This window comes from Rhizobium ruizarguesonis (assembly GCF_012349115.1).
GTDB lineage: Bacteria > Pseudomonadota > Alphaproteobacteria > Rhizobiales > Rhizobiaceae > Rhizobium > Rhizobium ruizarguesonis.
The window spans coordinates 1-113945 of sequence record NZ_PQIG01000068.1; the positions used below are offsets into that span (position 1 = coordinate 1).

111 protein-coding genes, 2 pseudogenes and 1 riboswitch (1 of these 114 running past the window's edge) are annotated in these 113945 nt (G+C 60.7%); of the genes and pseudogenes, 41 read left to right on the forward strand and 72 right to left on the reverse strand.

Features of this window, described 5'->3' with window-relative positions:
- The 4 genes from C3Y91_RS10690 to C3Y91_RS10705 form a co-directional block, all read right to left on the reverse strand.
- Positions 1-145: porin (locus tag C3Y91_RS10690; RefSeq protein ID WP_174826313.1), on the reverse strand; the 145-nt coding region annotated here is incomplete at its 3' end.
- Positions 146-861: 716 nt separating this feature from the next.
- Entirely contained in the window at positions 862-1350 is a 489-nt protein-coding gene (locus C3Y91_RS10695; protein ID WP_003540387.1) for an Lrp/AsnC family transcriptional regulator, read from the reverse strand.
- A gap of 69 nt (positions 1351-1419) precedes the next feature.
- Entirely contained in the window at positions 1420-2052 is a 633-nt protein-coding gene (locus C3Y91_RS10700; protein ID WP_024322057.1) for a uracil-DNA glycosylase family protein, read from the reverse strand.
- A gap of 4 nt (positions 2053-2056) precedes the next feature.
- Positions 2057-2614: a thermonuclease family protein gene (locus tag C3Y91_RS10705; protein ID WP_024322058.1), complete on the reverse strand. Its 558-nt coding sequence runs from the start codon at positions 2612-2614 to the stop codon at positions 2057-2059.
- 106 nt (positions 2615-2720) lie between these two features.
- On the opposite strand from C3Y91_RS10705, the gene C3Y91_RS10710 reads away from it, so the two are divergent.
- Positions 2721-4256: a sensor histidine kinase gene (locus tag C3Y91_RS10710; RefSeq protein WP_024322059.1), complete on the forward strand. Its 1536-nt coding sequence runs from the start codon at positions 2721-2723 to the stop codon at positions 4254-4256.
- Positions 4257-4361: 105 nt separating this feature from the next.
- Here C3Y91_RS10710 and C3Y91_RS10715 read toward each other — a convergent pair whose 3' ends face one another.
- On the reverse strand, positions 4362-4751 hold the full coding sequence (locus tag C3Y91_RS10715; protein WP_024322060.1) for a diacylglycerol kinase: 390 nt from the start codon (positions 4749-4751) through the stop codon (positions 4362-4364).
- 139 nt (positions 4752-4890) lie between these two features.
- The gene (cobT, locus tag C3Y91_RS10720; RefSeq protein ID WP_024322061.1) at positions 4891-5907 is read right to left on the reverse strand and encodes a nicotinate-nucleotide--dimethylbenzimidazole phosphoribosyltransferase; all 1017 of its coding nucleotides are present in this window, start codon (positions 5905-5907) and stop codon (positions 4891-4893) included.
- Between the two features lie 157 nt (positions 5908-6064).
- Between cobT and C3Y91_RS10725 the strand changes: the two genes are divergently transcribed.
- The 5 genes from C3Y91_RS10725 to C3Y91_RS10745 all read left to right on the forward strand — a co-directional run bounded on the left by C3Y91_RS10725 (position 6065) and on the right by C3Y91_RS10745 (position 9439).
- A complete protein-coding gene (locus C3Y91_RS10725; protein ID WP_024322062.1) occupies positions 6065-6847 on the forward strand; it encodes an adenosylcobinamide-GDP ribazoletransferase in 783 nt (260 codons plus the stop codon).
- Between the two features lie 18 nt (positions 6848-6865).
- On the forward strand, positions 6866-7084 hold the full coding sequence (locus C3Y91_RS10730) for a DUF1289 domain-containing protein (protein WP_024322063.1): 219 nt from the start codon (positions 6866-6868) through the stop codon (positions 7082-7084).
- Positions 7081-7782, forward strand: a complete 702-nt coding sequence (locus C3Y91_RS10735) for a TIGR02281 family clan AA aspartic protease (RefSeq protein ID WP_024322064.1) — start codon at positions 7081-7083, stop codon at positions 7780-7782. Before C3Y91_RS10730 ends, C3Y91_RS10735 begins: the two co-directional genes overlap by 4 nt.
- A 166-nt stretch (positions 7783-7948) precedes the next feature.
- Positions 7949-8386: an EamA family transporter gene (locus C3Y91_RS10740; RefSeq protein ID WP_024322065.1), complete on the forward strand. Its 438-nt coding sequence runs from the start codon at positions 7949-7951 to the stop codon at positions 8384-8386.
- Between the two features lie 129 nt (positions 8387-8515).
- On the forward strand, positions 8516-9439 hold the full coding sequence (locus C3Y91_RS10745; RefSeq protein WP_168575286.1) for a LysR family transcriptional regulator: 924 nt from the start codon (positions 8516-8518) through the stop codon (positions 9437-9439).
- Here C3Y91_RS10745 and C3Y91_RS10750 read toward each other — a convergent pair.
- The 12 genes from C3Y91_RS10750 to C3Y91_RS10805 all read right to left on the reverse strand — a co-directional run bounded on the left by C3Y91_RS10750 (position 9402) and on the right by C3Y91_RS10805 (position 24344).
- Complete coding sequence (locus C3Y91_RS10750; RefSeq protein ID WP_168575287.1) at positions 9402-10139, reverse strand: SDR family oxidoreductase; 738 nt, start codon at positions 10137-10139, stop codon at positions 9402-9404. The genes C3Y91_RS10745 and C3Y91_RS10750 overlap by 38 nt on opposite strands.
- Before the next feature lie 113 nt (positions 10140-10252).
- Positions 10253-11014: an ABC transporter permease gene (locus tag C3Y91_RS10755; protein WP_018074633.1), complete on the reverse strand. Its 762-nt coding sequence runs from the start codon at positions 11012-11014 to the stop codon at positions 10253-10255.
- Positions 11011-11937: an ABC transporter ATP-binding protein gene (locus C3Y91_RS10760; RefSeq protein WP_130655701.1), complete on the reverse strand. Its 927-nt coding sequence runs from the start codon at positions 11935-11937 to the stop codon at positions 11011-11013. The genes C3Y91_RS10755 and C3Y91_RS10760 overlap by 4 nt, the downstream gene beginning before the upstream one ends.
- 454 nt (positions 11938-12391) lie before the next feature.
- Positions 12392-14005: a glycoside hydrolase family 43 protein gene (locus C3Y91_RS10765; RefSeq protein WP_130655702.1), complete on the reverse strand. Its 1614-nt coding sequence runs from the start codon at positions 14003-14005 to the stop codon at positions 12392-12394.
- A gap of 97 nt (positions 14006-14102) precedes the next feature.
- Complete coding sequence (gene mgrA / locus C3Y91_RS10770; protein WP_130655703.1) at positions 14103-15134, reverse strand: L-glyceraldehyde 3-phosphate reductase; 1032 nt, start codon at positions 15132-15134, stop codon at positions 14103-14105.
- Positions 15135-15457: 323 nt separating this feature from the next.
- Positions 15458-16591, reverse strand: coding sequence for a Gfo/Idh/MocA family protein (locus C3Y91_RS10775; RefSeq protein ID WP_130655704.1), 1134 nt, complete (start codon positions 16589-16591; stop codon positions 15458-15460).
- Between the two features lie 9 nt (positions 16592-16600).
- A complete protein-coding gene (locus C3Y91_RS10780) occupies positions 16601-17362 on the reverse strand; it encodes a sugar phosphate isomerase/epimerase family protein (RefSeq protein WP_130655705.1) in 762 nt (253 codons plus the stop codon).
- Between the two features lie 37 nt (positions 17363-17399).
- Positions 17400-19862, reverse strand: coding sequence for a beta-mannosidase (locus tag C3Y91_RS10785; RefSeq protein ID WP_164593530.1), 2463 nt, complete (start codon positions 19860-19862; stop codon positions 17400-17402).
- Positions 19863-19986: 124 nt separating this feature from the next.
- Positions 19987-21078, reverse strand: coding sequence for an ABC transporter ATP-binding protein (locus tag C3Y91_RS10790; protein WP_018074626.1), 1092 nt, complete (start codon positions 21076-21078; stop codon positions 19987-19989).
- Positions 21079-21082: 4 nt separating this feature from the next.
- The gene (locus C3Y91_RS10795) at positions 21083-22027 is read right to left on the reverse strand and encodes a carbohydrate ABC transporter permease (RefSeq protein ID WP_024322072.1); all 945 of its coding nucleotides are present in this window, start codon (positions 22025-22027) and stop codon (positions 21083-21085) included.
- The gene (locus C3Y91_RS10800) at positions 22020-22925 is read right to left on the reverse strand and encodes a carbohydrate ABC transporter permease (RefSeq protein WP_017964644.1); all 906 of its coding nucleotides are present in this window, start codon (positions 22923-22925) and stop codon (positions 22020-22022) included. Before C3Y91_RS10800 ends, C3Y91_RS10795 begins: the two co-directional genes overlap by 8 nt.
- A gap of 183 nt (positions 22926-23108) precedes the next feature.
- Positions 23109-24344 carry an ABC transporter substrate-binding protein gene (locus tag C3Y91_RS10805; protein ID WP_024322073.1) on the reverse strand — a complete coding sequence of 412 codons (1236 nt, stop codon included), beginning with the start codon at positions 24342-24344 and terminating at the stop codon, positions 23109-23111.
- A gap of 453 nt (positions 24345-24797) precedes the next feature.
- Here C3Y91_RS10805 and C3Y91_RS10810 point away from each other — a divergent pair, with 453 nt between their 5' ends.
- Complete coding sequence (locus C3Y91_RS10810; protein WP_024322074.1) at positions 24798-25841, forward strand: LacI family transcriptional regulator; 1044 nt, start codon at positions 24798-24800, stop codon at positions 25839-25841.
- Between the two features lie 57 nt (positions 25842-25898).
- Here the strand turns inward: C3Y91_RS10810 and leuS are convergent, their stop codons facing one another.
- Together leuS and C3Y91_RS10820 are read right to left on the reverse strand one after the other, a co-directional pair.
- Positions 25899-28415 carry a leucine--tRNA ligase gene (gene leuS / locus C3Y91_RS10815; RefSeq protein WP_024322075.1) on the reverse strand — a complete coding sequence of 839 codons (2517 nt, stop codon included), beginning with the start codon at positions 28413-28415 and terminating at the stop codon, positions 25899-25901.
- A gap of 390 nt (positions 28416-28805) precedes the next feature.
- Complete coding sequence (locus C3Y91_RS10820) at positions 28806-29714, reverse strand: LysR family transcriptional regulator (protein ID WP_024322076.1); 909 nt, start codon at positions 29712-29714, stop codon at positions 28806-28808.
- 173 nt (positions 29715-29887) lie between these two features.
- Here C3Y91_RS10820 and C3Y91_RS10825 point away from each other — a divergent pair, with 173 nt between their 5' ends.
- Genes C3Y91_RS10825 through C3Y91_RS10835 form a run of 3 tightly spaced genes read left to right on the forward strand, consistent with a single transcriptional unit; the run spans position 29888 to position 32174 of the window.
- The gene (locus C3Y91_RS10825; RefSeq protein ID WP_075224913.1) at positions 29888-30502 is read left to right on the forward strand and encodes a cysteine peptidase family C39 domain-containing protein; all 615 of its coding nucleotides are present in this window, start codon (positions 29888-29890) and stop codon (positions 30500-30502) included.
- A gap of 34 nt (positions 30503-30536) precedes the next feature.
- Complete coding sequence (locus C3Y91_RS10830) at positions 30537-31613, forward strand: D-alanine--D-alanine ligase family protein (protein WP_024322078.1); 1077 nt, start codon at positions 30537-30539, stop codon at positions 31611-31613.
- Positions 31614-31628: 15 nt separating this feature from the next.
- The gene (locus tag C3Y91_RS10835) at positions 31629-32174 is read left to right on the forward strand and encodes an AAA family ATPase (RefSeq protein ID WP_024322079.1); all 546 of its coding nucleotides are present in this window, start codon (positions 31629-31631) and stop codon (positions 32172-32174) included.
- 44 nt (positions 32175-32218) lie between these two features.
- Here C3Y91_RS10835 and C3Y91_RS10840 read toward each other — a convergent pair whose 3' ends face one another.
- From C3Y91_RS10840 to gnd, 5 genes are all read right to left on the reverse strand, one after another.
- Positions 32219-32836: a class I SAM-dependent methyltransferase gene (locus C3Y91_RS10840; RefSeq protein ID WP_018074618.1), complete on the reverse strand. Its 618-nt coding sequence runs from the start codon at positions 32834-32836 to the stop codon at positions 32219-32221.
- A 165-nt stretch (positions 32837-33001) separates the two neighbouring features.
- Positions 33002-33511 (reverse strand): GNAT family N-acetyltransferase, encoded by a 510-nt coding sequence (locus C3Y91_RS10845; protein WP_024322080.1) that lies wholly within the window; start codon positions 33509-33511, stop codon positions 33002-33004.
- Positions 33512-33567: 56 nt separating this feature from the next.
- The gene (locus C3Y91_RS10850) at positions 33568-34062 is read right to left on the reverse strand and encodes a GNAT family N-acetyltransferase (RefSeq protein WP_024322081.1); all 495 of its coding nucleotides are present in this window, start codon (positions 34060-34062) and stop codon (positions 33568-33570) included.
- Between the two features lie 12 nt (positions 34063-34074).
- Entirely contained in the window at positions 34075-34833 is a 759-nt protein-coding gene (locus C3Y91_RS10855; RefSeq protein ID WP_024322082.1) for a carbon-nitrogen hydrolase family protein, read from the reverse strand.
- 84 nt (positions 34834-34917) lie between these two features.
- Positions 34918-36369, reverse strand: coding sequence for an NADP-dependent phosphogluconate dehydrogenase (gnd, locus tag C3Y91_RS10860; protein WP_024322083.1), 1452 nt, complete (start codon positions 36367-36369; stop codon positions 34918-34920).
- A gap of 210 nt (positions 36370-36579) precedes the next feature.
- On the opposite strand from gnd, the gene C3Y91_RS10865 reads away from it, so the two are divergent.
- From C3Y91_RS10865 to C3Y91_RS10875, 3 genes are all read left to right on the forward strand, one after another.
- The gene (locus C3Y91_RS10865) at positions 36580-37362 is read left to right on the forward strand and encodes an AraC family transcriptional regulator (protein WP_168575288.1); all 783 of its coding nucleotides are present in this window, start codon (positions 36580-36582) and stop codon (positions 37360-37362) included.
- Between the two features lie 68 nt (positions 37363-37430).
- On the forward strand, positions 37431-37829 hold the full coding sequence (locus tag C3Y91_RS10870; protein WP_024322085.1) for a polyketide cyclase: 399 nt from the start codon (positions 37431-37433) through the stop codon (positions 37827-37829).
- Positions 37830-38192 (forward strand): VOC family protein, encoded by a 363-nt coding sequence (locus C3Y91_RS10875; RefSeq protein WP_018074611.1) that lies wholly within the window; start codon positions 37830-37832, stop codon positions 38190-38192.
- Between the two features lie 55 nt (positions 38193-38247).
- Here C3Y91_RS10875 and C3Y91_RS10880 read toward each other — a convergent pair whose 3' ends face one another.
- The 7 genes from C3Y91_RS10880 to C3Y91_RS10910 all read right to left on the reverse strand — a co-directional run bounded on the left by C3Y91_RS10880 (position 38248) and on the right by C3Y91_RS10910 (position 44715).
- Complete coding sequence (locus C3Y91_RS10880; RefSeq protein WP_024322086.1) at positions 38248-38964, reverse strand: PAS domain-containing protein; 717 nt, start codon at positions 38962-38964, stop codon at positions 38248-38250.
- A gap of 249 nt (positions 38965-39213) precedes the next feature.
- Positions 39214-40149, reverse strand: coding sequence for a lipid A biosynthesis lauroyl acyltransferase (locus C3Y91_RS10885; RefSeq protein WP_018074609.1), 936 nt, complete (start codon positions 40147-40149; stop codon positions 39214-39216).
- Positions 40150-40153: 4 nt separating this feature from the next.
- The gene (locus C3Y91_RS10890; protein WP_018074608.1) at positions 40154-41182 is read right to left on the reverse strand and encodes a zinc-binding dehydrogenase; all 1029 of its coding nucleotides are present in this window, start codon (positions 41180-41182) and stop codon (positions 40154-40156) included.
- A gap of 56 nt (positions 41183-41238) precedes the next feature.
- Positions 41239-42525, reverse strand: a complete 1287-nt coding sequence (locus C3Y91_RS10895) for a beta-ketoacyl-ACP synthase (protein ID WP_018074607.1) — start codon at positions 42523-42525, stop codon at positions 41239-41241.
- A 12-nt stretch (positions 42526-42537) separates the two neighbouring features.
- The gene (locus C3Y91_RS10900; protein WP_018074606.1) at positions 42538-43743 is read right to left on the reverse strand and encodes a beta-ketoacyl-ACP synthase; all 1206 of its coding nucleotides are present in this window, start codon (positions 43741-43743) and stop codon (positions 42538-42540) included.
- Positions 43740-44222 carry a 3-hydroxyacyl-ACP dehydratase FabZ family protein gene (locus C3Y91_RS10905; protein ID WP_003540474.1) on the reverse strand — a complete coding sequence of 161 codons (483 nt, stop codon included), beginning with the start codon at positions 44220-44222 and terminating at the stop codon, positions 43740-43742. Before C3Y91_RS10905 ends, C3Y91_RS10900 begins: the two co-directional genes overlap by 4 nt.
- Positions 44223-44436: 214 nt before the next feature.
- On the reverse strand, positions 44437-44715 hold the full coding sequence (locus C3Y91_RS10910; protein ID WP_003540486.1) for an acyl carrier protein: 279 nt from the start codon (positions 44713-44715) through the stop codon (positions 44437-44439).
- 421 nt (positions 44716-45136) lie between these two features.
- Between C3Y91_RS10910 and C3Y91_RS10915 the strand changes: the two genes are divergently transcribed.
- Positions 45137-45859 carry a Crp/Fnr family transcriptional regulator gene (locus C3Y91_RS10915; RefSeq protein ID WP_024322088.1) on the forward strand — a complete coding sequence of 241 codons (723 nt, stop codon included), beginning with the start codon at positions 45137-45139 and terminating at the stop codon, positions 45857-45859.
- Between the two features lie 44 nt (positions 45860-45903).
- On the opposite strand, the gene C3Y91_RS10920 is transcribed toward C3Y91_RS10915, so the two are convergent.
- The 8 genes from C3Y91_RS10920 to C3Y91_RS10955 form a co-directional block, all read right to left on the reverse strand.
- Entirely contained in the window at positions 45904-46332 is a 429-nt protein-coding gene (locus C3Y91_RS10920; protein WP_032989312.1) for a L,D-transpeptidase, read from the reverse strand.
- Between the two features lie 149 nt (positions 46333-46481).
- On the reverse strand, positions 46482-46682 hold the full coding sequence (locus C3Y91_RS10925) for an ECs_2282 family putative zinc-binding protein (protein ID WP_018074603.1): 201 nt from the start codon (positions 46680-46682) through the stop codon (positions 46482-46484).
- A gap of 89 nt (positions 46683-46771) precedes the next feature.
- A complete protein-coding gene (gene cbiB / locus C3Y91_RS10930; protein WP_024322090.1) occupies positions 46772-47752 on the reverse strand; it encodes an adenosylcobinamide-phosphate synthase CbiB in 981 nt (326 codons plus the stop codon).
- On the reverse strand, positions 47749-48834 hold the full coding sequence (locus C3Y91_RS10935) for a threonine-phosphate decarboxylase (RefSeq protein WP_168575289.1): 1086 nt from the start codon (positions 48832-48834) through the stop codon (positions 47749-47751). The genes cbiB and C3Y91_RS10935 overlap by 4 nt, the downstream gene beginning before the upstream one ends.
- Positions 48831-50138 (reverse strand): cobyrinic acid a,c-diamide synthase CobB, encoded by a 1308-nt coding sequence (locus C3Y91_RS10940; RefSeq protein ID WP_024322092.1) that lies wholly within the window; start codon positions 50136-50138, stop codon positions 48831-48833. Before C3Y91_RS10940 ends, C3Y91_RS10935 begins: the two co-directional genes overlap by 4 nt.
- A complete protein-coding gene (gene cobA / locus C3Y91_RS10945; RefSeq protein ID WP_024322093.1) occupies positions 50135-50974 on the reverse strand; it encodes a uroporphyrinogen-III C-methyltransferase in 840 nt (279 codons plus the stop codon). Before cobA ends, C3Y91_RS10940 begins: the two co-directional genes overlap by 4 nt.
- 185 nt (positions 50975-51159) lie before the next feature.
- Entirely contained in the window at positions 51160-52113 is a 954-nt protein-coding gene (locus tag C3Y91_RS10950) for a nucleoside hydrolase (RefSeq protein WP_024322094.1), read from the reverse strand.
- A 70-nt stretch (positions 52114-52183) separates the two neighbouring features.
- Complete coding sequence (locus tag C3Y91_RS10955) at positions 52184-52603, reverse strand: cobalamin biosynthesis protein (RefSeq protein ID WP_024322095.1); 420 nt, start codon at positions 52601-52603, stop codon at positions 52184-52186.
- 25 nt (positions 52604-52628) lie between these two features.
- Between C3Y91_RS10955 and C3Y91_RS10960 the strand changes: the two are divergent.
- From C3Y91_RS10960 to C3Y91_RS10970, 3 genes and pseudogenes are all read left to right on the forward strand, one after another.
- A pseudogene (locus C3Y91_RS10960) lies at positions 52629-53476 on the forward strand (TSUP family transporter).
- 75 nt (positions 53477-53551) lie between these two features.
- Positions 53552-53965, forward strand: coding sequence for a nuclear transport factor 2 family protein (locus C3Y91_RS10965; RefSeq protein WP_172643712.1), 414 nt, complete (start codon positions 53552-53554; stop codon positions 53963-53965).
- A complete protein-coding gene (locus tag C3Y91_RS10970) occupies positions 53965-54759 on the forward strand; it encodes a helix-turn-helix domain-containing protein (RefSeq protein WP_018074596.1) in 795 nt (264 codons plus the stop codon). The genes C3Y91_RS10965 and C3Y91_RS10970 overlap by 1 nt, the downstream gene beginning before the upstream one ends.
- 5 nt (positions 54760-54764) lie before the next feature.
- Here C3Y91_RS10970 and cobO read toward each other — a convergent pair whose 3' ends face one another.
- From cobO to cobU, 4 genes are read right to left on the reverse strand one after another with little or no spacing between them, the layout of a single operon-like run.
- Positions 54765-55415: a cob(I)yrinic acid a,c-diamide adenosyltransferase gene (gene cobO, locus C3Y91_RS10975; RefSeq protein ID WP_024322097.1), complete on the reverse strand. Its 651-nt coding sequence runs from the start codon at positions 55413-55415 to the stop codon at positions 54765-54767.
- Entirely contained in the window at positions 55412-59212 is a 3801-nt protein-coding gene (gene cobN, locus C3Y91_RS10980; RefSeq protein ID WP_168575290.1) for a cobaltochelatase subunit CobN, read from the reverse strand. Before cobN ends, cobO begins: the two co-directional genes overlap by 4 nt.
- A 4-nt stretch (positions 59213-59216) precedes the next feature.
- Positions 59217-60266 carry a cobalamin biosynthesis protein CobW gene (gene cobW, locus C3Y91_RS10985; RefSeq protein WP_130664721.1) on the reverse strand — a complete coding sequence of 350 codons (1050 nt, stop codon included), beginning with the start codon at positions 60264-60266 and terminating at the stop codon, positions 59217-59219.
- Between the two features lie 4 nt (positions 60267-60270).
- Positions 60271-60795: a bifunctional adenosylcobinamide kinase/adenosylcobinamide-phosphate guanylyltransferase gene (gene cobU / locus C3Y91_RS10990; RefSeq protein ID WP_168575291.1), complete on the reverse strand. Its 525-nt coding sequence runs from the start codon at positions 60793-60795 to the stop codon at positions 60271-60273.
- Positions 60796-61126: 331 nt separating this feature from the next.
- A riboswitch (cobalamin riboswitch) is annotated at positions 61127-61522 on the reverse strand.
- 253 nt (positions 61523-61775) lie between these two features.
- Between cobU and C3Y91_RS10995 the strand changes: the two genes are divergently transcribed.
- Positions 61776-63566: a chloride channel protein gene (locus C3Y91_RS10995; protein ID WP_018074591.1), complete on the forward strand. Its 1791-nt coding sequence runs from the start codon at positions 61776-61778 to the stop codon at positions 63564-63566.
- Positions 63567-63595: 29 nt separating this feature from the next.
- Here C3Y91_RS10995 and C3Y91_RS11000 read toward each other — a convergent pair whose 3' ends face one another.
- The 4 genes from C3Y91_RS11000 to C3Y91_RS11015 form a co-directional block, all read right to left on the reverse strand.
- Positions 63596-64804: an adenylate/guanylate cyclase domain-containing protein gene (locus C3Y91_RS11000; RefSeq protein WP_318030350.1), complete on the reverse strand. Its 1209-nt coding sequence runs from the start codon at positions 64802-64804 to the stop codon at positions 63596-63598.
- Positions 64805-64973: 169 nt separating this feature from the next.
- Positions 64974-65195, reverse strand: coding sequence for a DUF1127 domain-containing protein (locus C3Y91_RS11005; RefSeq protein ID WP_130664722.1), 222 nt, complete (start codon positions 65193-65195; stop codon positions 64974-64976).
- 189 nt (positions 65196-65384) lie between these two features.
- The gene (locus C3Y91_RS11010) at positions 65385-65660 is read right to left on the reverse strand and encodes a DUF4242 domain-containing protein (protein ID WP_018074588.1); all 276 of its coding nucleotides are present in this window, start codon (positions 65658-65660) and stop codon (positions 65385-65387) included.
- Positions 65661-65700: 40 nt separating this feature from the next.
- Positions 65701-66183, reverse strand: coding sequence for a hypothetical protein (locus tag C3Y91_RS11015; RefSeq protein ID WP_024322104.1), 483 nt, complete (start codon positions 66181-66183; stop codon positions 65701-65703).
- 186 nt (positions 66184-66369) lie between these two features.
- On the opposite strand from C3Y91_RS11015, the gene C3Y91_RS11020 reads away from it, so the two are divergent.
- Positions 66370-67503: a helix-turn-helix transcriptional regulator gene (locus tag C3Y91_RS11020; RefSeq protein ID WP_130664723.1), complete on the forward strand. Its 1134-nt coding sequence runs from the start codon at positions 66370-66372 to the stop codon at positions 67501-67503.
- Positions 67504-67584: 81 nt separating this feature from the next.
- Here C3Y91_RS11020 and C3Y91_RS11025 read toward each other — a convergent pair whose 3' ends face one another.
- Positions 67585-68355: an SDR family oxidoreductase gene (locus C3Y91_RS11025; RefSeq protein ID WP_018074585.1), complete on the reverse strand. Its 771-nt coding sequence runs from the start codon at positions 68353-68355 to the stop codon at positions 67585-67587.
- A 551-nt stretch (positions 68356-68906) separates the two neighbouring features.
- Positions 68907-70361 carry a cobyric acid synthase gene (locus C3Y91_RS11030; protein ID WP_018493051.1) on the reverse strand — a complete coding sequence of 485 codons (1455 nt, stop codon included), beginning with the start codon at positions 70359-70361 and terminating at the stop codon, positions 68907-68909.
- 665 nt (positions 70362-71026) lie between these two features.
- Here C3Y91_RS11030 and C3Y91_RS11035 point away from each other — a divergent pair.
- Together C3Y91_RS11035 and C3Y91_RS11040 are read left to right on the forward strand one after the other, a co-directional pair.
- Positions 71027-72028 carry a glycine betaine ABC transporter substrate-binding protein gene (locus C3Y91_RS11035; RefSeq protein ID WP_174827005.1) on the forward strand — a complete coding sequence of 334 codons (1002 nt, stop codon included), beginning with the start codon at positions 71027-71029 and terminating at the stop codon, positions 72026-72028.
- Between the two features lie 19 nt (positions 72029-72047).
- Entirely contained in the window at positions 72048-72410 is a 363-nt protein-coding gene (locus C3Y91_RS11040) for a hypothetical protein (protein ID WP_018074581.1), read from the forward strand.
- A 59-nt stretch (positions 72411-72469) separates the two neighbouring features.
- On the opposite strand, the gene C3Y91_RS11045 is transcribed toward C3Y91_RS11040, so the two are convergent.
- Both C3Y91_RS11045 and C3Y91_RS11050 read right to left on the reverse strand, forming a co-directional pair.
- The gene (locus C3Y91_RS11045) at positions 72470-72625 is read right to left on the reverse strand and encodes an entericidin domain-containing protein (protein ID WP_003540537.1); all 156 of its coding nucleotides are present in this window, start codon (positions 72623-72625) and stop codon (positions 72470-72472) included.
- Between the two features lie 100 nt (positions 72626-72725).
- Positions 72726-73667 carry a LysR family transcriptional regulator gene (locus C3Y91_RS11050; protein WP_018074580.1) on the reverse strand — a complete coding sequence of 314 codons (942 nt, stop codon included), beginning with the start codon at positions 73665-73667 and terminating at the stop codon, positions 72726-72728.
- A 73-nt stretch (positions 73668-73740) separates the two neighbouring features.
- On the opposite strand from C3Y91_RS11050, the gene C3Y91_RS37845 reads away from it, so the two are divergent.
- A complete protein-coding gene (locus C3Y91_RS37845) occupies positions 73741-73929 on the forward strand; it encodes a hypothetical protein (protein ID WP_018074579.1) in 189 nt (62 codons plus the stop codon).
- A gap of 113 nt (positions 73930-74042) precedes the next feature.
- Here the strand turns inward: C3Y91_RS37845 and C3Y91_RS11060 are convergent, their stop codons facing one another.
- The gene (locus C3Y91_RS11060; RefSeq protein ID WP_032996076.1) at positions 74043-74651 is read right to left on the reverse strand and encodes a LysE/ArgO family amino acid transporter; all 609 of its coding nucleotides are present in this window, start codon (positions 74649-74651) and stop codon (positions 74043-74045) included.
- A gap of 98 nt (positions 74652-74749) precedes the next feature.
- On the opposite strand from C3Y91_RS11060, the gene C3Y91_RS11065 reads away from it, so the two are divergent.
- Positions 74750-75643: a LysR family transcriptional regulator ArgP gene (locus C3Y91_RS11065; protein ID WP_130655727.1), complete on the forward strand. Its 894-nt coding sequence runs from the start codon at positions 74750-74752 to the stop codon at positions 75641-75643.
- A 48-nt stretch (positions 75644-75691) separates the two neighbouring features.
- On the opposite strand, the gene C3Y91_RS11070 is transcribed toward C3Y91_RS11065, so the two are convergent.
- The gene (locus tag C3Y91_RS11070) at positions 75692-76051 is read right to left on the reverse strand and encodes a hypothetical protein (protein WP_130664725.1); all 360 of its coding nucleotides are present in this window, start codon (positions 76049-76051) and stop codon (positions 75692-75694) included.
- A gap of 110 nt (positions 76052-76161) precedes the next feature.
- Positions 76162-76644: a transcription elongation factor GreA gene (gene greA / locus C3Y91_RS11075; RefSeq protein WP_130655729.1), complete on the reverse strand. Its 483-nt coding sequence runs from the start codon at positions 76642-76644 to the stop codon at positions 76162-76164.
- 284 nt (positions 76645-76928) lie between these two features.
- Here greA and C3Y91_RS11080 point away from each other — a divergent pair, with 284 nt between their 5' ends.
- A complete protein-coding gene (locus C3Y91_RS11080) occupies positions 76929-77648 on the forward strand; it encodes an MgtC/SapB family protein (RefSeq protein ID WP_024322111.1) in 720 nt (239 codons plus the stop codon).
- Between the two features lie 34 nt (positions 77649-77682).
- On the opposite strand, the gene C3Y91_RS11085 is transcribed toward C3Y91_RS11080, so the two are convergent.
- From C3Y91_RS11085 to C3Y91_RS11105, 5 genes are all read right to left on the reverse strand, one after another.
- Positions 77683-77868, reverse strand: coding sequence for a DUF3008 family protein (locus C3Y91_RS11085; RefSeq protein WP_018074573.1), 186 nt, complete (start codon positions 77866-77868; stop codon positions 77683-77685).
- A gap of 37 nt (positions 77869-77905) precedes the next feature.
- Positions 77906-78115, reverse strand: a complete 210-nt coding sequence (locus C3Y91_RS11090) for a hypervirulence associated TUDOR domain-containing protein (protein ID WP_018074572.1) — start codon at positions 78113-78115, stop codon at positions 77906-77908.
- 112 nt (positions 78116-78227) lie between these two features.
- Positions 78228-78461 (reverse strand): DUF2171 domain-containing protein, encoded by a 234-nt coding sequence (locus C3Y91_RS11095; protein ID WP_018074571.1) that lies wholly within the window; start codon positions 78459-78461, stop codon positions 78228-78230.
- An 81-nt stretch (positions 78462-78542) separates the two neighbouring features.
- Positions 78543-79499 (reverse strand): DUF2950 domain-containing protein, encoded by a 957-nt coding sequence (locus C3Y91_RS11100; RefSeq protein ID WP_024322112.1) that lies wholly within the window; start codon positions 79497-79499, stop codon positions 78543-78545.
- A 20-nt stretch (positions 79500-79519) separates the two neighbouring features.
- On the reverse strand, positions 79520-80932 hold the full coding sequence (locus tag C3Y91_RS11105; protein ID WP_168575292.1) for a DUF3300 domain-containing protein: 1413 nt from the start codon (positions 80930-80932) through the stop codon (positions 79520-79522).
- A 450-nt stretch (positions 80933-81382) separates the two neighbouring features.
- On the opposite strand from C3Y91_RS11105, the gene C3Y91_RS11110 reads away from it, so the two are divergent.
- The 5 genes from C3Y91_RS11110 to C3Y91_RS11130 all read left to right on the forward strand — a co-directional run bounded on the left by C3Y91_RS11110 (position 81383) and on the right by C3Y91_RS11130 (position 85872).
- On the forward strand, positions 81383-81847 hold the full coding sequence (locus C3Y91_RS11110; RefSeq protein WP_168575293.1) for a hypothetical protein: 465 nt from the start codon (positions 81383-81385) through the stop codon (positions 81845-81847).
- Between the two features lie 199 nt (positions 81848-82046).
- Positions 82047-83765 carry a SulP family inorganic anion transporter gene (locus tag C3Y91_RS11115; RefSeq protein ID WP_027689132.1) on the forward strand — a complete coding sequence of 573 codons (1719 nt, stop codon included), beginning with the start codon at positions 82047-82049 and terminating at the stop codon, positions 83763-83765.
- Positions 83766-83771: 6 nt separating this feature from the next.
- Positions 83772-84617: a polyphosphate kinase 2 gene (gene ppk2, locus C3Y91_RS11120; RefSeq protein ID WP_018074567.1), complete on the forward strand. Its 846-nt coding sequence runs from the start codon at positions 83772-83774 to the stop codon at positions 84615-84617.
- Between the two features lie 103 nt (positions 84618-84720).
- Positions 84721-85053, forward strand: a complete 333-nt coding sequence (locus C3Y91_RS11125; protein WP_018074566.1) for a hypothetical protein — start codon at positions 84721-84723, stop codon at positions 85051-85053.
- Positions 85054-85344: 291 nt separating this feature from the next.
- Positions 85345-85872, forward strand: a complete 528-nt coding sequence (locus C3Y91_RS11130) for a CYTH domain-containing protein (protein WP_024322117.1) — start codon at positions 85345-85347, stop codon at positions 85870-85872.
- Between the two features lie 72 nt (positions 85873-85944).
- Here the strand turns inward: C3Y91_RS11130 and C3Y91_RS11135 are convergent, their stop codons facing one another.
- The 4 genes from C3Y91_RS11135 to C3Y91_RS11150 all read right to left on the reverse strand — a co-directional run bounded on the left by C3Y91_RS11135 (position 85945) and on the right by C3Y91_RS11150 (position 88883).
- Positions 85945-86199 (reverse strand): hypothetical protein, encoded by a 255-nt coding sequence (locus tag C3Y91_RS11135; RefSeq protein ID WP_075224901.1) that lies wholly within the window; start codon positions 86197-86199, stop codon positions 85945-85947.
- A 28-nt stretch (positions 86200-86227) separates the two neighbouring features.
- Entirely contained in the window at positions 86228-87256 is a 1029-nt protein-coding gene (locus C3Y91_RS11140; protein ID WP_024322119.1) for a DUF2955 domain-containing protein, read from the reverse strand.
- Positions 87246-88355, reverse strand: coding sequence for an HlyD family secretion protein (locus C3Y91_RS11145; RefSeq protein WP_168575294.1), 1110 nt, complete (start codon positions 88353-88355; stop codon positions 87246-87248). The genes C3Y91_RS11140 and C3Y91_RS11145 overlap by 11 nt, the downstream gene beginning before the upstream one ends.
- Positions 88356-88625: 270 nt before the next feature.
- The gene (locus tag C3Y91_RS11150) at positions 88626-88883 is read right to left on the reverse strand and encodes a hypothetical protein (protein WP_018480848.1); all 258 of its coding nucleotides are present in this window, start codon (positions 88881-88883) and stop codon (positions 88626-88628) included.
- A gap of 143 nt (positions 88884-89026) precedes the next feature.
- On the opposite strand from C3Y91_RS11150, the gene C3Y91_RS11155 reads away from it, so the two are divergent.
- The 5 genes from C3Y91_RS11155 to C3Y91_RS11175 all read left to right on the forward strand — a co-directional run bounded on the left by C3Y91_RS11155 (position 89027) and on the right by C3Y91_RS11175 (position 95714).
- Positions 89027-90847, forward strand: coding sequence for an adenylate cyclase (locus C3Y91_RS11155; protein WP_024322121.1), 1821 nt, complete (start codon positions 89027-89029; stop codon positions 90845-90847).
- Between the two features lie 143 nt (positions 90848-90990).
- Entirely contained in the window at positions 90991-92301 is a 1311-nt protein-coding gene (locus tag C3Y91_RS11160; RefSeq protein ID WP_018074559.1) for an alpha/beta hydrolase, read from the forward strand.
- 47 nt (positions 92302-92348) lie between these two features.
- The gene (locus tag C3Y91_RS11165) at positions 92349-94505 is read left to right on the forward strand and encodes a mechanosensitive ion channel family protein (protein ID WP_018074558.1); all 2157 of its coding nucleotides are present in this window, start codon (positions 92349-92351) and stop codon (positions 94503-94505) included.
- A 53-nt stretch (positions 94506-94558) separates the two neighbouring features.
- Positions 94559-94957: a hypothetical protein gene (locus C3Y91_RS11170; protein WP_018074557.1), complete on the forward strand. Its 399-nt coding sequence runs from the start codon at positions 94559-94561 to the stop codon at positions 94955-94957.
- A 109-nt stretch (positions 94958-95066) separates the two neighbouring features.
- Positions 95067-95714, forward strand: coding sequence for a MarC family protein (locus C3Y91_RS11175; protein ID WP_018074556.1), 648 nt, complete (start codon positions 95067-95069; stop codon positions 95712-95714).
- 226 nt (positions 95715-95940) lie between these two features.
- Here the strand turns inward: C3Y91_RS11175 and C3Y91_RS11180 are convergent, their stop codons facing one another.
- From C3Y91_RS11180 to C3Y91_RS11200, 5 genes are all read right to left on the reverse strand, one after another.
- The gene (locus C3Y91_RS11180; protein ID WP_210267740.1) at positions 95941-97032 is read right to left on the reverse strand and encodes a hypothetical protein; all 1092 of its coding nucleotides are present in this window, start codon (positions 97030-97032) and stop codon (positions 95941-95943) included.
- A 1097-nt stretch (positions 97033-98129) separates the two neighbouring features.
- On the reverse strand, positions 98130-99497 hold the full coding sequence (locus C3Y91_RS11185) for a hypothetical protein (RefSeq protein WP_168575296.1): 1368 nt from the start codon (positions 99495-99497) through the stop codon (positions 98130-98132).
- 509 nt (positions 99498-100006) lie between these two features.
- A complete protein-coding gene (locus C3Y91_RS11190; protein ID WP_168575297.1) occupies positions 100007-101047 on the reverse strand; it encodes a TniB family NTP-binding protein in 1041 nt (346 codons plus the stop codon).
- A gap of 47 nt (positions 101048-101094) precedes the next feature.
- Positions 101095-103446 (reverse strand): TnsB C-terminal domain-containing protein, encoded by a 2352-nt coding sequence (locus C3Y91_RS11195; RefSeq protein ID WP_168575298.1) that lies wholly within the window; start codon positions 103444-103446, stop codon positions 101095-101097.
- Positions 103447-103657: 211 nt separating this feature from the next.
- A complete protein-coding gene (locus C3Y91_RS11200) occupies positions 103658-104563 on the reverse strand; it encodes a hypothetical protein (protein WP_168575299.1) in 906 nt (301 codons plus the stop codon).
- A 1145-nt stretch (positions 104564-105708) separates the two neighbouring features.
- Between C3Y91_RS11200 and C3Y91_RS11205 the strand changes: the two genes are divergently transcribed.
- Positions 105709-106167 carry a hypothetical protein gene (locus C3Y91_RS11205; RefSeq protein WP_168575300.1) on the forward strand — a complete coding sequence of 153 codons (459 nt, stop codon included), beginning with the start codon at positions 105709-105711 and terminating at the stop codon, positions 106165-106167.
- Between the two features lie 28 nt (positions 106168-106195).
- Here the strand turns inward: C3Y91_RS11205 and C3Y91_RS11210 are convergent.
- A pseudogene (locus tag C3Y91_RS11210) lies at positions 106196-106455 on the reverse strand (beta-L-arabinofuranosidase domain-containing protein); the annotation flags it as partial.
- Between the two features lie 113 nt (positions 106456-106568).
- On the opposite strand from C3Y91_RS11210, the gene C3Y91_RS11215 reads away from it, so the two are divergent.
- Together C3Y91_RS11215 and C3Y91_RS11220 are read left to right on the forward strand one after the other, a co-directional pair.
- Positions 106569-107531, forward strand: coding sequence for an SMEK domain-containing protein (locus C3Y91_RS11215; protein ID WP_168575301.1), 963 nt, complete (start codon positions 106569-106571; stop codon positions 107529-107531).
- A gap of 525 nt (positions 107532-108056) precedes the next feature.
- A complete protein-coding gene (locus C3Y91_RS11220; RefSeq protein WP_168575302.1) occupies positions 108057-108410 on the forward strand; it encodes an RT0821/Lpp0805 family surface protein in 354 nt (117 codons plus the stop codon).
- Positions 108411-108591: 181 nt separating this feature from the next.
- Here C3Y91_RS11220 and C3Y91_RS11225 read toward each other — a convergent pair whose 3' ends face one another.
- Together C3Y91_RS11225 and C3Y91_RS11230 are read right to left on the reverse strand one after the other, a co-directional pair.
- Positions 108592-108867, reverse strand: a complete 276-nt coding sequence (locus tag C3Y91_RS11225; RefSeq protein ID WP_246780188.1) for a hypothetical protein — start codon at positions 108865-108867, stop codon at positions 108592-108594.
- Positions 108867-109067, reverse strand: a complete 201-nt coding sequence (locus C3Y91_RS11230; protein WP_246780189.1) for a dehydrogenase — start codon at positions 109065-109067, stop codon at positions 108867-108869. The genes C3Y91_RS11225 and C3Y91_RS11230 overlap by 1 nt, the downstream gene beginning before the upstream one ends.
- A gap of 199 nt (positions 109068-109266) precedes the next feature.
- On the opposite strand from C3Y91_RS11230, the gene C3Y91_RS11235 reads away from it, so the two are divergent.
- The 4 genes from C3Y91_RS11235 to C3Y91_RS11250 form a co-directional block, all read left to right on the forward strand.
- Entirely contained in the window at positions 109267-110481 is a 1215-nt protein-coding gene (locus C3Y91_RS11235; RefSeq protein ID WP_168575303.1) for a phosphotransferase family protein, read from the forward strand.
- A 282-nt stretch (positions 110482-110763) separates the two neighbouring features.
- Complete coding sequence (locus tag C3Y91_RS11240; RefSeq protein ID WP_168575304.1) at positions 110764-111864, forward strand: heparin lyase I family protein; 1101 nt, start codon at positions 110764-110766, stop codon at positions 111862-111864.
- Positions 111865-111909: 45 nt separating this feature from the next.
- On the forward strand, positions 111910-113619 hold the full coding sequence (locus C3Y91_RS11245) for a phospholipase D-like domain-containing protein (RefSeq protein WP_168575305.1): 1710 nt from the start codon (positions 111910-111912) through the stop codon (positions 113617-113619).
- Positions 113620-113720: 101 nt separating this feature from the next.
- Positions 113721-113945: the start of a S1/P1 nuclease gene (locus C3Y91_RS11250; protein ID WP_168575306.1), read on the forward strand. 798 nt of this gene lie beyond the right edge of the window; 225 of the gene's 1023 nt are visible here — the first part of the coding sequence; its start codon is at positions 113721-113723; its stop codon lies off the right edge, out of view.

Sequence of the window (113945 nt, forward strand, 5' to 3'; positions counted from 1 at the left end):
AGAAGTAGCCGGTGCCGTAAGCGTCGCAGACGCGAACATATTCAACCGGTTCCGGCTCAGCAGCAACAATAGCGTCAGCTGCAAGAACCGGCGTCGATGCAGCAAATGCTGCTGCTGATGCAAGCAAAACCATTCTGATGTTCATTTACCAATCCATTCCTTTGTCGATCGGGGCTGGCTTCAGATCGGGTAGTCGATTTGAAGCCGGCCCAGTTTGAACAGCCATCTCGGCGTGCGGATCGATCGAACCGCCAAACCGTCATCACATACAAGGCTCTATCAAGCAATTGTCGATATACGCCAGATGGGTTCTCACGGGCTACTTTCCCCGGCAACGTGATTTTTATACAACAATTTCAAATATTTATACGAAAAACATGCAAAACGGCTCCGCGACGGAGATCCTCCATCGCAAGCCGCACACGCTACACCCATTGTCAAATTCTCCACCGTCCGACCCCGTCGAACATACTGGTGAAGCGCATAAACTCTACCGCCGGCTAACAAGCACAAACAAGGTGGCGGTTTAGAACATAGTGTTCTGAATTCGATACCAATGAGACAAAATTATGACATATCGCCCACTGGTTTAATCGACCATAACCCCAGAATCCTTACCAGGCTATTCATTTTTCCAGGAATTTGGTTCGATTTGAGCGTTTTTTCGCTATTTTTGAGGCTTTTTTTCAGTCGCGGGACCGCACATCCCCAAACTCGGCCTTGCTAACTGGCATTCCCACGTGCGGCCAGGATGTCACAAGTCGCCTCCAACGGGCATATCCGAGGTCGCAGACTCACGCCTGGTATGAGGCCGCGCTGGACTTTGCCGTGTCGCGTGCGGTCACGGCCGCACACTTGACCTCAATCCTCGTTGGATTTGGCATTATCGAGAATCATGTAGTCGAGCGGCAGCTGCGTCGAATACTTGATCTGCTCCATCGCAAAGGCGGAGGAAACGTCGCGAATCTCGATCTTGGCGATCATCCGCTTATAAAAAGCGTCATAGGCGGCAATATCGGGCACGACGACTCGCAAGAGATAATCGACATCACCACTCATCCGGTAGAATTCCACCACTTCGGGGAATTCGGCGACCACCTCGGAAAAGCGGCGCAGCCATTCGATCGAATGCGTGGCAGTGCGAATCGACACGAAGACGGTGACCTTGGTGTTGACCTTCTCCGGATCGAGGATGGCGACTCGGCGCTTGATGACGCCGTCTTCTTCCATCTTCTGGATGCGCCGCCAGCATGGCGTCGTCGAGAGACCCACTTTCTTGGCGAGATCGGCAACGGCAAGTGTCGAATCTTCTTGCAGAAGACGCAGTATTTTCCGGTCGAGGCGGTCCATGCGCACAACAGTCCTTTCGAATTATTTTCTTTGTATAACTCGATTCCGCGCAACTAAAAGAATTTTGTTTCAGGAAAGCAGCGTTTTCGTTCGTTCCTGTAAGACCGGGAGCAATTCTTTCTCGAACCAGGGATTGCGCTTCAGCCAGCCGCTGTTGCGCCAGCTCGGATGCGGCAGCGGCAGCACGGCCGGCAATCGGTCGGACAGAAGACAGTCACGCCATGCCCGCACCGTCTCGGTCATATTGTCCCGCCTTTCACCGGCCATATGCCAGGCCTGCGCATATTGGCCGATGACCAGCACCAGTTCGATTTGCGGCATGGCTGAGATCACTCTTTGCCGCCAGAACGACGCGCATTCGCGCCGCGGCGGCAGATCGGCGCCCTTGTCATCATAGCCAGGAAAGCAGAAGCCCATAGGCACGATGGCGAATCGGCCGCGGTCGTAGAAGCTTGCCCTGTCAACGCCAAGCCATGACCGCAACCGGTCGCCCGAGGCATCGTCGAATGGCAGGCCGCTCTCATGCACCCGAAGCCCCGGCGCCTGCCCGGCGATCAGTATGCGCGCGCTCGACGAGATCACCGCCACCGGCCGCGGCTCGTGCGGCAGCCGGTGTTCGGGGCCTTTCGCCGGCGTGTCACGACAGATCCGACAGGAGGCGATCTCCCGCCGGAGCGTCTCCAGCATGGCTTCGTCGGTCATGACTTTACTCCCATCCGACGATCTGCGCGATGAAACGCAGGGCGCCGTCGAAACCCGACCTCTGGTGCGCATGATTGCGCACGTCGCGCGGCCGCTCGAAAGTTCCGGCCCAGAGGCCTGCCTTCTGAGCCCTCGCCTCGGCCTCCTCTTTGCCATAATCGCCATAGGAAATGGCCATGCCCCGGCGCACCATGGCGGCATTGATGTCGCCGCCTGCCCCGCTCCGGCAGATGACGAGCAGCCTGTTGTAGCGGTCACGCCGGCTGCCCTGACAAAGTGTTCCCGATGCCAGCACCATGTCCTGCAGCGCCTCGCGCGCCGCGCGCCCGCAGGCCCAGGCTTTCCCCGCCCGCTCGCAGCTCTGGTTGAGCTCCGGCGCATCGATGCCTTCGAGGCGCAACCGCTCGTCTCCCAATGTCAGACTGTCACCGTCGGCAGCATGAAAGGCGCCGGCGTGCTCGATTTTTGCTGCATCGTTGAGCTTGGCGGCGATCAGCGCCACGAGCGCCAGCAGGGCAAAAGCGGTCACGCCGTCGCGAATCAGGCGCAGGCCCCGTGTCACGCTTTCGCCTCCTTAAAAAACAAATCCTTGGCAAAGATGGCAAACATCTTCTTAAGAATTGCCGGTTAAGCTCTTATCCACCCTGGGATGAAGTTTCAACGTGCACATGAGTACCGGCGTAAGCACATCGACCGACAAGATCATCGTCGACAGGTCGCGCAGCCACCGCAACAAGGCCGTTTCCAAGGCCGTGCGGCAGACGCGCGAACGTCTTCAGTCCGGTCACGCGTCCAATTCCTCCTTCGATCTTGACGTGCTCAAGATGTATGTGGCGTCGGTGCTGCAGAGCGCGACGATCATGCCCCTCTTCGTCGTCATCATCACCGCGCTTGGCGTCTATTTCACCCAGAACACGCAATTGCTCTTCTGGGCGCTGCTGACGCTCACCTGTCACGCCGGTAATATCCTGCTCGCGAGGCGCGCGCGCCGGCAGGAGATTACCTCCGAGAGCGCCCGCAAATGGCGCCGGCTGCTGCTGCTCGGCCAGTTCCTCCTCGGCTGCTGTTGGGCCGTCTTTGCGCTGCAGGGCTGCGATACCTGCGAGCCGTCGAGCTTCATTCTTTATAAGGGCACGACGCTGCTGATCGCGCTCTCCGTTACGGCGATGTCGAACTTCATGCTGACGCCGGCCGTGCTCGCCGCCTTTTCACCTGCGGTCCTGGCACTCGCCGCCAAGAGCGGCCTGTCACGCGACCTCCTCGAAATCAGCCTGACGGGGGCCTTCACCACCACCCTTGTCTTCTTCAATTATATCAGCGACCGGCTCTTCAAGTCGAACCTCAGGATTCTCTCCTATCAGTCGGAGAAGGACGACCTGATCGCCGAGCTGGAAGTGGCGAAATCGATGTCGGACGAGGCTCGCCGCCGCGCCGAAGAGGCAAACCTCGCCAAGTCGCGCTTCCTTGCCTCCATGTCGCACGAGCTCAGGACCCCGCTAAACGCCATCCTCGGCTTTTCCGAGGTGATGTCGGCCGAAGTCATGGGACCGCTCGCCAATCCGACCTACAAGGAATATGCCGGCGATATCCACCGCTCCGGCCAACACTTGCTCGATCTCATCAACGAGATCCTCGACCTGTCGCGCATCGAGGCTGGCAAATACGAACTGAGCGAGGAGGCGATTTCGCTGCTCGATATCACCGAAGATTGCATCGGCATGGTCCAGCTGCGCGCCCGCGCCAAGAACATTGCCATTTCGGACCAGTTCGAGCGCCAGCTGCCGGCCATCTGGGCGGATGAGAAGTCGATGCGCCAGGTGGTGCTCAACCTTCTCTCCAATGCCGTCAAGTTCACGCCGCAGGGCGGCGAGATCCACGTCAAGGTCGGCTGGACAGCCGGCGGCGGACAGTACATCTCGATCAAGGACAACGGCCCCGGTATTCCGGAAGAAGAGATTCCCGTCGTCCTGTCGGCCTTTGGCCAGGGCTCAATCGCCATCAAGAGCGCCGAACAGGGTACAGGCCTCGGCCTGCCGATCGTCCAGGCGATCCTTGCCAAGCATGACGGACAGTTCCTGCTGAAATCGAAGCTACGCGAAGGCACCGAAGTTATCGCCATCCTGCCCGCCAAGCGCGTGCTCCAGAGCCTGCCGGCCGTCGAGGAGGCTCAGGCCGTCGCGCGCAAGCGCAAGAGTTTTGCCTGATTCAGCTAAAGCATGATGCCGAAAAGTGTGAACGGTTTTCGGGCAATATCATGCTCCAATTTTTAGACTTGGATCCGGATGACTTCAGGCCGATCCAGCGCGAAATCATCCGGATCCAAAGAACAGGTGCTTGCTGAGGACGAAGCCGAGATAGAGGCTGCAGGCGGCGATCATGCAGGTCACCGCGAAGGAGCCGAGATCCTTGGCATGTTTGCCGACGATTGAAATCTCCGGCGAAATCCGGTCGATCACCTCTTCAACGGCGGTATTCATCGCCTCCATCGAAAAGAGCCCGAGAAACAGAAGCACCGCGACGACGATCTCGCCCGCAGTCGCTCCCACCAGCGCCAGCGCCGCGATCGAAACGACGAAGAAACCGAGTTCCTGACGGAAGGCCGCCTCTTTCAGCACCCGCAGGAAGCCCGCCCAAGAGTAGCTGGCGGCGGCGATGAAATGCCGAAGTCCGGTCTCTTTCGTCACCGCAGGCTTCGTCAAGATGCCCTCTCCTCTTCCCGTTGCATCACAGACCGGGAGAGGCTTTGCCGTCTCCTCTTTGATGAGCGAATACGCAAATACCGAATCCACTTGAGGCGCGCAAGCGAACGCGTGCGGATCGACGGCGCCCGTCGCGGCCTTAATGCTTATTCGACACACCTGCCTGGGCGAAGGTCGCCATGCCGGAATGACAGGCGGCGGCCGCCTTGACGATACCGGCGGCAAGCGCCGCACCGGTGCCTTCGCCGAGCCGCATACCGAGCGCCAGAAGCGGCGTCTTGCCGAGCATCTCGATTGCGCGAAGATGCCCGGGCTCGCCGGAGACATGGCCGATCAGGCAATGATCGAGCGCGGACGGATTGGCGGCCTTCAGGATCGCTGCCGCGGCGGTCGCGACATAACCGTCGATCAGCACCGGGATGCGCTCCATGCGGGCGGCAAGAATGGCGCCGGCCATCGCCGCGATCTCGCGGCCGCCGAGCCGGCGCATGATCTCGAGCGGATCGTCGAGATGGTCACCATGCAGTGCCACCGCCTTTTCCACCGCCGCGATCTTGCGCTCCAGCATCTCGCCTTCCGAACCGGTGCCGGGTCCCACCCAGTCGCGCGCCGAACCGCCGTAGAGCGCATAGTTGATCGCCGCCGCAATCGTCGTATTACCGATGCCCATTTCGCCGATGCAAAGCAGGTCGGTGCCGCCGGCGATCGCCTCCATGCCGAAGGCCATGGTGGCGGCGCAATCGCGCTCGGAAAGCGCGGCCTCTTCGGTAATGTCGCCGGTGGGATAATCGAGCGCCAGGTCGAAGACCTTCAGCCCGAGATCATAGGCAACACAGATCTGGTTGATCGCAGCACCGCCGGCCGCGAAGTTATCGACCATCTGTTGCGTCACCGTGGGCGGAAAGGGCGTGATGCCCTGTTTGGTGACACCGTGATTGCCGGCGAAGATCGCCACCAGCGGCCGATTGACGGCGGGTGTGCGGCCCGTCCAGGCGGCAAGCCAGAAGGCAATCTCCTCGAGCCGTCCGAGCGCGCCCGGCGGCTTGGTCAGTTGTGCGTCGCGTTCGCGGGCAGCCACCAGCGCGCGGGCATCCGGCCCCGGCAGGTCGCGGAGCAGGGTACGGAAATCGTCGAACGGCAGGCCTGAAACGCTCATTTGTGCGGTTTTCCTATGAATCCGGGTATTCTTGTTTTTTCCACGCAAATCAGCTTCCTTGCGGGTGGCAACTCTCTTAAAGCGGGCGGACGAGGCGAACAACTCTAAAAGCGCCGCCGCGACCATAAGCCGAGACCTCCGGGCGGAACGAAGTAGAATGAAGATCAAGGATCATGCGGTCGATACCGCCCGCGCCGTCGCCTTCCTCAGCCGCATTCCCCTGCCGCAATCGCTGTTCAGAGGCTATGACGGCAGGCTTGGCCGGCTGGTGCGCGCCTTTCCCCTCGCAGGCATCGTCATCGGCTTCGTCCCCGCACTCGCCCTCTTCCTGCTTTTGGGGCTGCGTGCCGATCCGCTGATGGCGGCCCTGATCGCGCTTTCCGTTCAGGTCATCGTCACCGGGGCGCTGCACGAGGACGGGCTGGCCGATACGGCCGATGGCATTGGCGGCGGCAAGAGCCGTGAGCAGAGCCTCCTCATCATGAAGGACAGCCGGATCGGCACCTATGGCGCGATAGCGCTGATCCTCTCCTTCGCGATCCGCGCAGCCGCGCTTGCCGCTATCGCCGGCCGTTCCTCGCCGCTCGCTGCCGCCCTTGCCATTCCCGCAGTCGCGGCCCTCAGTCGCGGCGCCATCGCCTGGCACTGGCAACGGCTGCCACCGGCAAAGGCCGATGGGGTAGCCGCCTCGACCGGCCAGCCGGACGAGGCGGCGATGCAGTTTGCGCTCGCCTCGGCCGGCCTCGTCGCAGCGCTTCTGATCTGGCCGGCTTTCGGCCTGCGGCCGCTCATCGTAAGCCTGCTCGCCACCGGTATCGCAGGCCTTGCCTTCACCGCTTTCATCCGCCGCAAGCTTGCCGGCCACACCGGCGATACGCTGGGTGCGACGCAGCAGATTTGCGAGATCGCCACTCTTTGCGCCCTTGCCACCGCTCTTTGAAACTCCGATATATCCTTCATGCAAACACCCTGCATTCACCTCTGCTCCCTCGTTTCAGCCACCGGATTTTGCGCCGGATGCGGGCGGACTCTTCAGGAAATCAGCAGCTGGATGAGCTACTCCGACACCGAGCGAAGACAGATCATGGCACTGCTGCCGGCAAGGCTTGCAGGCACCACCACGGTGCCGAACCATATGAAATCAAGCCTCGTCGCCGGGCCGGAGCGGCCTTTATGATTCGTTTGACTGTCTTCCTCGTCGTAATCGGCATCGGCCTTGCCGTGCTGATCGTCAACAATGACAACAGCCGCATCCTCGGCCTGCAGAGTGATGACTTCGGCCGTGTCGTCTACCTGCTGCCGATCGCGCTGATGCTATCGGCCGGCATCTGGGCGAGCCGGCGCAGCGTCGGTGAAACGATGCGACATATGATGATCTGGCTGGTCATCATCCTGGCACTCGTGACCGTCTATCTCTATCGCCAGGAAGCACTCGGCGTCGGCAACAGGCTGCTCGCCGGTCTCGTTCCCGGCCGTGCCGTTGTCGTCACGACAAGCGAGGGCGGCCAGGAAATCATTCTGCACAAGCTGCTGAACGGCCATTTCGAAGCCGATGTCGCTGTCAACGGCCAGACGATCGAGATGCTCGTCGATACCGGCGCCAGCATGGTGGCGCTGTCGCGCGAAGATGCCGAACGGATCGGTATCGACCTCTCCCGCCTCACCTATTCCATGACGGTCATGACAGCCAACGGCCGCGGCCGCGCAGCACCTGTCACCCTCGACCAGGTGGCGATCGGCCCGATCGTCCGCAACAATGTCGCAGCCAGCGTCGCCGAGGACGGCCGGCTCGACCAGAGCCTGCTCGGCATGAGCTTCCTGGAAACGCTGCGCTCGCTGCAGATGCAGACCGACGAACTCCGTATGCGCGACTAATTGCGGCTCCGCCGCTTTACGGCGACGACCGGATCTGACAGCTTGAGCCCAAGAACAACAAGACCACAAAGAGCAAAAAGAAACTCCTAGTCTGGTGGCACCGCATGTTCGACCGGCCTTTGCCCAAGGCGAGGCCTTGACCCATGGGTGCGACAGGAGTTTCGCAATGAATTCACTCTGGCCGATCGTCATCGGCGGCATTCTGCCTGCCATTTTCTGGGGCATCACCGCCATCTTCCAGAAGCAGAGTGCGACCGCCGCCACCGGCTCCGCCGTCTATCTGATCGCCTTCGGCGCTGCCTGCGCGCTCGCCGGCGTGATCGCCGCACTGATCTGGCGCCCCGCCCCCTGGACCGCCGAGGGCCTTGGCTTTGCCGCCACATCAGGCGCCTGCTTTGCCGTCGGTACCGGCCTCATCAGCTTTACGCTCTTCGCCTACGGCGTCCCGGTCTCGAAACTCGCCCCAATCTGGAGCTGCAACGTGCTGGTGACCCTGGCAATCGGCGCCGTCTTTCTCGGCGAAGCCTCCGAGCTCGACATAATAAAGCTCGTCGCCGGCACCCTCCTCATCATCTCCGGGGCCCTGCTCGTCAGCCGCGCCTGACGGGAATCGGACGCAATAGCGCAGCACCAAGATGATCAGTTCGCCGCCAGATGCTCCTGCGTTGCAGCCTCTTCTGCTTTGTTGATATCCTGCGTCAGGGCGCCTCCGCGCGCCATACCGGAGCCCGACATGAACCCACGACAATTGAAGACATTCCTTGCGGTGATCCGACACGAAAATCTCACGCGCGCCGCTGCCGAGGTCAATCTGGCTCAATCAAGCCTCAGCGACCAGATACAGATGCTGGAAGAAGAAGTCGGCGCAGAGCTCTTCCTCCGCTCCCGACAGGGCGTCGTCCCGACACCGGCAGGTGCGGTCCTCAAGGCCTATGCCGAAGAGATATTAGCGCTCAACGAGGAAGCGAAGGCCGCCGTCGGTGCGGCAGCCGGCAGTGCGGAGCAGTCCGTCACCTTGGGCACGCTCGAAACCATCGCCGCCGAGCGGCTGGCGCCGTGGCTTGCACTCTTTCGCAAGAAGAACCCGAACGTCGGCCTCAAGCTCAAGGTCGGCGGCAGCGGCGAATTGCTCGCGCAATTGCAGCAGGGCTCGATTGACATCGCCTTCACCTTCGATCGCGAGCAGCAAGATGAGCGCTTCTTGACGCGTCGCATCTGCGACGAACCGCTGGTGCTGATTGCCGGCGGCGATTCGCAAGCCCGACCACCGGAGAGCCTTGCGGCCCTGAGCACCGCCCCCTTCGTCGCCACCGAAACCGGCTGCGTCTACCGTCACCTGTTCGACGCTGCCTTTGCAGAAGCACATGTTGCAGCACCACCAATCGTCACGGAAGCCGACAGCATCGCGACAATCGTCCGGCTCGTCGCATCCGGCGCCGGCTTTGGCCTCGTCCCGCGCCTTGCGGTCGGCCCGGCCGCAACGCGGAGCAACATCGTCGAGCTGCCATGGCCGGGCAAACCACCTGCAGCCTCGCTGGTGATGATGTGGCGGCGCAGGCGCGTGCAACCGCCGGTGCTTACCCTCCTGCTGCAATCGGCAAGCGAAGAATTCTCGCCGCTCAGACCAGCCGATGTCCGCCTTCGACATGCAGGATAGTGCCTGTCGTGAATCCGTTGCCGATCAGGAAGCGGATCGCATCGGCAATGTCTTCCGGCTTACCGACGCGGCCGGCCGGCAGGCGCTCCGCCATCGCCTCCAGCATTGCCTGTTTGGCGTCACCGGCAACGAGGCTCCAGATCGGCGTATCCACCCACCCTGGCGATACGGCATTGACGCGGATCGGCGCCAGCTCGATCGCCAGCGCCCTGACCAAGCCTTCCAGCGCAGCATTGACGGCCGCCACCACCGATCCACGCGCCGCCGGCCGGTAGGCCGCGACACCTGACGTATAGGTAATCGATCCTGAGGCCGGCAGATGGACGGCACCATATTTTGCCAGCAGCAGCGGCCCGTAGAACTTGCTTTCGACAACCCTTTGCGCCGCCGTCAGCTCAATCGACGACAGCAACTGATAGGCTCCTTCGATATCGGCCGCCGTGCTGACGATGTGATCGACCGGCCCGCTATTGCAAAACAGCGCCGCGACCTCCTCCTCCCGCGATATATTGACGGCAACCGTCGACAATCCAGGATGCTCGCCGAGATCGCGGCGGGCCGCCGCAAGCTTGTCTTCGCTGCGTCCTGCGATCGTCACCGCCGCCCCTTCCCCGAGCAAACGCCTCGCCAGCGCCAGCCCCATTCCGGAGCTGCCGCCAGCAATAATGATCCTCGCGCCTTCGATCCTGATATCCGTCATCTGCCATCTCCTTCTCGGCTGATACAGCAGATGCCTCGGACCGGAGCGGAAGAAAAACGGAAGAAACCGATGGTGTCATCGAGTTTTCCGATGACACGTGTTCGGGTGAATGGTCAGTTGCGCAGCCGGTAGCCGGTCTTGAAGATCCAGCCGAGTGTTCCCAGGCAGATCACCAGGAACACTGTGATCATCGCCAGGCTGATCGCCGGGTTGACGTCGGCGATCCCGTAAAAACTCCAGCGGAAGCCGCTGACGAGATAGAGCACCGGGTTGAGGTGGCTGACCGCCTGCCAGAACGGCGGCAGCATGCTGACGGAATAGAAGCTCCCGCCGAGGAAGGTCAGCGGCGGCACGACCAGCATGGGAATGAGGTTCAGTTGCTCGAAATTACCGGCCCAGATGCCGATCATGAAGCCGAACAGGCTGAAGGTGATCGCCGTCAACAAGAAAAATAGGATCATCATGAAGGGATGTTCGATCCTGACGTCGACGAAGAGATTGGCGGTCAGGAGGATGATGAAGCCGATGATCATGCCCTTGGTCGCCGCCGCCCCGACATAACCGAGCAGGATCTCCGTCATCGCTACCGGCGCCGAAAGCACCTCGTAGATCGTGCCGGTGAATTTCGGGAAATAGATGCCGAAAGAGCCGTTGCTGATGCACTGGCCAAGCAGCGTCAGCATGATCAAGCCGGGCGTAATAAAGGCGCCGTAGGACACGCCCTCCACCTCCTGAATGCGTGATCCCACAGCGGCGCCGAAGACGATGAAATAGAGCGAGGTTGAGATGACGGGCGAGATGACGCTCTGCAGCAGCGTGCGGCGCGTGCGCGCCATCTCGAAGAAATAGATGGATTTGACGGCCTCGACGTTCATTTGCTCGCTCCCACCAGCGCCACGAAGATGTCCTCGAGCGAGCTTTGCCGCGTCGAGAGATCCTTGAAATGGATATTGTTCTCGCCGAGCCGGGTCAGCAGAGCCGCAATGCTTTCCTGCTCATCGTCAGTGTCGAAATCATAGGTCAGGCGGTTGCCGTCTGCCTCCAGCGTCAGTCCATTGCCGGCAAAACAATCCGGCAGCCCGCTCAGCGGTTCGGTGAGATCGAGGATGAGCTGCTTGCGGCCGAGCTTGGCCATCAGCGCCGCCTTGTCCTCCACGAGCAGTAATTCGCCGCCATTGATGACGCCGACGCGGTCGGCGATTTCCTCGGCCTCTTCGATATAATGGGTGGTCAGGATGATGGTGACGCCGGAGGCCCGAAGCTCTTCGACGACATGCCACATGTCCTTGCGCAGCGTCACGTCGACGCCGGCGGTCGGCTCGTCGAGGAAAAGAATATCCGGCTCATGGGATAGCGCCTTGGCGATCAGCACCCGCCGCTTCATGCCGCCGGAGAGCTGGCGCAGCATATTGTCCTTTTTGTCCCAGAGCGAGAGCGCGCGCAGCACCTTCTCGATATGGGCAGGATTGGCTTTCTTGCCGTGCAGACCGCGCGAAAAGCTTACCGTATTGAACACCGTTTCGAACTGATCGGTGGTCAGCTCCTGCGGCACCAGCCCGATCATCCCGCGGGTGGCGCGGAAATCCTTCACGACGTCGCGGCCGGCGACCAGTACCCGGCCGCCGCTTGGATTGGCGATGCCGCAGATGATCGAGATCAGGGTCGTCTTGCCGGCACCGTTCGGCCCGAGCAGCGCCAGAATCTCACCCTTTTCGACGTCGAGGTTGATGCCCTTCAGGGCCTCGAACCCATTGGCGTAGGTCTTGGTAAGGTTTTGAACGGAAATGATGGGGGCCATGCGGGACTCTTGCGGATTCTCGGAGGTTACTTCGGCCCGCTATATAGTCCCTTTGTAACGCTTTAACATCCTTAAGCCTATGAACACTGCATTCGCGCGCTGCTAACATAGTTGGTCCGCCGAAGCGGTTGGCCGGCGAAAGAAAGGCAGCGACCGGCTTCAGATGTCATCATCCGGTGATCTTCGTGCCCGATAAGAGAGCCGAGGTCAGCACCGGCATCCGCCCCGCCGCCCACCCCTTTGCGGAGCCGTCTCCGGGTGTTTTCGTTGCGCCCCATTTTTGCTGCCTCGGCATGTAGTGAAAGTTATTGTTCAGTCACGAAGTGTTTGGAACCGGCCAGTATCCCCTGTTCAGCCGCGTTCGTCTTAGCCGGCCCTGCGCCGGCTTTCTTTTTTCGTTTCACACCTCATTCTTTCCGTGGTCCACCGCGGATGAAAGCGACCAGGGGTGCCCTCACAGCTCGTCGTAATTGAACCAGTCAAAATCCGCGATCTTCGCCCGGCCTGACGTGTCGAAGGCAAACACGCCGGCGAAAGCGCCGGTGAAGGAGCCGTGTTCGCCGCGTCCGCCCTCGTCTGAGATCACACCGGCGTCGAGGACCGGGCCGATCGGCTGCCAGGCGCCCTTACCTTCGGTCTGCCAGAAGAATTGCAGGTCGTTCTCGCGGATTTCCATGGCGAGCTGGACACGACCCTCGGCGGTAATCGAAACCCCGCTTTCGGCGGGAAAGCTCAGCCGTCCGTTCGGGTAGTCGCCGTTGCAGGAGAGGATCGTCACGCAGCGGCCGAGTGTCTCGTGCAGCGTCACGGCGACGGCGTGGAATTTGTGGCGGTTGTAGTAATGCGTCAGCCCCGCCACCTGCTGGTAGGTGTCGGGCGAGAAGTCGACCACGGTCTCGGCACGGAAACTGTGATGCTCTTGGCGGCGGGCAACCAGCGACTGTTCGAACCAGGAGCCGATGCTTTCGCGCGCAATCAGGCGCAGATGGCCGGGACGATCCGTCAGGTTGAAGATGCGCGCGGGCTCGGGCGTGCGTAGCCATTGGAAATCGGCAGGCAGCGTGCCGCCGTCGAAGCTGTATTCGCTGCGCATCGGCTTTTCCACCGGCACCGCGCCAAAGAGGCCCGGCACATCGACATCGGGCACTGAGGTGCCGTTTTCAAGATAGAGCCAGTCATCGTCGCGCCAGACGCATTTCTGTAAGGATGTCTCGCGCCCCAGCGTGCAGCGCCGTTTCGGCGGTAGCGGCCGGCCGCAGAGATGGGTGTGATAGGCCTCGCCCTCGGGCGTCTCGACATATTGGCCATGCCCTGCCCGTTGCAGCACCGCGCCCGGGTGATCCTTGGAGGTGATGAGATGCATGTTCGGATGCATCTCATAGGGTCCGTCGATCTTTCGCGACCGCGCCATGGTGACGGCATGGTCGTAGCCGGTGCCGCCCTCGGCGGTGGTCAGATAATACCAGCCATTGCGCTTGAAGAGATGCGGGCCCTCGACGAGGCCGAGCGGGCTGCCGGCGAAGATGTTCTTGATCGGCCCCTTTAACGCCTTTGCCGCCGGATCCCATTCCTGCAGCAGGATGCCGTCGAAGGCCGGCGATTTCGGCGAGCCGCCATAGCTTTCGGTGCGGTGGTTCCACTGCATGTTGACGAACCACTTCCGGCCGTCATCGTCGTGGAAGAGCGAGGGATCGAAGCCGGAGGAATTGACATAGACCGGCTCGGACCATTCGGCCTCGATCGTGGGTGCGGTGACGATGTAGTTCGGCGCGTCCTTGAAATTGCCGTCGTAGCGCTTGACGTCGGTATAGACCAGCCAGAACTGCCCGTCGGCATAAGACAGGCACGGCGCCCAGATGCCGCAGCTATCGGGATTGCCGCGCATGTCGAGCTGCGATCTGCGCTCCAGCGGCCGGCGCACCAGTGTCCAGTTCACCAGGTCGCGCGAATGGTGGATCTGCACGCCGGGATACCATTCGAAGGTCGAGGTGGCGATGTAATAATCCGCGCCGACGCGGCAGATCGACGGGTCGGGGTTGAACCCCGGCAGAATGGGATTGCGGATCATGACAGGGTCTCCTCCGACCGGCGGTGCTTTTTTGCTGTACGTACATCAGATTATAGCAGAAAAAGGCCCGGAAGACTTGCCTCCGGGCCTGACGTAGCTATTCGCGTTCGGCGGACTTTGCCCAGAGGTTGATGTCGGCCTCGCGGGCGTAGACGTCGATCTCGGCAAGCTCCTCGACGCTGAATTCGAGATTGTCGAGCGCCTTGACGCAATCGACGATCTGCGACGAGCGGCTTGCGCCGATCAGCGCCGAGGTCACGCGCCCGCCACGCAGCACCCAGGCGATCGCCATCTGCGCCAGAGTCTGGCCGCGCCTTTCGGCGATCTCGTTGAGCTTGCGGATATTGTCGATGATCGAGGGGCGGATGTAGTCACGCTTCAGGAAATGGTTCTGCGCCGCGCGGCTGTCTTCGGGAATGCCGCCGAGATATTTCGTCGTCAGCATGCCCTGGGCAAGCGGCGAAAAGACGATCGAGCCCATGCCGACCTCGTCGAGCGTATCGAGCAGCCTGTCGTCCTCGACCCAGCGGTTGAGCATCGAATAGCTCGGCTGGTGGATCAGGCACGGCGTACCGAGCTCCTTGAGGATTGCCGCGGCTTCTCTCGAGCGCTGCGAATTATAGGAGGAGATGCCGACATAGAGTGCCCGGCCGGAACGGACGATATGGTCGAGAGCGCCGCAGGTCTCTTCCAATGGCGTTTCCGGGTCGAAGCGGTGCGAATAGAAGATGTCGACATAGTCGAGGCCCATCCGCTTCAGGCTCTGATCGCAGGAGGCGATCAGATACTTGCGGCTGCCCCATTCGCCGTAAGGGCCAGGCCACATGTCGTAGCCGGCCTTGGATGAGATGATCAACTCGTCGCGAAGCCCGACGAATTCGGTGCGCATGATTTCGCCGAAAGCGGTCTCGGCACTGCCGGGAGGCGGGCCGTAATTGTTGGCGAGGTCGAAATGAGTGATGCCGAGGTCGAAGGCCGTGCGGCACATATCGATCTTGCGGTCATGCGGCGTCTCGCCGCCGAAATTGTGCCAGAGGCCGAGGGAGACGGCCGGGAGCTTCAGGCCGGAACGGCCCGTGCGGTTATATTTCATTTTCGAATAGCGGTCTGCGGCCGGTTGCCAGCTCATCTGAATGTCTCCTTGATAAAATAGCTATATCGTCGTCATGCGACATCATCGGCCAAGAGATTGCCGACACCTGCCCCTCATCCGGCTGCCGCCACCTTCTCCCCGTAAACGGGGCGAAGGGGCATGCCGCGCCGCCTTCCTCAACCTCAACCTCGACCTCGACGCTGCGTTTGGCGCGTCCCCTCTCCCCGTCTTTACGGGGGAGAGGGTTAGGGTGAGGGGCAACCATCGGCGCGAACCGCGCAGCCGTGGGACAGGCCCGAGGTTGACGAAACTATTGTAACGAGCGCGCCGATACGGCAAGCCCAAGGCGCGCGTGCTCTCTACTTCAAAAGCGCCTGCGCTTCTTCGATGCCGAGGGCGGCCGGCTGCGTGCAGGTCGTGGTCAGGTCGATGAAACGACCCTCCTCGCCCGATTTCAGGATCGAGGTCATGACGTCGACGCCGTGCAGCGTGCGGTCAAGCGAGCAGCGTGCATCACGGCCTTCGATCAGCGACATCGCCATATCGGCAAGCCCGGCGGTGCGGTAGTTGGCGCGCGATCCGTTCGGGCTTTCCTGGTTGATCTTGCCGAATGGATGCTCCCAGGCGTCGAGCGGCTTGATGTCCTTGTCGCGGCCGCTTGCCTCGACGGTGCCGCCGAAGAAGTTCGGGTCCGGCACGTAGAGCGAGCCGTCGGTGCCGTAGAGCTCCATGTTGGCGTGGCGATGCGACCAGACGTCCCAACTCGCCGTCAGCGTCACCGTGGCGCCGTTGACGAATTCGAGCAGCGCCTGGATCGTCGTCGGCGTCTTGACCGGGATGATCTCGCCGTTACGCGGCTGGCTGGTGATGGTGCGGGTCGGCGACGCCATCGAGGTCATGCCGCCGACACGTTTGACCGGGCCGATCAGGTTGATCAGGTTGGCGATGTAATAAGGGCCGAGATCGAGGATCGGGCCGCCGCCCGGCAGGAAGAAGAAATCCGGGTTGGGATGCCACATCTCCATGCCGGGGCTCATGACGTAGCAGGCGCCCGAGGTCACCCGGCCGATGCCGCCGTCGTCGATGAACTTGCGGGCGAGCTGATGGGCGCCGCCGAGGAAAGTGTCGGGCGCGCAGCCGACGGCAAGGTTCTTCTGCTTGGCGATGCGGCGAAGCTCCTCGCCCTCTTCAAGCGAAAGCACCAGCGGCTTTTCGGAATAGACGTGTTTTCCGGCTTCGAGGATCGCCTTCGATACCCGGAAATGCGCATCCGGGATCGTCAAGTTGACGACGACGTCGATCTCGTCATTGACGAGAAGCTCGTCGATCGTCTGCGCTTTGACGCCATATTCCTTGGCGCGCGCCTCGGCCGCCTGCGCGTTGATGTCGGCGCAGGCCAGCACCTTCAGCCCCCTGAAGAGCGGTGCCAGTGAGAAGTAAGTGGTGGAGATGTTGCCGCATCCGATGATGCCGACGCCAAGTTCCTGGGTCATGATGAAGCCTCAGTAGGTCTGGAAGGATGCGATCGAGCGGCTGATATTGCGGTCGATGTCATTCGGGTTGTCGTGTTCGACGACGTAGTGCTTGGCCTTGGTGGCGCGCAACGCCGTCATCAGCCTGGCCCACTCGACCTTGCCGTGGCCGACATCGGCCCAGCCGCTCTCATCCGTCGCCTCGCCGGCCGGTGCGATGTCCTTGACATGCACAGCGGTGATGCGCGGTCCGAGCTTCTCGATCCAGGCGAAGGGATCGGCGCCGCCGCGGATCACCCAGGCGATATCGGCTTCCCAGGAAATGTCGGGCGCGCCTTCGAAGATGTGCTCGATCGGCCGCGAGCCGTCCTGCAGCTTGAAGAATTCGAAATCATGATTGTGCCAGCCGAATTCGTAGCCGGCAGCCTTGTAGGGCTTGCTGATCTCCTGCAGGCGCTTGCCGAAGGCGACCCAGCCGGCAGCATCGGACGGGCGTTCCTCGGCGGCAAGATGCGGCGCATAGATCGAATCCATGCCGAGGATCTTGGCAATGTTCAGCGACTTCTGAACTTCCTTCTCCAGGAAATCAGGGCTGAAATGGCCGCTCGCCATGACCAGGCCATTCTTGTCGAGCTCAGCGCGAAGGCTCTTCAGCCCGGCATCGTCGAGATCGGCATAGATGCCGCCGAAGCCCTCGACCTCGGCATAGCCTGATTTGCCGAGCTTTTCGAAGATCGCCGAATAAGGCTGGAAGTTGCGGGCACTATAGAGCTGGTAGCTGAGTTTCGTCATCATGTTCTCCTTGGGCCTCGTGCCCATTCTTGCAAGATCAATCCGCCGACTGGCAGGAATACAGGTCGTAGAACCGAAACTCCGGAAGCGCGCCACGATCAAGCGGCCGTGCCGGGGTAAAGGTGATGCGGCGGCTCTCGCCGGCCGCAAGATCGAAGGCGTTGTCGGAATATTTGCCGTCCGTCTCGGTCTCGATCATCACAAAAAGCGCAAGTCCTTTCGCGGTGACGTTGATGTCGACGGAGCCATTCTCCTCGACATATTCGTGGGTAACAGCAAGCCCCGCGGGCTCCAGCTCCAACGCCTTGTAGGTGCCGTTGACGTAATGCCCCTCGCCACCCATGCCGTTCGAGGCGGTGAACTGCCAGGCAAGCAGCGTTCCCTCGGGAATATCGGAAACGTCGATGCTCGCGGCAGTGACGGCCGCATCCGGCGAACATATGGCCTGCACGTCCTTGAGGTGCCGGCGTTCGCCCTTCGTCGTCAGGACCGAGATCGAAAGGTCGACGCTGACATCGGCAAGCGTGTCGTTGACAAGCGAGAAACGGATCGTTTTTCCGTCGTCGGAAGGAATGGCCGCGACCGCGACCGGCTGGAAGAAGCGCTTGACGAGATAGTGCATCGCCTTCCAGCGGCCGCCATAGTCGAGGCTCGACCAGGAGGCGACCGGCCAGGTGTCGTTGAGCTGCCAGTAGATCGTGCCCATGCAATGGGGTTTGAGCGACCGCCAGTATTCCACCGCTGTCTTGATCGCCAGCCCCTGCTGGATCTGGCTGAGATAGACGAAGTTCGGGAAATCCTTGGGGAAGCGGAAATAGCGGAACATCGTGGCGGCGATGCGCTCGTTGCCGCCGGCATTCTTCTGGTGCAGTTCCATGACCGGGGAAGCGACATTCATGTCCTTCGCCTCGGCATAGGTCTTGATGACGGGCAGCGAGGTATAGGACTGGAAGCCGAATTCCGAGCAGAAGCGTGGACGCACCGAGCGATAATTGTCGAACGACTTGTTCTCGTGCCAGACCGACCAGTAATGCATGTCGCCGGACCCGTCGGCATGCCAGGCATCGCCGAAATCGAGATAGCCGGACGCCGGGCTCGACGGCCACCAGAGCGCGCCGGGAAGCGCCTTCTTCACCGCCTGCTCGATGGTGCGGTTGAGGCGATCATAGGAGACGAGATAGCGGTCGCGGTCCTTCCTCGATTCCTCGAACCAGGTCAGCGCCCCGACCAGCTCGTTGTCGCCGCACCAGAGCGCGATCGAGGCATGCGAGGAGAGCCGGCGCACCTGGTAATCGACCTCGATCGTTACATTGTCGAGGAAGTCCTCGGTCGAGGGGTAGAGGTTGCAGGCGAACATGAAGTCCTGCCAGACCATGAGGCCCAGCCGGTCGCAGAGATCGTAGAAATGATCCTGCTCGTAGAAGCCGCCGCCCCACACGCGGATCATGTTCATATTGGCGGCTTTGGCCGATTGCAGCAGATCCTCGGTCTTCTCAGGCGAAGACAGCGAAAACAGCGCGTCGGCCGGGATCCAGTTGGCGCCGCGGCAGAAGATCTCGCGGCCGTTGACCTTGAAGGCGAAGCGGCTGCCTGATGCATCCGGCGTGGTGATCAGCTCGACGGTGCGAAGGCCGATCTGCTTGGTCACCTCATCGGTCGGCAATTCGACGGAAAGCCTGTAGAGCGCCTGCTCGCCGCTGCTGGAGGGCCACCAGAGGCGTGGATTGTCGATATGGAAGAGGTGGTTGACATGGGTCTCGCCGTTGACGCCGACATCCAGGCGCACGCGCTCGCCGTCGAGCTCGAAATAGACCTGGGCAATGTCTGGTCCCTTGGAAAACAGCGTCGCCGTCACTTTAAGGTCGACCGAGCCGTCGTTATTGTGGGTCTGGCGGGTGACCACATGTTCGATGCGCGCGGTTTCGAGCTTCTTCAGCGCGATCGTCCCGTAAAGGCCGAGCGGGGCAATGGCGATGTTCCAGTCCCAGCCGAAATGGCATTGAGGCTTGCGCAGCATGTTGCCGTCGGGGATTGGCGAATTACCGGTACTGTAGGGAATGTAGAACGGCTGCTGCTTCTGTCGCGCAGCGCCGACGGCAATGTTGGAGGCAAAGACGATGCGGATACTGTTGTCGCCTGATTTCAGCATGCTGGAGACATCAGGCCGGTAGCGGCGGAAGCTGTTATCGGCTTCGAGCGCCAGGAAGCCGTTGACGTGGACGCTGGCGACCGTGTCGAGATAGTCGATATCGAGATACCAGTCGCCCTCGACCTCCTGAAGCGTGAAGCTGCGCTCGACCGCCCATTCGCGCTCGGCGACCCACTGCACCTTTTCCTCGTTGCGGCCGAAATAGGGATCGGGGACCAATCCTGCCCGGTGCAGAGCCGTGTGCACGTCGCCCGGCAGCATGATCGCGGTGCGGATCTCGCCGTCGACGGAGGCGAGCTGCCACGAACCGGAAAGGTCGATGTTGAAACCGTTCTTCGGCAAGGATGTCATAGTCATATCCTGATCGGACCGCTCCTGGGAATCGCCGGACAAGCCGGACCGCGGCCGAATTTGGCTGGCCTGATGGCCGATTGGAAATAGGGCGGCGCCATTTCGGCCCCGCCCGCAGAACCTTCTAGAGACGCAGCTCGCTTTCGGCGTCGAAGACTGAGGCGACCGTCATGTCGAAGCTGAGCTTCACCTTGGCTCCGACGTTGAAGCGGCGTGCGCCGTTGACACGTACCGACATCGTGTGACCGGCATGTTTCAGCCACAGCAGATTGTCCGCACCCATCGGCTCCTCGATATCGACGGTGGCGTCATGTTCTTCGCCGCCGGTATTCTCGTTGACCTTGATGTGTTCTGGACGAACGCCGAGCACCACCTTGCGGCCGGGCTGCAGCGTCTCGCTGGCGTCGTAGGCAGCGAGCGAGAAAATGACGCCGTTGGCCGAAAAGGCAATGCCGTCGCCTGATTTGACCAGCTCGCCGTGCAGGAAATTCATCGACGGCGAACCGATGAAGCCGGCGACGAACAGATTGCGCGGCCTGTTGTAGATTGTCGTCGGATCGTCGAGCTGCTGGATGATGCCGCTCTTCATGATGGCGATGCGGTCGGCAAGCGTCAGCGCCTCGATCTGGTCGTGGGTGACGTAGATCATCGTGTTCTTCAGCGACTGGTGCAGGCGCTTGATCTCGACGCGCAGCTCCGAGCGGAGTTTGGCGTCGAGATTGGATAGCGGCTCGTCGAACAGGAAGACGTCGACATCGCGCACCAGTGCCCGGCCGATCGCAACGCGCTGGCGCTGGCCGCCGGAAAGCTCGGCCGGCTTGCGTTTCAGGAGCGGCTGAATCTGCAGGATTTCGGAGGCGCGCGCCACCCGCTTGTCGATCTCTGCCTGCGGCACCTTGGCGACGCGAAGACCGAAGGACAGGTTCTTCTCGACGGTCATCTGCGGATAGAGCGCATAGGACTGGAACACCATGCCGATGCCGCGGTCCTTTGGCTCTTCCCAGGTAACGTTCTTGCCCTTGATGAAGATCTGCCCTTCCGAGGCATCGAGCAGGCCGGCGATGCAATTGAGCAAGGTCGACTTGCCGCAGCCGGACGAGCCGAGCAGCACGAGGAATTCACCGTCGTTGATGTCGAGATTGAGATCCTTCAGCACGCTGACCGCGCCGAAATTCAGGGATAGATCCTTGATGGAGACGCTTGCATTCATATTCATGAGATCAACCCTTCACTGCGCCGGCGGCGATGCCGCGGACGAAAAGCCGTCCCGACACGAAGTAGACGATGAGCGGCACGAGACCCGTCAGGATCGTTGCCGCCATGTTGACGTTGTATTCCTTCACGCCCTGGACGGAATTGACGATGTTGTTGAGCTGCACGGTCATCGGATAGGTATCCGGCCGGGTGAAGACCACGCCGAACAGGAAGTCGTTCCAGATGCCGGTCACCTGCAGGATCATCGCGACCACGAAGATCGGCAGCGACATCGGCAGCATAATCCGCAGGAAGATTTGCCAGAAGCCCGCCCCGTCGACACGCGCCGCCTTGAACAGTTCCTCCGGCAGCGACACGAAATAATTGCGGAAGAGCAGCGTCAGGATCGGCATGCCGAAGATCGAATGCACGATGACGAGGCCGGTCAGCGTGCCATAGATGCCGATTTCGCGCAGGATGATGACGATCGGATAGATCATCACCTGATAGGGAATGAATGCGCCGATGATGAGGATCGAGAAGAAAAGCTCAGAGCCCCTGAAGCGCCAGTTTGCCAGCGCGTAGCCGTTCACCGAGGCTATCGCGATCGAGATGATGACCGACGGCACCGTGATGCGCACCGAATTCCAGAAACCCCGCGACAGGCCATCGCAGTTGAGCCCGGTACAGGCCTGCGCCCAGGCTTTCACCCAGGGTTCGAAGGTGATCTCCACCGGCGGCGAAAAGATGTTGCCGAGCCGGATTTCCGGCATGCCCTTCAGCGAAGTCACCACCATCACATAGAGCGGCAGCAGATAGTAAAGCGCTGCGACGATCAGCGTGCCGTAGAGCATGATGTTGCGCGCCGACAGTGCCGGGCGTGGCCGGGGGCCGCTGGGGCCTTCGGCGAGTTTAGCCCCGACGGCGTCGATGCCGGCAGCGGTGGTGTTGAGAGTTCCTACTTCAGCCACGCTTGCGCCCTCCGCCGAATTCCAGATAGGCCCACGGAACGATGATGATCGCGACTGTGACGAGCATCATGGTCGAGGCAGCAAAGCCCTGCCCCAGGTTCTGCGCCTGGAACATGTAGTCGTAGACATATTTCGCCGGCACTTCCGACGAGATGCCCGGTCCGCCCGATGTCTGCGCGACCACGAGGTCGTAGACCTTGACGATGCCGGAGGCGATGATCACGATCGTCGTGATAAAGACCGGCCGCATCATCGGGATCACGATGAAGAGATAGGTCCTCCACATCGGAATGCCGTCCACGCGCGCCGCTTTCCAGATATCCTCGTCGATCCCACGCAGGCCGGCAAGCATCAGGCACATGACGAGACCCGTTCCCTGCCACAGCGCCGCGATCAGAATGCCGTAGATGACGATTTCAGGCGTATAGAGCGGATTGAAGGTGAAGCTCGTCCACCCGATCGAGCGCACCACCGCCTGAATGCCGAAATCGGGATTCAGAACCCATTGCCAGACGAGGCCTGTCACGATGAAGGACAGCGCGAAAGGATAGAGAAAGATGGTGCGGAAGGTGTTTTCGAAGCGGATTTTCTGGTCCATCAGCGCCGCGAGCATGAAACCGATGACCAGGCTGAAGATCAGCGAGAGGATGCCGTAGACAGCCAGATTCTCGATCGCCGTCACCCAGCGTGGTGCCGCCCAGAGGCGCTGGTACTGATCGAAGCCGACAAAGCTCAACCGCGGAAGGAGCTTGGAATTGGTGAAAGAATAAAAGACCGTCCAAAACGTGCCGCCGACAAAGATCACCAGCGCTGTCAGGATCATCGGGATAGACGCAATCTTGGCATTCAGATTGCGCAGTAACTTGTTTGGCCGGCCTGCTCGCGCTTGACCCGTCATAAACACTTCTCCTCAATCGCAACTGCGACAACTAACAGAACGGCAAGGCGCCGCCTGTCGTCTCCACCTCTGAAACCTGCTGAAGATACCAGAGAGACGCCGCCGCCCGCCGGACCATCACCGACCGTCCGGAACGATCCGGCCCCGATGGGAGCCGGACCGCAAGGGCAGCAAATCTGCTGATCAGTCAGCAGAAGCGATGATCCCGGCGAAACGCTTCTGAGCGTCTTCCGGCGTCATCGACGGATTGGCGAAGAATTCGGAGAAAAGGTCTTCCTTCTGCTTCTGGCTGTCGGCCGAAAGCAGCTGGTCGGTGCCTTGGATCACGTTGCCCTTGGCCAGGATGTCGAGACCCTTCTTCATGCAGTCGTTGGCGGCAGCGAGATCGACGTCGCCGCGAACCGGCAGCGAACCCTTCTTCAGGTTAAAGGCAACCTGGGTCTTGGGATCGAGCAGGGTCTTGGCAAGCACCGCCTGCGCCTTGGACTTTTCTTCGTCCTTCAGCAGCGGGAAGTAGAAGGCGTCGCCGCCCGTCGAGATGATCTCGTTCACGCCGAGGCCCGGCAGGCAGGTATAGTCGGTACCGGCCTTCTGACCGGCGAGCGCGAACTCACCCTGTGCCCAGTCGCCCATGATCTGGCCGCCGGCCTTGCCTGTGATGACAAGGTTGGTGGCCTGGTTCCAATCCTGAACGTTGCTGCCTTTGGCCATGCGCCGAGCATCGTCGGCCGCCTTGAACACCTTGGCGATTTCGGGACCGGCGGCAACTTCCGCATCCTTGTCCTTGAAGACCTTGTTGAAGGTATCCTTGCCGGCGACCGCGACCATCAGCACGTCGAAAGCGCCTGTCGCCTGCCACGGCTGACCGCCGACGGCGAGCGGAATGATGCCGGCCTTTTCGAGAGCCGGAGCCGCAGCGACGAACTCATCCCAGTTCTTCGGAACCTCGACACCGGCCTTCTTGAAGGCGGCGTTCGAAAGCCACAGCCACTGCCAGGAGTGGATGTTGACGGGAGCGCAGTAGATCTTGCCGTCGATGGTGCAGGAATCGAGCAGGCTCGACGGACGAATGATATCCTTCCAGTGCTCGGCGGTCGCCACATCGGTCAGGTCGCGCATAAGGCCGGCCTGAACGAGTTCCTCGGCCTGGCGGCCATGGTTGAACTGAGTGGCGCCCATTGGATCGCCGCCAGTGATGCGGCTGATCATGATCGGACGGGCAGTGCCGCCGGAACCGGCGATAGCACCGTCGACCCAGTGGTTGCCGGTGGCGTCGAATGCCTTTGCCAACTCGGCGACGGCAGCGGATTCGCCGCCCGAAGTCCACCAGTGCGTGACTTCGAGATCGGTGGCGTTGGCGCCGCCGAACGGAAGCGCGACCGAGGCGGCAAGCACGGCCGCCAATATACGGATTTTCATGAGTTCTCCTCCCTCACTGAAACGTTGCCGGAAAAACTTAGATCAATCGATTTCTCCACGCAACTGTCCGCAGGCAAATTTTTCCGCGATAACGAGAATTGCTACTTTTGGCTGTTTCCATCAGAGGCGCCGCATCCCCTGAAGCGATATTCAGTCGGCCGTTCTCGCACATGCGTTTTCAATTTATCTATTTGAATTTACATAATAATTTTACATGATAAATTTAGCAGAGCGATTTAGCCTCTTCGCAAACGCAAAAAAACAGAGCACGAATTGCCGATTCAACCTATGCGTATGATGCTGCAATGCACACAACAAAAAGCACTCGACATTTCTACTGTATCGTTACAGATTGCATTCTTCAGGGAGGTGCGATTTTGGCATGCGGCGGGCTTACGACGCTGGAAAAAGCCTCTATAAGCGACACCAATTCGCGCAGGACGGCCTAAAGGGATGGAAAACAAGGGAAATTTCGGGAACGCGGCATCGACGCCGGCAGCGCGCGAGCGCCCGACGTTGAAGACGATCGCCTTCATGACCGGCCTTGGCGTGACGACGGTGTCGCGCGCGCTGAAGGATGCGCCGGATATTGGGGCGGAAACCAAGGAGCGGGTGCGCATGGTCGCCCGCCAGCTCGGCTACCAGCCGAACAGGGCAGGTGTGCGCCTGCGCACCGGCAAGACCAACGTCATCGCCCTCGTTCTCAGCATCGACGAGGAGATCATGGGCTTCTCGAGCCAGATGGTCTTCGGCATTTCCGAGGTGCTATCCGGCACGCCCTATCATATCGTCATCACGCCGCATTCCCACAGCAAGGACCCGATGCTGCCGGTTCGCTATATCCTCGATACCGGTTCGGCCGACGGCGTCATCATCTCCCGCATCGAGCCGGACGATCCGCGCGTGCGGCTGCTGAGCGAGCGCGGCATGCCCTTTGCCACGCATGGGCGCACCGATGCGGGCTTGACGCACCCCTTCCACGATTTCGACAACGAGGCCTTCGCGCATCAAGCGGTGGAAAGGCTCGTCAAGCGCGGCCGGCGCCGCATCGCCCTGCTGCAGCCGCCGAGCAAGCTCACCTACTACGCCCATATCCGCATCGGCTTCCAGACCGGCCTGCATGATTACGGCGCCGAGGAAGTGCCGCTACGCGTCAACACCGACGCACCGCTCGCCGACATCCGCGACATCGTCGAGGTGATGATGCGCTCGGGCAACGCCCCCGACGGCATCGTCTGTTCGGCCGGCAGTGCTGCAATCGCCGTCAATGCCGGCATCGAGGCCGCCGGCAAGGCGCTCGGCCGCGATCTCGACATGGTTTCCAAGCAATCGGTGCCCATCCTGAACTGGATCCGCCCCGAGATCATCACCGCGCAGGAAGACGTGCGCCAAGCCGGCCGCGAAATGGCAAAAGCCGTCATCGCACGCATCGACGGCGTCGAACCGGAACTGCTGCAGAGCGTAAGCCAGCCGACCTGGCCGGAGAGCGGCAGGTAGGCGGTCGGTTGAGGGAACGGACCGTCGGGCTCAAATCCGACGATCCGCTTTGGATCATCACAGGTCTTCGACGACGAAATTCACCAGTCGCCCCGGGACCAGAACTTCCTTGACCACCGTTTTGCCGTCGAGCAAGGCCATGACAGCGGGTTCGGATCGCGCCGCCGCAAGCAGCGCCTCGCCGAGGTCGGCGGCGGCTTCGAAGCGGTGGCGAACCTTGCCGTTGATCTGCACGACATATTCGCGGGTCTCCATCTCGATCATTGCAGGATCGAAGGTGGGCCAGGAAACCCATGTCAGTGTTTCCCCGTGACCAAGCTTGCTCCATAACTCCTCCGCGATGTGAGGCGCAAAGGGTGCGAGCAACAGCACGAATGTCTCCACCACTTCGCGCGGACGCTCTGCTTCCACCGTCAGTGCGTTAGCCAGTTCCATCAGCCGGGAAACCGCGGTATTGAACCGAATTGCTTCGATATCCGCCGTCACGGTCTTCACCGTCTGGTGGCGCAAGCGCAGAAGCTGCGGGCCGGGGGCCGCCTCCAGCACCACTGGAGAGAGTCCGTCGCTCTCGTCGCAGACAATACGCCAAGCACGCTCCAGAAACCGACGCACGCCGATCACGCCAGCGGTCTGCCAGGGTTTTGCCGCGTCCAGAGGTCCCATGAACATCTCGTACAGGCGCAAGGCGTCGGCCCCGAACTGATGGACGACATCGTCGGGATTAACAACGTTCAGCTGCGACTTCGACATCTTCTCGACGGCGCGCTGCACTTCGACCGACCCAGCGAACCATCTACCCTCCTCTCCGACAACGGAAGACGGCGCGTAATACCGGCCCGCCGCATCGCGGTAGGAATGAGCAAGGATCATGCCTTGGTTGAACAGCCGCTGGAACGGCTCATCCGTCGAAACGACGCCGATGTCGTAGAGCACCTTATGCCAGAAGCGGGCATAGAGCAGATGCAGGACCGCGTGCTCGGCGCCGCCGACATAGAGATCGACCGGCATCCAATAGCGCTCGGCCTCGCGCCCGACGGGTTCGCTGGTGTTCTCCGGATCGAGGAACCTGAGATAATACCAGCAGGACCCCGCCCATTGCGGCATCGTGTTGGTCTCCCGCCGTGCCGGAATGTCGGTGCCCGGCACGATCGTTTCGACCCAGGCCTGCGCACGGGCAAGCGGCGGTTCGCCATCCGGCGTCGGAGCGTAGTCGTCCAGTTCAGGCGGCAGCAGCGGCAGGCATTCCTCAGGCAGCGGCATCACCGAGCCATCAGCCAGATGCAGCACCGGGATCGGCTCACCCCAGTAGCGCTGGCGGGAAAACAGCCAGTCGCGCAGGCGGTACATGACCTTCGGCCAGCCCGCGCCGTTCGCCTGCAGCCAGGCGATGATGGCGGATCTCGCCTCCGGCGAGCCCAGGCCATCCAGGAAGCCGGAGTTGACCATCGCCCCCTCGCCCTCATAAGCCGCCTTTTCGATATCGTCCTCGCTGTCGATCACGCGAATGATCGGCAGCTCGTGCGCATGGGCAAAAGCGTAATCGCGCGCGTCATGAGCCGGCACCGCCATCAGGGCGCCGGTGCCGTAGCCAGCCAGCACGTAATCGGCCACCCAAACCGGCAGCCGGGCTCCGTTGGCAGGGTTGATCGCATAAGCGCCGGTGAAGATGCCCGTCTTCTCGCGCCCGGCATCGGCCCGTACAGTCTCTTCCAATCCTTCGGCCTCGGCAATATAGGCGGCCACCGCCTTGCGCATTTCCGGCTCGACGATGGCGGCAACTGCAGGATGCTCCGGCGCGAGCAGGATATAGCTTGCTCCGAACAGGGTCTCTGGGCGCGTCGTGAAGACGGTGATGACCTCTTTGCCGTGCTCGAGCGGAAACCGGATTTCGGCGCCCTCGGAACGTCCGATCCAGTTGCGCTGCATGGTTTTCAGGTTTTCGGGCCAGTCGAGGCCGTCCAGTCCCTGTAGCAGCCGATCGGCATAGGCCGTGATGCGCAGCATCCACTGGCGCATCCTGCGGCGAATGACGGGATCGCCGGTCTCGACATAGCGCCCGTCCTTGACCTCCTCGTCGGCAAGCACCGCGTTCTGGGCCGGGCACCAGTTGACCGCAACCTCCGCCTGATAGGCGAGGCCCTTCTCGAACAGCTTCAGGAAGATCCACTGCGTCCAGCGCACATAGGCGGGGTCGGTCGTGGCGAACTCGCGGCTCCAGTCATAGGAGAAACCCAACCTCTGCACCTGCCCGCGAAACGTCTCGATATTGCGCTTCGTCGTGATGTCGGGATGCACACCAGTCCGCATCGCGTGGCGCTCCGCCGGCAGGCCGAAACTGTCCCATCCCATCGGATGCAAGACATTGAAGCCGCGCATGCGTTTGTAGCGGCACGTGATATCAGTGGCCGTATAGCCGAGAGGATGGCCGACATGCAGGCCCGCACCGGAAGGATATGGGAACATGTCGAGTGCGTAGAATTTCGGTCTGGCCGGATCGATTTCCGCTCGGAAGATATGGTGGTCGGCCCAATAAGCCTGCCACTTCGGTTCGATCTTTGTGGGATCATAAGGCATGAATTACTCCTGGCGCCGGCCGGCTTTGCGGCGTGTCCTGAAAAATGGAGGCGTTCTGTGGTTCAGGAGCAGCTACGGCTGCCGGTGCTCCGGTGACGTCCGGCAGCCGCGGCTAAGTCGAAACGCGCGCGGAGTTGCGGCGCAGGACGTCTGCGCGACGCTCCGGACGAAAAAGGCGCGATGTGGCTTTGGAAACGATCTGGTGTCCATGGACTGTGGCTCAAGGCAAATAAGGAGAAAGCAAACGACAGTGTTAACTCGGCTCCGATCAGGAGGCCGTGGTGGTAAGTCGTGCGTCGCGTGCGCGAGCGTCTGCTGCTTGAGTTGCCATAACCATGAACCAAGAGTGCCCGATATGATCGCTTCTGCCAAGAGTGCATTCGCGCGAAATCAGGATCTGTTCAAATCCCGCGGCGCGCTCTTTACCAGTTGTTCGAGCACCGCCGCGACCTTCGGGTTACGCACCTCGCCGCGCCGGGTAATCGCGTAGATGCTCCGGTAGGTGGATGACGCCAGCGGCTTGACGGTCAGGCCTTCGCCAAAATCTCGAAGCGCCAGTCCGGGCATCACCGAAATCGAGCAACCGGCTTCGACAAGTGCGAACACCACTTCGAAGCTGTCACTGAAGCCGTTGATGACAGGCTCGAAACCGATGTCGCGGCAGGCCTGGCGGATGGCCATGGAATAGGCGCTAGAGGCGACGTCGAGCGCCCAATGTTCATCCCTCAGCTGTGCGAGTTCGATGATGGGCTCGCTCTCCAGCCTGTGGCCAGCGGGCAGAAGCACGAAGAGCTGGTCGCGGCAGAGGAACAGCGTGTCGGCCGTGCCCTCCAGCGTATACGGATTGAACGATATGTCGTCGGCAATGACGATATCGGCCTGCCAGGCCCGGAGTGCCGCCACGCCTTCGGCAGGTCCCATCGTCGTCATGACGATGTTGAGATGCGGATGGTGGATCGCGAGCTCGCGCATCGCGGCCGGAATGAAGGAGGACGCCGCGGACGGTTGGGTGGCGATCCTCAGGTCACCGGCGACGATATTCTGCAGCTCGGCAATATCGGTCTTGGCTTCCTCGACAATGCTGAATATCCGATCGGCATGCACAACGAGCCGTTGGCCGGCCGGTGTCAGCGTCACCCCTCGCCCGCGTCGCTCGACGAGCGCAATGCCGATTTCGTCCTCCAACTGGGCGATTTGCTGAGAAACCGCCGACGACGAAATGCCGATAGCATCGGCCACCGCCGCCATTGTCTCGCGGCGCGAAAGCTCGCGAAGCGTCCGTAATCTGAAAAAATCCAAACTTGGCTCCCTCGGCTGATCAATCGGCCATAATTTCTAATCTATATCCTTATTTTAATTAAGTAGACCTACGGAAAAACGCCCCCTACCGTCGGATCGTCAGCGTGCATCGGTTCGAAAAAAGCCAAGATTGCCCGCCATCTCAAGAGACGAGTCACGGGGATATCGACAGGATGCAGCAGAGCGGCGTGCCCTATTTCAGCCAATGGGAATCACCGGGCATGACGCTGCCGGTGCTTGCCGAGGGATCGCAGGCCTTGCTCAGCGATCCGCTCTGGCGCCATTCTGGGGCCGCAACAATCGAGGAATATGCACGCTGGGCGGTCAATGTCTGCGGCATGGCCTGCCTGAAGATGATCCTTGCCGCCCGCGGTGAAATCCACCCGACCCTCGAGCTTGCCCGCGCCTGCACCGCCTATGGCGGTTATGTCGTCAACGAGATCGATGCATCGATCAAAGGGCTGATTTACGCGCCCTTCGTCCGCTTCGCCGCCGAGCGTTTCGGACTTAGCGCGGAGACGATGACCGGCGTCAAGACGCCAGCTATTCCCGACCTTCTGTCGAAGCGCCGGTTCTTCATCGCCTCGGTGAACTCGGGCATCCGCTGGCCGGAGCGCGAGCCGCTCTCGAAAGGCGGACACCTGGTGCTGGTGACGTCAGCCTCGCAGGAGACGATTCGCTTTCACAACCCGTCCGGTCATGACGAAGCGAGCCAGGCCGATGTGACACTGCCGCTCGCCATCTTCGACCGTTTCTTCGCCAATCGCGGCATATCGGTCGACGCCTGACCCTTTTCAACACCAGATCGTTTCGGAGGCTTTCATGACCCCATCCCCAAACAGGCTGCGCATTGCCGTGCTTTTCGGCGGCCGCTCGGCCGAGCATGAAGTTTCCGTGCTCTCGGCAACCAATGTCATGGGCGCGCTCAAGCCCGAAAAATACGACGCCGTTCCTGTTTTCAACACCCGCGAGGGACGGTGGCTGCTGAGCAGCTTCGAGGACGGCATGCTGGCGACGCCTTCATCAGGCACGGAAATCTGCCTCGTGCCGGGCGGACGGGGCCGGATACTGGCAATTCCGGCCCATGGCGCGCCGCATGACCTACCAAAGGTCGACATCCTGTTTCCTGTCCTCCACGGCCAGCATGGCGAGGACGGATCAGTGCAAGGCGCGGCGGAGGTGGCCCGCGTTCCACTCGCCGGTTGCGGCATCCTCGGCTCCGCCGCAGCGCTCGACAAGGACATCGCCAAGCGCCTGCTGAGGGCAGCGGGCCTGCCAGTGGCGCGTGCGGTGACGATCCATGAGGGTGCCGTCCCTTCGCTGGCAGCCTTGGAAGGCGAGCTCGGCCTGCCGCTCTTCATCAAGCCGGCGCGCCAGGGATCGTCGGTAGGCGTTGCCAAGGTCCATGCCAGCCAGGAATTCGCGCCCGCCCTTACTGAGGCCTTCCGCCACGATCGCACGCTGCTCGCCGAGGAATTCGTGCGCGGCCGTGAGATCGAATTCAGCGTCTTGGAAGATACGGCAGGAGAACTCTTCGTCTCCCGGCCGGGCGAGATCGTGCCGGCCGAAAGTCACGGCTTCTATAGCTACGATGCCAAATATATCGACGAGAAAGGTGCGGCGCTGAAAGTGCCGGCCGAACTGCCGCAGGAGATCGAGACCGCCATGCGCGACGTGGCCGCAAAAGCCTTCAGAGCCGTCGGCTGCGATGGCATGGCCCGCATCGACTTCTTCCTGACGGATGACATGCGGTTCCTCGTCAATGAAATCAACACCATCCCCGGCTTCACCGATATCAGCATGTATTCCAAGGCGATGGCGGCAAGCGGCGTCACCTACGCCGAAATCATCGACCGCCTAGTGGACCACGGCCTGGCGCGCGCCCGACGGGCCGACTGAGACGGGAGCTTGATCATGAACAGGCTGGTCTTGATTTCGGGATGTTCCGGCGGCGGAAAATCGAAGCTTCTTGCGGAACTTGCCGCTCGCGGTCATGCCATCGTCGAAGAGCCCGGCCGACGGATCGTCAAACAGGAACTCGAAGGCGACGGCGCAGCCCTGCCCTGGGTCGACATGGCGGCCTTTGCCCGCCGCGCAATCGAGATGGCGATGGCTGACTACACGACGGCGCGTGAGCAGACCGGCTGGACGTTCTTCGATCGCGGGCTGATCGATGCGGCGGCAGCGCTGCAGCACCTGACTGGAGAACCGGTCCTGGAAAAATTGAGCGCCGCCCACCGCTATCACCCGAGGGTTTTTCTCACGCCGCCGTGGCCCGAAATCTACACGACCGACCCCGAGCGGCGCCATGGCTTCGACGAGGCGGTCGCCGAATATGATCGACTTGCCGCCGTCTATCCCACGCTCGGCTACGACATCGTCATGCTGCCGAAAATCGCGGTCACCGACCGGGCGGATTTCATCCTCGACTACCTCCTTCGGGAAACGAGGCAGCAGTAGACGAGATCGCCAGGGTGTCTCTCGGCCGCCTTCACAAAAAGGGCTCAGCGCCTGCGAAAAACGCACCACTGGAACGACTGCCGGCCACCGCCGGGTGTCGTGTGTTCCTCCCGCCAGTCACGCTGAAGCGCGAAGGTGGACGAGAACTCGGTCGTAAGCGCCACCGCGTCGTAACGCTGGACCGGCAAGCCGCTGCACCGTTCCGGCCCGTCCGGCGCGAAGGTCGCGATGATGACGACGCTGCCCGGCGCCGTGCCGGTTTCGAGTGCTCGACGATAGGCCAGCCGCTGCTCGGGTTCGGTGAGGAAGTGAAAAACGGCGCGGTCGTGCCACACATCGTAATGGCGGTCGGGCTGCCATGAAGTGACGTCGGCAACCACCCAGGCGATCCGGGCGGCTTCATCCCGCAGCCGCGCCTTGGCGACCTCGAGCGCCGGCGCGGCGATATCGAGGACGGTGAGGTCGGACCACCCGCGCTCGACAAGACGATCGACAAGGCTCGATGCGCCGCCGCCCACATCGATCAGCGAGGCCATGGCCGGCAGTTGCAGCTCGTCAAGCGCCCGCAAGGAAGGCTCGGGCGTCGGCTGATACCAGCTGACGCTGTCGGCAGATTTCGTGCGGTAGACCTCGTCCCAGTGTTCCCGCTTCTCGCCTGTCATCCGATATCCCCATCTCTTGCCGAGCCCGATATCCTACAGCGCCGAGCGTCTTTTCAGACGCGCAAAGGACGCTGTAGCGCTTTCAAGTATGTAGTAGCTGATCAACATGTAGGGACTGAGACGTCTGCAACCAATCGCAATGCGCCCAAGACCATGTTCCGCGTTTCAGGAAGCGAGGTGCCGGTAAACGAGATCGGCAGGATCCATTCGGGGTGCTATGGGATCAAGACGCGCGCCCAGCCGTTCCGCAACGGCAGCAGATGCGACATTGCCGGGAGCGATATAGCTGACGAGCGACGGCAACTTGAGCGTCGCGAAGGCCCAGTTGCGTAGCCCGAACGCCGCTTCGGTCGCATAGCCTCTGCCCTCGTATCCCTCGTAGACGAACCAGCCCAGTTCCTTTTCCGGAAAAAGCGGCCCGTGATTGATCCCCACCTGGCCGACGCATTCGCCGGTTTCGCCAAGCTCGATCATCAGCGCTCCATGCCCGAAAAGCTGCCACAGGGCGACGTCGTGACAGAACATCCCCCATGCCGCACGCAGATCGAACGGGCCACCCATTCCGACGGATCGCGGCGACGCCATGATCTGCGCATAGGCAGCGAAATCGTCGATCTCTGGCATGCGAAGCCTAAGACGCTCGGTTCGAATGGTCATCGCGCCCGCTTCGGACATGTCGTTGCCTTCTCTGTCAAGTTGGGTTTGGAGTTTCGGCCGTTGAACGGAATATTCTAGCTTTCAAATGCCGGGGCGAATTGCAACGTCCCGCTTGGCGGAGATCCGCGAAAGACAATTCTCTGCACGAGCCGCGTATCGAGGTCGAGGTACGTCAATTGTCCGTCGCTGCTGAAACCGACACGGCTGTAGATCTCGGGATTGCCGATCAGGGCGCATCCGCTGGCGCCCATCCCCTTCAGCAGTTCCAGACCCCTTGTGATCAGCACCTTGCCGATCCCTTGCCGCTGTCTCTCCGGCTTGACCGATATCGGACCCAATCCGAACCAGCCTTCATGCATGCCGTTGATCGTCACCGGCGAAAACGCCACATGCCCGAGAATCTCGCCGCCCTGCTCGGCCACTAGCGATATCTTGAGATCGCCCGCCGCGCGAAGCCTTCGGACAATCTCCGCTTCCGTACCGTCGCTGTAGGGCATCGGCTTGAAGGCGGTCGAGGTCAGATCATGGATCGCGTCGATATCCTCCGGCGTTTCGTCTCGGATAAGCATCTCTATCAATCCTCAATCGCGATAGCTCAAAGGTTCTATGCAAGGAAAGTCGAAGACCAGCAAGCCGGGTTCCTCCAGCGGCAGCTGCGCCACGACCTGCCCTTCCGGGTTCAGCACCGCCGTCGGCCCCCAGGCGATGCGCCCGTCGCGCTCACCCGTTACGTCGGACGATATCAGCCACAGGCCTGTCTCGCGGCATCTTTCAGCGCGAACGGCATTATGCAGCTGCTTGAATATTTCCGCCTTTTCCCGTGGCATCATGTTGTTGGACAGGCATAGGATCAGCGACGCGCCAGACGCGGCGACCTTTGCGGCCGCTTCCGGAAAATTGGTGTCGTAGCAGATGTTGATCCCGAAATGCAGGGCACCGATCGCAAAGAGCGGGCTGTCCTTTCCTGCCTCGAAAGCCCGTTCGCCGCGCAGCAGGTGGGCCTTCCGGTAGCGGCCGAGGAGAACGCCGCGCTCGACGACGACGGCAGTGTTGAACAATCGCCCGTCATCGATCTCGATCAGCCCTATGACCAGCACCAGTCCCGACTTCGGCAACCGGTCGAGGACCGCCGCGAACTCGGCCGATGCCAGATCGAGGGCAACGCGCCGCGCCGATGCTTCATCGGTCAGGTAGCCCTGGAGAAAACCTTCGGGAAAGACCAGCAGGGCAACACCCTCAGCCTCGGCACGAGCGGCGATGCCGCAGGCATAATCCAGTGCCGCCTCGACATTCTCCCGAAACTCCGGCGTCTGCGCGGCGGCTATCCGAATGCTATTCACCGTGATCTCCGGGTTTCAGCCTCGGCCTTTCATCAAAAGGCCCGGCGCGGTGGCCGGGCCTCTCCTTGAAAATCGGGCTGAACCTCAGAAAGTCGAGGCACCGCTGCCCCAGGGGCCGTGGTGGAAATCCTTGCCGTCCAGGCGGTCGAAGCCATGGGCGCCGAAGAAATCGCGCTGTGCCTGGATGAGGTTTGCCGTTCCCCTGCCCTGGCGATAGGCGTCGAAATAGGTCAGCGCCGAGGTCAGCGCCGGCACCGGCAGGCCGGCGGCAATCGCGGCACCGACGACACGGCGCAGCGCCGGGATCGATTCCTTGACCATGTCGGAGAAGGCAGGCGTGACGATCAGGTTGGCAGCATCGGGCGCCTTGGTGAAGGCCGAGGTGATCTCGTCGAGGAACTGCGAGCGAATGATGCAGCCGGCACGCCAGATCCTGGCAATCGTCGGCATCGGCAGCGACCAGTTGAACTCGCGCGATGCTTCCGCCATCACCGCGAAGCCCTGCGCATAGGCGCCGATCTTCGCGGCAAACAGCGCCAGTTCGAGATCCTTGTTCAGCTCGGGGCCGTATGCGATCGGGAAGGACACAGCCTGCGTGCCGAAGATCTTTTCGGCGGCTTCGCGCTGCGACTTCATCGAAGAGAGGCTGCGGGCGGCGACTGCGGCTTCGATCGCCGTTGCCGGAATACCCATGTTCTGCGCCTCGATCGCCGACCACTTGCCGGTGCCCTTCTGGCCGGCCTTGTCGAGGATCATGTCGACCATCGGCCCGCCGGAAACCGGATCGGTGGCCGCAAGCACCTTCTCGGAGATTTCGATCAGGTAGGAGTTCAGCCGGCCCTTGTTCCATTCGCCGAAGATGCCGGAGATTTCGGAGGCGCTCTTGCCGAGGCCGTCGCGCAGGATGCCGTAGATTTCGGCGATCATCTGCATGTCGGCATATTCGATGCCGTTATGGATGGTCTTGACGAAATGGCCGGCACCGTCATTGCCGAGCCAGGCGACGCAGGGCTCGTCATTGTAGCGGGCGGCAATCGATGTCAGCACCTTCTCGACGCGCTTCCAGGACTCTTCGGTGCCGCCGACCATGATCGACGGGCCATGGCGCGCACCTTCTTCGCCGCCGGAAACACCCATGCCGATGAAGGTCAGATCGGTATTCTTCAGCCGGTCGAAGCGGGCGACGGTGTCGCGGAAATTGGCGTTGCCGGCATCGATCATGATGTCGCCCTTGGAGAGATGCGGGCGCAGCAGCTCCATCTGCTGGTCGACGGGCTCGCCCGCCTTGATCATGATGATGATCGGACGCGGCGGCCGGATCGCATCGACGAACTCTTCGATCGTCTTGCAGGGAACAATCTGCTTCTTCAGATCGCCGGCGCTTTCGTAGAATTCGTCGGTTTTCTCCGGCGTGCGGTTGAACACCGCGATTTTATTGCCTTTCTCCGCGATGTTGAGCGCCAGGTTGGAGCCCATGACCGCAAGGCCGATCAGTCCGATTTCTGCCTTTTCCACGACAAACCTCCGATGTGTCATTTGGACCGGTGTTGTGGCACTGTCTCGGTCAAACGGCAAGTCTCGCAAGGGTCTAATCGGTTCGCAAAAGCCAATGAAATGAAGCTTGCAATATCGCCGCTTGTCCGACAACCCACAGGCTGCCGCTTAATCCGAAGCCGCAAGTTTTTCGAGCATCCTGCCCGTATTGCCCTATCTCATGTTATCATCAGTGCCCCGGGAGATATCGCATTGGCATCGGGAAGACGAAAAGATACGGCTCTCCTGGCGGCCCGCGCCGGCCGCTACCGCGAATATGCACCGCCATCGACGCTGCGACACCATTTCAGCCGCCTCTGGTCGCACGCGCTCCATGACGGGCCGGTGGCGATCGTGCCGGACGGCTATTGCGATCTCCTCTGGATCGACGGCCGGCTGGTCGTCGCCGGCCCCGACAGGGCGGCGGCCTTTCCCGTCATCCAGCCGGGTGCGACAGTGATCGGCGCACGTTTTGCGCCTGGCGCCGCAGCACCCTGGCTGGAGACGCCGCTCTCGGCACTGGTCGGCTGCTCGGTGCCCCTCGCTGACTTCGGCCGGAAGGACACTGCCGAATTCGAGGCGCGGCTTGCGGATTGCCCCGACCCCTCAGCCGCCACGGCGCTGTTTGGCCGCCTGCTCGAAGAGGCCGCGCGCGATGAGGAAGAGCCCGCCCGAGAGGCTGCCGTGATCTTCGCCGCCGCCGACAGCCGTCGCCCGGCACCCGGCCTGCTCGACAGGCTCGGCATGAGCGAAAGGCAGCTGCGCCGCCGCTGCCACCACCATTTCGGCTATGGCGCAAAGACGCTGGAACGGATCCGCCGGTTCCAGCGTTTCCTCGACCTCTGCCGCAGGTCGGACACGATGCCGCTTGCCCGCCTTGCGCTCGAAGCGGGCTTTGCCGATCAGCCCCACATGACGCGCGAGGTCGGCGAGCTCTCGACGCTGACGCCCGCGGTCATTCTTGACCAGCTCAGCATGCGGCAAAGAGCCGACTGACCGTTTTGTTCAAGACGCTGCCGGCCGGTCTGTTATTCTGACGAAACCATGACAGGGACCTGCAGCCGATGACGACAATGCCCGCGAAAATCATCCACCTGTCGATCGGGCGCGACTGGCGCGACGTCTATGACTTCGCCGGCAAACCGGAGAACATGCCGCTCTGGGCTTCCGGCCTTGCGACCGGCCTCGAACCGCACGGCGCCGACTGGATCGCCCACGGCGCTCTTGGCAGCGTCAAGGTGAGCTTCGTACCTACCAATGAATTCGGCGTGATCGATCATACAGTGACGATCGAATCCGGCCTCAGGGTCTATAATGCCCTGCGCATCGTGCCGAACGGCGATGGCTGCGAGGTCATGTTCACGCTGCTGCGTCTGCCCGGCATGACCGACGCGCAGTTTTCCGCCGATGCCGCCCATGTCGAGAAGGATCTTGCCATGCTGAAAGCCCTGATGGAGAGATAGATGGCCGAGAAGACAGAAAACCACGATCGCCGTATCGATTATGTCGAATTCAACGTCGCCGACATCGCCGCCGCCAAAGCCTTTTACGGCTCGGCCTTCGGCTGGCGCTTCACCGATTACGGCCCCAATTATTGCGAATTCGACGATGGCCGGCTGAAGGGCGGCTTTACCGATTTCGGACCGGTGCGTCCGGGCGGCGGCCCGCTGGTCGTCGTCTATGCCAGAGACCTGGAAGAAGTGCTGACCTCAGTCGAAAGAGCCGGCGGCACGATCTGTCGGCCGATCACCGATTTTCCCGGCGGCCGTCGCTTCCACTTCCTCGACCGCGACGGTTACGAGCTCGCCGTCTGGGCGGCCGCTTAGCCAGACGACCCAAGGCAGCCGAGTTGGTCAGGCTGCCTAAGGCTGCCGACCGGGATCAGGCAGCCTGCGACAGCCGATCGAGATCTTCCATGACGAGCAGGGCGCCGATCACCGTACCGCCCGCATCGCGCAGCGGCGACATGCGACAGCGCACCTGCCGCGATCCGCCGCTGTCGGCCGAGCGCTCATAGGAATAGTCGATCTGTTCGCCGGCAAAACAGGCGTCGAGCTTATGCTTGGCGCATTCGGCAAACCGCTCCTCGCCGATGAATTCGGAAAGGTGGCGGCCGATAAGCTCCATCGGCTTCCTGTTGAGATGGGCGCTGTTGGCTGGATTGGAATAGAGGTAGCGATAGTCCCTGGTCAGCACCGCCACGCGATCCGGCAGGCTTTCGAGGATCACCGCGTTGAGGAACTGGCCATTGTCGGTATCAGGCACATAGGCCGGCGGCGGCTCGATGCGCACATCCTGCGGCGAAGGCACGCGCCAGTCCGGCCCATGCGCCCCGAAATAGCGGTCGAGCAGGTAGGAAAGCACCGACGTGTGCTCCGTGACGCTGGCGCTGTCGTCGGCATCCTGGCTGATCAGATGGCTCACAAACTGCAGTTGCATGTAAACTTCGAGCAGATTGACTGCCCGGCAGGCGAGGATTGCCTCGACCAGCGGCTCGACATGGCGGTCGAGCGCCGTGACGCGCTGGTCGTCGCCCAAGCGTATGGCTTCCTCGATTTGCACGCAACGCAAGGAAAAAGCTCGAAAAAGCTCCAGCAAGACGCCTCCACTCCCATTGTCCCAAGAGACGAGTCCGAAACCTCACATGGCTGCATTTCCCAAAAAATGCGCCTTCCGGTAGACATTATTCGCGTCTTGGTGGTGACGGATAACATGAAGTGCCCTCAGTTTCAATCCGAGAGCACCTGCCGCTTTTCACCGCTGATAAATGAGGGTGGACGTTTTTGGAGCATGATGCCGAAAGTGTGAGCGGTTTTCGGCATCATGCCGGCCTGAAATCATCCTGTTCTAAGGCGCGAGCGTCTGCTTGATCTGCCAGCGGTCGTGATACCAGAGCCACTGTTCCGGATATTCCCGCACCCAACTTTCCACCTTGTCGTTGAGCAACTGGGCGGCGGCCGGCAGGTCGAGATTACCCGCGGCGTCGCGTGGCATATCCAGCCGCGGCTCGATTTCCAGCCGGTAGCGATTTCCGGGCAGACGGATGCAGCGCGCCGGATAAACCTCGCAGTCGAACTGCCGCACCAGCTTCGGCAGCAGGGGATTGGTCTTGACCTCGCGTCCGAAGAAGGTGCCCTTCAGCCCCTTGCGGAATTTCTGATCGACGAGCACGCCCACGCCTTGTCCTGCTTCGAGCTGACGGGCGAGCGCGAAGGAGGAGCCGGCATGCGAGGGCACCAGCCTGCCCATGCGGGCGCTCCGGAAGTCGAACACCTTCTTGGCGACATAAGGATTATTCGGCGGCCGGAAGAGCACGGTGACGGTGAGCCCGAAGGCGGCACCCGCCACCGGCAGCAGCTCGAAATTGGCGGTATGGCCGGTAAAGACGATGAAGGGGCGCGGATTGTCGCGCAGGTCGAGGAAGATCGGGACGCCCGACACCTCCACCCTGCCCGGCTCCGACTTTTCGGGATCATAGTCGAACAGTTGGTCGAGGAAGACGTATTCGGCCGCAAGCCGGCCCATATTACCCCAGCTGGCGAGCGCGATCTCCTCGATCTCGGCCTCGCTCTTCTCAGGGAAGGCATTGCGCAGATTGGTCAGCATCAGTCTGTGGCGGCTGGTCAGCCGGCCGAGGCGGCGCATCATCCTGTCGGCGAAGCGGATCGCGCCATCGGCCGGAAACAGCTTCAGGAAATTCAGGAAGCCGAACATCACCTGCGCCACCAGCCATTGCTGGAAATTCCTGAGCGCTAGAACGATCCGGGTGATGAACAGTTTCACGCGGTCAATCCATCTTCAGGATGATCTTGCCGAAGATCTGGCGCGATTCCATCCGCTCCAGCGCCCGGTCGATATCGCTGAAGCTGACCTCGGTATCGATGACCGGATGGACGAGCCCGCGGCCCATCTTCTGCATCGCATCCGCCATGTTCTCCATACGACAGCCGAAGGAGCCGAAGAGCTTCAGCTGCTGCTGGAACAGCATCATCAGGTTCATCTCTGTGGAAACACCCGAGGTCGAGCCGCAGGTGACGAGGCGCCCGCCGCGCTTCATGCAGAGCATCGAGCCCGCCCAGGTGTCCTTGCCGACATGTTCGAAGACGACGTCGACGCCCTTCTTCTTGGTGAGCTTGCGCACCACGCCCTCGAAACGGTCGGTGCGGTAGTTGATGACGTGATCGGCGCCGAGCGCCTTAGCTTTCTCGATCTTGTCGTCCGAACCAACCGTGGTGATGACGGTGCAGCCGATCTTCTTGGCAAGCTGGATCGCCGCCGTGCCGATGCCGGAGCCGCCGGCATGGACGAGGATCGTTTCACCCGGCTCGAGCTTGGCATTGTCGAACAGCATGTGCTCGACGGTGCCGAAAGTGACCGGAGCAAGCGCCGCGCCAATCGCATCGACGCCGGGAGGGGCGGGCACCAGCAGGCGCGCCGGCAGGTTGACCTTTTCCTGCGCGAAGCCATCGAGATGGAAGCCGTGCACGCCGGAGACATGTTCGCAGAGATTATCGCGGCCTTCGCGACAGGGGCGGCAGAGACCGCAGGTGCGCGCGCCGTAGATCGCCACCAGCTGGCCGGGCAGCACGTTCGCCACGCCCGGTCCGATCGCTTCGACGACGCCGGAAGCTTCCGCGCCGATGACGAGCGGCATCTTGCGCTTGGCGAACGCCATGCCGCGCCAGCCCCAGACGTCGATATGGTTGAGCGCCACCGCCTTGACGCGCAGCGTCACCTCGCCGGCACCTGGGGCATCCGGTTCCGGCAGATCGGTGATCTCAAGCTTGCGGTCGTCGATCAGTTGCAAAGCGCGCATGGCAAAATCCCTCGCCTGGAAGGCGTTTTTCTTGTCTTGAAATTGTCGGGAACCGCTTAAGCCGGTTCGAGCGCCATGACAAGGCTGGCATTCTGCCCGCCGAAGCCGAAGGAGTTGGAAAGCACGGCTGAAACCTGTGCTTCCCGCTTCTTGTTCGGCACGACATCGAGAACGATCGACGGATCGGGGTTGTTGTAGTTGATGGTCGGCGGCAGCGTTCCGGTCAACATCGTCTGCAGCGAGAACACCGCCTCGACCGCGCCCGCCGCCGTCAGCGTGTGGCCGATCATCGACTTGTTCGACGAAACCGGAATGCCGACGATCCGATCGCCGAAGACGGCCGACATCGCCCCATATTCCATCTTGTCGTTCTCAGGCGTCGAAGTGCCGTGCGCATTGATGTAGCCGATGCCGCTCTCGTCGATACCGGCATCAGCAAGCGCCGCGCGGATCGTCGCGATCGCCGGGCCACCATCGGGCGAAGACCGGGTGCGGTGGAAGCTGTCGGCCTTGTCGCCGGCGCCCTTCATGATGCCGAGCACCTTGGCGCCGCGGGCAACTGCTGATTCCAGCGATTCCAGCACCAGGGTCGCCGCGCCCTCGGCGATGACGAAGCCGTCACGATCCTTGCTGAATGGCTTGGAAGCCTTGGTCGGCGGATCGTTCTGCGTCGAAAGAGCTGATAGCAGCGAGAAGCGGATCAGAGCTTCGGCACTTAGCGATCCGTCGGTCGCGACGGTCAGCGCGCGATCGGTGCGGCCCTGGCGGATCGCCTCGATGCCGAGCTGGATCGCCGTGACGCCGGAGGCGCAGGCGGTCGACAGCGTCACGGGCAGGCCGCGGGTGCCGAACCGGTCGGCAAGGCGCTCGGAAATCGCGCCGAACAGCGCCGCCTCATGGAAGGCCGGATCCGGACGCTGGCGCAGCGCCGTCAGGAAGCGCTCATAAGCGTCACCCGGATGGTCGGAGGCCGGAGAACGGTCGGCAAGTTCGAAGCGCGCGCTCCATTCCGGCTCGATCGGCGGAGCGGCGAGGAATAGCGGGCCATTGAAATCGCCGGACAGGCCGGCATCGGCGAGCGCCTCGATCGTCGTTTCGCGGGCAAAGGCATAGGAGCGCTCGACGGCGTTCGGCACCGGGATGCCGATAAAATCGACGGTGCCGGCGATCCGCGTCGACAGGCCCTCGGTCGGGAAGCGGTTGATTTCGTGGATGCCCGACGTGCCTGACGAAAGCGCTGCCCAGTTGTCGCTGAGGCCCTGGCCGAGCGAGGTGATGATGCCCATGCCGGTAACAGCCACGATCGGACGGCCGAGGTGATCTTTATAAGCGGAAGCTGTCATATCTCTCACTCCTCACGCATCTGCGGAAAGAACGGCAACGCCCTCGCCGCGCTGGTGTCCGACCGTGGTCACAACGGCAGCGGTGGCGCCTGCCCGCATCGGCGCCTCATGGGCGGCATCGAAGGGCGGAACCTTGGCCTTGCCGTCGACGGCAAGGGCTGCGAGCGCCAGACCCAGCGTGAACTGCGTCTCGATCGTATGGCCGGTAACGCCGCCGAAGCCACGGATCGCAACGTCGGGCAATTGATGTTCGAGCACCGCCCGCTCGCGGGCGGCCAGATCGTGCATGCCGGTCGAGCCGGAAAAGATCGCCGTGCTTTCAGCGGCAAGCCCGGCTGCCGGCCCCAGAAGCCGCTCCAGCCGAACCTCGAGATTGCCGGAATTGCGGTTGCCGCGGTCACCCTCGACCGCATCGACGACGGCATAGATATGAGCGCCGCGGGCTTCGGCATGCTTGCGCGATTCCAGCACCAGGAAAGCGCCTGCCGAACCGGTGATCATGCCGCCGCCATCGCTCGGCTTGCGCGACCAGAGCGGCACCCAGTCGCCGCGCGCATGGGCGCCGATCGCTTCGGTGAGCAGGATCATGTCAGGCCGCTCGGCCGCGAAGGCGCCTCCAACAAGCGCATGCGAGGATTCGCCTGATTTGATGCGGTAAAAGGCAGTCTCGACGGCAGAAATGCCGGCCGCTTCCTCGCCCATGAAGGTGCGCGACGAGCCGGTGACCTTGTGCACGATCGAGATATTGCCGGCGAGCAGGTTGGAAAGCTGGGCGAGGAACAGCGTCGGCCTCAGCTCGGTCGTCAGCTTCTCGTTGAGCAGCAGCTCGCGGTCATTGCGCTTCAGCGCTTCGTCGACGATCAGTGTGTCGACATTGATGTCGCGCTCGCCGCCGCCGGCCGCCACGATCATATCCATCGTACCGCAAGCCTCGATATCGTCCTTGAAGCCGGCATCGTCGAGCGCAAGGCCGGCGGCGAAGACGCCGATGCGCTGCCAGTTCTCCATCTGGCGCTGGTCGCCGCGTTTGGCGATCTGCTGCGACCAGTCGATCTCGGGCAGCGGATGCACCGGATAGGGCTTGAACTTTTCAGTCTCGACGATCGCTTTCGGCGCGCTGGCGGCCGAAAGTAGCGCGATATGCGCATCCTTGCCGACGCCTTGACAGGTGACGATGCCGATGCCCGAGATGACGACGTCGTTTGCAGCCTTGCTCATCCAATCACTCCCTGCGCCGCGATCGCTTCGAGAAGCCCGATCTCGCCGGCACGTTTCTTCACGATATCGCCGAGCGGCACCTCGGAAAACGGCATGGTGCGCAATTTCAGCTGCGCATCGCAGACCTTCTTGCCGCCGCTGGTGATCTTAGCCTTGGTGACCGCGAAACCTGAACCGTCATGCTCGAGCACCGCCTCGATGTCGAGCACGGCTTCCGGTTCGACGAAGGTGCGCATCTTGGCGCCGTCGACCGTCATCAGGAAGGGCATGGCGGCAAAATTGGTGACGGCAAGCACCAGCATGCCAGAGGCCTGCGCCATGGTCTCGATCAGGAGCACGCCGGGAACGAGTGGCATGCCGGGAAAATGACCCTCGAAGACGGGGCTCTTGGCCGGCACGACGGATCGCGCCTTAAGCGTGCCCTTCTTCAGGTCCACCGCTTCGACGCGGTCAATCATCTGGAAATATTCCAGCAGCATTCGGATCCTCCGGCCCGACAGGCCAGATCCGCCCGCCGGTGACGCCCAAAGCGCGCAGCATGGAACCTGCTTAGCACTTTAGGTCTTTGTTTTTATGCATGCCGTCGTCCCAAAACCGCTGCACACTTTTGGGCGGCATGCACTAGTTAGGAACAAAACCGCCCGGCCGCCATATTCAGGGCGGCAGGGCGTTCAAAAAAGACGGTTATGTCGCTCAGGCCTTGGCTGCTTTGAGCTCGTCGATCTTGGCGCAGAGGTTCTTCAGCACGAAATATTCTTCGGTGGAAACCTTGCCTTCGTTGACTTCCTGCGTCCACTTTTCGAGCGGGATCTTGATGCCGAATTCCTTGTCGATCGCAAAGACGATGTCGAGGAAATCAAGGCTGTCGATACCGAGGTCGTCGATCGTATGGCTCTCCGGCGTGATCGTCGCGCGGTCGATCTCGCTGGTCTCTGCAATAATGTCGGCAACTTTATCGAATGTAGCGGTCACGCGCTGTACCTCATGAAATGACGATTTAAACCCCCTCATAGGCAAATCCATTTCAAAAGCCAATGCTTTCGTCCCGGCACGATGGCAATTTGCCGATCGGGTGTTGCTTAAACAGCAATGGAATGCCCGCCTTTGCGGTCATCCGAACAGGCGTCGAGGCGGAAGGCGAGGCCTCTGTGGAAGGCCCGCCGCGCCGGCAGATCGGAGAAGCCGTCCGAATCAAACCCATGGATGGCCCTCGCACCGGGGCAAGCGCGGTTCCCGACAAAACCCACGGGCGGGCATGCTTTGATCTAGATCAAACAGCGATTCCGACGAAATTGATAATCCTCAAGCGGCGCTGGGGCATGCGCGGGCATGCTGTCCATGCCGAACGCGCCAGTCGTGCCAGCCACACGAGGATTTCAAAAGGGATCAGGACATGGATGTTGCCCGCAGTGAGCTTTTCGAGACCGGCACTCCCGTCGCTTGCGCTTCCTGCCAGGCGCGGCACGGCGTCGTCTGCGGCGCCCTGTCGAGCGGTCAATTGAGAGAGCTCAACCGCCACTCTCTGCGCCGCAAGATCGAGGCCGGCTGCGAGATCATCGCCCAAGGGTCGGAAAGCTCTTTCTATTCGAACATCATGCGCGGGGTGGTGAAGCTCTGCAAAGTGATGCAGGACGGGCGCCAGCAGATCGTCGGCCTGCAATTCGCCCCCGATTTCGTCGGCAGACCCTTCATCCGTGAAAGCTCGCTGTCGGCTGAGGCTGCGACCGATGCCGAAATCTGCGTCTTTCCCCGCAACCTGCTCGACCGAATGATATCTGAGACGCCGGAGCTGCAGCGCAGCCTGCACGATCAGGCGCTAAAGGAGCTGGACGCCGCGCGCGAATGGATGCTGACCCTCGGCCGGCGCACCGCAGGCGAGAAAGTCGCAAGCCTGCTTTACCTGATCGCTACACACGCCGAACCGCAGACAGCCACGAGCACCGCGTTCGACCTGCCGCTGTCCCGCGCCGAGATCGCCGATTTTCTCGGGATGACGATCGAAACCGTCAGCCGCCAGATGACCAGGCTGCGCAAGAGCGGCGTCATTCGCATCGAGAACTTCCGACATATCATCGTGCCCGACATGGATGAGCTGGAGCGGATGATCAGCGCATAGAACGGGATCATCTCCCGACATCGGGGTCAGGCGCTGATCCGGGATCAGCGCGTAATGACCACGCGGGTATTGGCAAGCCCGGCCTGCCGCGCCAGCGAGAAGAACTCGGCTGCATTGTTGGGATGCAGGCGCACGCAACCATGCGAGGCCGGCGTGCCCAGGCGCTTCAGGTCGAAAGTGGCGTGAACGGCGTAACCGCCGTTGAAGAACACCGCAAACGGCATCGGCGCATTGTCGTATGTGCGTGAGCGATGATCGCGCGACAGCCACTTGGCGCTCCACGAACCCGTCGGCGTGACATAGCCGTTGCGCGCGGTCGAAACCTTCCAGCGATACTTGACGAAGCCGTTCTCGGAAACGGTCATCATCTGCTTGCCGATGCTGATATTGGCGACCAGCGTCGCTGCCTGAGCGGCAACGGGAGAAAACTGCAGCAATAAACTTGCGGCCGCAGCCGCCAAAATCGTCTTCATCATAACCCCTCTTCGAACTCGCGCAGCTTAATTGCGCCCTCACGAAAGAGAGACTACGGCAATACTTATTATATTGCTTTAATCCGAATGGTAATCACAATTTTAACGAGCCAAGCGGGAACTGGCGCCGGAAGATAGCGGCACCTGCCTCACTGGAGTTTGCGCGCCGCCGAAGGCTTCTTGAGCCCTTGGTAGGCCTTGTTCATCTTCTCGCGGATCGAGGCCATCGTGCCGAGATTATGCCCGCAGGCCGCACAAGTGATGATGTCGGTCTCCCGGATCTCGGGCCGCTCGAACTTCATCTTGGTGCTCTTGCACTTCGGGCACGGTAATTCAACCTGAACTGTCATCGCTCTGCTTCCGGTCTGATGGAGATATGAGGCGGTCGGAATAAACGTTTGAGCCTGGCCTGTCCACTGGGGGCATGCACGCAACGATCCTACAGAAAACACAAAAACAGCCCGAAGGTGATGCCGGCGAGTACCATGCAACTGGCGTAGAATACCGATACGCCGTCCTCGATGTCGCCCGAGGTCGCCACGTCGCGGCCGGTGTCGTTGATCATCGGTTCGCGCACGATGACGCCGCCATAGATGCGCGGCCCGGCGAGCTGGACGTTCAGCGCGCCCGCCATGGCCGCCTCCGGCCGGCCGGAATTCGGCGAGCGGTGCAAGGCCCCGTCGCGCATCGCCACGCGGATCGCCTCACGGCCGGCGCTTGTTCCCCGCCGGATCCAGGCGCCGGCGGCAATCAGCAGGATGGAGAGGCGCGCGGCCGGCCAGTTGGCGACATCGTCGAGTCGGGCGGCAGCCCAGCCGAAGTCGATGTATTTTTCCGACTTATGGCCGATCATCGAATCCGCCGTGTTCAGCATCTTGTAGGCGAAGAGCCCCGGCAGGCCGAAGACGGCATACCAGAGCGCCGGCGCGACGACGCCGTCGGAGAAATTCTCGGCGAGGCTTTCGATCGCCGCGCGGCAGACTGCCGGCTCGTCCAGCGTCTCGGGATCGCGCCCGACGATGCGGGAGACGGCGGCCCGCCCGCCGGTAAGCCCCTCGTCGCGTAGGGCAAGGGCAACGGCCGCGACGTGATCGGCAAGGCTTTTCTGCGCCAGGAAGATCGCCACCAGCCCGGTCTCCAGCAAGATGCCGACAGGGCCGAACAGCGCGAAGAACCGGTTGAACACGAAGCCTGCGGCCACCGTCAAAAGAAGCAGCGCCAGGATGGCGGCGATACCGTTCATTCGGCGTTGCGAGCCCGTGAGGCTTGCTGGGTTGAGCTGCCGGTCGGCATAGGAGATCGCCGCGCCGAAGACGACGACGGGATGCGGCATCCGCGACCACAGCCATTGCGGATCGCCGGCGATCCGGTCGAGCAGCAGCGCCAGAAGCAGTACGAGAAGGTTTTCGTCGATCGTCATCGCTCAAATCTCTGAAGGGCTTCGCCAAGCCACCTGTCTGCCGCCGGATCGGGCGTCAGCCCGAAACGCAGCCAATTCGGCGCATACTCGAACTTGCGGACGAGAATATGGTGGCGGCAGAGATGCATGTAGATGTCGCCGGCTCTCGCATCGGTGACAAGGGTGAAGAGTGCCGTTCCTCCAGCCATCCGCAACCCCGCGCCCTTCAACACTGCATGCAGGCCGGTGCAACGTTCATTGATGCGGCTACGGATAGCCGAAACGTCCGATCGCAGCAGCGAACCTGAAATCGAAAGGGCCGGTCCGGAGACCGCCCAAGGTCCGAGCCAGTCTTCGAAACGCGCGAGAATATCGCCGCGCGCAATCGCAAAACCGAGCCGGAGGCCGGCAAGTCCAAAGAACTTGCCAAAGGAGCGGAAGATGATGAGGTTGGAAAGCTGCGGCACACGTGATGCAAGGCTGAGCGCTGGATCGGTATCACCGAAGGCTTCATCGACGACGAGAAGCCCGCCTGCTGCCTTCATCCTGTCGTGCAGGGCAATCAGTGTTTCGGCCGGCCATGCCAGTCCGTCAGGATTGTTCGGATTGACGACGACAGCCAGCCTATGCTCGATCCCGATCGAGGCAATATTGTCGACCGCATCGACGGTAAAACCGGCCGAGGTGAAGGCGCGCGCATACTCGCCATAGGTCGGCGTTACCACGGCAACCCTGTCGTCCGTCACGGCGATCCTATCGTCCGTCACGGCAACCTTGTTGTCCGTCACATCGACTCGCTCGTCCGTGACGCCAACCAGCCTACCCGCCGCGACCAGACGTGGCAGAAGCTGGATCACCGATTGTGTGCCGGGCACTGGTAGCGGCAGAATCTCGCCGCTGCCGTAGTGGTCGCGCGCCGCGCGCCTTGCCTCATCGACGAGGTGCCCGTCCGGCAGGCGGTGCCAGGCTCGCGCCGGAATCTCAGGCAGCGCGACGGGGCACGGATTGATGCCTGTGGAAAGATCGAGCCAGTCTTCCGGCCTGCCGCCGAAGACGGCGGCAGCGGCGGTGATGCCGCCGCCATGGGCGATCGGTGCGCTCATACGGAGGCTCCGGCCAGATCGATCAGATGCATGTAGGAGCCCGCCACCTGCTCGCGCCGCAGCCCGGCCATGCCGAGATCGGTTCCGAGCGCGTCCTGTACCTGAAACAGCCGCTTGCCCTCGCCCTCTGAGACGACGCTGGAATAGTGGAATTCATGCGCCGTCATCATCCGCGCGAAGAAGGCGCCGTCGAGCGGCACAACACGGCGATAGCCGAGATGGCGTTTCCGCTCGGCATAGGTGGTGACGACGGGCAGCAGGCCGAGCATTTCGTGGCGATGCCCCTTCGCATCGATCAGGCCCTCGCCAAGCACCATGTAGCCGCCGCACTCGCCATAGATCCGGATGTCGCGGCCTGCCGCATCGAGCATGCCGGCGCGGAAATTCTGCGCCTCTGCAAGCCGTCCGGCATGCAGCTCGGGATAACCGCCGGGCAGATAGATCGCATCGGCATCCAAAGCCGGCGCCTCGTCGGCGAGCGGCGAGAAAAAGGAGATCGCAGCACCCCGGCGGCGCCAGCCGAGCAGCATATGCTCGTAGGAAAAGGCAAAAGCAACATCGCGCGCCACGGCGATGCGTGCGCCCAGCGGCGGCAACCGGTCAATATTGGCGGCCGATGGCCGGTTGAGCCCCTGCTTTGCAATGCGCAGCAGGAACTCGAAATTGCATTCCTCGGAGACCGCATCCGCCGCATGGTCGATGAAGGCGTCGAGCGTGGCATGTTCGCCGGCCTGGACCAGCCCGAGATGGCGCTCCGGCAGCGAAAGCCCTTTGTCGTTGCCGATGACGGCGATGACGGGCATGCGGATAGCCTCCAGCGCCTGTCGCAGCATCGCTTCGTGGCGGTCGCTGCCGACCTTGTTGAGAATGACGCCTGCAACGCGGACATCGGCGCGGAAGCCGGCAAACCCGGTAACCAGCGGCGCCACCGACTGCGACATGCGCGAGGCGTCGACGACCAACACCACCGAAAGCCCGAGCTGGGCGGCAAGATCGGCCGCCGTGCCCCGCCCGTCGGCTGCTCCGTCGAAAAGCCCCATCATCGCCTCGATGACGAGAATGCGGTCGCCGGAGCGGTGAAGGGCGGCATTGGCCGAGATCAATTCCCCACGCATCGCCCAGGGATCGAAATTCAGGCAGAGCGTGCCGCTCGCCGCCGCATGGAAGGCGGGATCGATATAGTCAGGGCCGGCCTTGCCGGGCGCGACCGCGATGCCGCGCCGGCGAAGCGCTCGGAGCAGCCCGAGCGTTACCGTCGTCTTGCCGGCACCGGAGGAAGGGGCTGCAATCAGGAGGCCGCTCATGCCCGCACCTTGCCGGACCGGCGGAATGGATCGGGTTGCAGGCGCCGCCCCGCCAGCGCACCAAGCCAGTCGAGCGAGGCTCGGAGCCGGACCACCTCACCGACGACGACCACCGCCGGCGGCTCCAGCCCGGAGGCGGCAACGGCCCCGGGCGCATCGGCGAGTGTCGTTTCTAACACCTGCTGCCGGCCAGTGGCAGCATTGCAGACGAAGGCGACGGGCTCCGACGGCAGCCGGCCTGCGGCGATGAGATTGGCGCTGATCTCGCCGATATGCTTCATCGCCATGTACATGACGATAACGGGCGAGCCCTGGCCAATCGCCTCCCAGTTGATCCGGTCAGGCACGATGCCGGAGGAATCATGGCCGGTGAGGAAGGTCACGGCATGGTTGATGTCGCGATGCGTCACCGGGATGCCGGCATAGGCGAGCCCGCCGATGCCGGCGGTGATGCCGGGCACGATGCGGAAGGGGATGTTGTACTCGACCAGCGTCAGCGCCTCTTCGCCGCCACGCCCGAAGACGAAGGGATCGCCACCCTTCAGCCGCAGCACCTTTTTACCGGCACGCGCCAGCTCCACCAGTCGCAGCGAAATGTCGCGCTGTTTCGCCGAAGGCTTGCCGCCGCGTTTGCCGGCATATTCCACCAGCGTTTCCGGTCGCGCCAGCGCCAGGCATTCCTCGTTGACCAGCGCGTCGTGGACGATGACGTCGGCCTCGGAAAGCCCCTTGGCGGCAAGCAGCGTCAAAAGGCCGGGATCGCCAGGACCGGCGCCGACGAGCCAGACGTTGCCCGGCTCCAGCGCCGGAAGATGGGAGAATGCGGCATCGATCATTCTGCTGATCTAGGCCCCGCAAAGGGCAAGGTCAACGCCGCGCCCATCACCTCACTTGAAGTTGCTGAGATTGATATGACTCACTTTGCGAAGAGGCGGATTCGAATTCTCGAAGAACCTGCACAACAATATGAATATATTATCATATATCGAAAGCCGGCGCGATGCGTCGGCTCTCCCATCCCTCAGGCTGCAAGCAGCGTGTTGCGGATCAGGTCGAGGACCTTCTCCGATTCAATACCGGTGCAGACGACCTGGCTCGGCAGGCCGTCCCAAGCGCCGTCAGGCGGAAAACGCCGGGCGTCCGGCCTGACGATCGTCTGACCGTCAGCGATGCCGCCGCATACGACGCGCACCGCACCCGATATCGACGAGAACAGCTCCGGCACCACGACATAGACGCAGGCGCAACTGTCATGCACCATCATGCCGTCTTCAACCGCGTGCTTGTAGAAATCGATGTAGGACTGCGAGAGTGCGTCGAGCTGCTTGACCGCCCTGTCACCCCTGGCCGCCATCTCGCCGAGATAGCTGCGGCTCATCGTGGTGATCGCGGTGACGTCGAGGCCGATGATGGCGACCTTCCAAGGCGCGGTCATGACGATGTCGGCAGCTTCGGGATCACCGTGGATATTGGCCTCGGCGACCGGCGAGACATTGCCCGGCACATAGAAATTGCCGCCCATGATGACGACGTCCTTGGCAAGCGTCGCAATCTCGGGATCTTCCTTCAGCGCCAGCGCCAGGTTGGTCATTCGGCCAACGGCGACGAGTCGCACTTCGCCCGGATGGGCGCGCACCGTGTCAATTATAAAGCGATGCGCCGGGCGCGGATCGAGCGGCAGGTCGATCGTCTCGGGCACGTCGATATCACCGAGGCCGTTCTCGCCATGCACCATGGCCGGCCATGGCCGCTCCGCGCGCGCGGAATCGATGGTGACGCTGGCGCCTTTGGAAACGGGTGCCGGAATATTCCATTCGCGCTTGAGGAAGAGCGCATTGCGCGTCGTCGTCTCGACCGAGGCGTTGCCGAAAACCGTGGTGATGCCGAGAAGGTCGATTTCGGGATGACGATGCAGGAAGAGAAGCGCCATGGCGTCGTCGACGCCAGGGTCAGTGTCATAGATGACCTTGTGCATGAGATATCCTCTAGATGTGAACCGTGAAGCAGCCGGACGGCGCCGCGAATTGGCGCCACCATAACGTCCACTAGGCTTTCTGCAACCCGCTACGGGCAACTGCCGCCGTCGCATGTGCAGATTTGATCTTGGCGACAGCAAGCTCGGCATCCGGCCCCGCAGCCGCCAGCGCAGCTGCCTCGGAGACCCCATGGCAGCCGACGCGGGCAAAGACGATCGCCGAGGGATTCGCGAGCCGCGGCGTCTCCTCCTCCAGCCGCAGTGCGCCGAAAAATACGGCAGGCACGGAAAAATGCGCGGCAACGGCAAGGATCGCCGGCTCCAGTCTTCGGCTGTCGATCGAGGCAATGGCTGTGAGTTCCGCCGCGCCGATAGCGGCTGCGTCGAGCGCCTCGATCGCAAGCGCCAGCACCTCGGCAGGCGGCGTCCCGCGCTCGCAGCCGAGGCCGAGGACGTGGCGCCTCGCCGTATCGAAAGAGATATCGCTCATGGAAACCGTCAAATACGCCCTGCCCATGTCTTTGCAGACATTGCAGCTTGGGGCGGCAAATGCAACAAGGCCGTCCGAAATCCCTGCCCGGAATACCACCTTGCCCGATATCGCCTTCCATCTGCTTCTGCTGCTCTGCGCAGCGGCTTTCTTTGCCGGGTTCGTCGATTCCATTGCCGGCGGCGGCGGCCCCATCACCGTCCCCGTCATGCTGATCGCGGGCATTCCGCCGCTCCAGACCCTCGGCACCAACAAGGTGCAGTCCCTCTTCGGCGCGGCCTCGGCCACGATCGCCTATACCCGCAAGGGCCATGTGCAGCTTGCGGAACAATTGCCGATGGCGCTGATGGCTGTCATGGGCGGTTCGCTCGGCGCGGCACTCGCCACGATCGTTCCAGGCCAGGTGCTGCAGGCCATCATGCCGGTGCTGCTGGTGACGATCGCCATCTTCTTCGCCGTCAAGCCGAACCTCAACGACCTCGACACCCACCGCCGCATGCCCCCTTTATCTTCGGCCTGACGCTGGTGCCTGTCATCGGCTTCTATGACGGCGTCTTCGGCCCCGGCACGGGCTCCTTCTTCATGCTGGCCTTCGTCACGCTCGCCGGCTTCGGCATACTGAAGGCGACGGCCCACACCAAGCTTCTCAATCTCGGCTCGAATTTCGGCGCGCTGATCGTCTTCGCAAGCTTCGGCGCGATACTCTGGAAGATCGGCCTGTTGATGGGTGCTTGCCAGTTCCTCGGCGCACAGCTGGGCTCGCGGCTGGCCATGCGCATCGGCGCAAAGCTCATCAAGCCGCTGCTCGTGATCGTCTGCGTCGCCCTTGCGGTAAAGCTGCTCGCCGACCCTGTAAATCCGCTGCGTGTCTAGCTCGGCGTCTGACACGACCCCTCGACCATCTTCCATTACCTCTGGCGTAATTGATAAGGTGCATCGCCTTCTCGCATGATCGGACTGCCTGGAACTGATGGGCGATCAAAAGGAGATGACCCGATGAACGACGCAAACACCAACGCAGAGCGCTATCTCGCCATCTGGAATGAGACGGACGCCGCTCGCCGTCGCTCTCTCATTGCCGAGAGCTGGAGCAAAGCCGCGACCTATATCGACCCACTGATGCGCGGCGAAGGCCATGAGCAGATCAATTCGCTGGTCGAGGCGGTGCAAAGCCGCTTCCCCGGCTTCCGCTTCGCCCTCATCGGGACGGCCGACTGCTACGGCGACAACCTGCGCTTCTCCTGGGGCCTCGGCCCGGAAAACGGCGATGCGCTAATCAAGGGCACGGATTTCGCCGAGCTCGAAGGCGGCAAGCTGAAATCCGTCCGCGGTTTCATAGATTTGCTGCCGGAAACCGCCTGATGACGCCGACCGCCCGCTCCCTTGGAGACCATCTGCGCGAATGGCGCCAGCGCCGCCGCATGAGCCAGCTCGACCTCGCGCTGGAGGCGGAGATCTCGCAGCGGCATCTGAGCTTCATCGAGAGCGGGCGCTCGACACCGAGCCGCGATATGCTGCTCCATCTTGCCGAACGGCTCGACGTGCCCCTTCGCGATCGGAACCCGCTGCTGCTCGCGGCGGGTTTCGCTCCTGTTTTTGCCGAACGCGCGCTCGACGATCCCGCACTGGAACCGGCCCGTCGCGCCATCGACATGGTGCTGAAAGGGCACGAGCCCTTCCCAGCAATCGCCGTCGACCGCCATTGGACACTCATCGCGGCCAATGCGGCCATCGCTCCGCTGCTCTCAGCCGTTGCCGACCAGTCTCTGCTCACGCCACCCGTCAACGTACTGCGCCTCAGCCTGCATCCACAAGGATTGGCGCCCCATATCAAAAACCTCTCCGAGTGGCGCGCCCACCTTATCGGCAGGCTGCGCCAACAGTTCTCGGCTTCGGGCGATCCAATGTTGGACAAGCTTTTGAAGGAGTTGCTGTCCTATCCAGCGCCTAAAACTGCTGGCGAGGTCCATACCGACTATGCCGGCATCGCCGTTCCCCTTCAGCTTTCGACCAAGGCCGGCTTGCTTTCCCTGATCTCGACAACGACTGTCTTCGGCACGCCCGTCGAAATCACTTTGTCGGAACTCGCGGTCGAATCCTTCTTCCCGGCGGATGAGGAAACGGCTGCCATCCTGCGCAGCCTCGCGCTCAACTGACCGCCTCAGAACTCCACGCCCGGTTGACCCTTGATGCCGGAGCGGAAGGGGTGTTTGACGAGCTCCATCTCGGTCACCAGATCGGCGATTTCGATCAATTCTTCCTTGGCGTTGCGCCCCGTCAGCACGACATGCGTCATATGGGGCTTCTCGCTCTTCAGGAAGGCGACGACATCGTTGATGTCGAGATAGTCGTAGCGCAGCGCGATATTGATCTCGTCGAGCAACACCATGGAGTTGCGCTCGTCGCGGATCAGCTCCTTGGCCTTTTCCCAGGCCGCCGACGCTGCCGCGACATCGCGGGCGCGGTCCTGCGTCTCCCAGGTGAAGCCCTCGCCCATCGTGTGGAACTGGCAGAGATCGGAGAAATGCTTCTCGATCAGGTCGCGCTCGCCGGTCCACATCGCGCCCTTGATGAACTGCACGACGGCCGACGGCTTGCCGTGGGCGATATGGCGGAAGATCATACCGAAGGCGGCAGACGACTTGCCTTTTCCCTTGCCGGTATGGACGATGATCAAGCCCTTGCCGTCCGTCTTTGTCGCCATGATCTTGTCGCGCGCGGCTTTCTTCTTCGCCATCTTCTCAGCGTGGCGCGCATCGTCCTTGCCAACTCCGCCTTCTGCGATCTCGCTGTCCGGGGTCTCGTCGCTCATTGGGTCACCTCATTTTTATGTCTCGTGGCCAGGTCGAACCGGGCCGAATTGCTGCGCGGCGTCCAGAGGCTGCGGTCGATCGCCTCCAGCAGCCGCTCTCTCATCTCGTCGAATGCCGCCGGGTTCTTCTCGGCCATAAAGCCGGCGACGGCGGGATCGGCGACGAAGGCCTGGTAAACCGCCTCGAAATGATGTTCGCCGACCGCACCCGTCGTTGCTGCGAAGGCAAAGAGATAATCGACGGTGGCGGCGATCTCGGCGGCACCTTTGTAGCCGTGGCGCATGACGCCCGATATCCATTTCGGATTGACGACACGCCCGCGCACGACACGGCCGATCTCCTCCTCCAGCGAGCGGATCACCGGCTTTTCCGGCCTGGAATGGTCGTTGTGATAGATCGAAGGGCGTGCGCCCGCGAGCTGCTCGGCGGCGGCGGCCATGCCGCCCTCGAACTGGTAATAGTTGTCGCTGTCGAGCAGGTCGTGCTCGCGATTGTCCTGGTTCTGAATGACAGCCTGCACCGAGCGCAGCCGCTCCTCGAACAGGCCGCGTTCGGCCCTGCCCTCCTCGCCGGCGCCATAGGCATAACTGCCCCAGACGAGATAGGCCTCGGCAAGATCGGCGCGTCGCTCCCAGCCCTTTTCGTCGATCAGCGCCTGCAGGCCGGCGCCATAGGCACCGGGCTTCGAGCCGAAGACACGGTAGCCCGCGCGCCGTGCCGCCGTCTTTTCGTCGAGACCCGCAGCCGCAAGCCGCGCCGCCTCGCCGCGCATCCGCTCGGCAATCGGATTATCAGCGGCATCCTCTTCCAGCGCGCCGACGGCGCGGATCGCCTTATCGAACAGCCCGATCTGCTCGGGAAAGGCATCGCGGAAGAAGCCGGAAATGCGGAGCGTCACGTCAACGCGCGGCCGCCCGAGCATCGCCGGCGGAATGATCTCGTAGCCGGTGACGCGGCGCGAACTCATGTCCCAGAGCGGCTTGACGCCGATCAGCGCCAGCGCCTGGGCGATATCGTCGCCGCCGGTCCGCATGTTTGACGTGCCCCAGGCCGTCAGCCCGAAGGAAACAGGCCACTCGCCGTGATCCTGCACATAGCGGCGCACCAGCAGCTCCGCGGATTTCTTGCCGAGTTCGTAGGCGGCCGGCGTCGGCACGGCGCGGCTGTCGACTGAATAGAAATTGCGGCCCGTCGGCAGCACATCGGGCCGCCCGCGCGTCGGCGCGCCGGAGGGTCCGGGCGCCACGAACCGGCCGTCGAGCCCTTTGAGCAAACCTTCGATCTCGGCCGGGCCGCAGGCAAGGATGGAGGGCTTGAGGCGGATCTCGATCTCGGAGAGCACCACCCGTGTCGCCTTCCAGTCCTCGGGGCATTTGCGCTCGCCGGAAACGAACTTCGCCGAGAGTAGTTCGATGCGCTCGACAGTGTCTCCGTTGGTTCGCCATGGGGCATCTAGAACATCTGCGAGGATATCAGGACGCGGACCGGTCCAAACGGCAGCCATGTCTGTGTCGAGAGGGTCGAAGGAGGAGGCACCCCGCACGCCGCCGCCCAATCCCGCATCCGCCGCGATCGCCCGCTGCAAACTCGCATCACCGCCCTCGCCAAGCCCGCGCGGCACCCGCGCCAGCGCCACGGTCAGGTCCGTCAAGAGCCGCCCCTCGGGCGACAGGCCGAACACATGCAGCCCATCGCGGATCTGCATTTCCTTGAGGTCGCAGAGATAGGCGTCGAGCTTCTTCAGCGCCTCGCCTTCGCTTTCGCCCTTGGCGATACCGGCATCCCGGTCGAGACCGATATCGGTCACGAGATCGAGAATCTGGCGGCTGAGCAGGCGGATGCGGCGGGGATCGCCGCCGGACGCCTCGTAATATTCGTCGACCAGCGCCTCCAGATCCTTCAGTGGCCCGTAGCTCTCGGCCCGCGTCAGCGGCGGCGTCAGGTGATCGATGATGACGGCAGCACTGCGGCGCTTGGCCTGCGTGCCCTCGCCTGGATCGTTGACGATGAAGGGATAGAGATGCGGCAGCGGCCCGAGGATCGCCTCGGGATAACAGCTTTCTGACAGCGCCAGCGCCTTGCCGGGCAGCCATTCGAGGTTGCCGTGCTTGCCCATATGGATGACGGCATGGGCGCCGAATTCGCGGCGCAGGAAAGCGTAGAAGGCGAGATAACCGTGCGGCGGCACGAGATCCGGCGAATGGTAGCTCTCTTTCGGATCGATATTGTAGCCGCGTGCCGGCTGGATGCCGACGAGTACCTCGCCGAATCGCGCGAAAGGCAGGGCGAAGACGCCCTCGCGAAAATACGGATCGTCTTCGGGATCGCCCCAGCGGGCTCTCACCTCATCCTGAATCTTATTGGGAAGAGATTCCAGGAAGCTGTTGTACAGACTCAGGGAAAGCGTCTCGCGGATGATCTTTCCATCGGAACCGGAATTGGTCGGCCCTTCCATCAGGTGGCGGATCAGCGCATCGCCGTCGGCGGGAATCTCGGCGACCGGATACCCCGCCGCCCGCATAGCCTTCAGCACCTCGATGGTGCCGGCCGGCGTATCCAAGCCGACGCCATTGCCGAGTCGACCGTCCCGGTTCGGATAATTTGCCATGACGAGCGCGATGCGTCGGTCGCCGGCTGATATCTTCCGCAACCGCGCCCAATTGGCGGCAAGCTCCGCAGTATAACGCACCCGGCCAGCATCCGGTTCGCTGGCGACAATATTGGTCTCGACGGCAGCATCGTAGCGCGCCGCCGTCTTGAAGGAGACCGCCCGCGCCAGCACCCGGCCGTCGACTTCAGGCAATGCCACGTTCATGCCGAGATCGCGCGCCGACAAGCCTTGCGAGGAAGTGAGCCATGCCTCCCTCGACGAAGCCGACAGGATCGCCTGCAGCACAATCGCCTCATTCGCCTCCAGCACCGTCGGCTGCCGGTCCGCACCCGGTGCCGAGACGGCAAAGCCCGTCGTATTGATGACGACATCGGGTTTCAGTGCCGAAAACACGCTTTCGAGAATGCCTGTCGAAACCGGATCCTTGAGGCTATAGGCAAAGACCGGCAGTGGCCGGAGGCCGAGTGTCGTCAGCGCTTCGATGAGAGCTTCGATCGGCGCGGTCTCGCCGCTTTGGACGAGCGCGCGGTAGAAGCTGATGGCGACTGTCGGGGGTTCAAATCCCTCCTCTGCTACCACCCTCTCACCCGAAGGCATCTCTGCAGCAACCCGCCGCCACTCCTCGACCCCGATCAAACCCCGTCCCGGCCACCAAATACCCGCCTTCATCAAAGGCACCGCCGGCGCCGGCTTCTCGGCTCCCGACAGCATCGCCCCGGCATAGTCGAGAAACGCCTGCGCGTTGGCATCGCCGCCCTCGATCAGATAGGCCCAGAGCGCATTGAGGTCGTCGAGCCCGATATTCGAAAAAGGCACCAGCCCCGCATCGGGCCTGGCGTCACCCGGCAGCACTGCGATCAGCGCTCCAGCGCGGGCGGCTGCCGCATGCAGCGCCTCCAGCGCATAGTGGAAATAGCTGGCGCCGCCGAGCGCGCGCACGATGATCAGCTTCGCATGCCGCGCGGTGCGCTCGACATAGGTATCGACCGACATCGGATGCTTCAGACTCAGCAGGCTGGCGAGCCTCAGCGAAGGCGCTGTCCCGCGCTCGCGATGGGCCGCCGCGATCGCGGCAAGCTCGCTGTCGGCCGCCGACAGGAACAGGATGTCGCCCGGCGTCTGCCCGAGGTCGATCGCCTCCTCGCCGTCGCTGATCGTTCCCTGCTGGGCCAGAAGCAGATGCATGGGTCTATGCCAACGCTTCGATCGCCGCCCGCACCGCGCCCTCGTCCATCTCATGCAGACCGATGACGACGAGGCGCGTGGCGCGCTTTTCGCCAAGACCCCAGGCGCGATCGAAATAATGGTCGATGCGGCTGCCGACGGCCTGGAGCTGCAGACGCATCGGCTTGCCCGAGACATCGACGAAACCCTTGAGGCGCAGCACGTCATGGGCTGATATGATCGTCCTCAGCGCCGCGATGAAGCTGGCGGGATCGGCGACCGGGCCGAGTTCGACGACGAAGCTGTCGAATTCGTCATGGTCGTGCGGCGCACCGTCCTCATGCTCCAACTCGTGATGCGACTTGCGATTGGCGACATCGTCCTCCGTGCCGATGCCGAGGCCGAGCAGGATGCCGGCCGACACCTCGCCGTTCCGTGCCTCGATCATGACCGGCTTGCGGACGGTGCGGGAGGCGACCTGGTCACGCACCCTGATAAGGCCGGCAGCATCGATCAGGTCGGTCTTGTTGAGCACGATGAGGTCGGCGCAGGTGAGCTGGTCCTCGAACAGCTCCTCGATCGGGCTTTCGTGATCGAGCGATTCATCCTCGGCGCGGCGCGCATCGACGGCATCATGGTCGTCGGCGAAACGGCCGGCGGCAACGGCAGCGCTGTCGACCACCGTGATGACGCCATCGACGGTCACCTGCGTGCGGATATCGGGCCAGTTGAAAGCGGCGACCAGCGGCTGCGGCAAAGCAAGGCCCGAGGTCTCGATGACGATATGGTCGGGCCGCTGTTCGCGCTCGAGCAGCTTGGTCATCGTCGGAATGAAATCATCGGCGACGGTGCAGCAGATGCAGCCATTGGTCAGCTCGATGATGTCGTCCTCCGTGCAATTCTCCGCACCGCAGCCCTTCAGCACGTCGCCGTCGACGCCGAGATCGCCGAATTCGTTGATGATCAGCGCAATCTTCTTGCCGCCGGCATTGGTGAGCAGGTTGCGGATCATCGTCGTCTTGCCGGCGCCGAGGAAGCCGGTGATGACGGTTGCGGGAATCTTCTGCTGGTTCATGGACTTAATCCTTCATTTTCAGCGACAGGCCTGCCGCGATGAAATAAACTTCGGCGGCCTTCGCCGCGATTGATTGGTGCAGCCGGCCGGCATGATCACGGAAATCCCGCGCCATGCGATTGTCGGGCACGATGCCGAGACCGACCTCATTGGAGACGAAAACGAGCCGCGCCTTCGCGGCGGGCAGGAAATCGGCAAGCGCGGCAAATTCCGCCGCCATGTCGCGCTCCTCCATCATCAGATTGGTGACCCAGAGCGTCAGGCAGTCGATGAGGACGATGCGCCCCTCGCCGTCGATGACGGTAAGCTTGTCGACGAGGTCGAGCGGCTCTTCATGCGTCGTCCAGGACGGGCCGCGGTCGGCCTTGTGTTGGGCGATGCGCATCTGCATCTCCTCGTCCCAAGCGCGGCCGGTCGCGAGATAGTGGCGATCGAGGTCGGTTGCCGTGACGAGGTCTTCGGCGAAACGGGATTTGCCCGAGCGTGCGCCGCCGAGGATGAAGACGGTATTGGAGGGGGCGGCGATCATATGCAAACGGCCTCCGGAAGAAACGCGGCGTCGCCCCACTCTCTTCCCTCATTCCTGTGCTTGTCACAGAAATCCAGCCGCGGCGCGTCCGCGCCGTGGATGACTCTATGCCGCCGTGAAATGTTTCTCCTGTACCCAAGGACTTGGGCACACTGAATTCCTGTGACGAGCACAGGAATGAGGGAGGAGAGGAAAGTGCGTCCCAAACACACCGAGCTAAGAGGCGCCGAAAAGGCACCTCCCCGTCGCGCCGCACCAGGCCGCGCCGAATTCAATCGTTCAGCCAAGACAACCTCCGTGCTGGCAACGGGCATAGTGCCCAGGTGTGGGCTTCTCGCCCGGCCGCATGGCAGGTCTCCTGGCTCGCGGTTATCGGCCGCGATCGGGGCAGACCGGAAACCGGTCGCCCTGATCGTGCCAGCGGATCATCCTCGCCTTCCCGGCTGCATCAGTGAAAAGGTGGACGATTCGTAGATTGAGAGGCGTCCGACCCCGGTTGATCACCATGCATATCCAGTGGCTTTTCCGGCATGTCGCCCGTCCCGCCCGCTTGCATGATTGCAAGCCGCCGGCCGGAAGGGCTTAGTGCCGGATGGAAGACCCTGACCGCTCTACAGTCGCGGGGTCGGCTGTGATGAAGGCGCCCGGCTTGGGTCCGCCCCGTCACATTCCCTTTTCATCCGGAAGGGCGTAACACCGATCCGGAACCATCCGTTATGTCAGGATGGTCAGTCGACCATCCGTTATCGGGATGGTTAGGCAAGCGCAGGGGTGAAGTCAACCGGCCTTGGCGGTCGACCAATTGACGGCCGGCCGGTATGCCTGCTCCAACACGACTTACTCTACCTAAAACATCGTCATTTATCAGAGACTTACGTCACAAATATTTATCCCGCCCGCCGGGTTTTCGCCGCAATTGCGTCGCAAGCGGACTGCGCCTTCGCCCTTGACCGGGCCTCTCCCTGCCTAGTTGTCTTGCCATGCTTATGAAATTGGATCGGCGCCGTTTCCGCGCGCTGCGTGTTTTCTTCGATCCGGGACGCCTGCGGGCGCTGACCCGCCGTAGCGAGGTCGGCCTGTCGCTGGCGGGCGCCGTCGTCGGCATCATCTCGGGTCTCGCCGTCACCGGCATGAGCTACGTCTCCAATGAGCTGCATCAGCTGGTCTTCGGCATCGCCGACAGCGAACGACTGAGCTCGTCCGAGATCGAGAACAAGATGCTGCTGCTCACCGCCCCCGTCATCGGCGGCGCCCTGCTCGGCCTGCTGCTTTTCGTGCTGGCGAAACGGCGCAAGAAGCCGATGGTCGACCCGATCGAGGCCAATGCGCTGCATGGCGGCCGCCTGTCCCTGACCGACAGCATCATCGTTGCCGTGCAGAACCTGATCTCCAACGGTTTCGGCGCCTCGGTCGGCCTGGAGGCCGGCTATACCCAGCTTGCCGCCGGCCTCGCCTCGAAATTCGGCCTGAAGCTGCAGCTTCGCCGCTCGGACCTGCGCACCCTCGTTGGCTGCGGCGCGGCGGGCGCCATCGCCGCCGCCTTTAACGCGCCGCTGACCGGTGCTTTCTATGCCTTCGAGCTGATCATCGGCACCTATACGATCGTCTCGCTGACGCCTGTCGTCGTCTCCGCCCTTGTCTCCACCCTGATCGCAAGGTTACTCGCCGGCAGCGATTTCACCATCGATATCGGCAGCTTTGGCTCGGTCGTGCCGGCCGATTATATCCCGGCGCTGCTGCTCGGTGCTTTCTGCGCCGGCGTCGGCATCCTGATCATGCAGGGCGTCGCCTTTGTCGAAGAACTGGCGCGCAAGAGTTCGATCGCCCCACCCTTCCGCCCGGCACTCGGTGGCATCATCGTCGGGCTCTTGGCGATGATCTCGCCGCAGGTGCTCTCGGCCGGCCACGGCGCGCTGCATCTCAACCTTTCCCGTGAGGTGGCAATCCCGACGCTGATCGGCCTCTTCCTCTTGAAATCCTTCGCCTCGGCGATCTCGATCGGCTCCGGCTTCAGGGGTGGGCTATTCTTCGCCTCGCTGTTCATGGGCGCCCTGCTCGGCAAGCTCTTTGCCTATTGCGGCCCCTATTTCGCCGATGCGACGCTGACGCCCGTCATCTATGCCGTTGTCGGCATGAGTTCGCTTGCCGTGGCCGTCATCGGCGGGCCGCTGACCATGACGTTCCTGGCGCTCGAAATCACCGGCGATTTTCCGATCACGGCGCTGGTGCTCGCTGCCGTCATCACCTCCTCGCTCGTCGTGCGCTCGACCTTCGGCTACTCCTTTGCCACATGGCGCTTTCATCTGCGCGGCGAAAGCATCCGCAGCGCGCATGATGTCGGCTGGATCCGCAATCTGACCGTCGACAAGCTGATGCGCGCCGACGTCAAGACGGCAAGGGCGGGCATCTCTCTGGAGGAATTCAAGCAGGCCTTCCCAATCGGCTCGACCCAGCGCGTCATCCTGGTCGAGGAGAGCGACAAATATGCGGGCCTCGTGCTCGTGCCTGAGATTTACGCCAACCCGACCGATGCGCAGGACGAGGGCAAGACGCTTGCCGATTTCATCCACTACCGCAACGATTTCCTGCAGCCGCAGATGAATGCAAGGCAGGCGGCCGCGATCTTCGACAAGAGCGAAAGCGAAGCACTCGCCGTCGTCAACAACCTCATCGAACGCAAGGTGATCGGCCAACTCAGCGAAAGCTATACGCTGCGCCGCTACAGCGAAGAACTCGACCGCCGCCGCCGTGAGGTCTCAGGTGAGATCTGATCCGTCATCGCGCCGACCGGATCGACGCTTCAGGATACCGCATCGGCGAGCTTGAACACGTTTACCGCTTTCGAAACCCCGCGCAATTCGAAGGATCCCAGACATTCGCTGGCAACGGCAGAGGTCCGCGCGAAGCTTTCCGACATCAGAAGGTGATGACCGAGCGTGCTGCAGAGTTTTTCGAGGCGCGAAGCCTCGTTGACGGCGCTGCCGATAACCGTGAAATCAAGCCTGCCGCGTGCGCCAATATTTCCGTAGAAGACCTCGCCGAGATGCAGCACGACATCGACGCCGATGTCAGGACCTCCATCATTCCTCCGCTGATCATTCAGCACCTTGTTGGCTTCTAGAATATTCCTTGCGGAGGCCAGTGCGGCCATGCAGGCCTTTTGCGGATCTTCAGCATCGGTCGGAAAGATCGCCAGCACGCTATCGCCCATGAACTTGAGGATCTCGCCCGAATTTTCCTCGACATGCCAGCCGATCAGCTCGAAATGTTCATTCAGAAACCCGGCTATTTCGCCCGGCTGATAAACCTCGGTCAACGCCGTGAAGTTTCTCAGGTCCGCAAGCAGGATCGCAGCATTGATCGCCCCTCCCTTTCCCCTCTGAATATCGCCTGCAAGGATGCGTGCACTTGTCTTGGCGCCTGTATAGACGGCAAGGATATCCGATGCGGTTTTCGATGCCGCAATACGATAACAAGCCAGCCCCAGCGCTGGGAAAAGCTTCGCGACGATCGCCAATTGATCATCAGAAAATCCGCCCGGCCTGTCGCTTGTGAGAGACAGACTGACCCCGCGCAGCGCAGCCTCCTTCGGGAACTCCAGCAGGCTGACCAGGTGATCCGTGCCGCCGCCATGCGCGAATTCCGCAAGCTGCGGGTAGTCATCGACACCCTCGCCCTTGGCAATGTTCCATCGACCTGACGTTTCGCCACGGCCCAAAAGAAAATAGATCGGGGTCTTCTCGAAATTCAGCACTCCCGCAGTGCCATATTCGGCATTCTCGATCGTGGTCGCACCGCCGCGCACGAAATTGGCCGAGACACCCCCATACATCGGATGAATAGACGGCATCGAGATGCTTCCTCGCCAAATCGGAAAACCATCCGCGATCAGACGATCGCACAATCCGGCTATTAGCTCGCCAATATGCTCCGCTGTGATTCCTTCTTCTATAAGCCACTGAATATGATTGCTAATATCCGAACCTCCGCATAGGATCGAGAGCCGCAGATAAGCGCCAAGAGTGCAACATCGCGCATCCCATTCATTAGACTGCTTCGCATCGTTATACCACTCCTGGGCGAATGGAAGCGATGCGGAATCTACAGATGACAACGGGGAGCGCCAGCGCTTTTCCTCCACCGTTCGGCTTCACTTCGATATCTGAAGGGCTGCTCGGTTAGCGGAATCTGTTCCAGTCTCCGTCTCGCGAGGCGACGAACGGGATCTCGCCTCTCGACACCGCAATGTCCTTCAGCATGTGGTCCGACAACGCGCCAAGCCGATTTTCCACCGATCGCCGTCGTCGCCACAGCATGAGGTTACGAGCCGGAGAAAACAGCCGCAGCACCGCTTTGCGCAGCCGCAGTTCGAACGCGCCTGACAAGAGCTTCTCGTTCATGATCGTCCCTGTGAAGTCGTGCGCCGATCACAAAAATCGGTGCGCCCTGTGAGCCGGTCGGCGCCTCGTCCGCCGGCCGGCTCCCGCGCCCCAAGCGCAGACCTCGAAATCGAGATCGGTTTGGTGAAAGGGCTATGCGCGGATTGAAAAGCGACAGAGCGTGGTTGGCGCGCCCTATCGAACGCGGCCTTAACGCGCGGCCGAATGAGGGCCGATGAGCGTGGTGATCTCCGTCACGCGGTCCGCCGGAAAACCACCCTTTTCCGCGTGCCGATAGACCGCTTCGGCGCTCTCGGCCTCATGAACACAGTACATCTTGTCCCCGGTCACATAGCTGGTGATCCAGGTATAGGGTTCGCCGAGGGAGGCCACGACGGCGTTGGATTTCGCCGAGATCTCGCGCAGGGTTTCCTTGTCCATGTCCCCAAGACCTGGAATGTTTCGTTCGACAACGAATTGCGGCATTGTTTTATCCTTTCATGATGCTTTGAGTGACCAGCGCTCATCAACCGTGCGCATGCCGGCAGCTAACGTCAGGGTTCATGTCGGCGAACGGTCCCTTCGGATTGTTCTTCCATGCCCAGACGTGCAGCTCGTAGAAAGCCGGAAGGCCATAGCGGTTCGGTGCGTTCGTGAAACTGAACAGCTGGCCGCCGAGGTTGGCGGGACCTTTCGTCGTGATGTATTCGACAGCGACGAGTTTCATCTTGCCGTGTTCGTCAGGCTCGTACATCACGGCCTCCGGCTTGGAGAGATCAATGGCCTCATCCTTGATGAGGTCGGCACTGACATAGTGGATGCCCATTGCACCTCCATCTATGCCGCTGGTGCATGGGATCGGCGAATAGCCTTCCTTGACGGCCTGGTTGACGTCACGGAATCGCGCATTGGCCTCCCGGACCTGTTCCGGCAGGCCGGCGCCGAGCGCTGCAGCCGGAAGAACTGCCATAATGAGAAGCGCCGTGATTGGCGCTTTTGTCGCTTTCATGAAGATTGCCCTCCAATTTCTGGTTGTCCAAGCCGATTGGATTCCGGCCGGCAGTGCGTTGTAAAAAATCCGCGCGATGAAACATCTCCCGCGTGGGGGATGAAATCTCCCGCAAATCCCGGAAATGAAGGCGCCATGGCCGGCAACAATTGACCGCGCAGGCCGGGCTGATGCAGGATTGAGATCATGGAACAGCAGCTGTCGGAAATTATCGGCGCTATTTACGATTGCGTGGCCCGGGAGGATGCCTGGCCGAGCGCTCTTCGTCTGATCAATGGTCAGGTGAATGGTTTTCTAACCACGCTTGCCGTCTTCGACACCACCACCCGTTCCGCACGTCTGGCCCAGATCGCCTGCGACGACGGAGAGGCCGTCCGCACCCTCGTGGCGCATGCGAAGGACGTCCCGTTCTTCCATCTTCTCCACCGAATGGAGATCGATCAGCCGGATACGCTGGAGCGGATGTTTTCCCTCTACGGACCCGATGGCGAAGCCGTCTGGAAAAGCGGTGCGCTATATCAGAACTTTCATGCCAGGTATGGGGTTTTAAACTCGATCGACATGGCCGTGCTGAAACGCCCGACCCGTGTCGGGACGATCAACATTTCGGTGCAATACGAACCGAGCGAACGACGCGTCTTCGACATCGTCGGTCTGCTCGGCCCGCATATCCGCCGTGCCGTGACGATCCACGACATGTTCGAGATGGAGCGTGCCGAAGCCGCCGTCCTTAGGGAGGTCATCGACGCTCTCGACCATGCGGTCTTCATCGTCGCCGAAGACATGACGATCCTCTTTGCCAACCATGCCGCTGAAGCACGGCTGCGCGAGCAGCACGTGGTCCACTCGCTTTCAGGCCGGCTGGCCGCTCGCTACGGATATGCAGGCGCCGCCCTTTCCAACGCCGTGGCGCTTGGCGCGCGCGACGAAATCAGTCTCGCGGCCGCCGGCATCGATGTTCCGCTTGCCTCGGCCGAGCGTCCCGCCGTCGCTCACGTTCTGCCGTTGCAGCGGCGCACGGAAAGGGGGCGCTTCGAAAGCCGGGCGGCTGCGGCGATCTTCCTCGCCGCGGCGGGAACGGTGATCCAGTCGGCCGTCGAGGCCGTTGCAGCCCTTTTTGCTCTCACGCCTGCCGAACGGCGCGTGGTCGGCTACGTGTCCGAAGGCATGACGCGATCCGAGATCGCAAATGCACAGGGCGTTGCCGACGGCACCGTCAAATCGCAACTGGCCGCCATCTACGACAAGACGGGAGCGGAAGACCAGCGCAGCCTGCAGCAGCTCGTACGCGAACTCAGCCCACCTGTCAGGCGCACGTAACATCTCGACATCAAGCTTCGGCCGATCGGCGGAAGAGGCGAAAAGGCGCGCCGGCGGCACGGCGCCTCAGGGCATCTCCGCTTACATCGTGACCGTCATGCCACCGTCGACCGTCAGCACATGGCCGTTGACGAAGGAGGCGGCGGCGCTTGCGAGAAACAGCGCCGCGCCGGCGATTTCGTCAGGGCGTCCCCAGCGCTGGACTGGGATTCGCTGGCGCACGAAGGGCATCAACTCCTCGTTCGCCGCCATCGCGGCGTTCGTCTCGGTGGCGAACCAGCCGGGCGCAATCGCGTTGCTGGTGATGCCGTGCGGGCCGAATTCGACCGCCATGGCGCGCATCAGGCCGGTCAGACCCTGCTTGGCGGCCGGATAAACGCAGTCGCCGGGCATGACGACATGGCCGCTGATCGACGTCACAGCGATCAAGCGGCCATAATTGCGCCGCTTCATCAGCACGCTGGCGTCCCGCGAAAGCGTTATCGCCGCGGCCAGATCGGTGCGCAGCAGCTCTAAGACGGCCTCATCGTCGAATTCGGCCAGCGGCCGCCTGTCGCGGGCGCCGACATTGTTGATCAGAATATCAAGACGGCCGTGGATCTTGTCGATCTCGGCCATCACAGCACGCTGGGCCCCGCGGTCGGCGATATCGAACACGGCCGCCTCCGCCGTGCCGCCCGCAGCCCGGATGGTCCTGACGGCATCTTCTAGCGTCGCCGTCGTGCGCCCGGTGACGATGACATGCGCACCGGCCTCGGCAAGGGCGCTCGCCATCTCGAAACCCAGACCTCGGCCGCCGCCAGTCACTAGCGCCACCTGACCCGCCAGTGAAAATCTCTCCAATATGCTCATGGTTTCATCGCTCTCAATCGTCCGCGCCACAATTAATGGACTCAGTCAACTAATTTGGCAAGAGCGAATGGCAGCCGATGGGCGCAAGTTCCCCGATAGATTTGACCTGCAGTGCGGTCACTTCGGCTCCGGCTGTTGGATGACTGGCGGCGGCGTATCGCTCTTATTGCCGCCTCGATCGAATGGCTTGATTACCAGGATGCCTAGGACAGACGCTATCATTGCTCCGACGATGATCATCATTAACATTTTCATCGGCTCGCCTCGCGTCAGATCAATTCGCCCTTGGCCTTTGCGATTTGAGGCCGACTATCGGGATAGTCGTGCGGCGCAGTTTTTGAGGCAGGGATAAGCCTCTTCGCAAAAGCCGACGATTCAACAGCCGCCGCCCGAAAACGTTCCATACCCAGACGGAACGTCCGCATCGATGACTTCAACGGCGATATTATCCGCGCTCGGACGCGTCGAGGGCAGGCTTCGCCTCTGTCAGGCGTGCGCCATATCGCAACATCTTGGAACCGTTCTGCGCTTTCCTGAAGAGCTGAACCGCTCTAGCCGAGCAGCCCGGCAAGCCAGCGCGGATCGAGATGTTTCTCCAGGCCGTTCGCGACCTCGTCAAGCGCCCGGTCGACGCTTTCGCGGTAGTTTCCGCCTTCGCCTGAGAGCCCGAAGCTTTGAAGCAGACGGGCGCGGTAGGCGTCGCTGGCAAACAGCCCGTGCAGGTAGGTGCCCATGATCCGGCCGTCGGCCGAAAGCGCACCGTCAGGTGCTCCATCGATGATCGCCGAAGGCCGATCGCAATCCGGGCCGCGGGTGATGCCAAGATGGATCTGGTAGCCGGCAAGCGGCGCGTCATATTCGGTCGAGCGGGCAGCGCTGTTGCGCACGGTCTTCTCCGGCGCCATGTCGGTTTCGACATCGAGAAGCCCAAGCCCCGGCGTCTCCAGCGTCCCGCCCTCGATGCCGAGCGGGTCGCGCACCATGCGGCCGAGCATCTGGTAGCCGCCGCAGATGCCGATCACTCGGCCTCCGCGCCTGACATGCGCCTGGAGATCGCGGTCCCAGCCCTGAGCCCTGAAATTGTCGAGATCCGATATGGTCGATTTCGAGCCGGGAAGGATAGTGAGCGCCGCATCCTCAGGCAGGCGTTCGCCGGACCTTACGAAGACCAGCTCGACATCGGGCTCGGCGCGCAGCGGATCGAGATCATCGAAATTGGCGATGCGCGGCAGCACCGGCACGGCGATCTTCAGCGCACCCGTCCCGCCCCTCGCCAGCCGTTCGAGCACGACCGAATCCTCGGCCGGCAGGTGCGCAGCACCCCTCAGCCACGGCACGATGCCGAAACACGGCCAGTCGGTAAAACCTTCGATGGCGCGGATACCGTCGTCAAACAACGAGACGTCGCCACGGAACTTGTTGATGATATAGCCCGAGATCATCGCCCGGTCGGCACTGTCGAGGATCGCATGCGTGCCGACCAGCGAAGCGATGACGCCGCCGCGGTCGATATCGCCGACAAGCACGACCGGCACGCCGGCCCGCGTCGCAAAGCCCATATTGGCGATATCGCCGGCCCTGAGATTGATCTCGGCCGGCGATCCGGCGCCCTCGACGATCACGAGGTCGGCACCCGCAGCCACTTTCTCGAAACTTTCGAGCACGGCGCCGAGTAACTGAGGCTTCAGCCGCTGGTAGTCCCGTCCTGTCGCCTGTCCGAACACCTTGCCCTGCACGATGATCTGGCTGCCATTTTCCGATTGCGGCTTGAGCAGCACCGGGTTCATGTGCACCGAGGATGGCGCGCGCGCGGCCAGCGACTGCAGCCACTGCGCGCGACCGATCTCGCCGCCATCATCGGCGACCGCCGCATTGTTCGACATGTTCTGTGGCTTGAACGGCCGGACAGTCAGCCCGCGATTGGCCACCAACCGGCAAAGGCCCGCAACCAGAACCGTCTTGCCGACATCCGAGCCGGTTCCCTGCAGCATGATCGCTCTTGCCATGGTGGCTCACATCCGCTTCTCGTTCAGGCGAGGCCTACAATGGGCGGCAACCTCGGGTCAAGCTTGGCCCGGGCCAAGACTTGGCTTGGGCAAGTTCCCGCGCAAACGCGAAAACCGCGCATGGCCTTGGCTCTGCGCGGTTTGCCGAAAACTCAGGCGTCTTCGCCCTTACACGGCGAAGCTCGCTTTCTCCGGTACGCACTACCTGAACCGGAGAAGCGGCGGTCATTGCTGCCACGCCCCAACTGATAACGGCACATTCTTACCGGAGAGTTATTGAAGGCTTACGCAAATGTTAATTTTGATCTTTTTTGATATTCTCGTCGAAATTTCTGCCGAAGATCCACCGCCGATCGCGAAGAGCGTGCATTTCGTCCGAGGTCGATTTTTGGGATCCTCACATAAATTCTTCGAATTCAATAATTTAGTCACGCAACCATGAGCAGAAGATGGTTGATTTCTGCGAGCGAACGCGTAGGCTCCATCACAATGCGCCATTGTTGAACATGGCCTGCGATGAGTTGCCGGAGCCGCAAGGACGGACGGTGCCCGTGAACCGGAAAGCCTGTTGCTGTATCGCCCGGCAGGCGTTTTCCCTTCGGGTGCCGAAGATATTTGTCGGTTGATTTCAGAGCCTGCGCGTCCGCCTAAGAAGAATTCGGGGAATGACGATGAAGACGCTTCTGATTCCGGCCGTCTTTGCCGCGGCTCTTTCTACCGTCGAGCTGGCTGAAGCCGCCGAATGCGGCAGTGTTTCGATCGCCGAAATGAAATGGGCCTCGGCAGGCATTGCGGCGAGCTTCGACAAGATCATCCTGGAAAAGGGATACGGCTGTTCCGTCACCATTGTCGATGGCGACACCCTGCCGACCTTCGCCTCGATGAATGAGAAAGGTACCCCCGACATCGCCTCGGAATACTGGATTAATTCCGTCAGGGCCCTGCTCGATCAAGCCGTCAACAGCGGCCGGTTGGTGCAGGGGGCCGAAATCCTGGCTGACGGCGCCGTCGAGGGCTGGTGGATCCCGAAATTCATCGCCGACGCCCACCCCGACATCCGCTCGGTCGAAGGCGCGCTGAAACATCCCGAACTCTTCCCCGCCGAGGACGGCCCGTCGAAGGGCGCAGTTTACAACTGTCCCGCCGACTGGAGCTGCCAGATATCAACCACCAACCTGTTCAAGGCGCTTGCCGCCGACAAGAAGAGCTTCGAGCTTGTCGAAACCGGCAGCCCCGAACAGCTTGATGCCTCGATTGCCCACGCCTTCGAAAACAAGGTGGGCTGGCTCGGTTATTACTGGGCGCCGACCGCCATCCTCGGCAAATATGACATGACGCGCCTGAGCTTCGGCGTCGGCCACAACAAGAGCGAATGGGACCGCTGCACCGCCGTTGCCGGCTGCGCCAGGCCCGAGGTCAATTCCTATCCGGTCTCGCGCGCCTTCACGCTGATGACCCGGTCCTTCGCCAGCCGCGCCGGACCTGTCACGACCTATCTCAAGACCCGCAAATGGGACAACAAGACGATCAACCAGGTGCTCGCCTGGCAGGACGAAAACCGCGAAAGCAACGAGGATGCCGCAATCTATTTCCTTCGCAATTACGAGGGTCTGTGGACCAAATGGGTGCCAGTCGATGTAGCCGAGAAGGTCAAGGCGAGCTTATAACGACAAGACACGAGCTAGCATGGACGATTCGATGACAGGCAATGTTCCCTTTCCCGACCGCGATACCGTTGCGGAAAAGCTCGCCGCGCTTTCGGAGACCGACAAGTCGTATTTGGCGCTGCTGATGGAAAATGCCGCCCAGGACGACAACCTGCTCGACGGACTGCGCCGCCATCTCGATCTTGCCGCCGGATCGCGTTTCCTCAACTCGCTGAAGCTCGAAAATCTGGGAATTTGGCTCGGAACCCAGGCGCCGGACCGGTTACAGATCCGACTGATGGAAACCGCCCGCTCCAGCCAGCATCCCGCCTACCAGGCCTTCCGGACCGGTCTCGACCGATCCGGCGGGCTGGAAAAGATTTATCCCCCGGTCATCCGTTAGGATGATCCGACCCCGGTCAGCACCTAATCTGCCAATCCCGGAAGGAATTTGAACCGTCGTTACTTCTTCGCGGCACGGTCGACCGAGCGGCCGGCATCCTGCGTGGCGTTTACAGTATTTGCCGTATCTTTTCCTATACCGCGGATCGTGTTGCCGCAGGAGGAAAGGGCAAGAAGAACCATCAAGGCTGCGGCAATTTTGGCCGTTGTCGTCATCTCGGATATCCTTGTTTGAAATCAACCCCGAACGGCGACAATTGCCGTCCGCGCCGATAACGCGCGACAAACCAAAAGGTTCACTGGCTAAGTGGGCGCCTCAGGCGGCGACCGCCTTCGCTCTCTCGGCAAAGGCGCCGCGAATGCTATCGGCCACCGTCTCGATCGGCCCCGACACCTGCGAGGCGGTCAGCAGGCGGATGTCGAAGGCGCCGAGTTCCGGCAGCCCTTCCTGAGGCCCGAGGATCGCCATGTCCTCGTTGACATAGGACAGCGGCAGCGGCGCGATGGCGAGATCGGAAAGCACGGCGGCGCGCTGCGCCATCGTGTGGCCGCTGAGATAGGCGACGCGGTAATGGCGCTTGTTGCGTTCAAGTTGCGAGAGTGCTTCCTGGCGCCAGATGCAGCCATCCTCCCAGATCGAGATCGGCAGGGGATCACGGCGATGCGCCGAACCGCACTTGGCGCCGGCCCAGACCAGCCGCTCGCGGAACACGACCTCACCGCCAGTCGGGAACGGCCGTGTCGCACAGTTGATCAAGGCCAGGTCGAGCCGCTGCTCCTCCATGCGCTTCTTCAGCCCCATGCTCATATCGATGGTCACGTCGACCATGATGCCGGGATAGCTCTCGGCGAAACTCTTCAGAATGCTCGGCAGCAGCCGTTCGCCGATGTCCTCCGGCGCGCCGAGCCGCACGACGCCGCTGAGCTCCGGCATGATGAACCGCGACACCGCCTCGTTGGACAGCGCCAGGATGTTGCGGGCATAGGACAGCAACATCTCGCCGTGGCGCGTCAGCGATACCGAGCGGGCGTCGCGCAGAAACAGCGTTGCCCCCAGTTGTTCTTCAAGCTTCTTGATCTGCATCGACACCGCCGACGGCGTGCGGAAGACCGCCTCGGCTGCGGTCGAAAAATTGCCCGTCTCGGCGATGGCAACAAAGGTGCGCAATACATCGTTGTCGAGCAGCGGAATGGGACGGCGAAAGGGTATGCTCATCGTCGCATCTTTCAATTTTTCTGATTTATAACCCCATATCATTTTGTTTGATTGAATGTCAATTGAACCCGATATTTCGCGTGTCGGCAGCTAAATGCAGCCAAGGAGGCCCGACATGTCTCAAACAAGCATCTGGAATATCGTACAGGCCCTTTCCGCATTCAAGGCGCAGAGGCGCAGGGATGCCAACCATGAGCATGCGCTCCGGGAGTTAAGGCGCTTTCCGCCACATCTGCTGGCAGATTGCCAGCGCGAGCTAGAGTTGACCGTCCCGAAGCGCCGCGCGTGCGATGGGACGCGGTAGAGACGCTTCATCCCTTTGAATCCGCTCATAATCTGGGCAGATCGATGCCGGTCAACTCGCAACGTCGCCGCTCGACCTGCGCTGCAGCGGATGATAAACCGGTCGAACGGCGATCACATCCCGCCCAGCAGTTTGAAGGCGATGATCCACATCGTGAAAGCGACGAGCGTTTCCAGCACGCGCCAGGATGAGGGTTTCGAGAAGATCGGCCGCAGCCGTGTAGCGCCATATCCGAGCGAAAAGAAAAACAGGAAGGAACCCGTCACCGCCCCTGCCGCAAAAGAAGCCTGCTCTCCCGGATATCGGGTGGATATCGTGCCGAGCAGCACGACCGTGTCGAGATAAACGTGCGGATTGAGCCAGGTGAGCGCGAGGCAAGTCGCGAGCGTCTGCCGGAAGCTCGACGTTTTGGCTTCCCCAGCCGTGAGAGCGGCGGACGACCGCAAGGCGGAATAGAGGCTTCTTGCCCCGTACCAGACCAGAAATACGGCTCCGCCGTAGCGCATGACAGGATCGAGCCAGGGCATGAACCTGGCGATTTGCTGGAGGCTGGTCACGCCCAGCACGATCAACGCGGCATCCGATACCGCGCATGCGAGGCAGACGGCGAAGACATGTTCGTTGCGCAAGCCCTGGCGGAGGATGAAGGCGTTCTGCGCGCCGATGGCGACAATCAGGCTGAGGCCCATCAGCAGGCCGGTTCCATAGATCGAAAAATTCATCGCTTCGGCCAACGCCCCATTTCGGTGAGGTTGCGCTATCCCCATTGCGGGAATTAGGCTAATTAATTTGACTTACTCTGATTAAGCGAAACTAATCCATGCTCGACTATCCCGCTCTTCGCGCAGTTGCAACCATTGTCCAGACAGGCAGCTTCGAAAGAGCCGCGACCGCGCTGAACGTGACGCCTTCGGCCATTTCCCAGCGCGTGAAGCAGCTCGAGGAGCGTCTCGGCGTCGTCCTCATCGTCAGGGGCACGCCGTGCACGGCGACGGAAAAGGGAGAATGGCTCTGCCGCCATATGGAGAATGTCGGCATGCTCGAAGCCGAACTCTTCGGGCAGCTGCCGGCTCTCGTCGATCCCGACGAACCCCGCCAAAGGGTCACGCTTCAAATCGCGACGAATGCCGACAGCCTCGGGACGTGGTTCGTCGAGGCTATGTCGAATTTCGCCAGGAGCTCTTCCTATCTGCTGAATATCGCCGTCGACGATCAGGACCACACCGCCGTATGGCTGCAGCGCGGGCGGGTGATCGCAGCCGTCACCAGCCTGGAAAAGCCGGTCCGCGGATGTCGGCGTTTTGCCCTTGGGGTTCTGCGTTACCACGCCACGGCAACGCCCGATTTCGTCGCGCGTCATTTTCCACAGGGCGTGACATCAGAGGCGATCCGCAACGCTCCGGCGCTGACCTTCAATCAGAAGGACAGGCTGCAGAGCAGTTGGATCAGGCGAACGTTCGGACGCGATCTCGATTATCCCACCCACTGGCTGCCGTCGCCGCAGAGCTTCGTCGAAGCGAGCCTTTCGGGCATGGGATGGGGAATGAACCCGACACAGCTGACCCGCGAGCACCTTGCATCCGGACGGCTGGTCGAGCTGGTGCCCGACACGCCGCTCGATGTCCCGCTCTACTGGCAGATAAATCGCCTCGCCGCCGACCGCTTGGCGGATCTGACGCGCGAGGTCGTCACCGTGGCCCAGCGCCATCTTTGATGCATCACTCAAAAATGCAGCATCATCCCGGTGACCGGGTCGCTTTTATCAGACGTAAGCCGTGCGGCCGCCGAACTCGCTGGTCTCGTCAAAATTCGTCGTGCCGATACGCTCGCTTTCGCCGGAAAGTTCTTTCGGAGCGTCACCGGCAGGCTTCGATGCAGCAGACGCCTGAGTTTGGCTGCTCTCGCTCGCTTCGAGCTTGGCGATCTTCGCCTCCAGCGTATCGATAGATTTTTCGATCGTGGCCTTCTCTTGCTCGTCCTGGGTTTCCGACAGGGCTGCCTTCTTTTCGGTAAGCTGTGCCTCGAGAGAGGCAAGCTGATCCGACGAACTGGAAGACGAGGTTGTAGCGGCTGAACTCAAAATGGTGGATGCAGAACTGGAAATTGCGCTGACCATGAGCATGACTTTCGATGATGGAATGTCATCGTTCTAGCCACGGATGGTAAAGGTTCGGTAAATAAAGTACCAAACGGTACTAAAATAATGAGGAAGGCTACGCGAATAGCGCTCTCCTATGCGATGGCGATGATTTCTAGTTCCTGGCCGCCTGTCTCCACCACATCGCCGACAGCCTTGCCCATCAGCAACCGCGCCACCGGGGAAACGTAGGATATCGATCCGGCCTTGGGATCGGCTTCGTCCTCTCCGACGATACGATAGGTCTGCACGCGCCCGTCGTCACGGCGGAAAGTCACCGTGCTGCCGAAGGCGACGATGTCGATTGACGTAGGGTCAGGCATGAGCTGGGCAGTGCGAAGTCTTGCCGCTAAATAGCGAAGATCACGCAAGGGATTGGCTGTCTGCCGCCGCCGTTCGTTCACGTCGTCGATGGTGCTCGCCGCATCATAGGCCTCGCGGGCCTGCTGGAAGTGCAGCTCCAGAGCGTTCAACCCCGCTTGCGTGACAATGTTCGGATGCGCCGAAATCGGACGATCGGGCAGCAGCGTTTCCGAAGCGGTTTCGAAACTCTCTTCCTTGGTGAAAGCGACGGCCAATCTCGGACTCCGTTTTAGCGTGATGCGGTCTCGTAGCTGATGGGCTATTGCCCAGACCTCTGTTGGAACCATACACCGACTGCAGACGAACCGCCAATCGAGGCCATCGACGGCCGCTTTTCCTGTCACGCCTCCAGCTTGCGAGCGTTAGGAACGTCCTGCGCCGCATGGCGTTTATACGACGGTGCGCCGTGGCGCATCGGATACACTCTGCTAAACGCGGCCTAGGAGGAGCAAATGCCCGGCGAGCAGCGAGAGGGCCAGGACAAAGTCTGGACCAAAACATGCCTTCGTTCCTGACGGATGCCATGCCGCTGACGCCAACTTGGTGGGATATCGGCACGCGTATCACGCTGACATTGGTTGCCGGCGGCCTCATCGGCCTTGATCGCGAGCGCGGCGGTCACGCGGCAGGCTTCAGGACCACGATCCTGGTGGCGCTTGCCGCCTGTCTGGCGATGATCCAGGCAAACCTTCTTCTGTCGGTATACGGAAAGACGCCCGGCTCGTTCACGCAGATGGACGTGCTGCGCTTTCCGCTCGGCGTCCTGACGGGCGTGGGCTTCATCGGCGGCGGAGCGATCCTGAAACGCGGCGATATGCTGACCGGGGTCACGACGGCGGCGACCTTGTGGTTCATGACGGTGGTGGGCCTCTGTTTCGGGGGCGGTCAGATCCTGACCGGCATCGTGGCGACGGCGATTGGCTTTGTCGTCCTGTCGCCGTTGAAGCGGCTGGACACATGGCTGCGCTGCGAACAGAAGGCAACGCTTGTCGTCCGCGCCTCGAACGGCAATATCCCGGAGCTATCGGAAGTTCTGAACCCGCTCACATGCCATGTAGGCTTCCTGTCACTCCAACGAACGGCCGATGGCAGCGCCGAGGTGACGTTCGAGCTGCGATGGCTCGCCAACGACCCTGACGCGTCGGCGCGCGCGATCGTGAACGCGCTTTCCAACACGCATGACGTGGCGGACTTCTCCATGAAGTCGATGACGACATAAGGTTTGCGGTTGCACGCCGGCAGTTCGACATCTCTCATTTCGAGACGTGCTGGGGCTTACCCTTGGTCTTGGTCGATGCGAACTCCTCAAGCTGTTTCTCGCTCATGGATTCGACCATTTGTTTCGAGGCGCCTTTGAGTTCGCTCTTGGGCGTCTCGCCACGCTTGGCCGAAAGTGCGGCACCTGCCGCCTTCTGCTGGGCCTTGGACTTGGCTGGCATATCGATCTCCTTTGCTCGAACAGGACGGCCGCCGGCGTCAAAGCTTCTTAAGCTCGCCAGGTTTGTGGGCGGCACGCTTTCCCGACGTGTCGCTCTCGACGATATATTGCGGCTCGGCCTTCGATGCCTTCACGCTATAGCCTTTGATCTTCGTCGGACTGCTCTGCTTTTTGACCACCCTGCCCTCGGTCTTTCCCTGGCTGGTATTCCAGCTGACCTCATCGCCCCTCTTCAATTGCTTCGACATGGCAGGCTCCTTTAAGAGCATGATGCCGAAAAGTGTGAGCGGTTTTCGGACGACACCATGCTCTAATCATCCTGTTCCAAGGAGGCTGCGGCAAGCCGCGGCCTCCTGGCTGTCAGTTGATGGTGGCCCACTGGCTTCGGACATCCCTGGCGTTCTTCGACAGGTGGACGTGGGCGTCCACGTGGTCGACCCAATCGAGCGGGATCAAGTGGTGCTTGCCATCCCCCGAGTCGGTCTTCGTCAGCTTGATGCGCGTGGGGCCGTCGAGATGATCGACTGTGCCGACATGGGTGCCGTCGGCAGCCCGAACTTCCATATGTTCACGGATCTGCTCTGCGGAAATCATCGTTTCCTCCTTTGCATCATTGTCAGATACGAAGCGGCAACGACGTGGAGCGGACTTGGTTCCAAACACGAGCGACCGTGTTCAATCTTCAGTCACTTCCCAGTTGTCATCCGGGTTGAAGCTCCTGATGCCAGCGGCTATTTTTTCGGTCTCCCGACCGAGATCGGCCTGGTAGACCGTGCCGTTAGCATTCACTTCGAACGTGTGCACGCCGGTTTCGCCATATCGGATCGGCCAGGCGATCAGTGCGAATCCTGCGATCATGTTGCCGTTGATCACGTAATCGAACTTTCCGCCCGCGATGTTCGGCCCCTGGCTTTCGATAATCCTGTAGCGATAGCCGTAATAGCCCTCGCCGGCCTTCGCTTTATCAAGCGCCGCATTGTCTTCGAGGGCGTTGCCCGCCGGGCTGTCACCCTCGCCCAGATCAGGCGACCAGTAGAGACCGTCAGTTTTGCCGTCGCTGCTGATCAGTTTCTGGGCATATTCCAGGACGCCGTCATCGTCGTGGTCGGCGGAAGAATATTCCTTTTGGGCGTCGACATAGGCCCGCATCGTGTCGATGGTCTGCAATTCGTTCTCGCCGACGCGACGATCGATGATCTCCTCGAACCCGGCATAGGTGTCGAAGCCCCATTTGCCATCGTCGCCCTTCGCGATCGGAAATGGCAGAGGCCATAATTTGTCGCCGATCTCAATGATCTTGCGGCCATCGACGTCCTTCACGACGATCTTCTTCTTCGTGCCGTCCCGGATCTGCGCGTAGGTGTCCATCACGCCTTCGCCTGCCTTCGCTTTCGCCGCATCAATTCCCAGCAGCGCCGCGAACTTGTCGAAATCATCAGCCGACAAGGCCGCCTTGAAGGCGTCGACGGCTTGTTCCGGCGTCTCGAATTCCGGGGGATCGCTCTGCGAAGCGAAGCCCGAGATGACGGTCGCATCGGATGGCTCTGCCGCAGATGTCGGAACCGGATTGGTGGCGAGAGCCGCAAGAGCGAACACAGAACCCAGAAGCATGTTTCTGACTGACTTGGTCATGACTTTCCTCCTTCTTTCGGTCACCGACGACCGCCGCCGCGGCCACCGCCACCGCCACCGCGGCCACCGCCACCGCCACCGCGGCCGCCGCCACCGCCGCGCATTTCTCTACCGCCGCCGCGATTGCTCCCGGCCATGGCCTGTCTGCCGCGGTTGGACTGCATCTGCGCGCGCCTGCCGCTGTCGACCTGACCGAGGGCTGATGGCTTTCTGGGCCGGTTGTCGACCCGGGCCGCTGGCTTCGCCTTTGCGACCGGACGTTTGGCGTTGCCCCCGGACCTTGCCTTTTCGCCAGCTCTGTTCGTCGTCCTCGCGTCGGGCCTGCGGTTCTGCGCGGCCTGCGCTGCCTTCCCGCCTCCAGGAGCCGCTCCCGTATTGCCTGCCTTGTTGCGGGCAGCACTGATCCTGTCCGCATCGATCTTGCTCTTGCGGACGTCGTTGACACTGATTTTGCCTGGCTGGTCGCGGATCGTGTTCGCACGGTCGTTGCCTCTAGCTCCGACCCTGTTGCCGGGATTCGCCTCGATACTGCTCCGGAAGGAGCTGCGGTCCATCTTGTCGAACTGTGCGCCGTCGAACCCGATCTTGCTGCGATCGACATTCTTCCAGTCGACGTCGTTGATATTCACTTTGCCGTTGATGTTGTTGAGGCAATTGTTGCAGTCGATATCGACGTTGCCGTTCCAGCGCCCGCCCCATACGCCCCAGCGGTTCCAGTCGACGGCAGCGGCCCACACCGCTCCCGTCACCACGCCCGCAAAAAAGGTGGCGGTCGGATAGTAGTAGTTCGGATACGGCTCTGAATAGTAACCGATAGGCTCAGCCGCATAGTTTGGTTCATACAGCATCTCCGGCGCGTAATGCGGAACGTAGATCTTCTCAGGACTGGCGGAGACGATCACGACGTTGTCGTTCTCCTGGCTGACCTTGATCTTGTCGTCGGTCTTGATGATGCCGTCGGCGACCGCTTTGTCGCGCAGTTGCTGTATGGCGATCAGAACGTCCTTCTGCTGGACGGAGAGCGCCTCTCCGAGCGACTGCGTCCAGTCCAGATCCTCGCTCATCATCGTGACGATCTGGGGATAGTTCAGCAGCGATACGATGCTGCCGTCCCACGTCGTCTTCGGCTTGAGTTCGGGCTGCTTCTTCAAGGTTTCGAGAAACCGGGCTGCTTCCACGACCTGCAGCGGATAGAGCGACGCCGATGTGACAAGCGCGACCAGTTCGTCCGGATAAAGTGCAATCCGCGCCACCAGGATTTCGAGTTCGTCCTCACTCAGCGGCGCCGGCGCGTCGTCTTCCGCCGCCGCGGCGGGACTGGAAGCGGTCGGCTCCTGCGCGGCGGCGATCGGCGTCGGATGTGGCGAAAACGGGAAGCCTGCAAAAGGCAGGAACAAGCCCGTGGCGAGTAACAATGCGTGAGGTCTAGCCATCTCAAATCCTCCTTGCGGTCAGACATGGTGTGTAGGCTGTCGACTATTGTATCTTCGCTCGTGCCGCATCCTCCTCCGAGCGGAGAAGGATTGATAGCTAAACATCGGCCAAGCCGTCTTTTGCTCCAAATTTATAGCAAAGACAGCTCCAAGCGTAGTCGCGGGGCTGATCTGGGACGTATGTTACAGTAACACGCTTACAGAAGCGGAGTTCAGCGCGCTGGCTAAAATCGACCGCGGGCCGCTTGATCACGAAGTCACGGGCATGGACCACTGCCTCCTTTGAAGGCGATATGGCACGCCAATTATCAGTCACCGCAAGGGCGCGGCTGACGGCTAAAATATCGGCCAGGCCGTAGGTTACCAGAACCTACAGTATCATACTGTCTAGTTTGACTTATCGATGCTGTAGTTTTCGGTCTTGGCCTTCGGCCACTGGGAGGCAACGTTATGGCTGAAAGTGAAAAGTCAAATGCTCAGATGCTTAGCGCGGAAGAATTGAGACAGAAAGCTTTGGAACTGCAGCTGGTAGAAATGCAGCGTGATGACAAAGTCAAAGCGCGTGAAGCAAAAAAACACGCGGAGTTCGTCGATGACTTCTTCCGCAAACACGTCGGCGACAAGGAACGTGACATTATCAGGCGCGTCGTCATGAAGGCAGCCGCCGACGGCAAATCCGAGGCCATGGTCTATAGCTTTCCGTCGAGCTTCTGCACGGATAGCGGCCGCGCGATCAACAGTGCCCGGCCAGAGTGGCCGACGACGCTTCAAGGAAAAGCCAAGGAAATATATGATCTTTTCGGCGAAGTCGCCCGGCCTCACGGCTACAAGCTGAAAGCGATGGTCATCAGTTTTCCAGGCGGCATGCCGGGCGACATCGGCTTCTTCCTGAATTGGGAGGCACCAGTCGGCTAGGCCGCTGCGCAACTATGCGGTTCGTCAGCCATGGTTTCGGCCGGCGCATCAGCGCCCGCGGTCAACCCTTCGGCTGATGCTGCTTGGCAAGACCATCTTCGTCAAAGCCCAATCTGCGCCCAGTCTGGAGCGATCGGAGGCTACCCACCGGTAGCCTGAGTTCGCTTCAGCAGATGAATGAATTTCCGGGGGGAGTGGCATGCTTCAAAGTTTTCATATGCCGATATTCAGGGGCCTGGAGGGATTTCGCGCGGACTGGCTGCGAAGCGATATTCCTGCGGGGCTGTCGATTGCAGCTGTCGGCCTGCCGAGTGCGATCGCTTATCCCGCCATCGCCGGCCTCCCCCCGGAAACCGGGATATATGCGAGTATCGTCGCGCCCGTTGCCTACGCTCTGTTCGGGCCGTCGCGGCTATTGGTGGTCGGGTCGGACGCCGGGACCATGGCGGTTCTCGCGGCGGTCATAGGAACTGTCATCGCCGCGCAACCTGCCGGCACATCAGCCGATCCGGTTGCGATCGCGTCTGCCCTGGCGCTCGGCGTCGGAGCCTTCTATTTTGCAGCACGGCTGCTGCGGCTGGGCGTCCTCGCAAGCTTTCTATCCCGCCCGATTCTGGTCGGCTTCTTTGCCGGCGTATCCATCTCCATCCTTGTCGGGCAGATCGGCCGCTTTACCGGAGTGCGTATCGAGTCCGACGGACTCCTGCCGCCGATTGCCGAGATCATTCGCAAGAGTGCCTTGATCCATTGGCCGACATTGCTGTTCGGTCTCGCCATGTTCGCACTGTTGTGGATCGTGAAAGCCACACGGCTGCCTGTACCGGGACCCGTCGTCGTCGTCGTCGTTTCCGTCATTCTCTCCGCCATCTTCAACTTTGAAGCCGCAGGCATCCGCGTCGTTGGCGATCTCCCCACCGGGCTGCCGTCATTCTCCCTCCATGCATTCTCTCAAATGCCCATGGACAGGATCGTCCTTGGGTCGGCAGCCGTCTTTCTGATCAGTTTTGGCTCGAGCATCGTCTCTGCACGAAGCTTCGGCGCGCGCTCCGGCGAGGAGGTCGACGCCAACCAGGAACTGATCGGGCTAGGCGCGGCGAACATCGCCCCCGGCCTGTTTGGTTCATTTCCCATCGCCGTGTCCGACTCGCGTACAGCGATCAATCTTGCAGTCGGCGGCAGATCGCAGGCAGCCGGTCTCGTTTCCGCCGTGACCCTGATGGCGACGCTGCTGTTCTTGAATGGCGCCCTGCGCATCCTGCCGATCCCTGCCCTGGCGGCGATCCTGGCGGCAGCCGCAATCAGCCTGATCGACGTCAGCGAGTTGAGAAAGATATGGCACATCAGCCGCGCGGAGTTCGTCTTCGCCTTGATCGCCATGTTCGGAGCCATCAGCTTCGGAGTCCTGAACGGCGTCATCGTCGCGATCGCCGCAACCCTGATCTATCTCCTGCGCAAGACGATGTTTCCGAAAGACACGCTTCTCGGCCGCATTGCCGGACGCGATGGCTTCTACGACATGCAGCGCTTTCCGGAGGCCCGGGGCATTCCGGGCATCGCCATATGTCTCGTCCAGGGCAATCTGCTGTTTTACAACGCCGATTATGTCCGGATCCGGTTGCGCACCGTCGCTGACGGCCTGCCGGCCGAAACACGCTGGTTCATCCTCGACGCCAGCGCCATTGCGCATATCGACAGCACCGGGGCCGCAGCACTTGATGCCGTGCGGGCAAACCTCTCCGGGCGGGGCATCGTCTTCGGCGTCGCTCACCTGAACGCCGAGGTCACGGAGCTGCTTGGCCGCGCCGGCGTCGTCGACGGCATCGGAGCCGGAAAGTTCTTTGGCGACACGGAGGACGCGCTGCGTGCCGCGCGCCTGGGGGAAGGAAGCGACCGGCCTTTGGCCGGAGGTCATCAGTAAAGGGCCATGGAGGAAATGATGAACAAACGGCAGGACGACGACACAGAAGTAGACGAAAAGAAAGGCAAGAAGTCCTGGAACTACGACAAGGAAATCGTAAAGCTTCAGGTCGAGCTCGCGCATCTGCAGTCCTGGGTGAAAAAATCGGGCGCTCGCGTCGTGATCATCTTCGAGGGCCGGGATGCTGCCGGGAAAGGCGGGATGATCAAGCGAATTACCGAGCGCGTCAGTCCACGGGTCTTTCGCGTGGTCGCGCTGCCGGCCCCGACCGATCGCGAAAAGACGCAAATGTACATGCAGCGCTACTTCGCACATATGCCCGCTGCGGGTGAAATCGTCATATTCGATCGCAGTTGGTACAATCGCCCTGGCGTCGACCGGGTGATGGGATTCTGCTCCGAGAAAAAGGCCCGGCGCTTTCTTGAGTTGGCTCCCGGTTTTGAAGCCTCGATCGTCGAAAGCGGCATCACCCTGCTGAAATATTTCCTGACGGTCGGCGAGAAGGAACAGGATCGGCGCTTCAGACGGCGGATCGAGGATCCGCTGCGGCAGTGGAAGCTCAGCCCGATGGATGTCGAGTCATACCAACGGTGGTGGGATTATACGGTTGCTTACGACGAGATGATCCGGGCGACGGACCGCCAGCACGCCCCATGGTGGATCGTGCCGTCAGACGACAAGAAGCGCGCGCGCATCAACTGCATCTCGCACATCCTGAAGTCGATTCCGTACGAAACGATGAAGTTCAACGCACCGGACCTTGGGAAACGTCAAAAGCGGCCCGCTGACTATGTCGAAGACAAAAGCATCCGACATTTTGTGCCGGATGTGGTCGCCGAGCAGATGCAATAATCGAAGCCGTGCGGGGACGACACCGCAATTTCAGGAGGAAGGCCCGCCCGGAACAGCACCGGCTGTCCGGCGCGGTGATGTTATCAATCAACAGGAGTGTGTGATGATCTATCCATCGATCCGTGTGCTGTCTATCGCCATTGCCTGCATTCTTCCCTTGGCCGGCATATCCGTTTCGCGAGCGCAAGCGGCCGGGCCGTTCGATCAATTTCCGATCGCCGTAGCCTGCGAATATAAAGGCCTGTACCAGATCTTCTATCTCACGAGATTGGAGGCGGATGGCGTGGCCACCTATGTCAATCCGAGCAAGCTTGCCGGAACGATATCTGTCGGCGGGACCGCCAAGGCCTTGGGCGAACCGATCGGTGGAAGTTGCCTCGGTAAAACACTGGAGGAGCTCAGGGCGTCGGGACAGATCCTCGATCTGAAGCACTAGATGCGGATGATTTTAGGCCGACTCGGCCTGAAATCTGAATCCGCATCTAAATCAAAGAAATAGAGCATGATGTCGCCCGAAAACCGCTTCACACTTTTCGGCATCATGCTCTAGCAACCTTCGTCCCGGATGTTTTGTCCGGCATATGACGATCAACGGCACGATCCAGCGGGAGGGAGGCTGCATCCCTGCCTACTCGATATTAAAGTTCGGACAGCGGAGCCTGGTGGGAAGTCCGTCAAGCATCGCCATCCAGGTTCGTCGTCGTTCGGAACGACAAAGGAGGGCAAGATGACCGCGGAGATTGAGCGAAAATTCCTCGTCGTAAACGATAGCTGGCAGGATCACGCCTCCAAAGGAGCCGCATTTTGCCAAGGCTACCTGCTGGTTAGGAAAAACCGCTTCGTGCGGGTCAGGATCATCGATAACGCACGCGGCGTCCTGACGATTAAACTCCGAACCGGGCGCCTGCGGCGCGAGGAGTTCGAATATGAGATTCCCTATGCCGAAGCCCTGGAAATGATCGCCTATGCAACGAGTGTGGTGGATAAGACCCGCTATGAGGTGAACCATCGTGGCTGCCTTTGGGAGGTGGACGTCTACAGTGGCGTCCACGACGGATTGGTTGTCGCAGAAATCGAGCTTGCCGACGAAAGCGACCAACCTCCCTGCCCGCCGTGGCTCGGCCCGGAAGTGACCGGAAATCCCGCATTTTCCAATCGTACGCTCGCAATGCTCGTGCAACGCAACGACTACCGCAGCCGCAATGTATCAAGGCTGCAACCTGATGGGCAGCCTTCCCAAAGGAGGGAACAATGAGTGTCTTGGTAACGGGCGGCAGTTCCTCCGTGCCGGGTTGAAAGCAAAGACCTGATGCTAACGCATCGGCAGTCAGCGCTGCAGGTCGTAGCACTGCGCCCTGCGGCTCCCGGTCTGGCAGGTCGGCGAGAAATGGAGGCGATAGCGCCTTTCTTTCATGCATTCGCTGAAGCCATTGGGGTCGGGCGGATCCTTCCACAGATGGACGAGTTCGCAGTGCTTGCGGACATTGATGAAGTCTTCTGTTCTCTGGGTGGCGTCAACTGAAGCCACCGAAGCGGCTAACGCCAAGAACGTCGCGCAACTCAAGGCAGCCGACGTCTTCAAGATAGGGTGCTCTCAGAGAACGCCTGAGTCATGCCGATATCCTCTTCGTTTCCCCCGTCCGCGGCCACAGGATGACGGCAAACAGCAGCGCGTAGACCAAGGCTACTGCGACATAGACGATGCGGGTGGCGAAGGATTCTGCGGCGCTGCCGGGCAGAGGCGAGACCCCGAGGCCGAACAAAATCAGGAAGGTCGTCAGAGCGCCGGCAAATATCGGTGCGTCCTTCGAGCGGGCGGCCGCGCGGCCACCGATGAGGAGGACCACGATGAGAACGATGAGGAAGATCGAGAAAAGATTGGGGCGCAGTGATAGCACGGCATACGCAACGGAGGCGAGCACGCCGCCGAAGAGGTTGACGAGCACGAGCCCGATCGCCGCACGCGCGCTCGCGGCAACGTCGAGCTGCCCGAGCAGCGACGCTACGGTTATCGGAATGACTGCCGCAGCGGTCAGATTGTCGCTCGTCAGGCAGATCACGACGGAGCCCAGAAGGATGACCGTGTTGGCCAGTGCCCGACCCAGGGCCGGCGGCCGCTCGTCGATCGGCGCCGCCTCGATCTGTTGGGAGAACGGCTCGGGAAAGACCGCATGGGCAAACCACATCAGAACCGTGCCCGACAACACCCCGGTGACCAGGATGGACAGGATGGAGTTGGCGAGTTCCTTGTTGAGGATGCCGAGCAGAGGCACGATAATCGCGACGACGAGCACGAGAAAGACGGCCGGCCCTCCCTTTCCCGTCGACTGCGCGGCAAAACACACAAAATAGGTCAACCCCAGGACCAGAAGGAAGGGTGCGGGACGCTCGCCGAGGACGTCGGTCAGAACCATCATCGCGATCCCGGCGATCAGCATGACCATCGCCGCGCCGACCGTCTTCGCAAGCGGCATGGGCCGTGAACTACCGAGCAGAAACTGGGCGGCAAAGAGCGGACCGAGGAAGGGCACGATAGCCCCAGCATAGACTGCCAGCGTGAAGCCGATGGAGACTGCGAACGCGACCCGCAGCCCCTTGCGTTTCTGTTCCTCGACCGCAGGGCTCCTGTCAGTTGACATAGGTCAATACCGACATGATGCGGATCCAGAGTGATCCCCAGGCATTGGTGACCGGGTTGTCGCCGGTGTAGATGACGACCGTCACCTGCGAGCCGTAGCGCAGGCCGCCGCCCTTGGGCCTCTGCGCCTCATCGATGATGAGGCGCACTGGAAACCGCTGTGCCTCCTGGACCCAGCCGGTATCGCTTCGGATCGTCGGCAATCCGGTGTTCGGGTCCGTGCTGCCTTGCGATACGCCAAAGCCCACACTCTCGACGGTCGCTGGAAACAGTCGACCGGGAAGCGCGTCGAAAAGGATTTCCGCTCTGTTGCCGACGGCGACCTTCTCCAGGCTGTTTTCCTTGAATGCCGCGCTGATCCAGATGGTGCCGGCGTCGATGAAGGTCATCGCCGGCTGGCCGGCTGAGACCACCTTGCCGATGGTCAGCTGAAGGTTGGTGACGACGCCGGCCGAAGGCGCGCGGACGATCGTTCGCACCAGATCGAGCCGGGCCTTCTCCAATCCGGCAAGAGCTGCACGCAGTTCCGGATTATCGTTTCCCGCTGGGCCGAGCTGCTCTTTCGCCTTGGCAAGGTCGGCCTGCGCCCCTGAGACGGAAGCTTCCGCCTGCTCATAGGCGGACTTGGCGGTATCGAACCGGGCTCTGGAGAAGACGCCGCGCTTCACGAGTTCGGTGGCCCGCGCATACTGGTCGCGCAGATTGTCTCTGTCCGCCTGCATCTGGACGAGCTTGGCCTGTGCGGCATCGACTGATGCAGTCGATGCCCCGATCGACTGGCCGACGCTTGCAAGCGCAGCTTCCGCCTCGTCGACGGCGAGCTGATAGCGCTCGGAATCGATACGAAAGAGAACCTGGTCGGCCTCGACCCGCGAATTGTCGGCAACGCCCACTTCCACGACCCGGCCGGTGACTTCGGGCGCGATGCCGACGATATAGGCTTGAACCTGGGCCTGCGATGTCGACGGCGTACGCCGCTCCATGAAGATGGAGAGAACGAACAGGGCGAGCGCCAGCAGGACGACGATGAGTGCTATCCTGCGGAGTGGATTCCGAGGCGTTGCGGAAATGGCAGGCTCGTCCAAGTTTTCGGAAACCACGGCAATATCCTTTGGAGGCGTTTCGTTTCGTGGAAGCGCAAAGTTTCAGCGCGCAAAGTTCAGCGCTGGACGTCTGTCGCGATGGTCGTTACCGGGAGATGGAACGCAAGTAGGTAACCGTAACATACGCCTTGCGATGGCTTGCCACCGGCCTAAAGCATGTCGCTCAAAACTGTGCAGCGGTTTTGCGATGACGACATGCGTTGGAAATAACGACCTAAAGCGCCAGGAGCGAATCTGAAAGTTTGCGACGCACTTTAGTCGCGCGCATCAGCGAGCGGGTGGCGCTACCGAGGCGTCGAGCGCGCCCTCTATCTCCTTGGAGAGTTCTGCGATCAATTCCTGATATTCGACGACGCGTTCGTCGCGCTTCGGATCGGTTGAGACGTTCCATTTTAGCAGCGCCGATTGGGCGTCGGCAAAGTCCCTGCAGATTTCCCGAAAGTCCTCACTGCGGGCAGACAGATCATCGATCGCCTCGATCCTGGCTGGAAATTGCCGACGGACTGCGGTCGTGCCTTCGTCCATGGTTCACTCCTTAACGGCATTAGGAACGCTGCCTCTGCAACGTGTGCCCGGCTCAATCTTCGTGGACGACGATCCGTTCGTGGAGTATGTTACCGTAACATACGGTCTGGCAGTGATGTGACTCAACGGGGATTGGGGCAGACATGCAGACGTGGATACCAGCAGAGGGGTCTGCAGCGCTCATTTCTTCAGGGCTGGTGCCTCAAGCCGACGAGATCAGGGAGCAGCTGGAACGTGTCGTCTCCAGCCCTGAATTTCCAGGCGTCGGTCGCGCCGCCACGTTTCTCCGCTATGTCGTCTCGGAAACCCTCGAGGGCCGGGGCAACCGGATCAAAGCCTATTCGATCGCGATCGAGGTGTTCGGCCGGGATCCCGGCTTCACCCAGGACGATCCGGTGGTCAGGATCGAGGCCGGACGGCTGCGGCGGTCGCTTGAGCGCTATTATCTCGTCGCCGGGCAGCAAGATCCGGTCAGGATCGACATTCCCAAAGGAGGATATGTTCCAACCTTCACCTGGTCCTGTCCGGCGTTAGTCGACATTGGAGGCGAAGACGCTGGCGAGACATCGGCCTCTGAGGTCCGTCCCGGACGCTGGTGGCGCGCAAGAAGGGTCTTGTGGCCGGGTGCTGCTGCGCTCGCTGCAGTGGCTATTTCGCTATATTGGATCGGGGCGCAATCTTCCGCTCCGTCGCTCGAACGCGCCGCAAGCCTATTGCCCGATCGTCCGGCCCTCGTGGTTGCCCCCTTTGCCAATCTTGGCGAAGGGCCGGAGGCGCAGCTCTACACTGCCGGCCTGACCGAGGAACTGATGACCATCCTGCCACGGTTCAAGGAGATCAAGGTCTTCGGTCGCGAAACGTCCAAGTCCCTCCCGGCGGATGTGGGGGCATCGAAGATCCGGGCCGAATTCGGCGCACGCTATCTCCTTGCCGGCGGTGTCCGCATGTCGGGAAAGCGCCTTCGTGTGACGGCCAGACTGCTTGATACGTCGGACGGCGAGATCCTCTGGTCGGAGAATTATGACAATGATCTCGCATCGGGGGACCTGTTTGCGATCCAGACGGATGTCGCCAGAAAGGTCGCAACCGCCATCGCCCAACCCTACGGAGTCATGGCACAGATCGACTCCGCCAGTCCGCCGCCGGACGACCTCGGTGCGTATGAGTGCACTCTGCGCTTCTATGCCTATCGCTCGGAGCTGAGCGCCGAAGCGCATGCGCGCGTCCGGGATTGCCTCGAGGCCGCACTGGCGCGGTTTCCGAAATACGCGACCGCCTGGGCGATGCTGTCGATCGTCTATCTCGATGAGGACCGGTACAAGTTCAATCCGATATCAGGCCAGGATACAGTCATACAGCGTGCACTCGATGCCGCCAGGCGCGCAACGCAGATCGATCCGAACAATACGCGCGGACTTCAAGCGCTGATGACGGCGCTGTTCTTCGACAAGCAGCTTGCTGAATCACTTCGCGTCGGCGAGCAGGCGCTCGCCACCAACCCCAACGACACCGAACTGATGGGCGAGTTCGGAACCCGGCTTGCGATCGCTGGCCAGTGGCAGCGCGGAGCAGACCTTCTGGACCAGGCCATTGCTCTGAACCCAGGAAGTGGCGGCTTCTACCATGGAACGCGAGCCTTGGCCGCCTACATGCTCCGCGACAACCACACCGCCGTGCTGGAGATCAGACAGGCGAACATGCAGAAGTTCCCTCTCTTCCATGTTGTCGCCGCCATCATCTATGCGGAGGCAGGCATGATGGACGACGCCCGGCGGGAAGGACAGGTGTTTGTCAGCATGCGACCTGACTTCCTGCCGAACGTTGTAACGGAACTCGCAATGCGCAACATGCAGCCTGAAGATCGCGACCGTCTGATCGAAGGACTTCGCAAGGCGGGAATGACCGTGCCCGATCCGAATGCAATTGCGTCGACCGCCGACACCTCGGATCTGCAACCCCGCTGATGCTGCCTCCCCGACCGTAACATACCCGATCATACGGGTAAGGCATCTCATCTTCGCATAGTCTCGCCTCAGTGCTGACTTCGACAGCCGCAGCGCGCGGCGTCGAGGCCTGCTCAAACTTGACGTCGCTACGAGGAACAGCAGTGAGCACAAGATGTCGCGATGGCCGAATTCAACCAGGCACTTCCCCAGGTCTGAAATGGATCTCGGCTCTCCTGCTGCTCTGCGCATTATCCGGATGTGGTGGCCACGCGAAGAACGTGCTCATCCCTGTTGCCGATAGCGCGCCGAACTCCACCAAAGTCGACATGCTCGTGGCCACGACGCGCAGCCGCTCCACGATACAAGGCGAGATGTTCACGGGCGAGCGCGCACTCGCCCCGGCCTTTGCCGACATCACCGTATCTATCCCCCCTGCAAACGTCCGCAAGATCGGCGAAGTCGCCTGGCCGAGGAGGCTTCCTTCCAACCCGGCAACAGACTTCGCAACCTTGAAAGCCGATGAGATCACGCGCGACGACGCCAAGAAATGGCTGAGCGCCTCAGTCAGGAGGAGCCACGACCGCAGCGTGCTCGTGTTCATCCACGGCTTCAACAACCGGTTCGAAGACTCCGTCTATCGCTTCGCCCAGATCGTCAAGGATTCCGGCGTCCATAGTGCGCCGGTGCTGGTGACATGGCCCTCGCGCGGCAGTCTGCTTGCATATGGCTATGACAGGGAGAGCACCAACTACACGCGTAACGCATTGGAGACGCTCTTCCAGTATCTCGCCAGGGATCCTGAGGTGAAAGAAGTCTCGATCCTTGCGCATTCCATGGGGAACTGGCTGGCGCTGGAAGCGCTTCGCCAAATGGCGATCCGCAACGGCCGCCTTCCCGCCAAGTTCGAGAATGTCATGCTGGCCTCGCCCGACGTGGATGTCGATGTCTTCCGCCAGCAGATCATCGACATGGGCAAGCAGCATCCGAAGTTCACCTTGTTCGTTTCGCGAGACGACCGCGCGCTCGCGGTATCCCGCAGGGTATGGGGCGACGTCGCCAGACTCGGCGCCATCGATCCCGAGCAGGCCCCCTTCAAGACGGAACTAGCCGACAGCCAGATCACGGTGATCGACCTCACCAAGGTCAAGGCGGGCGACAGTCTGAACCACGGAAAGTTCGCGGAATCGCCCGAGGTCGTTCAGCTGATCGGCGCACGGATTTCCGATGGCCAGACGCTGACCGACAGCAAGGTCGGGCTCGGCGACAAGATCCTTGCCGCGACGACGAGCACGGCGGCGGCGGCGGGCAGCGCAGCCGGCCTGATCCTTGCCGCCCCGGTCGCCGTCGTCGATGCGGATACCAGAGATAATTATGCCGGCCAGGTCAGCGGCCTCGCGGGTCCTGTGGGTACGCCACCGAAGGCATCCGAGTGCACCGCCGCAGGCCGATCGAAGGAGTCGTGCAGGCAATGACGGTTCAGGAACCGGCAAACTGACGTTCATAGAGATCAGGATAAACAATGCCACTACTTTGCAAGATCCGTATGTTTAAACCACTTCTCACGGCGGTTGCCCTGGGTTCCGTTCTCCTTTGTGCCTCGATTGCTGTGGCGCAGAGCGTGACGCCTGCGAGCCCACAGCCAGAAAGTGTCCAGCGCTTTATCGGCATGTTCTCGGATCCTGACGTCCAACGCTTCCTGCAGCAGCAGTCGGAAGCAGCCAAGACCGCGGCGGAACCGCCCTTGGAAACCCGGAACGCAGACCCTTCATTCTCGGAATTCACGATGCGATTCCGTGCCCATGCCTCAAGTCTTCTCGGCGCCATCCAGTCCTTTCCTCAGGAGACGATGCGAGGCGGGGCCGTGCTCGAACGGGACATCCAGGCGAATGGCGGGACGCGGCCGATCTTCCTGGTCGCCGCCTTCGTCGCCGTCGGGCTGGCCGCGCAGTGGCTGTTCTGGTGGATCAGCGCCGGCTGGCGCTCATGGATGGCACGCGCGCCCTATGCGACGGTTCGCGAGAGAGTGATCGCACTGACTGCAAGGCTTCTGTGGGCGGCATGTTACGTCCTTTCCTTCGGCCTCGGCAGTATCGGCTTCTTCCTGTTGTTCCAATGGCCGCCTGTTATCAGGGAGGTCGTCGTCGGGTACCTCTTCGCGATCGTCGTCTTCCGTCTGGCGAGCGCTCTTTTCGACGTGTTTTTGGCGCCACGGGCTGAAGAAGAGAGCCGGTTTCGTGTCGTACCGATCACTGGGGATGCCGCTGGCCACTGGGCGAAGCGCCTGGGCTATCTCGTCGGCTGGTATGCCTTTGGCTGGGTGACTATCCGCCTGCTCGGCGCCCTTGGCTTTTCCGACCCGGCCCGGCAACTCGTGGCCTATTGCCTCGGCCTCGTGCTCCTCGTCATCGGCATCGAAGCCGTCTGGAGGCGTCCGTCCCGATTGTCTGCCGGCCAAGCCAGCCGGATCGGCCTACGGGCGCGGAACTGGCTCTGGACGGTCTACTTCGTTGCCGTCTGGCTGCTGTGGGTGGTCGGAGCCATGAAGCTGTTCTGGATCGCGGTGGTCTGTGCAGCGCTGCCCGGCGCCATCGCCCTCACCAAGGCGTCGGTCGACAATATCCTGCGCTCTTCCGCGGCCGAAGAGGACGGCCACAAAAGAGGCACCGTCGTGTCGGTGATCGTGGAGCGCGGCATAAGGGCGGCGCTGATCGTCGGAGCGATCGTTCTGCTCGCAGACGCCCTGGGCATCAGGCTGACGCAGATGACAATGCAGGATTCGCCGGCCCTGCGCCTCGTGCGTGGACTCCTGAGCGCCGGGATTATTCTCCTGGTCCTCGACCTCGCCTGGAACGTCGTGAAAGTCCTGATCGATCGCAAGTTAGGCGACACCGAGGCCGTCCTTGAAGTCGGCAGCGAACGGGAGCGGCGGCGCACTCGTATCAGAACCCTGCTGCCGATCCTTCGCAATTTCCTCATGATCCTCTTCGTTGCCATTGCGATCATGATGGCCCTCTCATCGCTGGGGGTCGAAATCGGACCGTTGATCGCAGGTGCAGGGGTAGTTGGCGTCGCCATCGGCTTCGGGGCGCAGACGGTGGTGAAGGACGTCATCAGCGGGATGTTCTACCTGCTCGACGACGCCTTCAGGGTCGGAGAATATATCCAGAGCGGCAGCTACAAGGGCACCGTCGAGTCGTTCAGCTTGCGATCCATCAAGCTCAGGCACCACCGCGGTGCGGTCTACATCGTCCCCTTCAGCGAGCTAGGTGCTGTGCAGAACATGAGCCGCGACTGGGTGATCGAGAAGATGACGATCACCATCACCTACGATTCCGACATCGACAAGGCCCGCAAGATCATCAAGAAGATCGGCCTGGAGCTGTTCGAGGATCCGGAGTTCAAGCCGACGACGATCGAGCCGCTGAAGATGCAGGGGATCGATAGCCTGGGGGACTCCGGCCTGCTTCTGCGCATGAAGGTCATGACCCTTCCCGGCCAGCAGTTCACGCTGAAGCGTCGGGCTCTGCGGATGATCCATCAGGCGTTCAACGAAAACGGCATCAAGCTCGCCGTGCCCACGGTTCAGGTCTCGGGCGGCAAGGACGACGCTGTCGCAGCCGCTGCCCAGCAGACGCTCGCAGCACACAACGCAGCCGCAGCCGCAAACCCGGCCTGAGGGCGGAATCTTCGAGGAAATGAACACAGACGAGAGCAATAGGAAGAAATGAAATGAAGATCCTGGTCATTCCTACGCACATGCTTGCGACACTTGCCGTCATCATGACGGTCTGCGCACCCGTCCTCGTTCCCACGGCGGCCGAAGCCCGTCGCGGCGTAGCGGCATGCGGCCCGAGAGGCTGTGGTGCCGCGGCCTGCGGACCGCGCGGATGCGCTGCAGTCGGAAGCACCCGCCCTGCCGTTCGGCCGCCCGTCCGGCGCGGCGTCGTGGTCGTCGCCCCTCGCCGCTACTGGCGCCCGGGTACGGCAATCGCCGCAGGTGCTGCCATCGGCTTCGTCGCTGGAGCTGCCGCCGTTTCACTGGCGGGCACGCCGCCGCAGTCCGGTCAATGCTGGTACTACACCTCGCCCGCCAAGACGACGGGCTTCTGGGACGTGTGCCCGCGCTGAGCGATCCGGCAGAAAAACTGCCAGCTCGTTTGGTTCTCTTCGTCGCCTGCCCTCCCATGAGTGGGGAGGACCTCGATTTCCAGGTCACAAATTTTAGAGGGTACGTTCCATGGATTTCACAGTCATCGATGCCGCACTCGTCGGAAAACTTCTCCTGCTGCTTCTGGTCGGCCTGGGGCCGAAGATCGCCCTGGTGCCGTTTCTGGAGAAGACCCATGCTTTCGATACCGAAACCAAGGCGCGCATCGGCCGCCAGATGGTTTTGGTCGCAGTGGTAACAGCCTTGATCCTTTTTGCCACTGGCGCTTTGCTGATGCGGCTTCTCCATATCACGGGTGGCGCAGTCGCCGTCGCCGGCGGTATCATCCTCGCGCTTATCGCGATCAAGATGGCATCAGGACCAACAGAGAAGCCGCATGAGGAAACGGAGCTTCCCGTCGATCCCGAAAAGATCGCCGTCTTTCCACTTGCGGTCCCTTACCTGCTCAATCCTGTCGGCATCACCGTCGTCATCATCGCCTCTGGCGAAGTCGTCTCGATTGCCAGCGCGTTACTCGTCATAGGCCTGATCCTGATCGTCGCTGCGTTGGACTATGTGGTGTTTACCAACATCGACGCGCTCGCCAAGCGCATGAAGCCTGCCAGTCTGATCGTCTCGGAGGTCGTCTTCGGCATTCTGCTGACCGCAGTCGCAGTCCAACTGGTCGTCAGCGGGCTTGGCAATCTTGGCATCATCACGCCGACCGCCGCGCATTAGATGCGGATGATTCGCGGCCGGCCGGCCTAAAAATCTGAACCCGGATTTAAATCAAAAAATAGAGCCGAAAGCCGCTCGGTTTTCGGCATCATGCTCAGCTGCGGCTTTACTGTCCCCGTGCGCGGAAAGCCCGGGGATTAAGGTCGGGAACAGACGACAATTATAGCCTCAATTCAAAACGATTCAGAACAGGCATTGATTTAGTTGAAGGTCGCAAAAATTTGATTCACCGATTTGAATGTTTTTGATTCAGGACACCCTCTTTGTCCAAGAATCGTTCGATGAATTCTTCCACCTCTGAACGGGGTAGCGAAAATCTTCGGTGATCCACGCGTTGCACTTTCGAGCCTTCGAGCAGAATCTCCACCTCGCGACAGGTCCTAGAGTGACCGTGCATCAAAAGCCGATTTCGTACTTCTCTGACAGAAGCGAATTTACGCCGAAAAGCAGAAAGCTGCGTTAACGTGGCGATTGTCCCGGCACCGTAACGTGAGTTGCTTGGCGCATCGAGATGAAAGGCAATCTCTTCGCGTATGATCGGATATTTCGGGGCATTCGATTCATCGGGAAGACGACCACAAAAGTCGATCCATGGTGCGAAGTCCTGCACCTGTAAAGTGTCCACCAGATTTGGAGATAGTAGCTGCACTCGAATGATCGGCAGAGCACGGTCGCGAATTCCTCCGAGTATAAAGGGCCACGGATTGGCAGAACCGTAATACAGCGTGGAGACAACGCTTTGGACGCGCAAGCCAACATTGCCCGCTTTGCCTTTCGGTTTGACGAAATTGAAATAGTCAAAGGCAGCTTTTGCACGAACGTTGGCCGCAGCAGTGAGCCTCTTATCTGGGCAATGGACGCTGCCCGACAAGAAGCATTCGAACAGTACTCCTCTCGGAATCCCGAAAGATTCGCTCAGCGCGCGCACCTCTACGGAGCTAAGGGCATATTTGTGAAGCTTCAGAAGGAAGGAATGGCTGTGGACTTCCGGTTCACGGAGTTCGTCTCCCTTCGCCGTTAATGAACCTAGCAGTGGAGTCGCCAGCGCAGCGCGCACCGTTGCGATCGTGGTCTCTTGAAAGTGCTTGCTTCTTGTCAGATCTTGCACAAAGGGATTGAGACTGGGCTTCGCATTTTCAAAAATCTCAACTTGCGATAGCCGTGTCTCCAGCGCAGACAGCCCCTCCGGCCAATTAAGGACTGCCCGCCCGGCTGACGCCAAATTGTCCGGCGAAACAGCGCCTATGGAGAAGGATAAGTCGCGGCCACTTGGTTGCTGCACCTCGTCAAGGACGGCAGCGATGAAAGCGCAGAGCATGAATATTTCTCCGCTGTCCATTTCACGGAGGTTGGTGTGAAGGACGCTTGGGTTTAGAGGAACTTCCGGGTCAATGAGTGAGGTTACGAAACGGAGCGCTTGGGCGTCCTCAATTTCCAAAATCTCCTGAGGATAATCACGAAGATCGACCAGGGGTCCACAATGCCCACAACGCGAAACACCACGGGGACACCAGAAATCGAGGAGTTCTCTGCATCTCGGGCATCGCTCAAGTAGTCTTTCGTGGCTCACCGGGTCAAATGTGAGTGCTTTGATGTGCCATATCGCTTTCGAGTGGTTCGACTGCACAAGAGATCTGGGCGCGACCCTGCGATGGCCAATGAGCTGTCTCACGGGCAACCTCGAGCCAAAAAAACTTAAATGCCCCGTGCCCCGCTTGAGCCGGACGCTTCTCCGCTCACCCCCTGAGCTATCCGCTATCGCGTACCCCAAGGGTCTGAGATCTTCAACTCCGACCGGACAACCGAGTCTGTCGGCAAGTGCTGCAAGATCAACACGCGTCACAGCTATGCCAGAATGTGAAAGGCTAGTTGTCCGACGAACGAAAGAACTCGTGCTTGGCAACCCGTTCAACGCTGCCGCTCGAAAAATCAGGTCTGCTAGGGCTTCGCCAAGCATAGGGGCGACCGGTTTCGCGAGTCTTACACCGATTAGACCGATAAGACGTCGCGCGATAATCGGTGTGATTTGAATCTTTGGTTCGCCGTACATTCTAAGTCCGTTCAGAGAGAAGAATGGGTTACCCAGCTCAATCGACGTGCTGGAGGCGTGACCCCCCTGGCGCCGAGGGAACCTTCCGGGAGCGACAACTGGGAACTTTCGGCTGCGTCCTTCAACTTAGGGTGACCGCCGGGATGGTGACAACTCATTCCGCGACACCGATAGCGCTCCGAATTCTTAACTGGCGATTCATCCAAACTTCTTTGGCGTGTCAGAACGGACTGCTCGTCGCTCGGGGTCGAGATCGGCATCCACGTTGGGCAGACAGATGGGATCCGCAGTCGCTCCTCCCTGGAAACGCGGCGCACCATTCGATAGCCCCGGAGCATCATGCTCCAGGACTCTACGCGGCGGATCTACGCTTCGCTGCACTGAAGTCTAAGGCGTTCCATGGCGTCTGCTCTCGCCCAAAGGAAAATGCCTTTCAGATCTCTGTAGGGCACATTCGCGCCGTGAAGAACCTTTATCATTTCAACTGACTCGATTTCACGACGCTGCGATAGTATTCGCAATTCGAAACTCGTGATCCATTTCTGACGTTCTTCGCGGATCCGGCCGAGTGTCAGCCCATTCGCGATACCCGTGAGTTTCACAAACCTGGCGGCCATCGATATAGATTTTCCCATCGACATGGCGAGTTCGCTCTGCGTCAGAGACAGACTCGAAGGCAGATACTGGTTTCGGGGATCGTCCAGGACACTAGCTACTGTTGCGAAGTCGTCGGGATAGAGGTCGTGCACGGTTCCGCGCCTACTAGGCCGACCACGAGACATGGTAATTTTCCCGTTCGAGATCGCGGTGAAAATACTGGACCAGGGTACAGCTAGTTGCAGGTCCATGGCGAAACGCAAGGATGCGACGTTCGCACCGCATGGCGAACCTCTAGATGGAATAGCGTCAATCACTTCCAGAGCGCTTACTTCCGCCTGATGCGAAGGCTCCGGGAACCCGCAATCGGTGAGATTCGCTTGAAGCTCAGGAAGGAGGCCTTCCGTATAGAGTTCATATAGGTCGAATACAGGCAAACCCAATGACAACGACATGGCCTGGACTTCGTGAATGTTGCGCAAAACTTTTATCTTGGTCTCAATGTCGCCCTCTAGGTAACGAAAGGGATAATCTCCTATGAGACGTTGCAACTCTACTTGCGGCGACCGCAAGGGAGCGTGGGGATGAGAGACGGATGGGAGTGATCTTCCATCGACACGAGCATAGGAATGCGTGGCAACGCTGCGATTGCGGCTGGTGCGGTGCATCGCCTTGATTTGCCGCCGAACATCTGCATTCAAGGTCGGATCATGTCCAAGGCGCCAAAGAGACTGTTCTTTCAGACTAGCGCCGGCTTTTCCCTGCTTTGGAACGATCGTCTCAGCGAGCGCAACGAACGACTTTGGCCATCCGAGAATCGCCCTTCCCGCTCGCTCGAGATGTTTGAACTGGATTGCACTTGAATAGCTTCCAGATTCTGCTCGTTGGGATTCTGAAGCAGTCTTGACGACGAGCTGAAACAAGTCGCCGCGGGACACGTTGCCAAGGGCTGACGATTTCCATTTGGAGAATTCGATATCAGTCACTTCCGGGTTGACGAGGTCTCCAACAAAATCAAGCGCCTCTCCGTCCTCCGGCTGTACGAGCTGTTGGGGAAACTCACGTAGATCAACTGATCGACGCGGACACCACTCGCAATAGACGAGGCCCGCAGTTTTGGTCCACCCAAGCGCCATCTCGCATACTGGACAATGAGACAAAAGCATCTCCCGGGTGTCTGGATCAAATTCGAAAGGCCGTAGGGACCAAATTGCCCTCTGATAGCTTTCGACCGCGAGAGCCCGGGGAGAAACCCGTCGATAGGGCGAAATGTGAACGCGCCGGACCGCATGTCCAAAGAAAGATACATGCTCCCTTGTTCGGGGACCTGGAGCTTTCAACACTTCGAGTAAGCGCTCCGAATCCGACCTAATGCCTAAGACATCCACCAACCTTTCAATTTCGGCGCTGTCCTCTAGTGCGGTAAACGCCGAGAGCCTTCGGAACGTAGAAGTTCCGGCGAGTTCAACTATCGGATCTGTATTGAGAAGTCCGTTGCTCGCTGCCGAACGAAGGACCACTCCCTGAAGGTGCTCTCCCGGTCGAAGATCCGTCGCTACTGGCAGTACCTTCCCCAGAAGCGATAAGCGCCTCAACCAAAAGTCCCTGTCGGAGCATTCCGCACCATCTCGTCTCCACAACGACATTATTGAAAGTGCTCCATGTATTTCTCGCCGTAGAACTTCTCGTCAGCGGCCACTCTTTTGCGGCAGTCAATTTCAATCTTCCTGTCGTTGCTAATCAAGAATGGGTTGTAGTCGCATATCCCTTTCTTAAGAGGATAATCGTTCACCGCCTTCTGAAGGTGACTGTTTTCGATCCGGTGGCACTTTCCAGTTGAGGCAAGTCGCGCCGCATCTCTAATAATGTTCGATAGAACACCGATGCGCCCTTGCGACGCATAGTATAATCGTATTATTATACTATCTTCGTATAGTCCGCTTGGCTCATCGAATATGCGATGATCGACCATCAGTAACTCGATACCTGTGACATACTTACAGAACTCCTCGAGATCTTTCTCAAATCTAAAAGGCATGATGTCGAGCTCCATCACCCTGTTGTTGATTTGCATGTTGTCCAGTGCCGTATGCGCACTGTACAAACCTGTGAAAACAATTGGTATTCCGTTTTCGATCATGGTCTTCACAACGTCTTGGACCTCAGAGGCGTCCTTCATAGTCTCTCTGTCACTCTTCTTGGACAGTTGATCAAAATTATCGAGAGCAAGGAGTTCCGTGAAGCTGTCCGGATTGTTCATGATATCCTCGGCTCGGCGGATCCGATCCAGAACGTTCTCCCGCTTTTTGTAGAAAGGATCGTGCAACGCCCTAAGCAAATTCGTGCCGAAGTCCCCTAAGTTAGGTTTTTCTGGCACTTTCACATAAAGGAACTTCCGTTGAAGCTTCTTCACGTCACCGTCGCAAACGCTGTTATGGAAAATCCCATCTTTCCGAAGCTCAGGAAGGACCCTGTGAGAGAAGTATATTTTGTTGATGATGTGCGACTTTCCGCAGTGCGACGCAGAAAACAGGGAAGCACCAGTTGCTTCGGTATCCCACCGCGAATCTCGTCGTGCTTCCCTTAGCTCGTCCAAAAAATCCATCGCTGCTTCAGCCTTCGCATGGACCACAATCCATTCCTTGAAAAGCAAGCGAATTACCCCGTTTGAAACCCGTCCAGTCATCACAAAGCCTCCAATGGTGAGGACGCGATCTGCATCCGAAAACATGATCAATCACGTGACACTTTCAGTTCACGCTTCATTCGCTCAAAGTATGATTCCTTGTCTGCAACCTTGAATCTCGAAGGCGCGGGCGCCGGAATGAGGTTCTCGGCAGCCTCCCTGGTATCCGGAACCAGCGCCATGGAGAGCGGATCGTTCTCGACGGAGTACACTACATCCCTTTGCCGCTTGTCGGCCTTCTTTGAAGCAGCCCTCTTGCCTCTACTCTGACCTGGCCTCTGAATGACGATCTGATCACGCTTGTGGATAGGCAGTTCGTGCGGGGAACTCCGGCCGTCATTCCCGTTGGAGACCGGTTGCCCAGAGCTCGGCGAGGTAGGCGACATATCGACGACTGGCGTCGGCCCCTCGGTAAGACTTGCCACGATCGCGGCACGATTCATGGCGTGCTTGTTCCTTGAGAAGAATTCCTCTGTCGCTTCGTTCTTCTTACGCCGCTCTTCCACGTTGTCTTCGTAGGACCCGGTGTGCTCGGGATCGGCATTCGGGATAACGACGTATTCGCCTCGCGCCGGATTGTAGATGCCGATCCTGGTTCTATCGCTGTGTTCGACAACTTCGACCAGTACGCTACGCGAGTTGTTCTTTGCTCGTGTTCCTCTCGGATTGTCGGAGAGGTGGCACAGATCGTTCAGCACAAGCGTGACCAGCTCCGGATGCCAGAAAACCTCGTTCCTATATTCGATCCCGGATGTTGTTAGAGTCCGGATGGCGGACCGTCCGAAGGCGTTCTCGATGACATTCATGTCGTCCACCAAGGGCCTTTTGTAATCCTTGAAGGAATTCTTCCACTGCAAGGCCGGCGGGATGCCCAACTCATCGTGCACATCAAGATGGTAGTCCATGATGATGTACTCCCAGAGTATCTCCTGTGCCCGCATCAGCGTGAAGCGGGCTTTTTCGCGGGGATCCTTGTCGGAGACGCCAGGTTTTTCTGGCACGCCACCATCTGCTTCATGCCAGAGCTTTGTGTTTAATGTTTTGAAGAACCGCTCGACAATTGCCTTATAAGTTGGTGTTTTAACCGGGGCGAAGGATACATTGAGGCCTGCGCTGGACGCCGTCGCTCTCAAAGAACGACCTACGTTAGCTAAATCGTTATCGACCAGCATTCTCCTGAATTTGCCAAACCCGTCTAGGGACCAGTAGTACGCCTCCTCCAAATTGAGATGCTCTAAGAATTCCTTTGGCTTCAGGCTTTCCTTCAGCCCACCGTAAAGCGTGAAAAGCGACGGTGCCTCGATAGATAACCTGGCAGCAAGGACCATCCGGGTATGCACGTCCATGATGATGATCAACCACGGCCGGAAGGTCTCTCCCACAACCTTCCCGTTTGCATCCAAGACTATAACATGCAGATCGATCTGCGTGTGGTCCATGACGGTGCATTCCAGCGGCCTAAGGGTCTGGACGTGGTGGCTGACAGCTTCAAGCTGCCTGTTGGCGACCGTTCTACCCTCACGTCTGGCGATATTCTCAAGACCGGCTTCGCGATCGATCCAGTTGCGCAGGGTGCCATCACAAGGTCTATCGAATCCGGCATCAGCTTCATCGCCGGGAACAGATAGGTCGCCTAGCCTCGGCACATATTCTGGCGACGTCCCGCGCTCAGCAGAGAGCCGACGCATCTCGTCTCCGACAGTATCCCCTGCCGCCAGTGCAAGTCGTCGCTCGCGCTCCTTTGCGATTTCGCCGTTAAACCAAGCCTTGACCGCGCCAAAGGTCGGAGCATGTTCACTCCAGTACCACGTGACCATCGCCACCCGGAGTATGCGGACGAAGTCGTTCCACTTCCCCGACGTCCGATCACCGCCACTTTCGTTCAGAAAGCAGCCAAAAGGTCGGAAATGTTTCTCGCCGCACTCTCTTGCGAGCATGATTAAGGTTGAGCTGCCGGGTACCTTTGTGTTCTCTCCAAAGAATTTTTTGTGCGTCTCATAGTGTTCTTTGAAGAACGTCTTTAGTGCAGGATGCGACGCCGAAATAGAATACTCGTCCATGCAGGTCACATAGTAGTGCTGCACGGTAGCCTTGAAGTATCGCGTTTTACGGGCTCGGACCTGCTTTGTGTCGCCGGGCATAATTCGCTCGAACGCACCCGGCTCTACGGTGAACGGTTCGATGGACTGTTGATCTTCCGCGGTGACCCTCACGGCCCCACCCCGGCATCGCATGAAAAGGTAGCTCTTGCGGTCAATATACCAGCGACCGCCTTTGTCCGTCTTGTTGAAAACAAGATCGCCGTTCGGCTTCGTCTTGACGAATGTCGCGGTAAAGCTTTCCGACCTGGTCTTGAAATAATACGTCTCGCCGGGGTTGGCGTCGATTGGACGAAGCATCTATGCTTCCTCGCTATAGCAGCGCCTCAATATGGCATTCCGCAAGCAGCCCATGCAGATTTCGGTGTCACACTGCAGATGCCAAAAGGAAACCCCGATAGTCCTCTCGAACACGGGTTGACCGCCAACGTTTGAGACGGCACACGTCGGCTCGAGGCATTCGCGTGCGAGCTTGAGTGAACGTTTGTTCCGAGCTGCCGCTTCGGCCATACTACGCCTCCGCATGGGCCATCATTGCCAGAAGGTTCTGTCGGCTACCCAACAGCGGGGGCATGGCAACCCTCGTGAGAGGTCGCGGGTTCTGGGATAGGTCGATCCAGATGTGCCCTTTGGCATGAAGGCAGTTTGCGGCTTCGCGTCCCGTTGGACCACCGCCTAGCACGTCAATCATTTCGCCATAGGTTGCCACTCCGTCACAGCGCTGGAGATATCTCCAGGCAACTTCCGACAACCGTCGCGGGATTTTAGCAGTGTCGTCCATCAGGACGCTGGGCAGGTGCCGGAGATCGAAGGGCCGGAGGTCTTTCATTTCCTCCACCACATGGAAGAAGTAGCCGTGCGCCCGGTAGATTTCGTTCGCACGCTGAAGCTTGGCCTCATAGTCCTTCTTTTCATCTGCCCGCTTCTGTGACCTGGCGATATCTTCCGGATCATTCCCACGGCGGCACAGATCCGCGTACCTCGAGGCCCCCTTCACCTCCAAGACCAATCTGACGAGATCGTCAGCCGCTGCGCGGCGCTGCGGCATCTTCAGAGCAGCGACTGCAAACGGAACACCGTCTTCGAGCTGGCGAACGAACCAGCGTGGCACGAGCACTTCTAGGTCGCTCGTGTACCGCCATTTGCCCCGGCGCCGTAGTCTCGGGAACAGGAGCGTGTGAGGCTGCGCCATATAAGTCAGCACGCTCGTAGACAGGTCTAACAGTTGCATCACCTGAAATTCCGCGTCGGACTCCGCTGGCAGGATATGGTTCGCCACCTTCGCCGAATTGTAGATGTGCGTGGTGTTCCTCTTCCGGCCGTTAGCCCCAAAGCGAATTGGACCTCCGTCCGTGGCGCGGTACATCCAGCAATCATCACCCCAATCGATCCTTACCCTTTCTATGCGCGTATCCATCTCAGCTCCTCAACGATGTTAACGGTTAATCCCTCGACCGCGGCACTAGCGTAAGTTTGGAATTGGCCTAGGGATTGGCTCTGCCTGAGAGACCCGGCCCTCTGCGGCGGAAGCGCCACTGCGTGTGTCAAACCTGCCCCGCCAAGGACGGCCTAGTCTGTTCTAGGCCCTCACTGGTTGGCGGCCCTGTATCGCTTGCGCACACCAGGGGTTCGGTGTCCTTCAATGAACTTTCACAATGCCCCGGCTTGATCCCCTTTTGATGGATCGAAATTGCAGGACACTGCCATGTTCCCTCCTTGCGCAAAGACTGAGTCGAACCTCCGGAGATTCAGAACACCGCACGCGATCATACTAGGGTACGAACTTGAATTTAAACGGAGTCCTAGATGAGCTAATCTTGAACCGATCGACACAAACAAAGGATTCAGTTGACGAGCCGAGGGCTCGCCGCAGTCGGGAACAGCGTCGGCGGCCTCGAATCCTTGAATTCTGTTGCCCGCACGTCAGAAGACGTTTACTGTTTGGGAACCCGCAGCTCGCCCGCTACCGGTTATGCCTTTACAAGGAAGGAAACGTCATCGAAGGCGAGCAACTCAATCTCCTCGATCGTCATCGTCTGCATCGTTAGGCACCTACGCTAGGACGCATGTCTTTTCCCTTCGCCGGGGTTCAAATGAGGGTGCGGTTCCAAGGATTCGTGTGGATGCCCTTGCACCATTCACAGCTTTTGTTCGACGCACTGACCCGAGCCCTCACCTGAGAGTTCAAACGCCCGGGGATCTCCCGGGGATTAGTATTGAGGCAGGCCTGGCAGTAACTCCTTGTCTTTGTTGAGTTCGAGTTCAGAAGCCAATTATGGAGGCACGTGACTTCCGACTGCCGCTGCCCCTTTCAGGAAGCGGGTCACGGAGATCGAGGATGCCGACTCTGATCTACGAACGCTTAGACAAACCAAATCGATCGCGACGAGGGTTCTCAACCCTAGTTTCGAGGTTAGACTGATGTTAAAATTAACTAACTGCTTCGGAACACGACCATAAACACCTACTGCGAAACCGGCGGGCGACTGGTGGGTTCCAACTCGTTGAACTACAGTTAGCGCGATTCTCGTCGCTTGAGAATAGTCTTCTTGGGGTACGAACATGAATATTGGGGTCAGTAAAATGAACCTGGAAAATCCGAGCGAAAATGTCGATCATGGTGTAGTCGAGCGCATCAAGACGGCAATCGAGGCGGAGCAGCGGCAGATCGATGAATGCACGGCAAGGATGAGACGCTATCGAGCAGCTTTAAACGCCCTCACCGGCCCGCAACCCACGTCGCTGCCGCTCAATACAGACGCCCCCGTTGTCGCCCGAAGAGTTCATATGGGCAGCACCGCCCACATGCTGCGCAAGCAGGTCACCCAACTGCTTTTGGAGCAACAAAAACCCCTCTCGCGCGCCGAGATACTTTCTGGCCTCGCTGCAAAAGGGATCACACTGGATGTCAAGGACCCCGGCAAACGGATCAGCAAGGTGATGTGGGATGCCAAAGAGTTCCAGCACCTGCCCACCGGATACTGGTTTGCTGAAACCTCCGATCCGGGAGTTTCAGAGTGATAGCGGAAACATAGTCAGCAGCCAGTGTCATGTCCGGCGGGCAGCAGGGGCAGCGATGCCACACCCTCCGGTGATGCTTGCCCGCGCTCTCGAGCGATTGTCGTGGAAGAAGGTCTTCCTGTCGAGAGCGAGACCCGTGAGTGCTCCATTGTACAGCGCCTGCTCCATCACATCCGCATAGCGGCGGTTCGCACCGCAGCCGAGAATGCGGCTGGCCCAGAACACGGGACCGACCGATGCGCAAGTTTCGGCGTAGGCCGTGTAGTTCGGCAGATCAATGAAGTTAGTGTGAGCGACTGAACCGTCGACCGCGACGCCAATTTTGTTCAGCCGCCATTAACTGCAGGCCCAATCGCGCATTGACGGTCGCGAGCTCAAACCGCACAGCGAGCAAGCCTCTCGTGAAGGACATTGAAGTGAGCATAATTGAACTTGCAGACAGGCTCAGCCTGGCGCTGTCGGTGCATGCGGTTGCGGGATCAAGTCTATCAGCAATCAATCGCACGGATCGAGCCCTCGCAGCCGAGGACATAATCGTTCCGGTGCTGAAAGTCCTCTATGACTGGACAGCGCTGCAAAACCCGAACATCCAAAACCCTTGGACGGAAGGATTCGACCTCATTGACCACGACGCCAAGATTGCGGTGCAGGTGACCCTCGACAAAAGCGTGAAAGCAAAGATCAGGGACTCGCTCGCCGGCTTCGCCTCGTCCCGTCCGAGCGCCGACTACCGCCAACTATATTTCCTCGTTCTACGGACGGGGATGGTGTTGAAGAGGAAGACGTTTGCGGACATCGCCGTTCCTGACGGGATAGATTTCCTTCCGCCGAAGCACGTAATCGAGATCAAGGATCTCGTCGCGAGAACAGGAGCTGTCAAGGATTACGACAGCCTGGAGGCCATGGTGGAAGAGCTGGAGAAAGCAGTCGGCCTCACTAGAGCCCGTGACCGTTACAATATCGATGCGATTGCCGTAGCCAACGACCTGGTTGTGACCTTATCCGCAGGCTTCAGACCTCGCAGCGGAGAAGGCTACGATCGTGGGGCGTGGCGGGAGGCCGCTGGATTGCTCGAGGATTATCAACGAGCTGGGTCGGTGGCCCGCCTCCGTGGAGAGGCAAATGCAGCCTCCAGGAAGTTTGTTGATCACGCCGAGTTGGCAATCGAGCACGTCCGACTCTTCACCGAAAGAGGCAGCCACAACGTGAACGACTTTAGCAATGCCATCACGGCTTGGGCCGGAGTGCGCGACGCACAGTGGGAACTTGCCGGATTCGACGAGCAGGCAACAATAGCTGTTGCGGAAAAGCCAGCCCCACCCCGCGGTCTGTTCGCCACCCTTCGGAAGTGGTTCCAGTCCTGATGTCGGTGCTTAGTCGGTTCCCGACTTCGGCTGGATTGGCCCCTCGATAAATCTTCAATGCTCGCCAATTGCCGTCGCAAGATCTCGGCTCGGCTCCAGGGTACAAACGAACAAAAGAGACCGGGGCGAATTCGGACCGACCTTCCTCATCGTCGTTCAATCACCAGCGCCAGTACATCCGTGGTCGAGAGCAAGGAACGACGCGGCGTTGCGGCCAATGCCCCGACGAATTATTGCGAGTGCGTCGGACTTCGGTCCGATGGAAGACAGCAATCTCTCTGCTAATTTCCGTTCCGCTGAGACTGCAAAACTCAGCACGAAAAGGGTGTCTGCCCCTGATCCGGAGCACCCTTTTCAAACTCGTTTTCAAGAATCCCGGGCCCACGCTCATTGAAGGCCTGTGGGCCACGCACTTTGGGGAACACGTTCGCGCCGTCACCAAGCGACCGCGTCTTCTTCAGACCTCGCCAGAATGTGAACTATTCGTAACTTGAAACACAACAGGCAAAGCGCTTTATCCGAGCGATGAATCCGAAGCACTTCATCTCGGCAATGAGCGTCGCGGCTTTGACGGCATGCTCGCATATCGAGCCGCTTGAGACGCCCCTCGCCCAGTCAGCAATCCAGCACCAGACGCCTTTGACCGATCAAGCGGTGATTGCAGATACAGTCGGTCGCGGTGCTGTCGGTGCAACTGCGCTTGCTTGGGCCAACCCATCGACGGGCAGCGCGGGCGTTATCGAACAGATCGATGCCAGTAACGATGGGCCGGACGGATGTCGCGGTTTTGTAACCAGTCGGCAATCGCTCGATGGCATGACGCGCTTCAACGGCGTAGCTTGCCCGTCTGGGAACAGTTGGAAACTGGGCGGGAAATAGGGTAGCGTTCAACGTCCGGTCTCGCGTCAAGGGCATCTACGCCATGCTCTTCAGATAACGATCAATCGCAGGGGCGCCCCCATGCCCCGGGGAGGCTACTAGCCTGGATCGCATGGGAACCCGATCAAGGACGATCGCTGTTGTATACCGCGACGGCTTCAAGGTCACAACGGTCCCGCTGTCAACAATGATCCAGAGAGTTGCGAAGGGTTGCCGAGATATTCGCTTGGGAAAATGTGACGACGCCTTTTGCCACGATATCCAGCCGGACGATCGCATCGTGTTCGGTACCACTTCCAGGGATGCCAGCTTGCTCGCGCAGATCGCGCACCGTGATCATCGCACGAAGCAACAAGCTCTCGATTTCGCCCGCGGTCAGGCGGTCGACTTCATTCGCCGCCCTTACGAGTTCTGCGACGAACCCCGGGATGCTGCTCGTCTCCGCAGTTATCGTCATCATCCCTCGAATTCAGCGCCGGGCAGCCAACCACGCGTATAGCCCTTGCTGATGCATGCCCGGGCGATTGCAAGCTGTTCGCACAGCCGTTCGCGATCCTTGAGCAGAGCATCGATGGTTGCGCGCGGATCCCCTCCGTGCCAGGCCATAGCTGCGTCGACGGGGTTGGATTCCGGTATCATATGAAGTTCAGCAAGCATGTCGGATCCTCGTCAGTTCAGGAAGAGCATGCTCGGAGACAATGTTGCGGCAGCGAACTGCGTCATGCAACGGAGCGCGGATGCGCGAGCATCGAAAAGCTAGACACCGGAACGAGTCGTAGTAAGGATTCGTTGCCACTACGGCCGGATTGCGCCAACATCATCCCGCTTTTGTGTTCGGGGAGTCGGTAGGGGAACCATGGACGGCGAGAAGCAATTGGAGCCGCCGCCGCGTGTCGCCCGTCTGGTTCTCGTTACGCCAGAGGGTGCCGTGATCGGCCGACTGGCACTGGTCCCGGTCGATCTTCCTTGGTGGCAGGATGCGCAGTCGGTAGTCCTGGCCGTCCGCGAATACCATGGGATCGATGTCACGATCCTGCGGCTGCTGGAGGCAGTTCGCGACCGACCGCACGGCGGTGAAGTCACGTATCTGGCCGAGGTCGCACAGCCCGTTCCGACCGAGGTCTGGGCAGGGCGACTCGAGCCCCACCCGCTGCGCCAAAGCTACGCTGAGCCCGGCGGGCCTGCCGCCGATCTCGCTTGGGCGACCCGCATACTAGCCGCGCATGGCTTGGCGCCCGCCGGGATGCCTGTCCAGATCCGAAGCTGGAATCTATCCAGCATCTGGCGCATTCCTGTCGCCCGCCAAACTGTATGGCTAAAAGTCGTGCCGCCATTCTTCGCGCACGAGCCGCGCGTCATCACAGCATTGGCCGGCCGTCCCGTTCCGGAACTGCTTGGCCACGACGGCGGACGCATGCTGCTCGCAGAAGTCGCTGGCGAGGACATGTACGAGGCCCCGTTGCCGCGACTGCTCCAGATGGTGACCCTGCTAGTTGAACTGCAGTCATCGTGGACTGGCCGCGTTGATCAATTGCGCTCCATGGGACTGCCGGACTGGGGCGGCCCGGCTTTGATCGCCGCGATCGGCCATGTGACGGAGCGGGCAAGCGAAGAGTTGTCTCGGAACGAGCTTGCGCTGCTCCAGCGTTTCGTCAGCGGTCTCGCCAACCGCTTTGCCGCGCTCGAGTCCTGCGGATTACCTGATACGCTGGTCCACGGCGATCTTCATCCCGGCAATTTTCGCGGGACAGAACGAACCCTTACCCTACTTGATTGGGGCGACAGCGGGATCGGCCACCCGATGCTAGACCAGCCGGCATTTCTCGACCGCGTCGCATCCGAGTACGTGGAGACGATCAAGGAGCACTGGGCTCGCGCATGGCTGGCCTGGCTGCCCGGTTGCGAGCCCGCCCGCGCTGCCGGCCTCCTCGCGCCCATTGCCGCGGCCAGGCAGGCCGTGATCTATCGGCGGTTCCTGGACAACATCGAGCCGTCGGAACAGGTCTATCACCGCCACGATCCCGCCGACTGGCTAAGGCGGACGGCGGCATTGCTGAGGGCGGGGAGTTAGAGCGCACATCCGGGTTCGGATCGCGTGAGCTACCGCTGTGAAGGGAAACTCCTCCGGCAGAAATAGTGTCGAGGCCAGAACGTTACTTCGTCCAGACGAGGGATAAGCCCGGACACCGAGGAAGTGATAGAAGGTGTCCTCGAGAGTGCCTGCCACGTCCCCGGAGGCACGATGTTGGCAAAGAGACGGCACTTACACCCGAAAAAAGTCTGTCGCCGCAATATTCAACTTTATAGCGAACGTGCTAGTAATTCTGCATCTCATTAATCTGGGGGGATGCAGATGAGATCAATCCTTTTCGCAGCCATGTTGACATTGGGCGGTGCAGCTTGTGCCGCTGACCTGGACGACCACTTCGACGGGTCGAAGTTGGATGCCTCAAAATGGACGACGCAGCAGGTTCTCTCGCGCCAAATCGAGTTCACGAAGCCGGGTCGTTGCGGGAGCGCTGCCATCGACATCGTCACGAAAGACGGCGACGACGGCCTCGAATGCGAGGACGATTGCCAGAGGGCGGAGCTGCGAACGGTCAAGAAGGCGTGGCCGACATTCGGCGACGAGGTCTGGTACTCGTTCAGCTTCAAGATCACGGGTGACGTCCCATCCGCAGGCAGCGCAAGATCCGTCATCGGACAATGGAAAGGTCCGGGAGACGGCAGCCCAATGATCGCCCAGCGCTTCGACAACGGTGTCTTCCATATCACCGTCCAGGACAACGATGTCCGACGTGTGATCGCCAAGGCAGAGGGGGATCCCGACGCCCTTCTCGCCGCGCAGAACCTTCTTGGAAACCTCGAGTTCAACGAGCAGAACGTGAACGCGATAAAGTCCCTGCAGTCGCTCGACCTGATCAGCAGGAACGCTCCGGAAGTCTCGAAGCAGTTCTTTAGCCAGAATCTCATGCAGGGCATGGGTCCAGGGGCGAAGGATACAGACGCCAAGGCTCTGTCCCAGGCCCTTGGCCTTCCCGACGATGGAGACCTTGTGTCCCAGTTCCGGTCGCTCTCGTTTGTCGCCGAGCCGGAAAAATACATCGGCAAAGCGGATATCGAGATCATTCCGGAAGCGAACCGCCCCCTGCCCGATCCGCGCAAAGGCTGGGTCGACATGATCTACCGGGTGAAGCCCGGCCGTACCGACAACGAATACGGCCCTCGGCGTTCCGGCGAGATCGATATCTGGGCGAACGGAGTGAAGATCGTCTCGGTCAAGGGCAATATCGGGGCGACCTTGAAGAAGAAGGACAACTTCCCTCTGGCCGGGCCATACTTCAAGTTCGGCACCTACAGGCTTCGTATCCCCGGCACATTTCATTTCGAATTCGACGAGTTCTCGCAATCGCCTACGAGAGCGGGCCTCGCACAGCTCTGCGTCACGCACTGATGGCGTCGCCATCTGGTTTATTGATCGCTTCACAGGGAGGCACCGATGGCAGGGGAATTTCAGGTATCAGGTCAGAATGACAAAGCCCTCTTCTCGCTCAAGCTTCACAGAGGCGAAGGTATGCTCCTGTTGGGGATGAACTGGAAAGACGGTTTGCCGCCGTTCAATTTTGTTGGATTCACGATCGACTATAAGGAGCCGGGCAAGAGCGAAGTCTATCCAGTCAAGAACCGGATTGGATTTCCCGATGCTCAAGGGAATGTTCGCCCTGAGACGCTGACTACTCTGCTCTCGCCTATCCAGAAATTCAGATGGGTACACTTCCCGAAAAATCCGGAACTCTCTGGTGAGTTCTCATATCGCGTCCGCCCGGCGTTCATGGACGACGAAGGAAAGCTGACTTACGGAGAAGCGCAGGAAGCGTCCATAGTGCTTGCAAGGGAGACTTACCCCGGACAGTTGAACGTCACGTTCACCCGAGGATTCGTCTCCTCGCAAGCATTCGTGGACAGGTTTTCCAAGGCGGGCCGGATAGATGAGCTGATCCCTAGAGATATCGAAAAGGGATTGTCGTTCGTTCCAACCCATCCTCAGGCAAAAGAGGCCCTGGCGTGGATGGGTTTCGAAGCCCGACACGCCATTCTTGAGACACTAGATCAGGCGATTGCGGATCAAGCGCACGTCAGCGTGGTCGCATACGAACTGAATCAGCCTGATATTCTAACGCGTCTTGAAGCGATCGGGAGCCGCCTGCGCGTGATCATTGACGACAGCGACAAGCACGAGCCTGCAACGTCAGCGGAATCCCAGGCTGCGGAAAGGCTCAAGGCAAGCGCAGGTGCAAATAATGTGAAGCGGCAGAACATGGGTGGTCTGCAGCACAACAAGACAATCGTTGTCGACGGGCCGACCGTGAAAAAGGTCGTGTGCGGCTCCACTAATTTCAGTTGGCGCGGCTTCTTCATTCAATCGAATAATGCGATTGTCCTGTCCGGACAATCTTCGGTCGATCGATACTCATCCGCGTTCAACGAATATTGGCAAACCGATGACGTATCGGTCTTCGGCGCGACGCCGTCAGCAACCTGGGGCGACCTCGGCCTCGCAGGGATTGATGCCAAGGTCGCATTTTCTCCGCATTCCGCGTCGAACGCACTCCTAGCAAGTATCGCCCATGACATCGAAAATGCCACGGAATCCAGCCTGCTTTATTCCCTTGCATTCCTCTACCAGACGCCGGGGCTCGTCCGCGATGCTCTCAGCGCGGTCACCAAGAGGGACGATACGTTCGTCTACGGAATCTCGGACAAGGATGTTGGCGGTATCGACCTTCAGAAGCCTGATGGTGACGTTCGCCCAGTAAGTCCGGCGATGTTGGCCGAACATCTTCCCGAGCCTTTCCATAAGGAGGCTGCTGGCGGTAGCGGTGTGAGGATGCACCATAAGTTCGTCGTCATCGATTTCGACAAGCCGACAGCTCGAGTCTATCTCGGCTCCTATAATTTCTCGGAAGCCGCGGACACTTCTAATGGCGAGAACTTGCTTCTGATCAAGGATAGGCGGGTCACCACGTCCTACGCGATCGAAGCGATATCTATTTTTGACCACTACCACTTCCGGCTTGCGCAGAAGGATGCCGCCACCGCGCACAAGAAGTTGCTTCTCAAGAAGCCTCCTGGCCCGGGCGAAGATCCCTGGTTCGCTGAAGACTACAAGGATCCGGTCAAAATCCGTGACCGTGAAATATTCTCATAGGACATCGGTGATCGGGCTTCTCTGTTGTAGACGTCGTGGACCCGTTCACCAGTGCGCACTCATCAAATATCCATGAATAATCGTTCCCTTGGGAGGCATAGATGCTGCGAACGCTAGTGGTCATTTCTTCGGCAGTGTGGTCAACGGCGGCTTATGCATGGTGGGACGAAGGCCACATGCGCATTGCTGCCATGGCCTACGACCAGATCAACCCGGCCGCCAAGGCCGAGTCCAACCGTCTGGTCAGGCTGAATCCTGACTACCAGCAATGGATTCGCGCCATCCCCAACGCTCCCGACCACCAGCCCGTGGATGTCGACCGTTAC

Coding starts and splice junctions, on each gene's coding strand:
- C3Y91_RS10695 (WP_003540387.1), bottom strand. CDS start 1,350: ATGGACCGCCTCGACCGGAAAATACTGCGTCTTCTGCAAGAAGATTCG.
- C3Y91_RS10700 (WP_024322057.1), bottom strand. CDS start 2,052: ATGACCGACGAAGCCATGCTGGAGACGCTCCGGCGGGAGATCGCCTCC.
- C3Y91_RS10710 (WP_024322059.1), top strand. CDS start 2,721: ATGAGTACCGGCGTAAGCACATCGACCGACAAGATCATCGTCGACAGG.
- cobT (WP_024322061.1), bottom strand. CDS start 5,907: ATGAGCGTTTCAGGCCTGCCGTTCGACGATTTCCGTACCCTGCTCCGC.
- C3Y91_RS10725 (WP_024322062.1), top strand. CDS start 6,065: ATGAAGATCAAGGATCATGCGGTCGATACCGCCCGCGCCGTCGCCTTC.
- C3Y91_RS10730 (WP_024322063.1), top strand. CDS start 6,866: ATGCAAACACCCTGCATTCACCTCTGCTCCCTCGTTTCAGCCACCGGA.
- C3Y91_RS10735 (WP_024322064.1), top strand. CDS start 7,081: ATGATTCGTTTGACTGTCTTCCTCGTCGTAATCGGCATCGGCCTTGCC.
- C3Y91_RS10740 (WP_024322065.1), top strand. CDS start 7,949: ATGAATTCACTCTGGCCGATCGTCATCGGCGGCATTCTGCCTGCCATT.
- C3Y91_RS10745 (WP_168575286.1), top strand. CDS start 8,516: ATGAACCCACGACAATTGAAGACATTCCTTGCGGTGATCCGACACGAA.
- C3Y91_RS10750 (WP_168575287.1), bottom strand. CDS start 10,139: ATGACGGATATCAGGATCGAAGGCGCGAGGATCATTATTGCTGGCGGC.
- C3Y91_RS10755 (WP_018074633.1), bottom strand. CDS start 11,014: ATGAACGTCGAGGCCGTCAAATCCATCTATTTCTTCGAGATGGCGCGC.
- C3Y91_RS10760 (WP_130655701.1), bottom strand. CDS start 11,937: ATGGCCCCCATCATTTCCGTTCAAAACCTTACCAAGACCTACGCCAAT.
- C3Y91_RS10765 (WP_130655702.1), bottom strand. CDS start 14,005: ATGATCCGCAATCCCATTCTGCCGGGGTTCAACCCCGACCCGTCGATC.
- mgrA (WP_130655703.1), bottom strand. CDS start 15,134: ATGAGCTGGCAACCGGCCGCAGACCGCTATTCGAAAATGAAATATAAC.
- C3Y91_RS10775 (WP_130655704.1), bottom strand. CDS start 16,591: ATGACCCAGGAACTTGGCGTCGGCATCATCGGATGCGGCAACATCTCC.
- C3Y91_RS10780 (WP_130655705.1), bottom strand. CDS start 17,362: ATGACGAAACTCAGCTACCAGCTCTATAGTGCCCGCAACTTCCAGCCT.
- C3Y91_RS10785 (WP_164593530.1), bottom strand. CDS start 19,862: ATGACATCCTTGCCGAAGAACGGTTTCAACATCGACCTTTCCGGTTCG.
- C3Y91_RS10790 (WP_018074626.1), bottom strand. CDS start 21,078: ATGAATATGAATGCAAGCGTCTCCATCAAGGATCTATCCCTGAATTTC.
- C3Y91_RS10800 (WP_017964644.1), bottom strand. CDS start 22,925: ATGACGGGTCAAGCGCGAGCAGGCCGGCCAAACAAGTTACTGCGCAAT.
- C3Y91_RS10805 (WP_024322073.1), bottom strand. CDS start 24,344: ATGAAAATCCGTATATTGGCGGCCGTGCTTGCCGCCTCGGTCGCGCTT.
- C3Y91_RS10810 (WP_024322074.1), top strand. CDS start 24,798: ATGGAAAACAAGGGAAATTTCGGGAACGCGGCATCGACGCCGGCAGCG.
- leuS (WP_024322075.1), bottom strand. CDS start 28,415: ATGCCTTATGATCCCACAAAGATCGAACCGAAGTGGCAGGCTTATTGG.
- C3Y91_RS10825 (WP_075224913.1), top strand. CDS start 29,888: ATGCAGCAGAGCGGCGTGCCCTATTTCAGCCAATGGGAATCACCGGGC.
- C3Y91_RS10830 (WP_024322078.1), top strand. CDS start 30,537: ATGACCCCATCCCCAAACAGGCTGCGCATTGCCGTGCTTTTCGGCGGC.
- C3Y91_RS10835 (WP_024322079.1), top strand. CDS start 31,629: ATGAACAGGCTGGTCTTGATTTCGGGATGTTCCGGCGGCGGAAAATCG.
- C3Y91_RS10840 (WP_018074618.1), bottom strand. CDS start 32,836: ATGACAGGCGAGAAGCGGGAACACTGGGACGAGGTCTACCGCACGAAA.
- C3Y91_RS10845 (WP_024322080.1), bottom strand. CDS start 33,511: ATGTCCGAAGCGGGCGCGATGACCATTCGAACCGAGCGTCTTAGGCTT.
- C3Y91_RS10850 (WP_024322081.1), bottom strand. CDS start 34,062: ATGCTTATCCGAGACGAAACGCCGGAGGATATCGACGCGATCCATGAT.
- gnd (WP_024322083.1), bottom strand. CDS start 36,369: ATGACACATCGGAGGTTTGTCGTGGAAAAGGCAGAAATCGGACTGATC.
- C3Y91_RS10870 (WP_024322085.1), top strand. CDS start 37,431: ATGACGACAATGCCCGCGAAAATCATCCACCTGTCGATCGGGCGCGAC.
- C3Y91_RS10875 (WP_018074611.1), top strand. CDS start 37,830: ATGGCCGAGAAGACAGAAAACCACGATCGCCGTATCGATTATGTCGAA.
- C3Y91_RS10890 (WP_018074608.1), bottom strand. CDS start 41,182: ATGCGCGCTTTGCAACTGATCGACGACCGCAAGCTTGAGATCACCGAT.
- C3Y91_RS10895 (WP_018074607.1), bottom strand. CDS start 42,525: ATGACAGCTTCCGCTTATAAAGATCACCTCGGCCGTCCGATCGTGGCT.
- C3Y91_RS10900 (WP_018074606.1), bottom strand. CDS start 43,743: ATGAGCAAGGCTGCAAACGACGTCGTCATCTCGGGCATCGGCATCGTC.
- C3Y91_RS10905 (WP_003540474.1), bottom strand. CDS start 44,222: ATGCTGCTGGAATATTTCCAGATGATTGACCGCGTCGAAGCGGTGGAC.
- C3Y91_RS10915 (WP_024322088.1), top strand. CDS start 45,137: ATGGATGTTGCCCGCAGTGAGCTTTTCGAGACCGGCACTCCCGTCGCT.
- C3Y91_RS10920 (WP_032989312.1), bottom strand. CDS start 46,332: ATGAAGACGATTTTGGCGGCTGCGGCCGCAAGTTTATTGCTGCAGTTT.
- C3Y91_RS10925 (WP_018074603.1), bottom strand. CDS start 46,682: ATGACAGTTCAGGTTGAATTACCGTGCCCGAAGTGCAAGAGCACCAAG.
- cbiB (WP_024322090.1), bottom strand. CDS start 47,752: ATGACGATCGACGAAAACCTTCTCGTACTGCTTCTGGCGCTGCTGCTC.
- C3Y91_RS10935 (WP_168575289.1), bottom strand. CDS start 48,834: ATGAGCGCACCGATCGCCCATGGCGGCGGCATCACCGCCGCTGCCGCC.
- C3Y91_RS10940 (WP_024322092.1), bottom strand. CDS start 50,138: ATGAGCGGCCTCCTGATTGCAGCCCCTTCCTCCGGTGCCGGCAAGACG.
- cobA (WP_024322093.1), bottom strand. CDS start 50,974: ATGATCGATGCCGCATTCTCCCATCTTCCGGCGCTGGAGCCGGGCAAC.
- C3Y91_RS10950 (WP_024322094.1), bottom strand. CDS start 52,113: ATGCACAAGGTCATCTATGACACTGACCCTGGCGTCGACGACGCCATG.
- C3Y91_RS10955 (WP_024322095.1), bottom strand. CDS start 52,603: ATGAGCGATATCTCTTTCGATACGGCGAGGCGCCACGTCCTCGGCCTC.
- C3Y91_RS10965 (WP_172643712.1), top strand. CDS start 53,552: ATGATCGGACTGCCTGGAACTGATGGGCGATCAAAAGGAGATGACCCG.
- C3Y91_RS10970 (WP_018074596.1), top strand. CDS start 53,965: ATGACGCCGACCGCCCGCTCCCTTGGAGACCATCTGCGCGAATGGCGC.
- cobO (WP_024322097.1), bottom strand. CDS start 55,415: ATGAGCGACGAGACCCCGGACAGCGAGATCGCAGAAGGCGGAGTTGGC.
- cobN (WP_168575290.1), bottom strand. CDS start 59,212: ATGCATCTGCTTCTGGCCCAGCAGGGAACGATCAGCGACGGCGAGGAG.
- cobW (WP_130664721.1), bottom strand. CDS start 60,266: ATGAACCAGCAGAAGATTCCCGCAACCGTCATCACCGGCTTCCTCGGC.
- cobU (WP_168575291.1), bottom strand. CDS start 60,795: ATGATCGCCGCCCCCTCCAATACCGTCTTCATCCTCGGCGGCGCACGC.
- C3Y91_RS10995 (WP_018074591.1), top strand. CDS start 61,776: ATGCTTATGAAATTGGATCGGCGCCGTTTCCGCGCGCTGCGTGTTTTC.
- C3Y91_RS11005 (WP_130664722.1), bottom strand. CDS start 65,195: ATGAACGAGAAGCTCTTGTCAGGCGCGTTCGAACTGCGGCTGCGCAAA.
- C3Y91_RS11010 (WP_018074588.1), bottom strand. CDS start 65,660: ATGCCGCAATTCGTTGTCGAACGAAACATTCCAGGTCTTGGGGACATG.
- C3Y91_RS11015 (WP_024322104.1), bottom strand. CDS start 66,183: ATGAAAGCGACAAAAGCGCCAATCACGGCGCTTCTCATTATGGCAGTT.
- C3Y91_RS11020 (WP_130664723.1), top strand. CDS start 66,370: ATGGAACAGCAGCTGTCGGAAATTATCGGCGCTATTTACGATTGCGTG.
- C3Y91_RS11025 (WP_018074585.1), bottom strand. CDS start 68,355: ATGAGCATATTGGAGAGATTTTCACTGGCGGGTCAGGTGGCGCTAGTG.
- C3Y91_RS11030 (WP_018493051.1), bottom strand. CDS start 70,361: ATGGCAAGAGCGATCATGCTGCAGGGAACCGGCTCGGATGTCGGCAAG.
- C3Y91_RS11035 (WP_174827005.1), top strand. CDS start 71,027: ATGACGATGAAGACGCTTCTGATTCCGGCCGTCTTTGCCGCGGCTCTT.
- C3Y91_RS11040 (WP_018074581.1), top strand. CDS start 72,048: ATGGACGATTCGATGACAGGCAATGTTCCCTTTCCCGACCGCGATACC.
- C3Y91_RS11045 (WP_003540537.1), bottom strand. CDS start 72,625: ATGACGACAACGGCCAAAATTGCCGCAGCCTTGATGGTTCTTCTTGCC.
- C3Y91_RS11050 (WP_018074580.1), bottom strand. CDS start 73,667: ATGATATGGGGTTATAAATCAGAAAAATTGAAAGATGCGACGATGAGC.
- C3Y91_RS37845 (WP_018074579.1), top strand. CDS start 73,741: ATGTCTCAAACAAGCATCTGGAATATCGTACAGGCCCTTTCCGCATTC.
- C3Y91_RS11060 (WP_032996076.1), bottom strand. CDS start 74,651: ATGAATTTTTCGATCTATGGAACCGGCCTGCTGATGGGCCTCAGCCTG.
- C3Y91_RS11065 (WP_130655727.1), top strand. CDS start 74,750: ATGCTCGACTATCCCGCTCTTCGCGCAGTTGCAACCATTGTCCAGACA.
- C3Y91_RS11070 (WP_130664725.1), bottom strand. CDS start 76,051: ATGCTCATGGTCAGCGCAATTTCCAGTTCTGCATCCACCATTTTGAGT.
- C3Y91_RS11080 (WP_024322111.1), top strand. CDS start 76,929: ATGCCTTCGTTCCTGACGGATGCCATGCCGCTGACGCCAACTTGGTGG.
- C3Y91_RS11085 (WP_018074573.1), bottom strand. CDS start 77,868: ATGCCAGCCAAGTCCAAGGCCCAGCAGAAGGCGGCAGGTGCCGCACTT.
- C3Y91_RS11090 (WP_018074572.1), bottom strand. CDS start 78,115: ATGTCGAAGCAATTGAAGAGGGGCGATGAGGTCAGCTGGAATACCAGC.
- C3Y91_RS11095 (WP_018074571.1), bottom strand. CDS start 78,461: ATGATTTCCGCAGAGCAGATCCGTGAACATATGGAAGTTCGGGCTGCC.
- C3Y91_RS11100 (WP_024322112.1), bottom strand. CDS start 79,499: ATGACCAAGTCAGTCAGAAACATGCTTCTGGGTTCTGTGTTCGCTCTT.
- C3Y91_RS11105 (WP_168575292.1), bottom strand. CDS start 80,932: ATGGCTAGACCTCACGCATTGTTACTCGCCACGGGCTTGTTCCTGCCT.
- C3Y91_RS11110 (WP_168575293.1), top strand. CDS start 81,383: ATGGCTGAAAGTGAAAAGTCAAATGCTCAGATGCTTAGCGCGGAAGAA.
- C3Y91_RS11115 (WP_027689132.1), top strand. CDS start 82,047: ATGCTTCAAAGTTTTCATATGCCGATATTCAGGGGCCTGGAGGGATTT.
- ppk2 (WP_018074567.1), top strand. CDS start 83,772: ATGGAGGAAATGATGAACAAACGGCAGGACGACGACACAGAAGTAGAC.
- C3Y91_RS11125 (WP_018074566.1), top strand. CDS start 84,721: ATGATCTATCCATCGATCCGTGTGCTGTCTATCGCCATTGCCTGCATT.
- C3Y91_RS11130 (WP_024322117.1), top strand. CDS start 85,345: ATGACCGCGGAGATTGAGCGAAAATTCCTCGTCGTAAACGATAGCTGG.
- C3Y91_RS11140 (WP_024322119.1), bottom strand. CDS start 87,256: ATGTCAACTGACAGGAGCCCTGCGGTCGAGGAACAGAAACGCAAGGGG.
- C3Y91_RS11150 (WP_018480848.1), bottom strand. CDS start 88,883: ATGGACGAAGGCACGACCGCAGTCCGTCGGCAATTTCCAGCCAGGATC.
- C3Y91_RS11155 (WP_024322121.1), top strand. CDS start 89,027: ATGCAGACGTGGATACCAGCAGAGGGGTCTGCAGCGCTCATTTCTTCA.
- C3Y91_RS11165 (WP_018074558.1), top strand. CDS start 92,349: ATGCCACTACTTTGCAAGATCCGTATGTTTAAACCACTTCTCACGGCG.
- C3Y91_RS11170 (WP_018074557.1), top strand. CDS start 94,559: ATGAAGATCCTGGTCATTCCTACGCACATGCTTGCGACACTTGCCGTC.
- C3Y91_RS11175 (WP_018074556.1), top strand. CDS start 95,067: ATGGATTTCACAGTCATCGATGCCGCACTCGTCGGAAAACTTCTCCTG.
- C3Y91_RS11180 (WP_210267740.1), bottom strand. CDS start 97,032: ATGCTCTGCGCTTTCATCGCTGCCGTCCTTGACGAGGTGCAGCAACCA.
- C3Y91_RS11185 (WP_168575296.1), bottom strand. CDS start 99,497: ATGGCGCTTGGGTGGACCAAAACTGCGGGCCTCGTCTATTGCGAGTGG.
- C3Y91_RS11190 (WP_168575297.1), bottom strand. CDS start 101,047: ATGACTGGACGGGTTTCAAACGGGGTAATTCGCTTGCTTTTCAAGGAA.
- C3Y91_RS11195 (WP_168575298.1), bottom strand. CDS start 103,446: ATGCTTCGTCCAATCGACGCCAACCCCGGCGAGACGTATTATTTCAAG.
- C3Y91_RS11200 (WP_168575299.1), bottom strand. CDS start 104,563: ATGGATACGCGCATAGAAAGGGTAAGGATCGATTGGGGTGATGATTGC.
- C3Y91_RS11205 (WP_168575300.1), top strand. CDS start 105,709: ATGAATATTGGGGTCAGTAAAATGAACCTGGAAAATCCGAGCGAAAAT.
- C3Y91_RS11220 (WP_168575302.1), top strand. CDS start 108,057: ATGAATCCGAAGCACTTCATCTCGGCAATGAGCGTCGCGGCTTTGACG.
- C3Y91_RS11225 (WP_246780188.1), bottom strand. CDS start 108,867: ATGACGATAACTGCGGAGACGAGCAGCATCCCGGGGTTCGTCGCAGAA.
- C3Y91_RS11230 (WP_246780189.1), bottom strand. CDS start 109,067: ATGCTTGCTGAACTTCATATGATACCGGAATCCAACCCCGTCGACGCA.
- C3Y91_RS11235 (WP_168575303.1), top strand. CDS start 109,267: ATGGACGGCGAGAAGCAATTGGAGCCGCCGCCGCGTGTCGCCCGTCTG.
- C3Y91_RS11240 (WP_168575304.1), top strand. CDS start 110,764: ATGAGATCAATCCTTTTCGCAGCCATGTTGACATTGGGCGGTGCAGCT.
- C3Y91_RS11245 (WP_168575305.1), top strand. CDS start 111,910: ATGGCAGGGGAATTTCAGGTATCAGGTCAGAATGACAAAGCCCTCTTC.